Raw genomic sequence first — 115343 nt, 5'->3', positions numbered from 1 at the left:
GCGGGGAGCGCTCCGCCTCGGTGACGACGACGTGTGCGTTGGTGCCGGACAGGCCGAAGGAGCTGACGCCGACGGTGGCGGCGCGGCCGTCCGTTTCCAGGGGTTCGTTCCCGGTCACCAGGCGGAGCCGGTTCGCCTCGTCAGTGAGCAGGGGCTGGGGGTCCCTCAGGTGCAGGGAGGCGGGGATGACGCCGTGCCGGGCGACGAGGACGGCCTTGATGAGACCGGCGATGCCGGCCGCGGCTTCGGCGTGCCCGATGTTGGACTTCACCGAACCGCACCTCAGCGGCCCCCGCCGCGGCCGCCGTTCGCGCGCCGCCGCGGCGAGGACCTGCAGTTCCACGGCGTCGCCCACGGGCGTGCCCGTGCCGTGGGCCTCCACGTAGTCGAGGTCCGACGGCTCGATCCCCGCGTCCCGCCACGCTCTTCGGACCATGTCGTCCTGGCCCGCGACCGCCGGTTTGATCAGTGATCCGCTGCTGCGTCCGTCATTGGTCACGGCGCTGCCCGGCAGCAGGGCCAGTACGGGGTAGCCGGCCCGCTCGGCGTCTTCGAGCCGGCTGAGGACCACGACGCCGATGCCCTCGCTGCGGACGAACCCGTCCGCGCTCGTGTCCCCGAACTTGCAGCGCCCGTCGGGCGACAGCATGGCCGCCTGGGAGAAGGCGATCGCGTCCAGCGGGGAGAGGATGATGTTGGCGCCGCCCGCGATGGCCAGGTCCGTCTCGCCGCTCAGCAGGCTCTGGCGGGCCATGTGCACGGCGACCAGGGACGACGAACAGGCCGTGTCGACCATCATGCTGGGCCCGCGCAGGTCCAGGTCGTAGGACAGACGGCCCGAGGCCATGGCCCGGAAGTAGCTGCCGGCCGCCTCGCGCAGGCTGTTGCCGTCGGCGGTGCTGTGGCGGCCGTAGTCCGCGGTGGCCTGCCCTATGTACACGCCGGTGGCCGAGCCGGCGAGCGCGGACGGCCGGATGCCGGCGTCTTCGAGCGCTTCGCGGACCACCGGAAGCAGCAGGCGGTGCTGCGGGTCGACGCTGGCGGCCTCCGCCGGCGAGATCCCGAAGAAGCCGGCGTCGAAGAGGAACGGGTCGTCCAGGAAGCCGCCGTGACGGCTGACGGTGCGGCCCGGGGTGCCGGACCGGTCGGCGACGTACGGCGTGATGTCGAAGCGCTCGGGCGGGACGGGGGTGATGCAGTCCTTGTTGGCGATCAGGTTGTCCCAGAACTGCTCGACGCTGCCGGCCTGGGGAAACCTGCACCCCATCCCCACCACCGCGATCGCTGTTTCCCCGTTGCGTCCACTCATGAGAATCCCCCTGTCTGCGGTGACGCGCAGAGCGCGTCAGGGCACTGCCCCCCGGCAGCTCCGCAGCGAGATCGTAGTTCAAATGTGGACCGCAGGACAATGATGTGCTTACAGCTCATCTTCGGCTCGATGCGGGCGGTGTGTCAGGTGACGCCTCGTCATGGCGTCGCCGCCCCACGCGAATTCCCCATGGGCAACATGCGGAAATTGGTCTATGGTAAAAACTCGTACTCCAGACCAAGAAGGAACGCCGGTAGTAAGTTGGACCGCAGGGCAACCCCTCGTCAGGGGGTGCGCGCCGCCCTGCACCCACCGGCCACACAGGATCGAGGAGGGGGACCTCGGATGGTTTCGTACGTATACCGACCAGCGCCTTCGCCGAGTGCGCCGGAGCGCGCCGGCAAGGGCGCCGCTGGTCCGCGGGGGCCGGGAGGCGGTGCTCCGGTCTCCGTCCTGGAGGGCGTGCTGCACCAGGCGGCCCGCCTCCCGTCGCTCGCCGCGAAGTACGAACGGGAGCTCGCGCGGCGCTCGTTCGCCCTCGCCGACCTCCCCGTACTCAGCCGGGGGGAACTGGCCACGGCGACCGCCGAGGCCCTCGCCCTCAACGCGGGCGAGGGGCTGCTGTGGGCGCACGGCGGCACGCTCGACACCCCGGACCTGACCCTGCTGCCGGAGCAGATGTTCACCTCCGAGATCCGCAGCGCCTGGAACCCGCTCCGCACCACCGACGTCGTCGCGAACCTGCACCCCGCGGGCCGGATGCAGCCCGACCACTACTTCTTCAACCGGTTCGCCACCGCGTCCGGCGCCACCGTCCTGCCGCTGGGGTCCCTGCCCGAGGGCGCGGACGACGACTGGCTGCGCTTCCTGGCCCGCAACCACGTCACCGCCATCGCGGCGCCCCCGCACGCCGTCACCCGGCTGCTGCGAGCCAGCACCGCCGGCCGGCCGCTCCCCTGGCTGCGCACCCTCATGCTGGGAGGCGCCGCCCACGACACCACCGACGACGGCCTGCTCGCCTCCCACTTCCCCTACACCGCGGTGTGGCGCCTGTACGGGACCCCGACGGCCTGGGTGATCGGGCAGCGCGGCCCGCACTGCCTGGCCGGCATCTACCACCCGCTGCCGCACCAGCACGTCGAAGCGGTGGACGGGCGGCTGCTGGTGACGACCCTCACCCCCTCCCGGACCCCGGCGCTCATCCGCTACGACACCGAGGAGCGCGGTGAGTTCGCCCACTGCGCGTGCGGCCGGCCGGGACCGGCCCTGCGCGTCCTCGGTACCCGACCGCCGTTCTTCCGCTTCCACGGCCGCACCCTGTCCGCCCGCGAGCTCGTCGACCTGGCCACCGCGCACGACGAGGTCAGCGCCGCCCAGGTCGTGCTCACCCCCGAACAGCGGATCCAACTGCGCATCCGCCTCGCCCCCGGCGTACCCGACGACCACCACAGCCACGCCTGGATCAGGTTCCGGGTGCTGGAGAACCATCTCGCCCTCGCGGCGTGCGCCCTCGAACAGCCGGACGCGTTCGAGGTGCTCGCCGTTCAAGAGCTCACCGGCACGTCCGTCCTCGTCACCGAGGAGCGCTGACGTGCCGGACGACGCCGGCAAGGAAACCGTCATACCGATGAGAGGAATTGTCATGCCCGATCAGCTCACCTCCATGCAGGACACGGTCACGGCCCAGGCGGACGACGAAATCCTCGTCGCGGTGCGCGCGGTGGCCCCCGAGATCGACGAGATGATCAAAGCCGAGCCGCTGCCCGAGGGGTGGCTGCGGGGCTGGGACGTCGCGGGAGTCGTGATGCGCGCGGCCCCCGAGGGGTTCAGCCCCAAGCCGGGTGACCGGGTCGTGGCCGTGGCCACGAGCACCGAGTGGTCGTCCTGCATGGCCCTGCCCACCGAGTACGCCACCGTCCTGCCCGACCACGTGAGCTTCGAGCAGGCGGCGGCGCTGCGCGTGGCGGTCCTGACGGCACTGCGCCTCGTACGCAGCGCGGGTTCCGTCCGCGGCCGGGCCGTCCTGGTGACGGGCGCCGGGGCCGGCATCGGACGGCTGCTGGTGGAGCTTCTGGCGGCGCTGGGCGCCGACGTCACGGCGCTGGTGGCCGAGGCCGGGCAGGCCGCCGAGGCCGCGGAGCTCGGTGCCGCGTGGGCGACGGCGGACCAGGCCGAGGTCACCGGCGCCTTCGACATCGTGTACGAGGCGGCCGAGGCGGGGCCCACGGCCGCCGGGGGCCGGCTGACGGCCGACGGAGGAACGGTCTACCTCTACGAGAGCTTCGCCGCGCGGCACGTGGACATCGGCTTCTTCCGGTTCTTCGGCGGCCCCGAGCAGGCCGGCCTGCGGCATTTCGTCTTCCGCACGGCAACGCCGGAGGACCGCGGCCTCGCCCAGCTGCTGGACCTCATGACCACCGGCGAGCTGTCGCTGGGCCCGGCAGCCGTCGCGCAGACGACCGCCGTCTGATCACGTGCCGATGGGGGGTGCGGCCGTCCGGCCGCACCCCCCATCGGCGCTTTCGGCTACCGGCGTCAGCGGGCGGCGCCGGCCACCGGGCCGAGCCACCAGGTCAGTTCGGCGTGCAGCCGGTCCAGGTCCCCGGAGTGACCGTGGGCGGCTATGTGCCCGTCGGGCCGCACGAGGTAGTAGCCCTGCTGCCCGCAGCCCGTCGAGGCACGTGCGGAACCCGCCGACAGGTCGACGGTGCGCACCTGGGGCCACCCGGCGGCGAGCGCGCGCGTCTGCGAACGCCAGGCCACCGCGTCGCCCGCGCAGGTCACCACCAGGCTCCACCCGGCCGGCTGTTCGCCGGGGCCCGCGATCCCGTGCGGCAGGGCCAGCTCCCGCGGGAAGACCGCGCCGACGACCAGGCCGCCGGGCAGCTTCGAGCGCAGCCGGCACGGCCCGCGCCCCGAGGGCACCTGGGTGGCGCGCGTGGCGGGGTAGGCCAGCCGGCGCCCCGCCATGACCGGCGCGTAGAGCCCGAACAGCCCGCTGCGCTCGGCCAGGCGGAAGGCGATGTCCCGGGCGGCGACCGCGGCGGGCCCCTGCACCATCCACCCCCGGGTCTGGATGTCGGTGTCACGCACCACCCGTCGGGCCACGGCGGCCCGTTCGGGCCCGTAGGTGAGCAGCAGAGCGGAGGGCGCCTGGCCGTGGAGCACCGCTGCGATCTTCCAAGCCAGGTTGTGGGCGTCCTGGATGCCCGTGTTGAGGCCCTGCCCGCCGGCGGGGCTGTGGACGTGCGCCGCGTCCCCCGCGATGAAGACCCGTCCCAGCTGGAACTCGGTGGCGTGGCGGGCGTGGATGCGGAATTCGCTGACCCACACCGGCTCGGTCAGCCGCACGCCCCGCGGCCCGCGTTCGTCCACGATCTTCTGCATGCGCTCGACGCTGACCTTCTCGCCCGCGGGCAGGCTGGAGAAGAACCGGAAGACACCGCCCGGCAGGGCGACGATCACCAGCGCGCCGGCCGACGACTGGTAGTACAGGGCCTGGTCCGGCGGCAGGAACCCCTCGATGCGCGCGTCGACGAGGGCGAAGGCGCTCTCGTACGTACTGCCGGTGAACCCGCCGCCGAGCTGGGCCCGTACGGCGCTTCCCGCGCCGTCGGTGCCCACGACGAACGGGACCCGGGTGCGCTCGATGCGCCCGTCGCCGTGTTCGAGCACGGCCGTGACGTCCGGGGCGCCCTCGATGCGGCCGGAGAAGTCGACGCCCTCCAGCGTGAGCAGCCGCACCCCCCGCTCCACCTTGCCGCCCAGGCTCGCCAGCCGCTCGCGCAGGATGCGCTCGGTCTCGTTCTGCGGCAGGCACACGGGGCTGAGGTGCTGCGGGAAGTCGAACCCGGCCAGACGCCGGCGCTCGGAGAAGTAGCTGAACGCGTTGATCTGGATCCCGGCCCCGCGCAACCCGCCGAGGACTCCGAGGTCCTCGAAGAGGTCGATGCTGCGCGGCCACACCAGCAGCGCCTTGGGGAAGGGCGAGGGCTCCGGCGCGCGGTCTATCACCCGTACGCGCACGCCCCTGCGCAGCAGTTCGCACGCCGCCGTCATCCCGCTCGGCCCCGCCCCCACGACGAGCACGTCGTAGGGCTCGGGCGCCCCGTCCGTCCGCGTCTGCCCGGAGGTGCTCGGCATATCCGTCCCGCCTCTCATTGACGACAACCATCAAATCTCTTATGTTTCTTCGAAACCTTACATCCCCGCTCGGGGCCTGGCGAGAGGACCGGGCCATCGAAGGCGAGCAGCCCCCCGACGCCACCCGAGCCGACCCCCCGATACGGGGAGCGCCTGGAAAATCCCCCGTTGCCCAGGCGCTCCCTCCTCCCCCCGGCACCCCCTGCCACACCCCGGCACCCCCTGCCGCACCGGCACCCCCTGCCACACGAAAATCCATCGACCGAAAGCAGGATGAAGATGCGATACCGCTACCTGGGCGACACCGGACTGTCCGTGTCGGAGCTGTGCTTCGGCGCCATGACGTTCGGCGGCGGGGCCTCCTTCCTGGGCGCCGCCGACCGCAACTGGTCGGAATTCGGCACCGTCCAGGACGGGAACGTCGAGCAGATGATGAGCCAGGCCCTCGACGCCGGCATCAACTTCTTCGACACCGCCGACGTCTACAAGAACGGCATGGGAGAGGAGTTCTTCGGCCGCACGCTCGCCAAGGTCCGCGACCGCGTCATCATCGGCACCAAGGGCCGCTGGCGCATCACGGACGACCCGAACGACATCGGGGCGACGCGCCACCACCTCTACGCGGCCGTCGAGGACAGCCTCAGGCGCCTGAACACCGACTACATCGACCTCTACCACATCCACGGCTTCGACCCGCGCACCTCGCTCGACGAGACGCTGCGCGTGCTCGACGACCTGATCCGCTCGGGCAAGGTCCGCTACATCGGCGTCTCCAACTTCGCCGGCTGGCAGCTCATGAAGGCACTGGCGGTCTCCGACCGCCGCAACCTCAGCCGCTTCGTCTGCTACCAGGGCTACTACAACATCGCGGCCCGCGACCTCGAACGGGAGATCGTGCCGCTCGCCGTCGACCAGAACGTCGGCATCACCGCCTGGTCCCCGCTGGCCGGCGGGTTCCTGACGGGCAAGTACCGCCGCGGCGAGGGCCGCCCCGAGGGCAGCCGCCTGTCCCAGCGGACCCCCGCCGAGTCGGCGCCGCTGACCGACGAGGACCAGGCCTACGACATCGTCGACACCATGGCGCAGGTCGCCGAGGAGCGCGGCGCCACCGTCGCGCAGGTGGCCATCAACTGGGTCCTCGCCAAGCCCGGCATCACCTCGGCCGTCATCGGCGCGACCAAGCCGCACCAGCTCGCCGACAACCTCCAGGCGATGGAGTGGACGCTGAACGAGGACGAACTCGCCCGCCTCGACAAGGTCAGCGAGACCGCTGCGCCCTACCCGTACTGGCACATCGGCACCGTCGGCGCCGACCGCAAGCTGCCGGGCGACGTCTACCCGGCCTGATCACCACCACCTGGCGCGCTGCGCGGGCGACAACTGCGCAGCCGTGGGGGGACGACCCGTCGTCGTCCCTCCACCCGCTGTGCCCCGCGCCCGCGTCGGTCCGTGCACCGACAGTGAGCAGGAACCCTCACCGCGAACAGAAAGCCAGGCCACCATGACCACTGCCATCGAGGTCGCCGCCGAGGCGCTCCCGGAACTCGACTACGCCCGCACCGTCGACCGCCTCCTCGTCCACCGGGACGCCCTGGGAGAGGTGTTCCTGACGGACCTCCAGCCACTCGGCGACACGAGATACGCGGCGGCCGCGCAGCTGCCCCGCTCGCACGCCTACTACGGCGACCACCTGCTCCGCCCGGGGTACCACGACCCCCTGCTGATCCTCGAAGCGTGCCGCCAGGCCACCCTCGCCGGTGCCCACCGCTTCTTCGGCGTCCCGGCCGACAACAAGTTCATCCTCACCCACCTGAGTCTGCGCCTCGAACGCCCCGAGCTGGTGTTCGTGGGAACCTCGCCGTTCCGCCTCGCCATGCACGTGGGCATCGGCAAGCGCATGGAGCGCGAGGGCCGGGTCACCGGACTCGACTACGAGATCACCCTGTCGGGCGGCGGCGCCGTGTTCGGCACCGCGTCCGTGGGACTGCGGTTCAAGGACCCCAACGGCTACCTCACGCTCCGGCTGAACAACCGGGACGGAATGGCCCTGCCGTCCTCCGCCTCCTATCCTGCCGTCACCCCCGGCGCCCCCATCGCCCCGCACCTGGTGGGCCGGGCCAACCCCGACAACGTCGTCCTGCTCGACGGCGTGGTCATCGGCGAGAGCGCACAGGCACTGCTGCGCATCCCGGCCAGGCACGCCAGCCTCTTCGACCACCCGCAGGACCACCTGCCCGGCATGGTGATCGCCGAAGGGGCGCGGCAGCTCGCCCTGCTCGCCGCGCTCGAAGTCCGCGGACTCGCCGCCTCCAAGACCCTGCTCACCGCGCTCGACGTGCGCTTCACACGCTTCGGCGAGCTGGAGGACGACACGGTGCTGAGCGCCGCCGTGGGCGCCTCCGGCCGCGGGCACCGCCCCGCCGAGGCACCCGTCGACTACACCCTCGGCGGTGTCCTGGACGCCGCCGACGAGGACGAGGACGAGCGGCGCCCCGAGGACCTGCGGGTCGCGGTCGAGGCGACGCAGAAGGGCGAGGTGCTGTGCACGTTCGCCTTCACGCTCACGCGCATGACGGCATGACGGCACGACGCCATGACCCGCGCCACGCCGACCAAGGGGCCACGATGAACAGCACCACACGGACGGCGGCGTTCTCCGACGTCGACGAAACGCTGATCCGCGTCAAGAGCATGTTCCGCTTCCTGGAGTTCTACCTGCGCGGGCGGGGCGAGCCGCCGGCCACCTTCGCACGGCTGACGGGTGAGCTGCGCCAGGCCGTGCTGCGGGGCGCCGCACGCGCCGACGTCAACCGCCGCTACTACCGCCTGCTGCGGGGCGAGAGCGCGAGACGACTGGCGGACGAGGGGCAGCGGTGGTTCGCCCACGAGTGGCAGGAACTCCCCGACGGCCTTTACGTACCCGAGGTCGAAGAGGCCCTCGCCGGCCACCGCAAGGCCGGACGGGACCTGGTCCTCGTATCCGGATCCTTCTTCGCCCCGCTCGACCCGGTCGCGGCGGACGTCGGTGCTTCGGCCGTCCTCGCCACCCGACCCGTGATCCGCCGCGGCGAACTCACCGGAGAGGTGCTGGCCCCGATGATCGGCGAGACGAAGGGACGCGCCGTCCGCCTCACCGCGCCGCTCGGCGGGCTGGACCTCGCGGGCAGCTGGGCGTACGGCGACCACGAAAGCGACCTGCCGATGCTGAGGGCGGTCGGCCATCCCGTCGTCGTCGGCGACGATCCGCAGCTCGCGGTGCACGCGGCCGCGCCGGGATGGGGCCGTCTGCTCCCCGGACCGGCGCGGCGATGACAACGGCCGGGCCCCTCGGCCGGGCCCGGCGCCACCAGCGGGCCGCCCCCGGCGGTCCGTCCGCAACAGGGGGAGGGACCCAATGACCCGCATCGGAATCGTGTCCACCGGCTCGTACCTGCCCGACACCGTGGTCGGCAACGAGGAGATAGCGCGCGGAGCGGGGGTGAGCGACGAATGGATCGTCCGCAAGACCGGCATCCGCGAACGGCGCCGAGCCGACGACCGCGACGCCACCTCGGACCTCGCGGCCCGCGCGGCCCTCGCGGCCCTGGAGCAGGCGGGGGTGCAGCCGCAGGACGTCGCGTACATCGTGCTCGCGACCTCCACGCCCGACCATCCGCAGCCCGCGACCGCGAGCATCGTGCAGCACCTCATCGGTGCGGTGAACGCGGCCGCCTTCGACATCAACGCCGTGTGCAGCGGCTTCGTCTACGCCACGACCGTCGCGGAGCGGCTGCTGCGCGCCGCCGACGACGGCCGCTACGCCCTGGTCATCGGCGCGGACATCTACTCGCGGATCCTGGACTACTCGGACAGCAAGACCGCCATCCTCTTCGGCGACGGCGCGGGCGCGGTGCTGCTCGGCGCGGTGCCCGAGGCCCGGGGCATCACGGAGACCAGTCTGCTCAGCCGCGGCGACCAGTACCGCCTGATCAGCGTTCCGGCCGGCGGCAGCCGCATGCCGGCGAACGACCGCACGCTGCGGGAGGGAGCCCACTACTTCCGCATGGACGGCCGCGGGGTGCGCTCCTTCGTACAGGACAACCTGCCGGCGGCACTGCACGAACTGCTGGAGCGGGCCGGTGTGGAGCGTGAGCTGGTGCGGCACTTCGTACCGCACCAGGCCAACGGCGTCATGCTCGGCGAGGTGTGGCCGGAGCTTGGCCTGCCCCGGGCGACCATGCACCTCGCGCTGGAGGAGTACGGCAACACCGGCTCCGCGTCGGTGCCCATCACGCTCGACGTGGCGCACCGGCGGGGCGAGTTCGCCGACGGGGAGACGGTTTTGATGGCCGGCTTCGGCGGCGGGATGACCGTGGGCGCGGTGCTGACCCGGTGGGCGCCCACCGCTTTCGCGCGGCCGCGGGAGCAGGAACTCACGGCGGTGGTCTGAGCCGTGGGCGCCCACTCCACCGCGGCGGCGTCCGTCGCACACGATCCCGAGCTCATCAGGCTGATCGAGCAGTACGTCGCCCGGCGCAGGCGGGAGCGTCTGCGCCAGGCCGTCGAGCGGTCCCTCGCCGAGCGGCTGCTGGGCGAGGCCCAGCCGCAGCGGCGGCCCGGCCCCCACCCGCCGGTGCATCAATTATCGAGCAGGTAAGCGGTAGCGGACATCTATAAGATGTCTTATGCTCTGCTGAAGTCATCCGACCATGCGCAATCACGCAACTCTCAAGCAGGAGGAGAACTGTGTCCGACCACAGTTCAAGCGGCCGCCCCAGCACCACGGCGATCACGGTGGGCCTGTTCTTACTGGCACTGAACTTACGGCCCGCGCTCGGCGCCGTATCCCCCGTCCTGGGCGACATCCAGGGGTCCCTCAATCTGTCCGATTCGGCAGTCAGCCTGCTCACCACCCTGCCCGTGGTGTGCCTGGGCGTCTTCGCCGCCGTCTCGCCCGCCCTCTCCCGCCGACTGGGCACCCCGGTCGCGCTGGTGCTGGGCTTCGTACTCCTCATCGCCGGCATCCTGATCCGGCTCGAAACCGCCGCCTGGGCCATGTTCCTGGGCACCGCCCTCGCGGGAGCCGGTCTCGCCATCGGCAACGTCCTCATGCCGGCGGTCATCAAGAGCGCCTTCCCGAACCGCGTCCGGCTCTACACAGGCATCGCGACCGCCGCGCTCAGCGCCGGCGCCGCGCTGTCCGCGGGCATCGCGGTACCCCTGCGCGACAGCGTCGGCGGCTGGAGCAACTCCCTGGCCCTGTGGGCCCTGCCCGCCGCCGTCGGCCTGCTCGTCTGGCTGCCCCTGTCCAAGCGGTCCTCCCGGCCCGCGGCCACCGCTGCCGCTCCCACCGGCGACAAGGGATCGCTGCTCGGCGACGCCATGGCCTGGCAGGTCACCGGCTACCTCGCCCTGCGCGCCCTGGCCTACTTCACCGCCCTGGGCTGGCTCCCGACCGTCCTGGTCGACTTCGGCTACAGCAACTCCTCGGCCGGCGCCATGCTCTCCCTGGCCATGCTCATCAGCGTGCCCGGCGCGCTGGTCGCCCCGGTGCTGGTCGGGCGCAACGGAACCGCCCCCATCGTGACCGTCATCGCCGTCGCCGGTGCGGCGAGCCTCCTCGGCCTGCTGTTCCTCCCGGGCGTCGCCGTCCTGTGGGTCGCCATCCTGGGCCTGACGCTGGGCGCCGGGCACGCGATGGCCCTGACCTTCATCGGCCTGCGGGCCGAGAACCCGCAGACCGCCGCGCAGCTGTCCGGCATGGTGCAGACCATCGGCTACCTGGTCGGCGGCATCGCCGGCCCGCTGCTGCTCGGCCTCCTGCACGGCGCGACCGACAGCTGGACCGTCTCGCTGACCCTCCTCGCCGTCTTCACCCTGCCCGAGCTCGTGTTCGGCCTGTGCTCCAGCCGCAACCGCTTCGTGCGGGCGCGCAGGGCCGCGCAGCAGCCGGCCGCCGCCCCCACCCCGGGGCCCGCGCTCGTCGACTGACCGCTCCCCGGCGGCCACCCCCCACGCCCATCCCCACCCCCACCCCCACCCCCACCTCCGGCGCCTCGCCTCGCCGCCCATGCGGCGAGGCGGCCCCAGGCGCGCTCCCCGCTGCCCCGCACCCACCACCAGGAGAACCCATGTACCACGTCGCCGTCGCCTTCGACGTCCAGCCCGAGCACCACGAGGAGTTCATCGCGGCCAGCCACGCCGACGCCCGCGACTCGGCCGTGGACGAACCGTTCACCCAGCGCTTCGAACTCGTCGTCGACGAGAACGACCCCAACCGCTTCTACCTGGACGAGGTCTACGACGACGCGGCCTCCTTCGACAAGCACATGGCCGGCCCCCACTTCGCCCGGTTCTTCGAGCGGATCGGCCACATCGCCGAGGGCCCCACCTGGCTCATCCGTGGCACCCGCATCATCGACCCGACCAGCACCTGAGCCCCCCGGCCGGACCCGACCGGCCCCGCCGACCACGAAGGAGGACTCCATGTGCAGTCCCGACGTCATGAAACTCGTCCACGGACAGGAGGGCCACCAGTGCGGCGGCCACGTCGCCGCGGACGCCGAGGCCGGCGCGAGCGCCACGGCCCAAGGCACCCCGAGCCCCCGGCGCGCACCGGCCCCGCTGATCCGCGGCAGCCGGGTCAGCGACCTCACGCACACCTTCGGCAACGACTTCCCCGTACTGGAACCGATCGTCCTCAAGCCGAACATCGACCACTTCGCCCACATCGCGGACGAAGGGTTCAACGCCAACAAGCTCGAGATCGACGAGCACACCGGCACCCACGTGGACGGACCCGCGCACCTCGTGGACGGGCCCATCTACACCGACGAGATCCCCATCGACCGCCTCATCGCACCGCTGTGCGTCATCCGCATCGGGGAACGCGTCGCCAAGGACCACGACGCCACCCTGACCGCCGACGACATCCTGGCGTACGAGAGCCGCTACGGCCGGATCCCCGACGGCGCCCTGGTCGTCATGGACTCGGGCTGGTGCGAGCGGATCAACACACCGGGGGCCTACATCAACCGCGACGCCGACGGCGTTCCGCACTTCCCGGGCCTGGGCTTCGACGCGGCCGAACTCCTGGTGCGCGAGCGGTCGATCGTCGCCGCCGGCACCGACACGCCGAGCCTCGACGCCTCGAAGAACCTGCAGATCGAAGACCCCGGCGCACACCGCATCGTCCTCGGCGACATGCGCTACGGCGTCGAGAACATCGCCAACCTCGACACCGTGCCCGACTTCGGGGCCACCGTCCTCGTCGGACTCATCAAGCACCGCAAGGGCTTCGCCGGCCCTTGCCGGGTGTTCGGCATCTACTGACCGGACCATCGAGCGGGCGGGCGCGCCACACGGCGCGCCCGCCCCTGCGCCATGCCACAGGAAACAGGAAGGACCCCCCCCATGACGAAGCCGGACCGCCGGTACGCCCTGATCACCGGAGCCAACAAGGGCCTGGGCCGCGAAACCGCACGCCGGCTGGGACAGATGGGCATGACCGTGCTGGTCGGCGCCCGTGACGCGGCCCGCGGCGGGACTACGGCGGACGAACTGCGCCGCCTCGGTATCGACGCGCGCCCCGTGCACCTCGACGTCACCGACGAAGCCACGGTCCGGGCGGCCGCCACCGCCGTCGAGGAGGACTTCGGCCGGCTGGACGTCCTGGTCAACAACGCCGGGATCGTCGAGGACGACGTCGACCCCAGCGCCACGACGGCGAGCCTCGCCCGCGACATCTACGCGACGAACGTCTTCGGCGTCATCGCCACCACGCACGCCATGCTGCCGCTGCTGCGCAGGTCGCCCGCACCCCGCGTGGTCAACCTCTCCAGCCGCCTCGGCTCGCTCGCCAAGGCCGCGGACCTGTCGTCACCGCACCGGCAGCTGCTCGCCTACAACTCCTCCAAGGCGGCGCTCAACTCGCTCACGCTGCACTACGCACGCGAGTTCGCCGGTACCACCTTCAAGATCAATTCCGCCACGCCCGGGTACGTGGCCACCGACCTCAACGGCCATCAGGGCACCCGCACCGTCGAGGAAGGAGCCCGCATCGTCGTCCACCTCGCCACCCTCGGCGAGGACGGCCCCACCGGCGGTTTCTTCGACGACGAAGGCCCCGTCGCCTGGTAGGTCCCGGAGATCCTTGACGCGAAGCCCCGGCGGGGCGGGCCCGGAGCCCGCCCCGCCGGGGCTTCGCGTCAAGACGCCTACTTCCCCTCGGCCGGCTTGTAACCCGACAGCGCCTTCGAGCAGGTCTCCAGCCGCGCCAGGAACTCCTCGGCCGCCTCCGCCTCGAAGCAGGCGGTCAGGACGGCTTCCACCTCCCGGACGGCCTCGTCGGCGCGCCGGATCAGGGCGCCTCCCGTGCGGGTGAGGCGGCCCTCCAGGATGTGCTGGTGGATCGGGTGCGGGCGGCGCTCGACCAGGCCCCGGCCCTCCAGGGTGGCGAGTACCGACGACATCGTCTGCGGAGTGACCATGCCGCGGCGCGCGAGCGCCGCGCCGGACAGCCCCGGCTGCTGCTGCAGGGCCAGCAGCACGTTGTACTGCGGAACGTTGAGCTTGAACGGCCTCAGGGCAGCATGCTTGGCGGACGTGAGCTCCTGCTCCACCCGCTTGATGTGCTCCCCGATACGCTCTTCCATCGCCGATGACGCCATGACGTGAAGGTTACCCGCACATCTCTTACCACCGCACGACCCCTGCACATGATCTGACATCAGATGGTCCCGGGGCCGTGCGGGTCGGCGCGGGGGCGGCGCCAGGCGAAGAAGAGCCGCACCTCCCCACCGCTGTCACCCTGCGGGGCAGGACCCACGACCACGGCCAGCAGCGCGTCGCTCACCGTCGAGCGGCGCGTGTCCCGGTCGAAGTCGTGCGACCACTGGTGCACGGCGTGCCGTGCCGACACCGGCACCGGGTACGCCAGCTCGACCCCCAGCCCGTGCAGCAGTTCCTGCGCCGCGGCCATGCGCACGAGGCCGCCGGGGCTGTACAGGCGCTCCATGACCGCCCGCCCGACCCGCTGCTCCAGCTCGGCGGCCGGGACGGCGGGCTGACACCCCGAGCCGCACAGGTAGGCGCCGGGGCCGGCCGGTGCGTAGAGGCAGGGCTCACCGCACGCCCCGCACACGACCCGGCCCTCCAGCACCGCGCCCTGCACCCCGTACGGCGTCGTCGGCGCACTCTCGGCGTGCACGTCAGCGCCTGCGCAGCGACGGGTCCGCCAGCTGCGGCGGTGTGTAGTCGGCGTCCGCCGGGTTGAGGTCGCTGCCGGGCGGGACCAGCTCGTCGATCCGGTCCAGCACGGCGTCGTCCAGTTCCACGTCGGCGGCTGCCAGCAGGTCTTCGAGCTGGTCCGTGGTGCGCGGGCCGATCACGGCGCTGTCGACGGCCGGATGGCTCAGCACGAAGGCGAGCGCGAGGTGGGTGAGGGACAGCCCCGCGTCATCGGCGAGCCGCAGCAGCTCCTCGACCACCTCGTACTTGCGGACGTTGCCCGGCAGGCTCTGGTCGAACTTGTGCGGGATGAGATCGCGCCGGAACTCGTTGAGCTCCAGCGGCCCACCACGGCGGTACTTCCCGGTGAGCCAGCCACTGGCCAGCGGACTCCAGGTCAGGACGCCGACACCGTACTTCTGCGCCGTCGGCAGCACCGAACGCTCCGCACCCCGCATGAGGACGGAGTACGGCGGCTGCTCGGTGTGGAACGGCACGTGCCCGCGCCGCTCGGCCGTCCAGCGGGCCTCCACGATCTGCTCCGCCGGGAAGTCCGAGCTCCCGATGGCCAGCACCTTCCCCTCCCTCACCAGGTCGGACAGGACCGAGAGCGTCTCGTCGATGTCCGTCGAGGGATCGGGCCGGTGCACCTGGTACAAGTCGATGCGGTCCGTGTCCAGGCGCCGCAGACTCCCCTCGACGGCCTGCCGGATCCAGCGCCGCGAGTTGCCCTGCCGGTTCCCGCCCCCGCCCATCGGGAAATGCACCTTGGTCGCGAGCACGACCTCGTCCCGCCGCCCCTTCAGTGCCTTGCCGACGATCTCCTCCGACTCCCCGGCCGAGTACATGTCCGCGGTGTCGACGAAGTTGACCCCGGCGTCCAAGGCCGTACGGATCAGCCGCTCCCCGTCCTCGTGATCCCGGTTCCCCCAGGCCCCGAGCATCATCGTGCCCAGAGCGATCCGGCTGACCGTGATGCCGGTACGTCCGAGAGTGGTCGTGCGCACAGCTTCCCCTTCCGTCGGTATGAGACCCGCGCCCCCCACACCCGGCGGCGGCCGAAGGCTATACGACATCTTATACTCACAAGATTCGTTACGCCTCGCCGTCGCCTTACATCCCACCCGCCCGGCCGGATCAGAAGCAACCCCAGAGCCCGCTGCCACCCCCCAGCATGTCGGTCCCGGACCGTTCGTCCGCCGGCACCGGAACGAGGACAGCGGCATGAGGCCGCGCCCGCACGTGAACCGGTCCAAGGGTGACCGCGCCGACCACTTGGCCCGGGCTGACCGGAACGACCTGGCGACGCAGCCGTCTCCCACTGCACGCCTGACGTCGGTATCAGGGATCAGCGCCATGCCCGGGCGCCTCACGGCGCAGCAGGGTGGAGCAACCCGCCGACCGCACCGGCGGGTTTCGCACGGCGTCAGTTCATGAGCAGCAGCCGCGTGTTCGGCACCAGCTTCCGGTTCACGCTGGTGCTCTGCACGAAGATGGTGAAGTCGTCGTTGTGGTCGGGCTTGACCCGCACTTCCGCGTCCGGCAGGCCCAGCAGCGCCCGGGCCTCCGGCCCCGTGTAGACCCGGTCCGTCTTCTTCTCCAGCACCGCGATCTGCTTCCGCGCCTGCACTTTCTCCGACTTGCTGAGCTGGTAGAAAGCACCACCGGTGCGGTAAGTGTGGCCGCTTTCGACGACCCAGTCCCGTATCACCGCTTCGCGGGCCACCGGAACGAGCTGGTATTCGGCCGGATTTACCGGGGTGAGACCGGCAGCCTTGATGGTGTCCTTGTTGACGGTTTCCGCACCCGTGGAGAACACCGCCCTGGATCCCCGGATCCCACGGGTGCGGCCGACCATGAATTTCTCGGTAGCCTGCTGGATCACTTGCCCGGCTTCTTCCAGGCCCTGAGTGCTGGTGGCGTCCCAAATCGCGATGTTGTTCTTGGGGAAACCGCACTGCATGGCCTCGCGCTTGCCCATCTGGTCCGGCACGAGGACGGCCAGGGTCCAGTTGTCCTCCTGCGTCTCGACCAACTCCGCCACGGCCCGCGTGAGCTCAAGCGGGTCCCGGGAAGGGGCATCCGGGCAGTGATGACTGGCGTTCTCCTGGCCGTCGGTCAGAACGAACGTCAGGAAGCTGTGGTCGCCGTAGATCTGCGCCGTCTGCGCCAGCTCCCGCTGCGACTTCAAGGTGGCAGCCAGCAGAGCGGTCATTCCGCCGACCCGGTACAACTGCTTCAGGGACGGCATTCGCAGCACGTCCTTGTCATAGATGACGCACTCCACCTTGCCCGAGAAGACGTACACCGTGACGCGGGTTTCCTGGTCCAGCTCCTTCGACCGGCGGGCCAGATACGCGATCTGCTGGTCCGCGACATCAATGACCTTTCGGCTCAGGTGCGACATGGACGAACTGGCATCCAACACAAGAGCAACGTGATTGATGTAATTCTGGCTTCCGGACATGACCGCTCCCCCTTTTCCCGACTGGATGCTCCTACCTTCTCACCCACCACTGACAATCGATCTTGCCGTCACCGAGGGGCTCGGGTGCGCGCGACGGTGGGCCGGTGAACAGCCGCAGGTAGAGCAGGTCATGGGCGAGCAGACCCGGGCCGGTCGCCGCGGAAGCCTCCCTCACCCCTGCGGATGGTCACCACGGCGCAGAGTGCGAAGGTGGCCAGGAGGCACGAGGTCATGACCAGGCCCACGCCGATGAGGAAGAGTCCGCTGGAGTCGTCCGACCAGTCGTAGCAGGCGGCGGTGGTCACACCGGCCGTGGTGCCGAACACGGCGCCCACGACGTGTCGCCGGGAAGCAGCCCAGTACACCGGTGGCAGGAGGGTCAGCACCAGCCCGATCACCTGCCATGCCTCGTACGGGCCCGAGACCGAGCCGTCGGGATGCACGTCACGGTGCTGGTCCCAGCCCAGCCAGGCGGCCCATGCCGCGGCCGCAATGAGAAACAGCATCAGCAAGGGCGCGGGACGACGCAGTGGATTTCGGCGCATGGCGCAAGCGTCCCGGTCCGCCCCGGCATCAGAGCAGAGCGCACGTACTCACCTGCGCCTGAGTAGCCCGGACCTCGCCTGACCGCGCCCGGCCGTTGATCGGCCCGTATGCCCGGCAGGGCAAGCCGCTGCCGGCTGCTGTCAGCCCTCAGTCCTCAGTCCTCAGTACTCAGTCCTCAGCCCTGCACCGCTGACGTCGCGTCCGGTGCCGGGTTCGCGGCCAGCCAGGTCCCGTAGGCCCGCACGCTGCCCCGGCTGCGCAGCGTGTCCAGGGCGAAGACGAACGACGAGGGGATCCTCGGCCGGGGCCTGCTGCCCCGCACGAGGCGGCTCATGTGGGCTCGGACGATGGCCAGGACGGCGGCGCTGGCGAGGTCCTGGTCCTTCCAGCCGAGCCGGGGCGGCGGGACGTGCGCGTCCTCGCCCGCCTGCCACCGGGCCGGCAGGTCGGGACACAGGGCGAGGGCCGTGGCCACGCCGGCCACGGCGAACCCCCGCTCCAGGACCCGTTCGGCGGTCGCGCGGCGGCAGATCCCGCCCGTCAGCATGAGCGGCACGGAGGCGACTTCGACGAGCCGTTCGGCCAGGGACAGGAAGTACGCCTCCCTGTCCAGCATGGTCTCGTCGGCGGTACGGCCCATGGTCGCCGCGCTCTCCATGCTGCCGCCGGAGAGTTCCACGAGATCCACGCCGAGCCCGTCCAGGAACCCGAGGACCTGCGCCACTTCGTCCGTGTCGAAGCCGCCGCGCTGGAAGTCGGCCGTGTTGATCTTGACGCCCACGGCGAAGCTCTCGGACACCTGGGCGCGGACGGCCTTCACGATCTCTATGAGCAGTCTGGCCCGGTTCTCCAGACTGCCGCCCCAACGGTCGCTCCGCCTGTTGACCAGCGGGGACAGGAACTGGCTCAGGAGGTAGCCGTGGGCGGCGTGGATCTGGACGCCGTGGAAGCCGGCCTCCTCGGCGAGCCGGGCTGTGGTGGCGAAGCGGGCTGTGGTGGCTGCGATGTCCGCCTCGTCCATGGCCGTGGGGCGCGCAAAAGCGGAGGTGTGCTTGCCCAGGCTCACGGCGACCTCGGAGGGCGCCCAGGCGACGCCGGGCAGGTCGGAGCGGACTTGGCGGCCCGGGTGGTTGATCTGCATCCACACGTGCCCGCCGGCTGATCCGGCGGCCGCGGCCCAGCGGCGAAACGGCTCGAGGGGCGTCCCGGCGTCGAGGACGACGGTTCGCGGTGAGGTCAGGGCCCGTCTGTCCACCATGACGTTGCCCGTGATGATGAGGCCGCTTCCACCCCGGGCCCAGCGGCGGTAGAGCTCCTCGATCTCCGGCCCCGGCAGCTGTCCGGGCTGGCGGGCCAAGCTCTCTTCCATGGCGGCCTTCGCCACCCGGTTCGGCAGACAGGATCCGTTGGGCAGTTCAAGAGGCGCGAAAAGGTGCATGGGAGTTCCTCCTGGATCTCGTCCCTGACGACGCGCGGTCGGTTTCGGTTCTGGTCCTGTCGCCTGTGCGGGGGCGATGTCAGCGCTGGAGATGTGAGAGCGCTGGAGATGTGGGCGCGCTGGAGATGTGAGTGCGGTGGAGACGTGAGTGCGGTGGAGACGTGAAGTGCAGTGGAGATCGTTCGTCAGAGGCCGCATGGCCGCGTCACCGGGTCCGGCGTCCCGGGCGCGCGCCGAGCGGCCAGGGCCCCTGCCCGCGACGCCTCGCGAGTCAGCCGCGGCTCCCCACGAGCGCGGCCCACCGCCGGATCGCCTGGACCCGAGGGGAGCGGGCCAGCGCGTCGGACATCCTGACGAGGTCTTCGGGGTCCTCGGTGGAGGTCAGCATCCACCTGTCCTCGGGACTGACCGCCGGCCGCGCGGTCGCCTTGGCGATGACGGCGCCGGCGATCACCGAGGCGTCGGCCTCCCCGCGCGCCCGGCGGCGTTCGGCGTGTTCGGCCAGGGCCTCCGCGTAGACCCTCTTGCCGGTCGACGCGTCGAAATAGGGGCCGAGCCTCAGGACGGCGTCGTGGATGTCCCGCTCCCGCTGCATCAGGCGCAGGTCCATCGACCGCCACCAGCTCATGGGCTTCGGGCACGTGCGGGGGATCTCCGACTGGATTTCCAGCCAGAGCGGCTTGAGCCGCTGGAACTGCTGGAACATCCCCCACCGGGAACTGGCCCCTTGCCCGAGCGGAGGAATGAGGAAACCGGCGGCGACCAGGAGCGCGGAGACACCGGCCAGCGAGAAAGCGGCGTGGGTACTGAGCCAGTCGAGGTTCGCGCCCGACCAGCGGGCCACGATGGCCGTGTACTTGAGCAGGTCGTAGAGGAACGCGGAGGACGAACCGGCCGCGATGGTGAGCAGCCCCAGACGCAGGCTGCCGGGCACCTGGCGCGACCACCGCCAGCACAGCACCGTCATGGTGACTGCCGCGACCGTGTGCGCCGCCAGGTAGAGCACGATCATCTCGCGGATGAACGGCGTGTTGGCGTAGTACGTGTCGAGGTCGCGCAGCCGCTCTACGGGTGCGTCGCCCATCGTGAAGAGGAGCACGATCGCCGCCATCACCGCCACGTACGCGGTCAGACACAGCCGGGTCTGTCGCCGGGTGCGCGCCGCGTCGTCGTTCCCGCGCCAGTGGATCAACAAGACGATGTTGACGGCGTCGAACGCCGTGAGGATGCAGTACACGATCGGCGCCGCGATGTTGGGCGTGCCGAACCAGTTGTTGATCTTGGCCAAATGGGGCGGAGCCGCGGTGACGAAGAGGAGCGCCCCGATGAACAGCGTCCCGCAGACGGCTCGCAGGATCGGGTCGTTGGGGTTCTTGCGCAAGGCCCAGAGCTTGATGAGCGTGACGATCAGGAGCACGCCGGCCGAGCCGAGGAATGCGGTGCCCGCGCTCACCGGCGGCCACCGCGGGGACGAGTGTGCATGATCAGTTGCTCTCCGAGTGGGCGGCGTCGACCAGGAGGTCCGTGGGGTGGATCCTGGAGAAGTGGCGGCTGAGTTCCGCGAGTCCGTTCGTCCCGGAGATCCGTATCGGGAGCGGACCGGGGACCTCCGCGCTGTCATCCGCCGACGGCCGCTCAGGGCCCGGCGGGGTGCACGCCACAGGACCGCCGGCCACAGCACCGCCGGCCACAGGACCGCCGCTGACCGGCGTGCAGGCGAGGGCTGCCCTGATCGTGGCCGCCTCTGCCACGATCAGGGCAGCTTCGAGTTCGAGACCCCGGGCCGTCGCATAGCGCTCGGCCGCCGCACGGTGCGTGGCATCGAGATGGGGCGCCAGGTTCAGCAGGCGATCGGCGATCTCCGTGGCCCTGAGGGTGGCTCTCATCTCCAGGGACGAGGTCCTGGCGATCCGCATGGGAGCCCCGTCGCCGACCCAGGGCTCCAGGGCGCGCCACAGAGGCTCCATGAGCCGGTAGGCGCGCCACGCGTCCCACATCGACTCCAGTCGCGGCCCGACGACCGGAATGAGGAATCCGACGGTGGTTATGAGGGCGCCCATACCCGCGAGGGGCGGGGCGATCTCGGTGCTGAGCACGTCCAGGGCGTCGGTTCCGGCCCAGCGGGCACCCACGGCGGCGAACTTGAGCAGCGCGAAGGACAGGCCCAGGCCGAAGGCCGTCACCAGGGTGAGCAGGCCCCACCGGGTCCAGCCCGCCTTCACCGCCCGGAGTTCGGCCGACCACCGCCAGCACTTCGTCATCACGACCGTGGCGGTGGCCGCGTGAGCCGTCAGGTACAGCAGGATCATCTCGCCGATGAAGGGGGTGGTCGCGTAGAAGGTGTCGAGGTCGCGGGGCCGCTCCGCCGGTATGTCGCTGAGCGCGAACAGGACGCAGAACGTCGAGATGACTCCGGCGGTAGCGGCGATCCACATCCTGGTCTGCCTGCGGACGGCCGCTTCGGGGCCACCGCGCCAGTGCAGGAGGAGGACCATCGAAGCGCAGGACAGGCACGACAGGAAGCAGTAGACGATCAGGGCGGAGACGTTCGGGACGCCCGTCAGCCTGTTGACGCGTTCGACACTCGGCGGCGCGGCGAAGACGAACCCCCCGGCCGACGCGGCGATGATGACGAAGATCGCCTGGGACATCGGCGATCTTCGGCTGTGCCACAGAGAGGGAAGTTTCACCACGAGCGCGACGGCCAGCGCGAACGCGGGTATGTAGTAGTCCGACCCCTGCATGCTCAAAAGCCCCGGCCCATGCTGGACTGGATGCGTCCGGCCAGACCGGTGTTCGGGAGCGAGGCGGCGCCCGATTCGAGGATCTCCCGGCAGCTGCTTCCCAGGAGCAGCCCGAACGCCTCGGCGTCGTTCTCCTCCTTGGTGTTGAAATGGGTGCGCGCGGCGAGGGCGAGGATGTCCTCGTGTTCCAGCTCCCCTCCCAGGGAGCGGGCGGCCGCGGACACCGCGTCGGGCTGTGCGCCGTGCGTGAGGCACTTCCCCATCAGGGCGTGCCACATTTCGTGTGCGAGGATCACCAGCTGATGGAGCGTGGTCGTGTGGCGCTCGACCACGATGACCATCCGGTCGTCGAAGGTGAGCGTCAGTCCACTGGCGGTGTCCTCGGGGAATTCACGGAAGAGAAGCTGCACCGGCCGGTACGTTCCGTTCCCGCGGTCCTCGTTGAACCGTCGCTCCAGGAATTGCCTGAGCGACTCGAAGAGTTCGTCGGGATCCGACGGGATCGGGCGGCCGAGGTTCGCGAGAATCTCGTTCCGCAGCTTGATCATCTTTCTCTTGCCCATGAAACGTCCCCATTGTTGCGGTTGTGGCCTAGGAGTGGTGCGCGCCCGCAGAGACCCGTCCTGCGTCACCCGAGGAGGAGCCGTGCCCTCCGGAGTCTCCTCCACTGCGGGCGGCTCGCCCACCAGGGCCCTCCTCCCGCGCGATCCCGTCGACGAAGAGCATCAGCGCCCGCTCCACGGGCGGCTCGAGCACCACGTCGCCCAGCCGGTGCTGGATCTCCAGGGCGTAGCGGTTCCTGACGGTCGAACGGGGATGGGCGACGAAGGCGTTCAGCTGCGGGAGCACCTCGGCGCGCAGGACCCGGTTCAGCGCCTCCGCCGGCTCGTCGGTGAAGAAGTTGACCGGCACGCCGAAGAACCGCGCTATCCGCCCGGCGTGCTTGAGGTTCGGCGAGCTGTGCTTGCGCTGGCTGAGCAGGGTGTTGAGCCACTGCGGAGTCATACCGATCCCGGCGGCGATCTCCGGCGCCGTGTACTGGCGCTGCCAGACGACGCCCCCGGGTCCCTCCTCCCGGCAGAGGCGCGTGTCCATCAAGAACTGGATCCGCCGGGCCACCTCCCGGTGGTCGACCTCCGCGGCCTCCAGCTCCTCGCCGTCCAGGAGCCTGCGGATGTCGGCCTCCGGCAGCGAGGTGTGGAAGGACAGCCCCTTGAGGTCGAACAGACTCCGTCGGTCGAGTCCCGTTCGGCACACGAGGATGTCGATGGTCGTGGCGAGGTCCTCGTACCCGTCGCTCATTGACCCTCCAAATCGGACACGAACGGAGGACGTGGTCAGAGTGGGCCCCTGACCTGCCGATCACTAGACCACGGAAACGGTAGTCGGGGCAACGAAACGATCGTTTCACACGACGGGCAGCCGAAAGCGCCCCGGGGCGCGCCTATTTCCCGGGTTCGGCAGCGGAAGCCCCGGCCGACCGCAGCGGCGGCCGGTCCAGGACCTCCTGTTCCCTGGGCATCAGCTCGGGTCCGTCGAGCAGGGGCATGCGAGACCCGAGCAGGGCGGCCAGGAGGACGTCGGGGAGCCCGAGGATGTGGGCCGGTCTGCGCATCGTCATGACGTCGGTGAGCCTCCTGACGACCATGGCATTGCCGATGGCCGTGTGGTTGAGGCGGTGGACGTACCGGGCTCCCAGCCGGTCCACCAGCGAAGGCTTCCCGCCCACGGCGCCGGGGTAGAACCGGTCCTGGCCGACCGCCAGCGTCCAGGCGGCCGCGGCCGGCCGGGCGATCGCGCGCTGGGCCTTGGACGAGAACCCCGGCGAGAGCAGGGACGTACGACGTGCCAGGTCCCGAAGGGCGACCGCGCCGCGGGCCGCGGCGGACATGCCGTGACCGTAGACGGGATTGAGGCTCGTCGCCGCGTCCCCCAGGACGATGAAACCCTCGGGCAGAGCCGCCTGCTCGAAATGGCGCCGCCTGTTCGCGGTACGGGTGAACACGGAGACCTCGCTCACCGGCTCGGCCCGCGCGAGGAGTTCGGCCACCAGCGGATGGCGGACGCGGCGGGCGAACACCTCGAACAGGTCCTCACCCGCCGAGGGCTCGCCCCCGCGGGTGCCCGACAGGCTGACGTGCCACTGGCCGTTCTCGATGGAGATGATCGTGGCGAAGAGCCCCGGCCGGTCCTGGCGCGGGTCGGCAGGGATGTGGATCACCGGCCAGTTGGTCTCGGCCCCCTCCGGCGCCCGGTACCTGCGGCTCGCGTAACGGACCCCCGCATCGACGACGGTCTCGCGCACCTCGGGGCCGCCGATGTCCCGCAGCCACCGGGTACTCCTCGAACCGCGGCCCGTCGCGTCGACGACGAGGTCCGCCGCGACGAGCCGCCGCTCGTCCTGCGCGTCCCGGACGACCACGCCCAGCACCCGGGCCGCGTCCCCTTCCAGGCCGCAGACCTTAGAGCCGGTCTGCACCCGCACGTTCGGCAACCGCAGGACGCGCGCGCGTACGGCCCAGTCGATGAGGTTGCGGCTGGCCCCGATCAAGTAGTGGGTGTCGGGCCACGAGCGGCGGTACCAGCCCGCCGGCGAGAAGGACACCATGCCGTTGGGTATCGGGATCCGGTGGGCGCCGGCGGCGAGCCACTCTGCCGTCACCCCCGGAAGCAGCTCCTCCATGGCGTCGGCCCCACCGGCCCACAGTATGTGGGCGTGGGCGGCCTGAGGGAGCCTCGGCCGGGGTGCGGGTGCCTCGGGAAGCACCGAGTCGTGCTCCAGGACCAGCACTTCGCGTACGTGCGGCGCGAGAGCCGCAGCGGCCAGGGTGCCGGCCAGACCACCACCGAGGACGACCACGCGGGCGGAGCACGAAGGGAGCGCTGTCATCGAGTGCTGCTTTCTACAACGGCGGACCACCGGCACGAGCGGACGGCGGCTGAGCCGTCCCACGCGAGCGGCATCCGTACGAGGTCTTGGGGGGACGACGATATGCGCGCTCCGCGCTTCCCCGCGTAACGATCCTGCCCGGGTACGGCGGCGCCGCCGGCCGGCGCCGCCGGCGCGGGGCACGGTGGTGACCCTGAAGGGCCGGGGGGCGCGGGCCCGCCCGCGGCCGTGTACAGCGGAGTCGAAGCCGGTTTCGAGCAGCAGACCCTGCCGTGGCCCGAGACGGGCAGCGTCGAAGCCGGCGCCGTGGAGCGCAGGGCGGGCTACCTGGCCCGCCCGGTCCACGGTCACCGGCCCGAACGCGAAGCTCCGGCCGGCACCGGCACCCGGTAAGAGCCGTCCCCGGCGCGGGCCCCGCCGGCCGTGGCCGTCAGGGCACCGGGCGCCGGACTCAGATCGCGTTCTGGGCGACCGTCCGCCACACCTCTGCCGCCAGATCCGGCATGTTGACCGCCTGGACCTGGCCGGCGATCTCCCGCAGGCGGTCGAGGGCGTTGCGGTCGCCCGAGCGCAGCGCGACCAGGCTGCGCAGGACGTCGTACCGGACCTGGTCGCGGTAGGACAGCAGGTTCTTGTCGTCCTCGCCCGCGGCGAGCAGTTCCGCCGTGCGGTCCGCCCGGTCCTGGTGGAAGGCCAGCTTCGCCTGGAGGAAGCGCAGTTCCTGCTGGTGGCGGGAGCTGCCGATGAGCTTCATCGCGGGCTCGGCCGCCGCCAGGTACTCCTCGGCATCGCTCACGCGGGGCGGATCGGACGCCAGGGACAGGGATGCGCCCGCGAGCCTGAGGCGCATCCACAGGGTGAGGTCGTCGCGGCTGTCGATGGCGACCATGGCCTGCGTCAGGCACTCCGCGGCGCGCGCGTCGTTGCCCTGCCGGGCAGCGACCGTCGCGGCGCTCCAGAACGCCTGGGCCACCAGTGGGCCGGACGACCCGCGCAGCGACTCGCACACTTCGTCCACCAGCCGGGCGGCTTCCGCGAGGTCGCCGAGTTCGGCCTGGCAGGATGCCAGCAGGAGCCGGGCCCGCACCGAGTCGGAGGCCGAGACACGCACGCGCCGTTCGTCACTGAAGCCGAGGGCCTCGGTCACCGCGTCGCGGGCGGCCTTCACATTGCCGAGGTCGCGTTCGCAGTGGGCGAGCCGGATCCGGGCGCGGCTCTGGAGGGCCGCACGGCCCAGCTTCTCGCCGAGCGCGTTCAGTTCGAGGAGGGTGTCGCGTTCCTTGCGGAAGTCACCCAGCACCTCGTACACCCGCGCGAGTTGGGCGAGTGCGTGCCAGCGGGTGAGGTCGTCGGCCTCGCCGGCCGCTGCGAGGCTTTCGGCGAGCATCCTGCTGGTACCGGCGTCGAAGTCGCTTTCCGGCACGGCGGCCATCAGGGCGACCACTTCGGTGAGGCTGTCCTCGGGCCGGTCGTCCTGGAACATTTCGACGGGGATTCCGAGCTGCTGCGCCAGATAGGAGACGGCCCGCTCGGTGGGGCGGCGGCCACCTGATTCCAGCCTCGACAGGTAAGCGGCCGACATTCCCGTCCCGGCGAGGGCGACCTGGGAGATTCCGCGCTGCTGCCTCAGCTGCCGCAGCCGCTTGCCGAACCCAGGCTGCTCAAGCACGTTGCACCTCTGTCGGAAAGATCATCATTGTCTTCCCGGGAATAGAATTCAACACCCAGAAAGGGGGTGGGTCGCCAATGACCCACCCCCGCATGATTTCACATCGGGATACCTTTTGGCAAATATTGCCCAGGTCGGCAATTCGGGCACCGACCGGCGTCTTTCATATCCGGCCGTTACGGCCAGTCGATCACACCGGCGCCGCTTGCCGCCCGCACTTCCGTCCGGGGCGGGTGCTGCCCGGAATCGGACCCGCCTGCGAGGACCGCGACGGTGAACAGTGCGGCGAGAGCGCCGACCGCATATTGAACCACCTTCATCTTGCCAAACCCCCCGTGACTCGCGCGATTCGGCCAACCGAAAGGCGCAATGGAACCCGTGCAGGTGGCGCCTGCTCGAGGATCGCTCGATGTCTGCTCGATTCGTGCTGGGTAGAGGCTAAACCACCCCGTCACGCTGTGGCAAAAAGTGTCAAGAATTTGGCAGGATTTGTATCGCGCGAGGTCACATGACGTCCAATGCGGCGTTCGCTCGGCTGCGCCACTCGAAGAAGCGCAGCAATCCGTAGGCCACCGCCGCCCATCCCAGCGCAACGGCCGCCTCACCACCGAGACTTGGCCAGATCCCGGCGGTCGACCCGCCGTCGAACAGGGCCCGCAGCGCGGTGATGGCGTGCGAGAGCGGCAGGAACGACCCGATCGCGCTCATCCAGTGCGGCATGGCCGCCGGCGGCAGGTTCGCGCCGCTGAAGAGGATCAGCAGGGTGAAGGCGGCGTTCGAGATCACGAACACGTCCCGGATGCGCACCGCCAGCGCTCCCAGTGCCAGGCCGAACAGGGCGCAGGAGGCCGCTGCGACGACGAATACCTGCGCGAGGCCGAGCAGGGCCGAGGCGGGCAGCGGCAGGCCCAGTGCCAGGGAGCCCGCGCCCATCATGAAGACCATGACGACGAACCCGTTGAGGATGTACGGAAGGACCCTGCCGCCCCAGATCAGTCCCCGGGAGCGCGGGCTGAGCAGCACCGCTCCCAGCGTGCCGTACCGGCGCTCGTTGGCCACGGCCATGATCCCGCCGTACACGCAGGGCACGCTCGTCGCCAGGACCGCGTTGCCCAACAGGTAGAAGCGGTCGTCGGCCACGCCCAGGGTCCGTCCGACGTGGACGAAGAAGAAGATCTGGAACAGCGGGCTCACCAGCAGGGTGCCGATGAACATGGGCGGGGTGGTCCAGTTGAACAGGGCACGGTAGGACAGGCCGCCACCGTGGAAGGTCAGGCGCAAGGCGCGCGTCAGTGCAGTCATCGCTGTGTCTCCGCTGTGTTCCGGCGCTCAGGTCAGTGTGAGGGTGCCCGCGCTGCGGGCACGGCGTTCCACCCAGACGAGGGCGATCAGGGCCAGCCCCACGTAGCCGGCGCCGAGCCCGAGGGCCACCAGCGACGGCCTCAGGACCTCGCCCCCGCCGGTGGCCGCCTGCACCGCCCGGGCGGCCCAGCTCGTCGGGAGCACCCAGGTGATCGGGCGCGTCCACTGCGGCAGCGACGCCGTCGAGACGAGCACGCCGGAGAACATCCACACGGGGTAGTCCAGGGCATTGGCCAGGGCGTTGGCGTTGCGCAGCAGCACGAACGTGGCCGCCATGAGGATGCCCATCATGCCCAGCGCCACGACGCACACCAGCATGGCCGGCGCGAGCAGCCACGGCGACGCCGGTGCGAAGGGGACGTCGAAGACCACGACGCCCCACACCACGGTGGCCACGAGCGAGTACAGGCCGACGAGCGAGGTGGCGAAGGTGATCGGCATCAGGACGAGCGAGAAACGCGTCGGCGCGGACACCAGCGTCTCGAGCGTACCCATCCACCGCTGTTCCTGGATGGCGCCGCCGGCCCCGAAGAGCACCGCGGACCAGACGCCCATCAGGCCGGCTCCGACCGCCGCCTGGAGCAGCCGGTCCGGGTGGTCGCCGGCCCGGAACAGGTAGACCGCGAGCGTCGCGTAGACGAGCGGTGAGAAGACGGCCATCACCAGCTCGACGCCGGAGCGGGACAGGTGCAGGACGTGGGTGCGCAGGCCGACCGCCATGAGCCGCCAGAAGCGGTACGGGCCGCGGGAGGTGCCGTAGGCCGTCATCCCTCGCTCCCCGCCGTCGCCGCGTCGCTGACGATGGAGAGGTACGCGTCCTCCAGCGTGGGCTCCCGGGTGGTCACCTTGCCCGTGCGCAGGTCGCCGAGCGCGGCCAGTACCGAGGCGTGGCTCGCGTGGGACGGCCGGGCGTGGACGGTCACGACGTCGATCGTGCCCTTGGTCTCGACGGTCGCCCGCTCGATCCCCCCGGTCTCGCGGAGCAGCCGCAGGTGCTCCTCCCCGATCGCGTCGTGCACCTCGATCTCCAGGACGTCGAGCTTGCGCACCCGGTCCTTGAGTTCGTCGGGCGTTCCCTCGGCCCGCACCGTGCCCGAGGCGATGACCGCGATGCGGTCGCACAGCTCGTCGGCCTCTGCCATGTAGTGGGTCGTCAGGAGCACGGTGGTGCCGCCCTCGACGAGGTCAGCGACCATCCGGCGCAGTTCGCGCGCGGCGGCCGGGTCCACCCCGATCGAGGGCTCGTCCAGGAACAGGACGTCGGGCCGGTGCAGCAGGCCGCGTGCGATGTGGAGCTTTTGGCGCATGCCGCGGGAGTAGCCCTCGACGCGTTCCTTCTCACGGCCCGTCAGTCCCACCTGTTCCAGGAGCTGGTGGATGCGGGGGAGCTGCTCGCGGGGTTCGACCCCGTACAGCTCGGCGAAGTAGCGGAGGTTGTCGAGCGCCGACAGGCGCTCGTACAGGCCGCGGTCGCCGCCGAAGACGTAGCCGATGCGCCGGCGCACCTCCAGCGGCTGCCGGGCGACGTCGTACCCGAGGATGCGGGCGCTGCCCGCGGTGGGCAGCAGCAGCGTGTTCAGCATCTTGATCGTGGTGGTCTTGCCCGCGCCGTTCGGGCCGAGCAGACCGAACAGCTCTCCCCGTCCCACGGCCAGGGAGACGCCCCGGACGGCATCGATCGTCTTGCGCTGGGGTTTCAGCCACCCGGTGCGCGTCCGGTAGGAGCGGGCAAGGTCCACGGCCTCGATCGCCAAGTCGGTGGTCATCAAGGTTCCTACCTCACTCGTGGGGTGTTGCGCCGGTCCCGGCAGGCGTGCGCGGGGACAGCAGGCCGAGGTCGAGGGAGTCGTCCAGCAGTTGCCGGAAGGCTTCGGGGTGGGTGTCCAGGCCGGCGCAGACCTGCGCCAGGGTCCGGGTGCCGTCGAGGGCGTGCAGCAGGGCCGTCCACGGGGCGTCATCCTCCAGCACGTACTCCAGGGAGCCCTCGACGGCGAGGTACGCGGTGCCGGAACCGTCCCGGAGCAGTTCGACGTGGTCGGCCAGGCAGAGGACGCTCTCCCGTGACCAGCGCGACGGCGCGAAGACCAGCTCCTCGATCCGCGGTGCCTCGGTGTCCCAGTCGGTGAACGGGTGGGCGGGGCGTACTGCGGGCAACAGCACCGCGGACTCGACCAGCGGCGGCGGGAGTTCGGCAACCATCGTGTCGAGCAGGCACAGGTTGAGCAGCGGCAGGAGCCGCTCCACGTGAGCGGAGAGCGGGGCGTCGGCCAGACGTCGCAGCAGGGCGCGGACGCGGTCCGCGTCGAGCAGTTCCTTGCCGCGCGCAGTGGCGAGGGCCTCTTCGACGAGCGCGGAGCCGTCGCGGGTGAGCATCTCGATGAAGGGACGGTGGGTGTGCTGCACGCCCTCGCCGTAGAAGAAGGGCACCTTGGGGCGGTAGGTCACCTCGGGCGGGAGCAGGTCGGCGACCGCCCGGCGGACGATGGCCTTGTCCCACAGCAGGCGCTCGCGCCGGGCCGCCGGGATCGACGCGACGAGTTCCACCAGGCGCCGGTCCAGGAAGGGGACGCGGGCCTCGGTGCCGCTGCCGGCCGCCGTACGGTCCTCGTGCCAGCAGTTGAACTGCTCGACGTCGCGCATCTTGGCCGCCACGAACGCGCCGTACGGGTCGCGGCCCGGCAGGGCACGGCCCAGGTCGAGCGCCGCGTCGGTCAGCAGGCCGCCTTCGGCCCCCTCCCACCACGCCGCGAGCCGGGGCCGCCCGCTGTCCAGGCGGCCGCGGCGGGCCATGCCGGTCAGGGCGTCCTCGAAAGCGCGCCAGCCGGCGTCGCCGGAGGTGGTGGTGGAGTAGCCGCCGCAGAACTCGTCCGCGGCGGCGCCCAGCAGCATGGCCTTGATCTCGGGGTGCTCGGCCCGGACGTACCGGTGGAGTTCGTGCTTGTAGTACTGCTCCGGGCTACAGGTCGGCATCTCGGTGAGCCACAGCAGCCGCTTCCACTCGTCGGCCGTGGGCACGTGGGAGGCGTCGAAGCGGATCTGGTGGTTGGCGACGCCGAGCTTGTCGGCGACCATCCGGGCGTGCATGGCGTCGCCGTTGACCATGGTCGAGCCGCTCAGCACGGAGAAGGTCCGCAGCTCCGTGGTGCCCGCGGCGAGGGCGGCGACCGCGGCGGAGTCGACGCCGCCGCTGAGGAAGAGTCCGATGGACACGTCCGCGGTGGCGCAGGCCCGCACCGAGTCGGCGAGCAGCTCGCGGAAGTCGCCGATGATCTGCTCGTCGGTGCGGGTCGAGTCCCCGTCGAAGTCGGGCAGCGTCCAGTAGGCGTGGCGCCGGGTCGCGCCGTCGCGCAGGTCTATTTCGAGGATGGTGGCGGCCGGGACCGACTCCACGCCCTCGAAGTAGGTGGCGGGCGCGGCGAGGTCCAGCGAGGGAGCGGACGTCACGGTCGGGTTGACCAGGGCGCCGTCCCAGTCGACGCGGCGCGGGGTGGCCGGGTCGGCGAAGAGCGCCTTGATCTCGGAGGCGAAGGCGATCCGCCGGTCGTCACGGGTGTAGAAGAGCGGCTTGACCCCGAAGTGGTCGCGCGCGAGGAGCAGGACGTCGCGGCGCCTGTCCCACAGCACGAGGCCGAACATGCCGCGGACGTCGTCGAGGAAGTCCAGGCCCTTGTGCTGGTAGAGGTGGACGAGCACCTCGCAGTCCGAGCCGGTACGAAAACGCGTCCCGGCCGGCAGCGTGGCCGCCAGCTCCTTGTGGTTGTAGACCTCGCCGTTGGCGATCAGGACGACCGACCGGTCCTCGTTGTAGAGCGGCTGGCCACCGTTCTCCGGGTCCACCAGGGACAGCCGGGTGAACGCCATGCCGACCTTCCCCCGGCGCAGCAGCTCTTCCTCGTCGGGCCCGCGGTGCGCCAGCGTGCGGGCCATGGTCGCCAGGATCGCGTCGGCTTCGACACCGAGGTCCTGCCCGTCGATGCGAGCGAGACCGCCGAGTCCGCACATGCTCCCGTTCCTTTCCGGTGGGGGGTGAAAACATGGGTGAAAACTGGGTGAAAAACCTGGTGAAAGGTCTGGTGAAAAGACAAGGGGCGCCTCTGATGGTGAAGAGGCGCCCCGGTCCGCTGGTAATTAGCGGTTGTTCATCATCACGCGGGAGAAGTCGACCTTCTTCGCCTGCGGCTTGTTGTACTGCTTCATACGAAACACCTCATTTATTATCGGTTTCCGCTGCCCCGGCTGATCCGGTGCGGCGTCATGTGCTGATGTTAGGCGGAATTCCGGAGCCATTGCAACCCCGTCCGGAAAATTATTTCCCAGGGAATTCCGGGAAACGCCTCCAAGCCGTTCCCGAATTTCGAGAACGGCTTTTCCCGCCTGTTTTCCGGGCGAGAATTCGGAAGGGGCGGGCTCAGTCGCCGAGCAGGACCAGCTCCTCGCCCCGCAGCCACTCCAGCATTTCCGCGGTGTCCGCGAGGGCCGTGCCGGCGTCGATGCCGTAGTGCTCGGCGACCGCCCGCGAGATGTCCTCGACCCGGTCGCAGCCGTTGACGCGCCGCCAGATGAACGCCGCCACCTCGGGCAGCTCGTACGCCTGGTCGTACCGGGCGAGCAGGATGGTGCCCCCCGTGGACCGGATCCGGACTTCGAGATTCTGCCGGGGCACGCTGTGGTCGTGGACCTCCGCCGCCATCAGACCTCCACCTCCATCGAGACGCGCCGCACACAACCGATGACGTCCTCGATCCAGCGGCCCGGGTCACCCGGGTCGTAGTCGCGCATGGTCTCGATCCGCCAGTACCGCTCGAAGGGCAGCACGGCCGGCGCCGCGGCCCGGTACTTCTTCGACCGCCACTTGGCCGTCGTCCCGTACTCCCCGTGGTGGGCCAGCAGCGCGTCCGCGGCGTACCCGAAGGCGAGCTTCGCGGTCAGCACCGCGCTTTCGGCGTCCCCCGAACCCAGCTGACCCAGCGCGTCCTCGGCGAAGGTGTCGGCGAGATCCAGGCTCCGGGCGGCGATCGTCCGGCCGAAGGCGGACGACCGCAGCTGTCGCTGTGCCTGCGCCAGCCACGGGGCACCGTCGAGGGCCACCGCGTGGCCGAGCTTGACCAGGGCGTCGCGCTCGACCTGGCTCACGGTGGCGCCGCTGTCGCGTTCGCTGCGGTACGCCTCCCAGGAGACCTTCGCCAGCAACTGCCCGACCTGGTCCGCGGACCAGTACTCGACGTCCCCGCGCCGGTCCCCGAGGGTGGGGACCGCCACCGGCACGCGGTCGGGGGTCAGGGCCACGGGGTGGAAGTCCTCCACGCCGTGCGGCGCGCCCGGCGCGTCGGACACCACGTACAGGTCGAGGTCGCTCGTCTCGTTGCCCCAGCCGCGCACCAAAGAGCCGGCCGCGTACACGCACCGGTACCCGTCCGGCAGCAGCCCCTGCTCGCGCAACAGGCCGAGGAGGCGCGGGCCGTCCTCGGCGGTGATCACATGGTTCATCAGCCTGTCCTTCTGTCCTTGCCTCAGAGCAGTCCGTACGCGGCGAACTCCGCGCGCACCTGCTCGTCGTCCAGTGCCCCGACCGACGCGAAATGCCGGACCGTCTGCTGCGCGACGCTCTTCGCGTAAGCGGTGACGGACGCATCCGGAAACAATTCGGCGACGATCTGTTTGGCGTCGTCACGGGGGAGCCCGTAACCGACGATCTCCTTTTCCACCGACGGGACGTCGGGGTCCGTGAAAATACGGATCAACCGCGGCACCCGAAGTGCCGCGCGGCGGCGGGTGGCCGGCGTCAGCTGACCCCACAGGTGACGCAGGAAGATGGCGAAATAGGCGTGGTGGCGGCCTTCGTCCAGCGCGTGGTCGCGCACCGTCTCGCGAACCGCCGGGGCGACGTTGCGATCGTTGCCCATCTCCGAAAGCTGAGCCGTGATCAGAGTCTCCGACACGATGACGAAGAGGATCTCGGTGAGTGCCGCCAGGTCGTCCGGCGTCTCCTCCAGGAACCGCTCTAGGCGCGTGACGAAGTACGGCACCTGCGCCAGATCCGCGCGGACCTCGGTCGCTTCGCGCACCTGGGCCGCGAGGTCCGCCGAGAACAGCGCGTGGTACGCCTCGTCGCAGTAGATCTTGAAGGCGTCCAGCCGCATGGCCTCGGGCACCCGCACCCCGATCGTGCCGTGCGCGATGCCGAGCACCGTCCGGTTGACCACCAGGTGTTCCAGCTTCGCCGTGAAGTCCAGGTACCGGTACAGGTGCCGCACGAGTACCTCGCGGTAGACCCCGGGCCGTTCGCCGCGCAGCCCCGCGATCAGCGGATGGCCGGCCAGTGGCACCAGCTCCGGTGCGAAGAAGTCCTGACCGTCGGTCAGGGGCCCGAGCCGGCGCCGCTCGGCGGAGCGCACGGTGGCCCGCTCGTACCAGGTGCGGAACGGGCTGACGTACGTCTGTGCCCCGTCCTCACCGTCCCCGTCCCGGCCGGCATCGCCCCCGTCGTTGCCTCCCGTGTCATCCCGCCGGGCGAACAGCGCCTGTTTCGGGCACAGGCTGACCGCCGAACACCCCATGAACAGGCCGACCGTGCCGCACATGATTCTCCCCTCCTGCCGTCACGGCCGGCCGCTTGCTCAGCGGCGGATCCGTCTGGTTGCGGTTGATCCGGCCGGTGTCCCACAGGTCGGCGAACCGGCTCGCGCGCCCGCAGTGGTAATAGGCCTCCTCGACATGGACGAGGGAGCCCCAGGCCAGGCGCTCCCGCTCCTCGACGCCGAGGGGCAGGGACTCCCACCGCGGGTCGCTGCGCGCCAGCGGTTCGGCCCGGCCGTTGACCCGGGCGGTCTCCCGCACGCCCGGTACGAGGAAGAGGAGCCCGACCCCGGGGCTCTGCTCCAGGTTCCGCAGGGTCTGCAGCAGGCGGTTGCCGGACTCCTCGGGGAGGAAGAGCGTCCGCTCGTCCAGGACCCGGACGAAGCCGGGGACGCCACCGCGGGGAGAGGCGTCGCAGCGCCCGTTCCCGTCCGAACTCGCCACCACGACGTACGGCGACAGCTCGACGAAGCGGCGCAGCCACGGGTGCAGCACCGGCGAGAGCTTGGCCCGCACCCGTTCGAGCGGGCCGCCCGCGTGCTCGGTCAGCTCCGCGAGGACGGAGCCCGCCGTGGCGCCAGCGGCCTGCCGCGGGCCGCTCACGGCACCATCACCGTCCCGCCGTTGACTCCCAGCGTCTGACCGGTCAGGTACGCGCCGGCGTCACCCGCGAGGAAGGCGACCGTGTCCGCCACGTCCTGCGGCCGGGCCACGCGGCCGAGCGGGATCTTCCGGCCCTCGGCCTCGAAACCTTCCTCGTCCAGGCCGGGCTGGGCCGTCCGGGTCACACCCGGCGCGACCGTGTTCACCGTGATGCCGTATGTGCCGAGCGCACGCGCCAGCGACTTGCCCAGGCCGATGAGCCCGGCCTTGCTCGCCGCGTAGTGGGCGCCCTTCGGCGACCCGGTGAGGGCGGCGCTCGACGCCACGTTGACGATCCGGCCCGAACGCCGCGGAACCATCATCGCCGCCGCCTCCTGGGCGCAGAAGAAGGCGCCCTTGAGGTTGGTGTCGAGGACGAGGTCCCAGCCCGTCTCGTCGATGTCCAGGACCGCGGTGCGCGGGAACACGCCCGCGTTGTTGACGAGGATGTCGAGCCGGCCCCAACGCCGCCCGATCGTACGGAACATGGCAGCCACCTGTTCCCGGTCGCGGACGTCCGCCGCCACCGCGCAGCAGTCGTCGGGCAGGTGCGCCCCGTCCTGCGGGTCCGCGGCTGCGCCGGGCGGGTGGTTGACCGCGACCCGGGCGCCGAGCGAGGCGAGGGTGATCGCCACGGCCCGGCCGATGCCGCTGCCGCCGCCCGTGACCAGCGCGGTGCGCCCCGCCAGGGACGTGGAGGCGGGCGTCACGCGGGTACCCCCGTCTGGCGGCGGACTTCGTCGAGTACGCGGTACACGTCCAGGCACGAGGAGAGCGGGGAGTCACCGGGCCCGCCCCGTACGACGCTCCGGTGGAAGCTCTCCAGTTCGGTGGCGTAGCCGGTGCGGCCGTAGCCGCCGCGGCGTCCCGGCCAGTCGTAGCGGAGCGTCTCCTTGCCGTCCAGGAAGCCGGTGCCGGGGGCCGTCGCCGGACGGGCGACGGTCAGCGTGTTGAAGTGGTCGAGGCAGCCGACCACACCCTCGTCGGTCACCAGCTCGCACCGGTATTCCAGGCGGTTGGAGTAGTTGCCCACGAGGAGGGTGGCGAGCCGCCCGTCGGCGTACTCGAGCAGGATCCGGAACGCACGCCTGCGCGCGTCGATGTCGGCGCGCCGGGCCGTGATCCGGTCGGGGACGCCCATTTCCCGCAGGGCCAGGTCCACGGCATGGGTGCCCAGACCCTGCAGCAGGCTGTCCTCCACCGTGGCGCTGCCCCAGACGGGCGAGGCCGGCTTGGCCGAGACCATCCGCACGTCCAGGGTGCGCAGCGTCCCGTGCGGGCGCAGCGTGTCGCGGAGCTTGCGGTAGGACTGGCCGTACGGGAAGTTGAAGCCGACGAAGGCCACCGTGCCGGACGGCGCGGCCCGTTCGACGGCGACCAGCCGTTCCAGCGTGGCCGTGTCGGGCGCGGGCGGCTTCTCGGCGAAGACACTGATGCCCGCGGCGAGGCCGCGTTCGAGGACCTCGGCGTGCAGCGCCGGGGAGCCGGCCACGACCAGGCAGTCCACGGCGGGGCCGCCGTCGCCGTCGACCAGGTCGGTCCAGTCGTCGGTCCACAGCTCGGCGCCCCAGCGCCGGGCCGCCTCGGCAGCCGCATCGGGCCGGCGGGCCGCCACGGCGGTCAGCACGGCTGCGTCCAGCTCCGCCAGGGCGGGCAGCAGGTTCTCCTGCGCGTGGGAGCCGGGGCCGATGAGCCCGTAGCGCACCGCCCCCCGCCCCGGGGTGACCCGTCGGATGGCCATTCAGATGATCCCCAGCTCTTCCAGCCGGCGGCACCAGTAGTGGTACTTCTCCTTCGTCATCCGACGCTCGGCACGGCGCTCGTCGGACTCGCGGTCCTCCCCGACGCGCCAGAACATGGTGCCGACCTCGGCCGTGTCCGGCTCGATCTCGGACAGCTCGCCGCGCCCGGCGTCCGGGCCGTCCTGCAACCGGCGCAGCGCCTCGTCGCGGCCGCGGGCCTCCTTGAACATGACCGGCGCCCGGTCCTTGACCGGATTGCCGCGCAGGACCAGGGAGATGGTGCCCAGCTCGGTGAAGGGCGTGGAGTGCAGGGCGTTGTGGTGGATGGTGAAGCACTCGCCCGCACGGTCCTCGTGCAGCATCTGCGGCTGGACGTCGTCCGGCAGGGTGTTCTCGTCGAAGCCGTTGCGGGCCACGTAGTTGCGGTGCAGGTAGGTGCCGCGCAGTACGAGGTTGGTGAACGAGAAGCGGTGGTTGTGGGCGAGCTGCTGCTGGTGGTCGGTGGACATCCGGAGCCTGATGCGCAAGCCCTTGTCCACGTCGTCCCAGAGCACGATCTTGTCCTCGACCAGGTCCTCCTCGCACTTGGCCCACAGGTACGGGTCGTGCTCGACGGCCAGCAGGAGCCTGCGGAACAGGGCCTTGTCGGCGGCGAACTCGCGGATGAGCCGCTGGGTCAGCTCCGCCGCGGCGGGCAGGTCGTCCCAGTCGATGGGGCCGACGCTCTCGAAGAGTTCGACGACGGTGTTGTTGACGTGTACCCGGTCTGCCGTCTCGATGGTCATCGTGGTGGTTGTCTCCTGTGGAGGGCACCGGTTCGTCCGGTGCTGGTGGGGAAGGGGCGTGCCGGGCGTCAGATGACGCCGAGCTTCTCCAGCCGCTCGCGGATCTGCCGGTACGCGTCGAGGCCCATGGCCTTCTGCTCGCGCCGCTGCTCGGGCTCGTTCTCGCGGCCGAAGCGCCACCACAGGGTGCCCTCCGCCTTGTCCATGATCACGGAGCGGTCCTTCTCGACCGGTCCGCGCAGGAAGAGGGAGACGGTGTCGGGGGTGGTGAAGGTGGTGTGGATGGCGCTGTGGTGCAGCGTGTAGCAGCTGCCCGGCTCCTCGCGGCGGACGATGTGCGGCGTCAGCCGGTCCAGCAGGCCCTCGGCGCGCGGGTCGGGGTTGTGCCGGCTGAGGTACTGGCGCGCCTGCGGGTCGGGGCCGCCGGCGTAGAGGTCGCCGTCCATGTGGTACCAGGTGTGGGTGTAACCACCCGTCACGATGCGGCTGGAGAAGGAGAACCGGTGGTCGTGCGGGCGGTCGAAGTGGTCCTCGGTGGAGATGTGCAGGCGCAGCCGGACGCCGCGGTCCAGCGCGTCGTACAGGACGATGTAGTCGAGCAGCTGGTGGCGCTCGCACATGGCGAGCAGCTCCGGCTTGTCCTCCACGCCGTAGACGAGCGCCCGCAGGGTCTCCTTGTCGTCCGCGAGGCGGTGGACGACGTCGCGGGTGATCTCACCCGCCCTCTCGAAGTCGGACCAGTCGACGGTGAGCTGGTCGAGGTAGTCGATCACGGTTTCTCCTTGGTACGGGAGGGGTTCGGGCAGCGGCCCGCCCCGGGCGGCCAGCGGTTCTCGGGCGCCGCGGCCGGCGGCGATGCGCGTCTCCTCGTAGGCCCTGCGGATGCGCAGGGCGAGCGGGGAGGTGGCGACGGGCAGCCGGTCGGGCCGGTCCGCCGGGCGCCGTCCGCCGGCGCCGCCGGCGAGCGTGTCGGCGAAGATGTCGAGGTCGGAGGTGCCGACCACGTCACGGGTGGGGCTCATGGGGTTCTCCTCAGCGCGCGCACCGCGGCCACCGCGGCCACCGCGGCCACCACGGCCGCCGCGGTGCGCGCCGGCGGATCGTTCGGGTGCGGGGTCAGGACGAGCCAGTCGCGCTCGGCCGCCATCCGCAGCAACTCGCGTCGGACGACCGACTGGTAGCCGCGGAAGGACTCGCGTGCCGGACCGGTGTACCCGTCCCAGCGGCCGAGTTCGGTCTCCTTGAACGTGTCGCGGCGCGACCAGGCGACGTCCGGGTCGACGTCCAGCAGGACGGTCAGAGCGGGTTCCGGCACGGGCGCGAAGAGCGATGCGACCCAGCCGGCGTCCAGGGGTTCGCGGACCAGGGTCTTGGCGATGTTGCGGTAGTACCAGCCGTCCATCACCGTGAGCGACTCCGCGTCCGGGTCGGCCAGACCCGGCCGGAGCCGGGCGAGGCCCGCGTACCAGGAGGCGATCAGCAGGATCCAGTGAGCGGCCCCGTAGGTGTCGCCCTGTTCCTCGGGGGAGGACCAGATGAGGTCGCGCAGCACCGCGGCGCGGGCCTCGGTCGCCGGGTCGGCGGCGCCGATGTGCTTCTTGCCGGCGGGGGCCGTGCCGCCCGGGGCGAGGGCGTCCGCGACCAGCCGGGCCACGGTGGTCTTGCCGCTGCCGTCGATGCCTTCCAGGACGATCAGCACGGCGCGGCCCCGTCGAGCAGGTACCGGACGATGCCGTCCTCGTCGTTGGAGGCGGTGACGACGGACGCCCGGGCCAGGACGTGCGGATGGGCGTTGGCGGGGGCGACGGTGCGCTCGGCGACGGCGAACATCGGCAGGTCGTTGAGGTGGTCCCCGTAGACGGTGAGCCGGGCGCCGGCGAGTCCGGCGTCCCGGGCCAGCCGGCGCACCGCGAGGCCCTTCTCGGCCTCGGGGTGCGCGATCTGGATCTCGGTCCAGCCGGGGACGTAGCGGTTGGCGGCGGCCATCACACCGGCCGTGCCGTCCAGTTCCGCTTCGAGCGCCGCGGTCGCGGCCGCGGCCTCCTCGTCGGGGACGAAGGCGATGAGGGCGGCGGTGCGCACCCCGGCGACCGCGGCGTACGGGTCCCGGTACGAGCCGAGCCGTGGATCGGCGTACGCCCGCTTCTCGGCGATGTACCAGGCGGTCGCGGGGTCGCCGCACGGGCCGTGCAGCACGTGGTCGGCAGAGCCGTCCCAGGTGGTCAGCACGGGCTCCGCGGCCAGCCGGGCGAGCGCGTCCAGGGCGGTGGCCGCCGCATCCGGGCCGAGCGTGGCGTGCGCGAGGTGGTGCCCGGTGGCGGGGTCGGTGCGGAAGGCACCGTTCAGCTCGATGACGGGCAGGGTCAGCCGGACGCCCGCGAGCAGTCCGCGGATGGCCACCGCGCTGCGGGCGCTGGCCACCGTCAGCGCCGTGCCCGCGTCCAGCAGGGCGTTGAGTCCGTCGCGGGCGTACGGGCTGAGGGTGGCGTCGGAGCGCAGCAGCGTCCCGTCGAGGTCGAGGACGTGCAGGCCGAGGCGGCGGTCATCGCTCATGCGCGGGCTTCCAGGAAGTTCGGGGCGGTGCACAGGGCGGGGAGCAGCGGGCGCAGCTCCGTCAGGGAGCCGAGCACGCGGTGGGCGTCGGCGAGCCGCGCCCGGGGAGTGAGGGACGCCAGGCCGAGGACGGTCGCACCGGCGGCGCGGGCGGCGGTGACCCCGCGGGGGCTGTCCTCGATCACCAGGCACTCGCCGGGAGCGACGCCGAAGCGCTCGGCGGCCAGGAGGAAGAGGTCGGGGGCGGGTTTGGGCCGGGCCACGAGGTCGGCGCCGAGGACCCGGCCGGCCAGTCGCCGGTCGAGCCCGGTGAGCCCGAGGGTGACCCGCACCCGGTCCGCCGTGTCGTTGGAGGCGACGCAGTAGGGCACGCCCAGGTCGTCGAGGTCGTCCAGTACCTCGTGGACCCCCCGCATCGCCGTCAGTTCCCGCTCGAAGACGTCGAAGAGGCGGGTGTGGAACCGGGCGCCGAAGTCGTCCGGGAGCCCGGTGCCGGTACGCCGGCGGACCGTGGTGAGCACGTCGGCGAGGGACTTCCCCAGGTAGTGCGTGACGGCGTCGGCGAAGGTCGTCGCCACCCCCTCGGTGGTCAGCATCTCGGCGAGGAGGCGGTTGCCGAGGGTCTCGCTGTCCACGAGGACGCCGCTGTTGTCGAAGACCACGAGCTGGTGCCGCACAGGCTCTCCTCCGACTCCCTTGACACTGCTTTCCAGGTCAACGTAGGCAAGTTTGGCAAGGCAGTCAAGGCTTGCGGCGAGTTAATTGACAGCTCTGCCAGAGCTGTCGAGACGGCTTACACCTGCATCTATGTCGAATCTGGACATGCTCTTGCCAGGAAATGGGGCGGTGGTATTGTCAAAGCCATCCGCCCATGTAGGCAACTCTTGTCAAAGGTTTCTTGACAGAACCCGTAGAAGAACACGAAGAGGGATGATCGATGGCGAACCCGTCTGGCCCCGCCGAGCAGACCCACACCCCGCTGCTTCCGGTGGAGGTCCACTGCCATGGCTTTGCCGGCGTGGACTTCTCCGAGTTCTCCCTGCTCGACCTCGAACTCCTGGAGGAGATCTGCGCCCGGGAGGGGGTCCTCAGCATCCCGACGCTGTACCTGCACCACCACCGGCTCGGCGAGTTCGAGCGCTTCATGCGCCGCTACGACGCGATGCGTCGGGCCGGCCGCATCCCGCACGTCGTCGGCGTCGCACTGGAGGGCCCGCTGCTGTCCAGCCACGGCGGCACCCCGGCCGACACCGTCTGGGCGCCGACCCGCTCCGAGTGGGAGCGGCTGGCCCGGCTCGGTGAGTACGGGCTCTGCTACATGGTCCTCTCGCCCGACGCCTTCTCGGCCGCCTCCGACTTCCACGGCCAGACGTACGCCCGCCACCCCGGGTTCGAGTGGGTCGTCCCCATGCTGCTCGGTCACGGGGTCCGGCCCGCGCTCGGCCACTTCACCCGGACCGACCCGCGCCTGAGCGCCCACCTGGTGAAGGACATCGTCGACATCGCCTGGGACGCCGAGTGGAACGGCGCCGGCGCGCGGGTCGTGACCGACCACCTCTTCAACGACATGCCGCTCAACATCCGGCACGCCTTCCGGACCACCAGGGCCCGCGAGGCCCGTGGGGCGACCCTCGCCTCGTACGACCTGCCGGGCTGGACCCTGGACGCGATGGACGAGATCGCCGGACCCGTGCCGGCGGCCATCATGCGGGAGGCCGCCGCCGGCCGCATCGCCGCCTGCATCAACTTCGACGGCGAGCACGTCGACCTGGCCATCGCCAGCCGCGCGGTCAGCCTCATGGGGCTGGACAACTCCATGATGATGACCGACCGCTGCGACTCCGCGCGCCTGGGCGGCCAGGACCTGACCCAAGGCGCGGAGAACGGCCTGTGGTACCAGGACGGCGGCATCGTCGCGGCCGGCTCGCAGCCGCTCGCCCAGCAGGTGCGCAACGCCATGGACCACGACATCAAGGGCGCGGGCCTGTGGGACCTGGCCGCCGGCACCGCCCACCGCGCCTTCGGGCTCACCCCCCTCGACGCGGGCCAGGTGCCGGACGGCATGCTCGCCGCCACCCACGCGCAGTGGGCCTCCCTCGCAGTCGCGGACGCCGCCTGATGCCGGCCGCGGGACCCACCCCCCTCTTGCGGCGCACCGGCGGCGCCGACGGACCGCTGCGGATCGGCGTGCTCGTCTCCGCCACCGGCGCCAACCTGCGCACGCTGATCGACCTGCAACACCGGGAGCGGGACCGCTTCCAGGTGGCCCTCGTCGCCTCGCACGGCACCCGCTCCCCGGCGCTGGCCCTCGCCAGGGAACACGGCATCGAGGCGTGGCCGGGGGACTTCGACGCCCGCTGCGGAACCGCCTCGGCGGCCACGACCCCCGAAGCCCGTGCCGAGTACCGGCGACGGGCCCGGCAGTGGCACGACGGGCTGGACGCCCGGATGGCCGCCTGGGAGCGGGAGAACGGTGAGCTGGACCTCGTCGTCCTCGCCTACCACCGCTGGATCGAGGGGAACCTGCTCACCCGCTACCACGGCCGGATGATCAACCAGCATCCCGGTGACCTCACCGTCCTCGACGGCGAGAACCGCCGCGTGCTGATCGGCAACGACGCGGTGGCCACGGCCATGCGGCTCGGTCACACCACCACCCGGACCTCCTGCTTCCTCGTCGACGGCACCCACGACGGCGGAGCCGTCCTGTGCCAGGGCCCGCCGGTCCCCGTCCGGCCGGGCGTCGACGCCCGCGCGCAGGAACTGGACCAAAAGCGCCTCAGCGACCGGCCCTGCCTGGAGTGGAGCGTGCGGGCCTTCGCCGCCGGCTCGCTCGCCCTGGCCGCCGGGACACACCCCGACGCAAGCGCCGTCGTCCTGGCCGACGGCGCCCCCCTGCCGCTGGGCGGCATGCGGCTGACCGCGGCATCCATACCCGAGGGGAGCTGAGAGCGTGTCGTACTCCGCCATCGGCCCCCGGGCCCTGGACGCCCTGACCCGGGACCCCCGCAAGGCACAGGCCTACCGCCGCGACCCCTACATGCGGGAGGCGCTCGCCGCGCTCGCCCCGGCCCTCGCCACCGACGCGCTCCACCGGCACACCTTCGTCGTGCTCAAGCCCGACGCCGTCGCCGGACGACGCTGCGAACTCATCCTCGGCATCCTGAGGTCGCTCGGCTGGCACCCGGTCGCGGCGACCACCGTGCGCTTCGACCCGCTGCTCGTCCGTGAACTGTGGCGCTACCAGTTCAACGCCGCGTCCGCCCAGCGGATCGCGCTGGTGGACCCGCTGCTCTCCTGCGGCCCCGCCGTGCTCGTCCTGCTGGAGGACCGCGACGCGGCACGCGACGTACCGGCCAGCGTGCGCCTGACCGCCGCCAAGGGATCCGCCGAGCCCTCCGCCGCACGCAGCGGGGACCTGCGGACCCGGATCGGGCGGGTCAACGGACTGCTGAACTTCATCCACACCGCCGACGAACCGATCGACGTCGCGCGGGAGTTGCAGCTCTTCTCGTACCAGACCGGCTGGTCCTGGTGCGCGGGTCCGCTCCTCGGCACCGAGGCTGCCGACCCGGCCGCGGCCGGGGAGACGGTGACCGCACTGCTGCGCACCGCCGAGGCCGAGATCCCCGCCCACGACCTGGACGTCACCGCCAGCCTCGGCCGGCTGACCGGCCTGGCCGGGCCGTGGGGCGCCTGCGCCCGCGACCTGCCCGGCCCCGCACACGTCGAGGAGTGGCTCCGCGTGCTCCGCACCACCCCGCTCCCGGACACCGACGCCCGCTGGGACGTGCTCACCGTGCTGACCAGCTGGATCCACTGCAACGAGGAAGGGGTCCTCCCGATCATCCCCACGACGCGGGCCGACGCCTGGCGCACCGGGACGGCGCACGACGCGCCGCGGCGGGCGGTGGCCGTATGACCGCCACCGTCCCCCCCTACGCCGGCGCCGGCAACCTCATCTACCGGGCCGCCCACGTGCCGCGCTTCGTCCGCGCCGAGGGCAGCTACCTGTACGCCGCCGACGGCCGCCGCCACCTCGACGCCGAGGCGGCCAACGGCACTGTCGCCTGGGGCTACGACAAGCGGATCCTGCGGGACGCGCTCGCGTACTGCGAGGACATGCCCGCGCTGCCCTCGTTCTGCGAGTCCGACCTGCGGCTCGACGTCCTCCAGCGGCTGGAGCCGCTCTTCGGCGAGGCCGTCGGCGCTCCGGGCCGGGTGGAACTGGACCTCGGCGGCGCCCAGGGCATGGAGACCGCCCTGCGCATCGCGTTCAGCGCGGTCGGACCCGGCACCGTCGTGGTCTTCGAAGGAGCCTTCCACGGCAGGTCCGGCGTCACCAGCATGCTCAGCTCCAGCCCCCGCTACCGCGAACTCCTCGCGGCGTGGGGCCTCGAAGTGGTGCGCCTGCCCAGCCCGGACTGCGGACGCTGCCCGCACGCCGCCGCCCGCGCCGCCGGCGGATGCACCACCGGCTGCGTCGCGGCGGCCACCCGCTGGGGCTCGGAACTCTCCGGCGTCGGCGGCATGGGCTTCTCCCGCAAGGTGAGCGCGTTCGTCTTCGAATCCGTACAGAACGTCGGCGGGATGGCGGAGCCCGACCACGCCCTGCTGCGCGCGGCCGTGGACCACGCGCGCCGCAACGGTGCCGTGGTGATCGCCGACGAGATCTTCACCGGCATGCACCGGACCGGTCCGCGCTGGGGGTTCCAGCGGGCCGGTGTCACCCCCGACGTCGTGGTCGCCAGCAAGGCCCTGACCAACGGCGCCGCGGCGCTGAGCGCCGTCTGGGCCCGCGAACCGCTCGCCGACCCGGCGACGTACCGGCCGGGCAGCCATTCCTCGACCTACATCGGCATCCCGCACGCGCTGGGGGTCACCCGCGCGGTCCTGGACCGCTGGGACGGCTGGGCGGACCCGGCCGGGGACATGGACCGGCTCGCCGAGCGGATGACGGCCCGGCTGGAGAAGCTCCGGACCGCCCACCCCGACCTCGTGCGCGACTTCCGGGCCTTCGGCGGCGCGGCGCGCCTGGTGCTGACCGGCGACCACGCGCCCGCCCTGCGGCAGTTGTGCCTGACGGCCGACCCGGACACCGGGCTGATCGTCGCCTCGACCGGGATGGCCCCCGACGTGATCAACATCCATCCGCCGCTCGTCATCGACGATCAGGACCTGGACGTCATGGCGGACGTGCTCGACCGGGCGCTCGGCCGGCTGCGCGAGGCCACGGAGGACCGGTCATGACGCTGTGCCCTCCCGACGACCCGCTGATCTGCCTGTGTGCCCACGTCCCCGAGAGCGTGATCCTGGCGGCGAAGTGCTCGGGCGTCCGCGACATCCCCGCCCTGCGCCTCGCCACCGGCGCCAACACCGGCTGCGGCGACTGCCTGCCGGATCTCGAGGAACTCCTCGACTGACCGCGGCGGCCCGCCGGGCCACCACCGAATCCGCACACCGCGCACCGCTTGCGCACCCCATCGCACCGCACCGCCGCCCACCCGCGCGCTTCCCGCTGCCCGGCCGCGGTCGGTCCCCCTGTCCTGTCTGGAGCATCGTGAACACTTTCGACCTCGTCATCGTCGGCGCCGGCCCGGCCGGACTCGCCGCCGCCCAGCGCCTCGCCGGATCGGCGTACAGCGTCGCGCTCGTCGACGGCGGCAAGCCCGTCACCGACCGCGACCGCTACGCGGCCGAGGACCTGACCCGCGGCCACGGAGGCGCCGGCCTCTTCTCCGACGGCAAGTTCTCCTTCTTCCCGTCGGCCAGCGAGCTGTGGACCCTGCCCCGTACGGACGACCTCCGCGCGGCCTACGACTGGACCTGCGAACTCCTGGGCTCCTACGGCCTGGACACCCCGCCGTTCCCGTCCGACCCGACGGCCTACACCGTGGGCTCCGGCGAGTGGGTGCTCAAGGAGTACCCCTCCGACTACCTCTCGCTGGAGGCCCGCCTGCGGCTCACCCAGGACATGGTCGGCGCGAACGACGCCACCGTCATCACCGGCACCGAAATCGTGAAGACCGCCTACGACCCGATCGCCGACGAGTTCCGGCTGGTGCTGCGCGACACCGGCGGCAAGGAGTCCGAGGTCGTCGCCCGCCGGCTGCTCCTGGCCAGCGGCCGGTTCGGCCCGCTCAGCCTCAACACGCTGACCGAGGCGCACGCCTTCCGCCGCCTGGAGGTCGGCTTCCGCATCCAGCAGCCCGCCGACCGTGCGTTCTTCCGGGACATGAAGCAGCTGGACCCCAAGCTGCGCTTCTGCGAGGAGGACGGCGGCGTGGAATGGCGCACCTTCTGCGCCTGCCGCGACGGCGAGGCCGCCCTCACCGAGACCCAGGGCCTGTGGACGGTCTCCGGTCGCTCCGACTGCCCGCCGACCGGCCGGTCCAACGTCGGTTTCAACACCCGCATCCTGGACGAGGAGGTGGCGCGCCGGGTCACGGCCCCGGCGCTCGCCGCCATGGGGGACGCGGCGTCCCATTTCACCGTCCCCATGGCCGCCCTCGTCGCCGGCGAGCCGGAGGCCGTCGCCACCTTCGACCGCGTCTACGGACCGGAGCTGCGGGAGATCATGGTGCGCGGCCTCACCCGCCTCGCGGACGCCTTCCCGGACATCAAGGACAGCGGCACGCAGCTGATCGGCCCCACCCTGGAGGGCGTGGGCTGGTACCCCGAGGTCGACGGCGACCTGCGGTTGTCGGACGCCCCCGCCTGGGTCGCCGGCGACGCGTGCGGCCTGTTCCGCGGCATCGTCGCGGCGATGATCAGCGGTCAGTACGCGGCCGCCTCCGTGCTGCGCGACCTGGACGGCGCCCGGTGAGCGACGCATCTTCCGGCGGGCGTCCCCGGCCGGTGGTCGGCGTCGGCGCGCTGCTGGTACGGGCCGACGGTGCCGTGCTGATCGGCCACCGGATCAAGTCGGGGGAGAGCCCGTCCTGGTGCCTGCCCGGCGGTTCGGTGGAGGCGGGCGAGACCTTTGAAGAGGCCGCGGTCCGCGAGACGGCGGAGGAGTGCGGCATCGACGCGGTGCAGGACGCGCGCGTCTTCACGGTCGCGCTGCACACCGGGGGCGGGCGCACGCACGTCACCGCGGGCGTGCTGGCCCGGGTGGGCCCGTCCGACGCCGTGCCCGGCACGCCGGAGCCCGAGGTCTTCGACCGGTGGGTGTGGGCGGCGCCCGACGACCTGCCCGCCCCGCTCTACCCCGCCAGCGCGGCCCTGCTCGCCGCCTGGCGGGGCGGCCCCGTACCCGCCGGGTGGACCTTCTACCCGGCGGACGGCGCCGTGTGCGATCACCCCGTGGTCCCGTGAGCCGGCTGCACGTCTTCGACCTGGACGGCACGCTGCTGCGCGGAACCACCGCGAGCCTGGAGATCGCCCGCCGGCTGGACTGCCTGCCCGAACTGCGCCTCCTTGAGGAGAAGTTCGCGGCCGGCGCCCTCGACACGCGCGGCTTCGCAGCCGAGGTGTGCCGGCTGTGGGCGGACCTGACCCCCGGTGCCGTGGCGGACGCGTTCGCCACGGCACCGTGGATCGGGGGACTGCCAGAGGTCCTGGCGGACATCCGGCGGCGCGGTGAGCACGCGGTCGTCGTCACCATGTCCCCGGACTTCTTCGCCGGCCGGCTGACCGCGCTCGGCGTCGACGAGGTGGTCGCCTCCGCCTTTCCCCCGCTGCCGCTGCGCACCGCGCCCGATCCGGCCGGCATCCTCACCCCCGCGGACAAGGTCGTCGCCGTGGAACGCGTCCGGTCGCGGCTCGGCCTCGACCGCGACGCCTGCGCCGCCTACGGGGACTCGGTGTCCGACGTCCCCCTGTTCCGCGCGCTGGAACACACCGTGGCCGTCAACGCCGACGGCGTCCTGCGCGCCCTCGCCCGCCACCGGTACGACGGCGACGACCTCCGGGCGGCCTACCTCCTCGCCCGGTCCGCCCTGCCCGGGGCGGACGGCCGCCCCGGTGGCGAGACCCCGCACCCTCCACTCAAGGAACGCGTATGACCACGACCTCCATGGCGGCCGCCGACACCTTCCGGTTCGACCGGCGTGCGTGGACGACCCTTCTGGTGCTGTGCGCGGCCGTGCTCTTCGAGGGCATGAGCCTGTCCGGCATCAACGTGCAGCTCGCGGCGATCCGTACCGGCCTCGCGCTGGGCCCCGACCAACTGCAGCTGGTCGTCGGCGCGTTCCTCGTGGCCTACGCGGGCCTGCTCCTGGCGGGCGGCACGTGCGCGGACCGCTGGGGAGCCCGGCGGGTGTTCCTGGCCGGCGTGGCGGTCTTCGGCGCGGGCGCGCTCGGGGCGGCCCTCGCCCAGGGCGCGCTCTCCCTCGTCGCCGCCCGGGCCGTCCAGGGCGCAGGAGCCGCGATCACCGCGCCGGCCGCGGTGTCCCTGATCGTCGCGAGCTTCCCGGAGGGTGCCCCGCGCAACCGGGCGCTCGGCGTCTTCAGCGCGATGGGGGCGGCGGGCTTCTCCCTCGGCGTGGTCACCGGCGGCCTGCTCACGGAAGGTTTCGGCTGGCGCGGCGGCTTCGTCCTCTACGTCCCGCTGACCGTCCTGGTCGTGATCCTCGGCAGCCGTGTCCTGGGACCCCCCAACGCCGTCGCGGCCCCTGCCCGCCGCCCCCTGCCCTACGGCTCCGCGCTGTTGGTCACCGCAGGCCTGGCGGCCCTCGTCCACGGAGTCGGGCGCGTCGGCTCGGGGTCCGCCGCCGAGGTCGTCGCCGTCGTGGGCGCCGGGCTGCTCGCCCTCCTGGCGTTCCTCGCGGTACAGCGGCGGGCCGCCTCGCCGATGCTGCCGCTCGCCCTGATGGCCGACCGCCGCATGGCCGCGGGCTGCGTCGCGCTCGGCGGCGCGTTCGCGGGCATCACGGGCGCCATGTTCCTCGTGGCCACCGATCTTCAGGGCCGGCAGGGCTACTCGGCGCTCGCGGCCGGCCTGGCCTTCCTGCCGCAGGGCATCGCCGTGGGCGCCCTGTCCACGCGCGCGGCCCGGCTGGCGGACCGCAGGCCGCCGACGCTGCTGCTGCTCTGCGGGCTCGCCGTGATCACGGTGGGGCAGCTGCTGTACACGACGGTGCCGTCCGGCTCCTACGTCATGCACCTGCTGCCCGCCGCGCTGTTGGTCGGCGCGGGTATAGCCGTGGCCTACCCGGCGGCGGTCCTGCTGGCCAGCGCCGCCGCCACCCGGGAGAACCAGGGCACCGCGTCGGGAGCCCTGGTCACCTGTCAGCAGGCCGGCGGCGCACTCGGCGTGGCGGTGGTGACCGGGATCCAGAGCACCGCGCCGGGCGTCTTGTGGACGGGCCCCTTCGGTCTGTGGGCCTGCTTCGGCTTCGCCGCCCTGGCGCTGGTCGCCTGCGCGGTGCTGCTGGCGCCGCGCAGAGCGCAGTGAGCGGAGCGCAGTGAGCGGCATCCGCGCACGACAACGGCTTCGGCCGGCCGGCACGACGACAGGCCCTACGGCACGAGGAGGCCTATGAGCGGGCGGAGGCGAGGGTCTCCGCGAGGTTCTTCCATATCTCCGCGGCGAGGTCCATGTTCGCCGCCTCGTGAGCCTCCCGCGCCAGTGTCTCGATGGCGCGCACACCCGTGGTGACGTTTCCCGACCTGATCTCGATCAGGTGCAGCAGCACCTGGAACCGGACCCGGTCACGGAATTCGAGTTTCCCTGCCTCACAGCCGATCTCCTCGCACAGCTTGCGCGCCGCGTCGATCTCACCGGCCAGGAAATGCGCGTGGGCCCGGATCGAGCGGAACTCCACGTACTGCGTGTCGGTCGCGACCAGGGCGAGGGCCGGCTCGACCTCGTCCAGGGCGCGACGGGCCTCCGCGAGCCGGCAGGGGTGCATCTGGAGGTAGAGCGAGGCGGCGGCGAAGCGCAGCCGCATCCACAGCCGGAGGTCGTCACGGCTGCTGTTGAGGTCCATGGCTTCCAGGAGCCGGGCTTCGGCGGCCCGGTGGTTGCCGTGCCGGACGTACACGCCGGCCGCGGTCCACAGGGCTTCGACCCGCATGGTCCGTGGGGTGTCCCGCGACAGCGGCTCCAGGTCCGCCAGGTGCTTGAGTGCCTCGGGCAGCCTGCTCGACTCGGCCTCCGTGGAGATCAGGACCATGAGGGCGCGCACGGCGTCGGTCCGGGGCAGCTCGTGGTCGACCGCGACGGCGTAGGCGTCGGCAGCGAAGCCGTGGGCCGCCTTGATGTCGCCGAGCGAGCGGTGGAGGCGGGAGAGGGAGACGAGGGAGCGGGCCCGCAGTTCCGGGATCCGGCTCTCCTCGGCGGTGCGCAGCAGATCCCGGCCGGAGGCAAGGAGCTCTTCGTCGGATGCGTCGTCGGACCGGATCCCTGCCCGGGCCCACAAAGCCAGCCAGCGCAGCGCGGGCGACAGGCCGGCCGGGTGCTCCACGGCACGGCCGAGCAGCGCGCCGACGTGGTCGGCGCCGCACTCGGCGGTGATCGCCTCGACCAGGTACTCGACGGGTGCCTGGGCCGCGGCGGCCGGGGCGTCGAAGGCGGACACGGGCACGCCGAGCCGTTCGGCGAGGTAGGCGGCGACCTTCGGCGTGGGCGGCCGGGTGCCGGATTCCAGACGGGAGAGGTAGCCGGGGGAGATGGTGCCGTCGGCCAACTGCGCCTGCGAGAGTCCGCGTTCTTGCCGCAGAGCGCGCAGCCGCCTGCCGAAGTGGGACTGATCGGCCACCTCTGAAACCTTCCCTTGCGGATGGATGCGGGAGTGGGGGAAGGCGCTGTTCCGCGCACCTTCCCCCACCCTTACGCCACTGTTAGTTTGCGTACCACCCAAACTCTTGTCAATTTTTGACAAGATGGGGTGTGGCAACCTGGCGAGGCCCCGTCATCAACCGCAAAAGCGGATGACGGCGACTGTCACGGCCAGTCGATCACCGGGCTTGCGGAGCTTGCCAGCGAGACCGTGTGGACCGGCGTCGAGGTGAGCGCGGCATCCGAAATCCGGCCGAGGCCGAAGGCAAAGGCAAGCAGACCGAGAACGGCCCCGATTCGGCGTGTACATCGCATGTCGGAAATCCCCCGTGAGGCGTCAGGAAAATGGCACGGCCCGTGAGCCGGGCGCGCCCTCGCCCGACTGTCGGAAACAGGGGATGAGAGGCGTACGGCACCGCGTTGCCGAGGTGTTGTCCGAGCCGGACAAGGCGTCACGCTAATCGTCTGGCACGACCTTGGCAAGGTCTTGCCAAACTTCTATCCATCATGGAAAGGTGATGTCATCAGCGCGGCCCGCCTGGCCGAATCCGGCAGGCACCGTGCGTCGCTCGCTTCCCAGGCGACCCGAGGAGACAACCCGATGACGGATCCGTCCGACGGTCCCCAGGACCGCTGCGTCGTAGTGGTGAACGGCGAGGGCCAGCACGCCCTCTGGCCTGAATTCGCCCGGCTTCCCGCCGGCTGGACCGTCGTGCACGGCCCGGCCGGCCGTCCGGAGTGCGTCGCCTACGTCGACGCGCACTGGACGGACATGAGACCGCTGAGTCTGGTCGCCTCCCTGGGCTGAACGAGGCGCGGTACGCGCCTCGGCCGCACGCTCGTTCATGCCCGACGCCGGCCGGCCGGCCCGCGCCGTCGATCCCCTCCCGCCGAATCTGGAGGTTTGCCGTGGAGGCAACCCGTCCGCCCGGATCCGTCTTCAGGAACAGGGCCTTCGCCCTCTTCTGGGCGAGTCAGTCGGTCTCCTTCCTGGGGACCCAGATCACCTACGTGGCACTGCCCCTCACCGCGGTCGTCGTCCTCCACGCGACCCCGATGGAGGCCGGTCTGCTGGGCGCCCTCGAATCGTTGCCGTTCCTGCTGTTCGGACTGTTCGTCGGTGTCCTGGTGGACCGGCGGGCCCGGCGGCCCATCCTGATCGCGGCGAACCTGGTCCGGTTCGCCGCACTCGCCTGGATCCCCGTGGCCTACGCCCTCGACATGCTGACGATCCCCCAGCTGCTCGTCGTGACGTTCCTGGTGGGCACCATGACCGTCTTCTTCGAGATCTCCTACATGTCCTACCTTCCCGGGCTCGTCGGCCGCGACCGGCTGATGGAGGCCAACGGCAAGCTGCAAGCCTCCGCCTCGACCGCCGAGGTCGCCGGCCCCGGCATCGCGGGCGCGCTGATCGGGGTCCTCAGCGCCCCCGCCGTGATCGCCGTCGACGCCGTGAGCTACCTCGTCTCGGCGCTCGCGCTCACCCGGATGCCGGCGGACGCCGCCCCCCGGACCGAACCGGACGCCGAGGGGAAGAAGTCGGTCTGGGCCTCGCTGCGCGAGGGGTTCTCCCTCGTCGGCCGCAACCCCATGCTCCGCTGGTGCACCGTCGCGGTCTTCTTCCTCAGCCTGTTCTTCAGCTCGGTCATGGCCGTCTACTTCCTCTACCTCATCCGTGAGGCGGGACTCAGCTCGGCGGCCGTCGGCCTGATCGTGGCGGTCGGCAGCGTCGGCGGACTCCTCGGCGCCCTGCTGTCCGAGCGGCTCACCGCCCGGCTGGGCGTCGGCCCCACCCTGATCGCCGCCGTGGCCCTGCCCGGCCTCGGATTCCTCCTCCTGTCCACCGTGGACGGGAACTCCCTCGGCGCCGCCGTACTCGCGGGCGTCGCGACCTTCATCGGATTCTTCGGCATCCCCGTGTGGGACGTCACCGTCATCAGCTTCCGGCAGGCGATCACCCCCGAGCACCTGCAGGGCCGCGTGAACGCGACCGTGCGCTCGCTCTCCTGGGGCACCCTCGCCCTCGGCTCCCTCATGGGCGGCGCCCTCGCCACCACCCTGGGTCTGCGCGAGACGGTCGTGCTCTCGGCGATCGGCCTCTTCGTTCCCTCGTTGATCGTGCTGATCTCCCCCGTGCGCCGGATGCGCGAGCTGGAGCACCCGGAGGAATCCCCGGCGGAGCCGAACCCCGTCGGCTAGTGCTGTGACCGGGAGGGTTCACCGGGTCGCCGCGCCCGGCACGGCACCTCTCCCAGCTACCGCTGGGAGGTGTCCCACCGTTGTCGACACCGCGCGCGTACGTCCGGTACGAGCCACGGCCCTCCGCCTTGCGCTGCACCGCACCGGACGCCGCGACCCGGCAGACCTTCCCGGCCACAGCACTGGCTCCTGCCGTCAAGCCCCCTCCCGCGGACGGGGCCCGGCCCGCACGGCCGCCGCGGCGGTCCACGCACCCGCGTCCCGTACGAGCCGCGCCCGCACCGGGCGCCGCGACGGCACACCCCCGCGGACCCCCAGCACCAGGTAATCCCCGCCCGGCCGACGGGACGGAACCGGACCACCACCGGCTCCGTCCCCCGGCGAGCCATGCCCTTCGAAGGAGAAACCCCACGTGGCGGCCAACGCATCAGCGCGGGACCGGCTCCCCGAGGAGCCCTCCGCGCCCGGGCTCCCCACCGACCGCCGTCGGCCCGCCCGGCGCCGCGCAGCACACGACTCGCTCGCGCTCTCCCTCGGCCGCCCGGTCGAGGAGCGCCTGGAGCGCGTCGCGGACAGCCTCGCAGCCGACCGGCTCACGGTACTCACCACCGTCTTCGCGCTGCTCGTCAGCCGCTGCACGGGCGTGCCCGATGTCATCGTCGGCGTCCCGGACCCCTCGGCCCCGGACACCCTCCTGCCGCTGCCCGCGCACGCCGACGAGACCCTCGCCTTCGCGGACTTCCTCGCAGCGGTCCGCCAGGCCCTGGCCCAAGCCGCTCCGGATCCACGCGAGACGGGCGCCTCTCCCCGGACACCGGCCTTCCCGACGGTGACCGGTTCGCGCGGCGCCCGCCCCGCGCCGCCCGCCGACCTCGCACTGCTCTGGGACCCGCCGTCCCCCGACGGCACCCGGTCGGGCGTGCTCGCCTACGACCCCGACCTGCTCGACCGGGCGACCGCCGAACGCTTCGCCGCACACTTCACCACCCTGCTGGACAACGCGCTGGCCGCCCCCGGCTCGCCGCTCCACGCGCTCGGGCACACCACGGCCGAGGAGCTGGCGCTGCTGACCGCCTGGGGCACCGCACCGGGCCGCACCACCCCCCTCAGCGTGGTCGAGGCCCTCCTCGACCGACCCGGAACCGACCCGGACGCCGTGGCCTTGGTGTTCCCCGACGCCACCTTGACCTACCGAGAACTGCGCTCCCGCGCGGAACGGATGGCGGACGCCCTCCGGGAACGCGGGGTGCGCGCCGAGAACACCGTCGGACTGGCCTTCGAGCCCTCCGCGGAGCTGGTCGTCGCGATGCTCGCGGTGCTGATGGCCGGCGCGGCATACGTCCCGCTCGACCCCGGCCACCCCGACGCACGGCTGGCCTACATGGTCCAGGACAGCCGGACCCGTCTGGTGATCGCCGACCGGGACGTCTCCTTCGGTGGCGACGTCCCGGTGGTGCGGACCGCCGAACTCCAAGGGCGGTCCGTCCCCTCCGACCCGCCCGCCCCGCGCGTGCCGCCGCACCCCGACCAGCAGGCGTGCGTGCTCTACACCTCGGGCTCGACCGGCCGCCCCAAGGGCGTCGCCATCACCCACCGAGGGATCGTGCGCCTGGTCCGTGACACCGACTACCTCGGCTGGGGCCCGTCCGACGTCGTCGGCCAGGTCGCCAACACCTCGTTCGACGCGGCCACCTTCGAGATCTGGGGAGCCCTGCTGAACGGTGCCCGGCTGGTGGGCCTCCCCAAGCACGAGGTGGTGGCGCCCTCCGCGCTGCGCCGGCGCATCGAGGCCGATGGCATCACCTCGATGCTGCTCACCACGGCCGTCTTCCACAAGTGCGCCGACACCGACCCGGCCCTGTTCGCGCCGCTGCGCACGCTCTTCTTCGGGGGCGAGGCGGCGGACGTCCGCCGGGTGCGCGCCGTACGCCATGCCGCCCCCGGCGTCCGGCTCGTCAACGCCTACGGTCCCACCGAGGGCACCACCATCGCGAGCCGCCACGACGTCGGCACCCCGGCCGCGGAGGACCGGATCCCGATCGGCCGGCCGATCACCGGCACCGAGCTGTACGTCCTCGACCGCCGCGGCGGCCACGCCGGCGTCGCGATGCCGGGCGAACTGCACATCGGTGGCCCCGGCCTCGCCCGCGGCTACACCGGACGCCCCGGCCTGACCGCGGAGCGGTTCGTACCGAACCCGTTCGGCACCGGCGAACGCCTCTACCGCACCGGGGACATCGCCCGCTGGCGCGCCGACGGCACCCTTGAGTACCTCGGCCGCGCCGACTCCCAAGTCAAGATCCGCGGCGTCCGCATCGAGCCCGACGAGATCGCGAACGTGCTCCGCGGCCGTCCCGGCGTACAGGAGGCGGTCGTCGTCCTCAAGGGCGAGGGCGACCGGCGGGCGCTCGCCGCCTACATCGTCACGACGGGACGCGAGCGGCCCGAGCCGCGCGCCCTGCGGTCGTTCGTCGCGGACCGGCTTCCCGCGGCCATGGTCCCCACCTGGTACGTGATGCTGGACGAACTGCCCGTGACGCCGAACGGCAAGGCCGACCTCGCGGCGCTCCCCGAGCCGGCCGAAGGGGACCGCGCGCGTTCCGCGACCCTGGTGCCGCCCCGCGGCGAGACCGAGGAGCTGGTGGCCCGCGTCTGGTCGCAGGTCCTGGGACTGGCGGAGCCCTCCGCCGACGACGACTTCTTCGCGCTCGGCGGCAACTCCCTGCTGGCGGCCCAGGCCGTCGGCCGCGTCGCCGCCGCGCTCGGGACCGAACTCGGCCTGCGGGACGTCTTCGAGGCGCCCACGGTGTCCGCCTTCGCGCGGCGCGCCGCCACGGCCCGCTCCGCCGCCACGGCCCCGCCCCTGGCCCCCGCGGGTGCCGCTCCCCAGCCCCTGTCCTTCGCCCAGCAGCGCCTGTGGTTCCTGGACCGGCTCGCCCCCGGCAGCCCGCTCTACAACGTCCCCCTCGTGCTCACCCTCACCGGCGACCTCGACCCGGCCGCCCTGCACCGCGCGCTGCGCGACCTGGTGGGGCGGCACGCCTCGCTGCGCACCCGGCTGGAGGCGACGGCCGGCGGCGACCCCCTCCAGGTGGTCGACCCGGACGGTGACGTCACGTGGGCGACCGAGGACCTGCGTCACCTGCCCGGGCCCGAGCGCGAAGCGGCGGCCACCGAGCGGGCCCGGGAGGAGGCCTCGCGCCCCTTCGACCTCACCGCCGGACCGCTCGCCCGCTTCCGCCTGCTACGCGTGGACGAGCGGCGCTGCGTCCTCCTGCTGACGATGCACCACGCCGTCTGCGACGGCGCTTCGGTCGGTGTGCTCCTGCGCGACCTCACCGCGCTGTACCGGGCCGCGGCAGACGGCGGTCCCGACCCGCTGCCGCCGCTCCCGGTCCAGTACCCGGACTACGCCGTCTGGCAGCGCGCCCTCCTGGACGGGCCCGCCCGGGAGAGCCAACTCGGGTACTGGCGCGACTGCCTGGCCGCAGCGCCGCCCGTCCTGGAGCTGCCCACCGACCGCCCCCGCCCGGCCGCCCCCCGGCACGTCGGCGCCACGGTCCCCGTGCGGCTGCCGGCCGCCCTGACCGCCCGGCTCGGCGAAGTGAGCGGACGCCTCGGCACGACCCGGTTCATGACCCTGCTCGCGGTCTTCTCGCTGCTGCTGGGCCGGTACGCGGGGGTGCGCGACGTCAGCGTCGGCACTCCCGCGTCGGGCCGGGTGCGCCCGGAACTCGACGACCTGATCGGGTTCTTCGTCAACACCCTGGTGCTCCGTTCGCGCTGGGACGAGGAGCAGACGTTCGCCGGGTTCCTCGCCACCGTCCGGGAGGGCGCGCTCGGCGCCCTCGGCCACCAGGACGTGCCGTTCGAGCAGGTCGTGGAGGCCGTCGGGCCGTCCCGCGACCCGAGCTGGACGCCGTTGTTCCAGGTGATGATGGCGATGCAGAAGGTGCCCGAGGAGGTCGCCCTCGCGCCCGGCCTGGCCATGGCGGTCCGGGAATCCGCCGCCCCGGTCGCCAAGTTCGACCTCACCCTGGTGTGGGAGGAGTCCTCGCTGGAGACGGGGGCCCTGCGCGGCGTCCTCGAATACGACGTGGACCTCTTCGACCGGGCGACCGTGGAGCGGTTCGCGGGACACTTCACCGCCCTGCTGGAATCCGCCCTGGCCACCCCCGAAGCCCGGCTGCACGATCTGTCGATGCTCGACGGGCCGGAGCTCGAATCACTCGTCGGCGGCCACCACGGCCACCCCGTCGAGGCCCCCGGCACCCTGCTCGGACTCCTGGCCGACGCGTCGCAGCGCTGGGGCGCGCGGACCGCCCTCAGCCAGGACGGCCGCTCGGTCAGCCATGCCGAACTCGCCGCCCGTTCGGACCGGCTCCACCACCGTCTGCGCGCCCGCGGGGTGCGGCCCGGCAGCCGGGTCGTGGTGTGCATGGAGCGGTCCCCCGACTGGCCGGTGGCGCTGATCGCCGTCATGAAGGCCGGCGCCGCCTACGTTCCCGTCGACGCCGGCGCCCCGCAGGAACGCCTCGACCAGGTCGTCGCCGACTCGGGGGCGGTCCTGGTCCTGGGGTGCGCCGCGAGCGGCGGCCGCGCGAGCGCCGGCGTCCCCTTCGTCACCGTCGCCGAAGCCCTCGGCGACGGCGGGCCGGCCCGACTGCCCGGCGAGGACGCCGGAACACGCCCGGTCCCCCCGGCCGCCACGGCGTACGTCCTCTACACCTCGGGGACCACCGGCACCCCCAAGGGGGTGTGCGTCAGCCAGGCCAACCTCGCCCACACGCTGCGCGCCGTCGCCGACCGCTACGGCCTGCACCCCGACGACCGGGTCCTGCAGTTCGCGTCCCTCGGCTTCGACGTCGCGGCCGAGGAGCTCTTCGCCACCCTGATCCGGGGCGGGCACGTCGTCATGCTCCCGGCCGGGCCGGTACCCGGAATGGCGGAGCTGACCACGCTGGCCCGGCGTGAGCGGCTGACCGTGCTCAACCTGCCCGCCTCCTACTGGCACGAATGGGTCGCGGTACTCGACCGGCACCCGGTGGCGGACTGCCCAGCCCTGCGGCTCGTCGTGGTCGGCAGCGAGCGGGTCGACGCCGGCCGGCTCGCCGAGTGGCAGGCCTCGGCACCCGCCACGGTGCGCTGGCTCAACGCGTACGGGCCCACGGAGACCACCATCACGGCCACCCTCCACGAGCCCGCCCCCGGGGCCGCGCGCGGCGGGACGACCGTCCCGATCGGCAGACCGCTGCCGGGGGTGCGCGCGTACGTCCTGGACGAGCGGCTGCGGCCGGTCCCGCGGGGCGTCCACGGCGACCTGTACCTCGCCGGCCCCGGCGTCTCCCAGGGCTACCTGGAAGACCCCGGACGGACGGCCTCGGCGTTCCTGCCCGACCCCTGGGGACCGCCGGGCGAGCGCATGTACGCCACCGGCGACCGGGTCCGCGCGACCGCCGACGGCACGCTCGAATTCCTCGGCCGCACCGACCACCAGGTCAAGCTCCGCGGCTTCCGGATCGAACTCGGCGAGATCGAGGCCGCCCTGAGCGCGCACCCGCAGGTCAAGGACGCGGCCGTGGTCCTGCGCGAGGACGTGCCCGGCAAGCCCGTCCTCGTCGGGTACGCCGCGCTCCGCGGCACGGCCACGGCGGACGGGCTGCGCGAGCACCTCGCCCGGAAGCTCCCGGAGTACATGGTGCCCGCCGCGCTCGTCCTCATGGACGCCCTGCCGCGCGGCGAGCGCGGCAAGACCGACCGGCGCGCCCTGCCCGCTCCGGCCCCGGCGGGCGGCGCCACCGCGCGCGCCCCGCTGCACGGGGAGATGGAACGGCTCGTCGCCGCCGTGTGGGCCGAGGTCCTGGCCGTCGCCCAAGTGGGCGCCGAGGACAACTTCTTCGAGGCCGGGGGGCACTCGCTGCTCCTGCTGCGGGTGCAGGCCCGGCTGGCGGAGCGGCTGGGAAGGCAGGTGCCCGTGGTGGACCTGTTCGCGCACCCCACCGTCCGCAGCCTTGCCCGGCACCTCGCCGACGGCGAGGAGGGCCCCACCACGACCGGAGACGCGGGACGCCGCCGGGCGGCCGCACGCAAGGCGCAAACGCGCGCACGGACACCGCGGAGGACCGCGCGGTGACTCCCGAAACCTTGGAGACAGCAATGACGAACGAGATCACGGACGACGGCGCGGTGCCCGCCGGGGCGGTCGCCGTCGTGGGAATGGCCCTGCGATGTCCCGGCGCGGACACCCCGGACGCCTTCTGGCAGAACCTGAGGAACGGCGTCGAGTCGATCAGCACGTTCACGGACGAAGAACTCCTCGCCGCCGGAGTCACCCCCGCCGAAGCCGCCCGCCCCGACTACGTGCGCAGGCTCGGCGTGCTCCGCGACATGGAGGGCTTCGACGCCGCCTTCTTCGGCTTCTCCCCCCGCGAGGCCCAGATGCTCGACCCGCAGCACCGGCTGCTGCTCGAATGCGCCTGGGAGGCACTCGAACACGCCGGAAGCCCCTCCGACGCGACGGACAAGGTCACCGGCGTCTACGCGGGCGTCGGCGAGAGCGCCTACCTGCACCACAACCTGCTGCCGAACGGCGACCTCGTCGCCCGGATCGGCGAGTTCCAGACGTCGCTCGGCAACGACAAGGACTTCGTGCCGACCCGCATCTCCTTCAAACTGGACCTGCGCGGGCCGAGCGTCAGCGTCCAGACCGGCTGCTCCACCTCGCTCGTCGCCGTCCACACGGCGTGCCAGGCCCTGAACAGCGGCGAGTGCGACGTGGCGCTCGCCGGCGGTGCCACGGTGATACCCCAGCGGCGGGGCTACCGCCACGAACCCGGCGGCATCAAGTCCTCCGACGGCCACTGCCGCGCCTTCGACGCCGCCGCGGACGGCACCGTGGCCGGCAGCGGCACCGCCGTCGTGGTCCTCAAGCGGCTCGACGACGCACTCGCCGACGGCGACGTGATCCACGCGGTGATCCGCGGTTCGGCCGTCAACAACGACGGCGCGCGCAAGGTCGGCTTCACCGCACCGAGCGTCGAGGGCCAGTCCGACGTGATCGCGGAGGCCCTCGCCGTCGCCGACGCGGACCCGTCCACCATCTCCTACATCGAGGCCCACGGCACCGGCACGGCGCTCGGCGACCCCATCGAGGTGGCCGCGCTCAAGAACGTCTTCGGCGACGCCCCCGCCGGCAGCTGCGCCCTCGGCTCGGTGAAGACCAACATCGGGCACCTGGACACCGCGGCCGGCGTGGTCGGCCTCATCAAGGTGGTCCTCGCACTCAAGGCCAGGCAGCTGCCGCCCTCGCTGCACTTCCAGCAGCCGAACCCGCAACTCGGCCTGGAGAACAGCCCCTTCTACGTCAACACGGCCCTGACGCCGTGGGAGGGCGAGCGTCTGAGGGCGGGCGTCAGCTCCTTCGGCATCGGCGGCACCAACGCACACGTCGTCCTCGAGGAGGCACCCGCCCGCGCCCCGCTCGCCGCGGGCCGCACCCGCCAGGTGCTGCCGCTCTCCGCCGCGACCCCCAGCGCGCTCGCGACGGCCGCCGGCCGGCTCGCCGAACACCTGCGGGAGCACCCGCACGAGCGCCTCGAGGACGTCGCGTACACCCTCCAGCGCGGCCGCTGGCAGCTGCCCCGGCGCGGGTTCGTCGTCGCCGACGGCGTCACGGGGGCCGTCGAGTCGCTGACCGCCGGGACCGTGACGCGCCGCGGCACGGACGACACCCCCCGGGGCCGCGGCGCCGTCCTCGCCTTCCCCGGACAGGGGGCCCAGCGCACGGGCATGGGCCGGGCCGCGTACGAGCAGGAGCCCGTGTTCAGGGCGGAGGCCGACCGGGCCTCGGCCCTGCTGCACGAGCTGGCCGGCATCGACGTACGCCCGGTGCTCGGCCTCGGCGGGCCGACGCCCGAGGACGAGGCGGAGATCCACCGGACCGCGCTGGCGCAGCCGGCCCTCTTCGTCCTGGAGTACGCGCTCGCGCGGCTGTGGGAGTCCTGGGGCGTGCGCCCCGTGGCCATGGTCGGGCACAGCGTGGGCGAGCTGGTCGCGGCCTGCCTCGCCGGCGTGATGTCCCTGGAAGACGCGCTGCGCCTGGTCGCCGCGCGGGGCCGGCTGATGCAGGACGCCCCGGCCGGGGTGATGACGGCCGTCCCGCTGCCGCGGGAGGAGGTCGCCGAGCTGCTCGACGGGGTCGACCTCGCCGCCGTCAACGGGTCCCGCGAGTGCGTGGTGGCCGGCCCGGACGACGCCACCCGGGCCTTCGAGGCCCGGCTCGCCGAGCGAGGTGTCGTCTCGAAGCGCCTGCGGACCTCGCACGCCTTCCACTCGCGGCTCATGGACGAGGCGGCCGCCGCCTTCGCCGACGAGGCCGCCCGCGTCGTGCTCTCGGCGCCCCGCATCCCGTTCGTGTCGAACCTGACCGGTACCTGGATCACCGACGAGGAGGCCACCGACCCGGCGTACTGGGGCCGGCAGATCCGCGGCACGGTCCGCTTCGACGGCGCCCTGACCGCCGTCCGTGACACCGGGGCGGTGCTCCTGGAGGCCGGTCCCGGACAGGTGCTCACACGGCTGGCCCGCGCCGCCGGGATCGACGCGGTGGCGTCCCTGCCCACCGTGGCCGACGAGGACGGGCCGGACCTGCTGCACGCCGTCGGCGAACTCTGGTGCGAGGGCGTCGAGGTGGACTGGGAGGCGCTGTCCGGCGGCGAGCGGCCGCGGCGCACCGTCCTGCCCACCTATCCCTTCGAACGGGAGCGGTGCTGGGTCGACCCGCCGCGCGCCGCGGCCGGCGCCTGCGGCTGCCGCACCGGGGAGCCCACGACGCGGCCGGAGTCCGATCATTCGGAGTCCGAGCGGCCGCAGTCCGATCGGTCCGAGGCCGGGCAGGGCGCGGCGGCCCACCACGGGGCCGAGCCGGCGCCGCGGACCGCACCGGCCTGGACGGAGCCCACCGAACGGCAGGTCGCCGAGGTCTTCGAAGACCTCCTCGGCGCCCGGGCCATCGGCCCGCAGGACGGCTTCTTCGAACTGGGCGGCCACTCACTGCTCGCCACCCAGCTCGTCTCCCGCGTCCGCGGCCTCTTCGGCGTCGAGGTCTCCTTGCGCACCTTCATCGAAGATCCCACGGTGCGGGGTCTGGCCCGTGCGGTGGACGCCGCCCGGGGCGGGACGCAGGACGGCACGCCGCAGGAGCTCCCCGTCATCGTGCCCGACCCCGGCGCCGAGGCGGAGCCCTTCCCGCTGACCGACGTGCAGCAGGCCTACTGGATCGGCCGCACCGGAGTCTTCGACATCGGCAACGTCGGCATGCACGGCTACGAGGAGTTCGAGGCGACCGACCTCGACCTGCCCCGCCTGGAACGGGCTCTGCGCCGCCTCATCCGGCGCCACGGGATGCTCCGCGCGGTCGTGCTCCCGCACGGCGAGCAGCAGATCCTCGCCGAGGTCCCCGACTACGTCATCGCCACCCAGGACCTCCGCGGTCTGCCGCAGGACGAGGCGGGAGCGGCCTTGAAGGCCACCCGCGACGCCATGTCCCACCAGGTGTTCGTCCCCGAGCAGTGGCCCCTGTTCGAAATGCGCGCCAGCCGCCTGGACGACGGCCGCACCCGTCTGCACTACAGCATCGACGGCCTCATCACCGACGCCCGCAGCTCGAACCTGCTGCTCGGCGAACTCGCCGAGCTGTACCGCGACCCGGACCTCGACCTGCCCGAGCCCGCGCTCTCCTTCCGCGACTACGTCCTCGCCGAACGGAGCCTGGAGGAGAGCGACCTGTACGGGCGTGCGGCGGCGTACTGGCGCGAGCGGCTGCCCGACTTCGCCCCCGCCCCCGAACTGCCGCTCGCCCGCGACCCGCGCACCATCGACACGCCCCGGTTCAGCCGGGTCAACGGAACGCTGGACAAGGAGCGCTGGGACCGGGTCAAGGCCGCCGCCGCCCGCCGCGGCATCACCCCCACCGCGCTGCTCATCGCGGCGTACAGCGAGGCGATGGCGACCTGGGCCACCCACCGCAGGTTCACCCTCAACCTCCCCATGGCCAACCGGCTGCCCCTCCACCCGGGTGTCGACGCCGTCGTCGGCGACTTCACCTCCGTGACCCTGCTGGAGATCGACACCGCCGCCACCGACACGTTCGCCGGGCGCGCCCGTGCGGTGCGCGACCAGCTGCTGACCGACATCGACCACCGTCTGTTCAGCGGGGTCCGCGTCCTGCGCGAGATGAAGCGCCTGCGCCCCGAGGCGGCGATGCCGGCGGTCTTCACCAGCCTCTTCCTCGACCACGGCCAGGACACCGGCATCGGCGAGGAAGTGTTCAGCATCTCCCAGACGCCGCAGGTCTGGATCGACGCCCAGGTCTTCGAACAGGACGGCTCCCTGGTCCTGGACATCGACGCGGTCGACGACCTGTTCCCGCAGGGCCTGGTCGCCTCGGTCCACGGGGCCACGCTGGAGCTGCTGGAGTGGCTCGCCGACGACGAGGAGCGGTGGGGCACGCGGCTGCCGTCGCTACTGCCGGCCGAGGAGGCGCGCCTGCGCGAGGCGTACAACCGGACGGAGGGCCACCTGCCGCAAGGCCTGCTGCACGAGCCCTTCTTCGCCCTCGCCGAGCGCGCCCCGCACCGCCCGGCCGTGATCGCGCGGAACCGGACGCTGAGCTACGGCGAACTGGCCGGCCGCGCCCGGGTGATCGCCGCCCGTCTGACCGCGCTCGACGTCCGCCCGAACGACCTGGTCGCCGTGGTCATGGAGAAGGGGTGGGAGCAGAGCGCCGCAGTCCTCGGCATCCTGGCCTCGGGCGCCGCGTACCTGCCGGTCGACGCCGAACTGCCCGAGGAGCGCATCCGCTTCCTGCTGGAGCAGGGACAGGTCCGCGCGGTGCTGACCCAGTCGTGGGTCGCCGAGCGGATGACCGGCCCGCTGGGCCCCGACGGCACGGTGTCCGTCGTGGACGCGCTGGCGTGCGACCCGGGCACGGACACGCCCACCCGCCCCGCCACGGGCCCCGGCGACCTCGCGTACGTGATCTTCACCTCCGGGTCCACGGGTGTGCCCAAGGGCGTGATGATCAGTCACCGCGGCGCCCTCAACACGGTCGTCGACGTCAACGACCGCTTCGGGGTCGGCGCCGACGACCGGACCCTGGCCCTGTCGTCTCTCAGCTTCGACCTCTCCGTGTACGACATCTTCGGCCCGCTCGCCGTCGGCGGCGCCGTCGTGGTCCCCGACCCGGGCTCACACCGCGACCCCGCGGTCTGGCTGGAGCTGGCCGAAAGCGCCGGCGTCACCCTGTGGAACTCCGTACCGGCGCTGATGGAGCTGCTGGTGGAGCACATGGCGGTGAGCGGGGTCACCAGCGACGCGCTGCGGCTGGTGATGCTCAGCGGCGACTGGTTCCCGGTCACCCTGCCGGAGCGGATCCGGCGCGTCCTCGCAGCGCCGGAGATCGTCAGCCTCGGCGGCGCGACGGAGGCGTCCATCTGGTCCATCCTGCACCCCGTCGGGGAGGTGCCCGCGGACTGGCCGTCCATCCCGTACGGCTCCCCGATGCGCAACCAGACCTTCCACGTGTTCGACGAGAGTTTCCGGCCGCGCCCCACCGGCGTGCCGGGCCAGCTCTGCATCGGCGGCGCCGGCCTGGCCGAGGGCTACCTGCGGGACGAGGCGAAGACCGCCGCGAGCTTCGTACGCCACCCCGTGACGGGCGAGCGCCTGTACAGGACGGGCGACCTGGGCCGGTTCCTGCCCGGCGGCGAGATCGAGTTCCTCGGACGTGAGGACTTCCAGGTCAAGATCCAGGGGTACCGGATCGAGCTGGGCGAGATCGAGATGGCGCTGCTCCAGCACCCCGACGTGCGCGGTGCGGCGGCCGTCGTCCACGGCCGGCCCCAGGGAGCCAAGCGGCTGGTCGCGTTCGTCGTCCCCGAGGAGGGCCGCCAGGTCCCGGCGGACGTACGGGAGTTCCTCGGCGCCAAGCTGCCCGCCTACATGGTGCCCGAGACGGTCGTCGGGATCGCCGAGCTGCCGCTCACCGCCAACGGCAAGGTCGACCGCAAGGCGTTGGTGGTCCCGGACGAACCGGCCGGTTCCACCGTGTTCGAGGCGGCGGCCACCGAGGCCGAGAAGATCGTCGCCGCGGTGTGGGCGGAAATGCTCCAGGTCGAACGGGTCGGCCGGCAGGACCACTTCTTCGAGCTGGGCGGTGACTCCCTCACCGCCATGCGCACCGTCGTCCACCTGCGCAAGGCACTGGAGGTGGAGATCCCCATCCGGGTCATCTTCGACAACCCGACACTGGAGTCGATCGCGGCCGCCATCGACGCGGTCCGCGGGGCCGCGGCGCCGGGCACCCCGGCCGGGCCGGTCCGGCGGGCCGAGCCGGGGGCGCCGGTCCCGCTGACGGCCGCCCAGTCGCGGCTGTGGTTCCACGAGCAGGTCTCGCCCCACAGCACCACCTACAACCTGGTCCAGCCGTTTCGCCTCACCGGCCCGCTGGACGTCACGGCCCTGCGCCGCGCGTTCGAGCTGTTCATCGGCCGGCACGACGTCCTGTCGCTGTCCTTCGAGGCGTCCGGGGACGCACCGTGCCAGGTCCCGGACTCCGGGAAGGCACTGGACTTCCAGGTCGTCGACGTGAGCGACGATCCGCAGAGGCTGGCGCCGGAGCGGGTGATCGCCGAGGAGACCCGCACCCCCTTCGACCTCACCAGCGGCCCGCACTTCCGGGTCCGGTTGCTGCGGGTCGGCCCGCGGGAGCACGTCCTGGTCGTCTCCGTGCACCACATCGTCTGGGACGCCTGGTCCACCTCGGTCATGGTGCGCGAGATCAGCGCGCTCTACCGCAGCGGCAACGCCTCCGTCCTGCCGGAGCCCGGCGTCAGCTACGCCGACGTCGCCCTGTGGGAGGCCGAGCAGGCCGCGTCGGGGGCGTTCAAGGAGCAGATCGACTTCTGGCGCCGCCGGCTGGCAGCACCGCTGCCCGTCCTGGCCCTGCCCACCGAGGACGGCATCGAGGACACCGGGGTGATCGAGGGGGCCCGGGCGCCCCTCGCGCTCGAACCCGCGGTGGCATCGGCCTTCAAGGAGGTCTGCACGGCCGAACGCGCGACCACGTTCATGGGCTACCTCGCAGCCTGGCAGGTACTGCTCCAGTGGTGGTGCCGCCAGCAGGACGTCGTCGTGGGCGTACCGGCCGGCCACCGAGGCCACCCGCAGCTGGAGAACACGATCGGGTTCCTCGTCAACAGCCTCGCGATCCGGACCAGGTTCACCGGCGACCCCTCCTTCACCGACGTGCTGAGGGACGTCCGCGAGAGCGCCCTGGAGGCCTACGCCCACCAGGACGTGCCGTTCGACCACGTCGTCCAGGCCGTCCGGCCGGAGCGCCGCGCGGGCGGGTCGGCCCCGGTGTACCGCACGTGGTTCCTGCTCGAAGACGTCCCGCTGCCCGACTGGGACGTGCCCGGCGTGCGCGTCGAGGAACTGGAGGCCGAGTTCCTGCTGTCGGTGCACGACATCAAGCTCACGCTCGTGGCCACCGGCGACGGGGGCATGGAAGGCGGGATCGACTACCGAGCCGGCCTCTTCCGCGACCCCACCGTCCGCCGTCTGACGCACTGCCTGCGCGCGCTCGTGACGCTGCTGTCCACCGAGCCGGACACGCGCCTCAGCCAGATCAACCGAACCCTGGAAGACCTCTGGGAAGGCCGCGACGAGGCGCGCAAGCCGCGGTCCTGGAAGGAGGTCCGCGCGCAGCGGGTGTCGGTGCGCGAGGGATGAGTACCACCCGTACGCCGGCGCCCGGACCGGGCGCCGGCGGACACCACACAACCGAGGAAGAGCGAATGCTTGACACAGAGCACTACCGAGACGATCTCGTGCAGCTGGGGCTGCACAAGGTCGCGCACCAGGACGAGACGCTCCTGGACCACATGTTCCGGGCGTGCGCCATCCTCCAGGACATGAAGGCGGGAGACCACGTCTGCATGGCCGGACTGTTCCACGGCGTCTACGGGACCGAGGGGCTCCACAACGACAACGTCGAGTCCATCCCGGAGGACAAGCGCGTCGAGGTCCGTGCGGTCGTCGGACCCCGCGTGGAGGAGATGATCTACCGCTTCTCCGTCATGAACTACGCGTCGCTCGGCAAGAGCTTCCGCAACATCATGCGTCCGAAGGGCCAGCCGGCCCTCAAGGACCGCAGGACCGGCGAGGACATCCCGCTGGACCGGGAGCAGTTCGAGGACCTGCTGCGCCTCAAGCTCGGTGACGTCCTGGCGCACATGCCGCAGCAGGTCAGTCACTCCCACCTCAACCTCCCGGCCGAGTACGCGGGTTTCTGGCAGATCGCCGCCGAATACCTCGGCCAGGACGCAGTCGACACATGGAACAAGTACACCAAGGGGCAGTTGTGGATCGAACCGGAGCCGAGCCGATGACCCAGACCTGGGAGGGCTTCCTCCTGTCGAAGCAGCAGCAGCACGTCCTCGGCCTCGACGGCGGCGGGGACGGCGGCCGCAGGGTCGCCGGGGTGGCCCTCGGCTCCGCCCTCGACCCCGCCGTGCTGGCGGACGCGGCGCGGGACGTCGCCCTGGCGCACGAGAGCCTGCGGACCGCGTACCGCCGGGTGCTCGGCGAGAACAGCGCCGCCTTGATGGTCATCGAGGACGAGCCGCGGGTCCTCGTGTCGGAGCGCTCCGGCGACGACGCCGCGTTCACCGCGCTCGTCCGCGACGAGGCCCGGGAGCCGGGCACCACCGGGGACGGCGCGGGCGCCGTCCGCCTCGTCCTGTTCACCCACACCGACGGGCGGCACTCGCTCGTGGTGTCGGCCCCCCGGCTGAGCATGGACACCGTCTCGGCGGACGTCTTCCTGCGGGACCTGCGGGACGCCTGCGCCGCACGCCTGGCAGGCTCGCCCTGGACCCGCGACGACGTCGTCCAGTACGCCGACTACGCCCAGTGGCAGGCCGAGGAGGGCGCGCCGAGCCCGCGCCAGCGCGAACTCGCCGCCGACCGCGCGGCCGCGGTCGCGGCCCTGCCCCCGCTCAACCTGCCACTGGAACTGCTCTGTGACGACACGGACCGCGCCACCCTCGAATGGACCGTGCCGGGGCCGCTCGCCGAGCGGCTGCGCCTCCTCGGCCAGGACTGCGCCGGCGGTCTGCGCACCGTTCTGCTGACCGGCTGGTTCACCGGCCTGTGGCACGCGGCCGGCCGGCCGGAGCGCCTCGCCGTCAACGCGCTGATCGCACGCCGCCCGTTCCAGGAGATGCAGACCTCGATCGGCCTGTTCGAGACGCCCGTACCGGTCCTCGCCCAGGTCGGGGACGAGACGACCCTCGGCGATCTGCTGCGCGCCGTGGACCTGGAACTCGACACCTTCGAGCAGGCCGACGAGTCCTCCATGGACCCGGCCTGGCAGCACGTCGCCCACATCCCCGGCTTCTCCTTCCACGAGGCCGCGGCTTTCACCGCGGGCACGGCGCCGGTCTTCTCCGGCCCCTGGACCGAGCCCGCCGACCACGCCCGCAAGGTCGCCCTGGCGGTGCGCGCCACGGACGGGGAGATCCGTATCGCCCTGCGCCACCAGACCCTCGGCATGGCCCAGGGCGGCGCCGAGGCGCTGCTGGTGTGCCTGCGGGCCGCCCTGGCAGCGCTGGGCTCCGGCCTCGGGACCAGCGTTGCCACCCTGGCCGTGCTGGACGAGCAGGCCGCGCGCGAGCTGGTGGCGCTCACCAACCCGCAGCAGCCGCCGCAGCGCCCGGCCGATCACTGGCACCGGCAGGTCGAGCGGAGTGCGGAGCGGACCCCGGACGCGGCCGCCCTGCGAACGGCCACCCGCACCTGGAGCTACCGGGACCTCGACCTGGCCGCCAACCGGCTGGCCAACGAGCTCCTGGCGCGCGGGGTGCGCCACGGCGCACTGGTCGGCCTCTGCATGGAACGCTCCGACCTGGCCGTCGTCGCGATCCTGGCCATCGCCAAGGCCGGCGCCGGCTACGTGCCCATCGACCCGCACCTGCCGGCCAAGCGCCGCTCGGCCGTCGTCGACGCGGTCGGCTTCGGCCACGTCGTCGCCACCCGGGAGACCGCCCCGGCCCTCCCCGCGGAGTGCGACACCGTCCTCCTGGACGCGGAGCTGACGGTGTGCGCCGGCCGCGACGACGCGCGTCCGGACGTCGCGACCTCCGACGACGACCCCGCCTACGTCATCTTCACCTCGGGATCCACCGGTACGCCCAAGGGCGTGCTGGTCGGCCACGGCCAGCTCGCGGCCTACCTGGACGGCGTCCTCGACCGGCTGGAGCTGACCGGACCGGTCGACTCGGTCGCCCTGAGCACCCTCGGCACCGACCTGGGCAACACCGCGCTGTTCCCGCCGCTGGTCACCGGCGGCGCACTGCTGGTCGTCGCCCCGGAGGTCTCCGCGGACGCGCAGGCGCTCGCCGAGCTGCTCTGCGCGGAGAACTACGACCTCCTCAAGATCACGCCCTCGCACCTGGAGGCCGTCTTCACCGTGGCCGAGGCGCCCGAGCGGCTGATGCCGCGCCAGGCCCTGGTCGCGGGCGGCGAACCGTTCGGCTGGGGCTGGTACAACCTCTTCGAGGGCTACCTGGGCGAGTGCCGGCTCTACAACCACTACGGGCCGACCGAGACGACGGTCGGCGTCCTGTGCGGGCGCGCCCGCGCCGCCGACGACCTGGCCGCGCTGGCCTCCAGCGTTCCGCTGGGCACACCGATGCGCCACGCGCGGGCCTACGTCCTCGACCCACACCGCCGGCCGCTGCCGGTCGGCGTTCCGGGCGAGCTGTGGATCGGCGGCTCCTCGGTGTCCCAGGGCTACCTGTCCCCGACCGAAGAGCAAAAGGAACGGTTCGTCACCGACCCCTTCGTCACGGACCCCTCGGCGCGGATGTACCGCACCGGCGACAAGGTGCGCCTCCTGCCCGATCTCACGGTGGAGTTCCTCGGCCGCATCGACCGCCAGATCAAACTCCGCGGCTTCCGCGTGGAACTCGGCGAGATCGAAGCCGTCATGCGCCAGCACCCGCGGGTCACCGGCAGCCTCGTCGTCGAGGCCGGCGAAAGCACGGGCGCCCACCTCGTCGGCTACCTGATCGACACCGAAGGCGGCCGCGGCTCCGCGGAGTGGCTCCGCGAGTTCCTGGCCGAGCGCCTCCCGGACTTCATGCTGCCCGCCCACCTCGTGGCACTGGACGCCTTCCCGCTGACCAGCAGCGGCAAGATCGACGCCTCGATGCTCCCCGAGCCGGGCTTCTACACCCAGGGCTCCGAGTCCTACGTCGAGCCCCGCACCGCGACCGAGAAGGCCGTCGCCGCCATAGTGGCGCAGCTCCTGCTCCTCGGGCAGGTCGGCGCCGACGACGACTTCTTCGAGATCGGCGGGCACTCGCTCCTCGCCACCCAGCTGGTCGCCAGGGTGCGCGACGAGTTCAAGGTGGCTTTCAAACTGCGCAACCTCTTCGAGTTCCCCGTCGTATCGGAACTCGCCGAGTTCATCGACCAGCTCCTGGAGAAGAAGGAGACACAGGCGTGTTGACCCGAACCAGCGGAACCGGCCCGAGCGACCGTTTCACCCGAACGCGGCGGTCCGTCGCCGTCAGCAGCCAGGCACTGGTCCGCACCGCCCCGCTGCTCGACGGAACCCGGGCCGTGTCCTGCACACCGGCCGTGCCCGGACTCGACGCCCGGGAATGGCTGTCGACCTCCGGCGACACCCTGGCCCGGCTGAGGGACGAGCACGGCGCCGTCCTGCTGCGCGGCTTCGCCCCGCTCGACGCCGCCGGCCTCGCGGAACTCGTCACGGGCCTCGATGGAGGACTGCGCGACTACGACAACCGCTCCACTCCGCGCCGGCGCGTCGACGGGAACGTCTTCACGTCGACCGAGTACCCGGCCGACCAGACCATCCCCCAGCACAACGAGATGTCGTACGCCGACTCCTGGCCGGCGACGCTCTTCCTCACCTGCCTCGTCCCGGCCGCCACGGGCGGCGAGACCCCCGTCGCCGACAGCGCCCGCGTCCACGCCCGGCTGCCGCAGGCCACACGCGAGCGTTTCGAGCGCCACGGCGTCATGTACGTCCGCAACTTCGGCCACGGCATGGACCTGAGCTGGCAGGAGGTCTTCCAGACCCAGGACCGCGCCGAGGTCGACGCCTACTGCGCACGGCACGGCATCGAGGCGCAGTGGCTGGGCGGCGAGCGCCTGCGCACCCGCCACGTGGTGCAGGCGACCCTCAAGGCCCGGGCGACCGGCGAGAGGGTCTGGTTCAACCAGGCGCACCTCTTCCACGTCAGCTCGCTGCCCGCCCACGTCGAGAGCGAACTGCGCGCCGACTTCGCCGAGGACGAGCTGCCCCGCAACGCCCTGTACGGCGACGGCACCCCCTTGGACCCCGAGGACCTCGCCCACGTCCGGGCCGCCTACGCCGCCGAGGAGATCGCCCTCCCCTGGCAGGCGGGCGACGTCATGATCGTCGACAACGAGCAGTTCTCGCACGGCCGGAACCCCTACTCCGGCGACCGCCGCGTCCTGGTGGCCATGGCATGAGCGAGCCGAGCACCTTCGAGGCCGTACGCGAAGAGATCGCCTACGCCTACGACAACACCGTCTTCTTCCGCAAGCACATGGAGGCCAGCGGCCTCCTCCCGGCGGACATCCGGGAACCCGCTGACTTCCTGCGGCTGCCGCCGACCTCCAAGCCCCACTACCGGCGCAACTTCCCCGCGGGCGTGCTCGCGAAGGGATACACCCTCAACTCGCCGCACGTGATGCGCTTCCAGAGTTCCGGTACCTCCGGCGAACGGCTCAACAGCGCCATCCTCTCCTACGACCTGGCGCGCCGGCAGGCCTCCGCCCTCGGCGTCAACCGCCGCTTCGACGAGCTCTGGCGCCCCGGCAGCCGCCCCAGGATCTGCCGCTTCGCGCCGCCGAACTGCTCGGACGTCGAGTGCGCGACGGGTTTCTCCACCATGGAGGACCGGATCCTCGCGGACGGCACCCTCGTGCTGACCGTGGCCCACGACCTCCTGGCCACCCCGGAGTGGCAGATCGTCAAGGCCCTCGACGAGATCGAGCTGTACGAGCCCGACCTGCTGGTCGTGGACCCCACGCACTTCGCGTTCCTGACCCGCTGGGCACGCAGGCTCAAACGCACCATCACCTCGCCGCGCCGCCTGCACATGGTGTGCGGGTACACCCTCATGACCCGGGTGGCGCGGCGCCAGATCGAGGAGTTCATGGGTCCGGACCTGCCGGTCGGAGACATGATCGGCATGTCCGAGCTGGGCTACCTCGGCTTCGAGTGCCACCACGGCAACCGCCACGTCAACGACCGCGACTTCCACATGGAGTTCATCCGGGACGGCCTGCCCGTCGCGTACGGCGAGACCGGCGAGCTGTACGTCACCACGGTGGACGACGGCCTGGTGCCGCGCATCCGCTACGCCACCGGAGACCACTTCACCCCCCTGGAAGGCCGCTGCCCCTGCGGCAGCGACCTGCCGCTGGTGCGGATCGAGGGCCGGGCCACCCACATGATCCGGCTGACGGACGGCCGGACCGTCACGCCCGGCGCCGTCGACGCCCTGGTCGGCGAGGCCCCCGGCATCGACCTCTACAAGCTGGAACAGGACCGGACCGGTGCGTGCACCTTCCGGTACATCCCCAACGCCGCGGCGGACCGATCGCAGAGCAGCGCCCTCGAACACCGCCTGACCGAGGCCCTGGCACCGAACCCGGTGCGGTTCGAGGCCGTCGACTACATCGCCGGCGAGCGGAGCGGAAAGTTCCAGCCGGTCGTCTCCCAGATATCCGCGGAAGGTGCCTGATGATCGTGCGAAACAGCTACCGGGAAGACTTCCCCGCCCTGCGCCGGGAGATCGACGGACAGCGGATCTCCTACCTCGACAGCGCGGCCACCACCCTCAAGCCCGATGCCGTCATCCGCGCCATCACCGAGTACTACGAGACCAACGGCGCGAACATCCACCGCGGAAAGCACCGCCTCTCCGAGGAGGCGTCCGACGCCTACGAGGCGTCCCGCGTGCTCATCGCGTCCCACATAGGCGCCGCGGCCAACGAGGTCGTCCTGACCCGCAACACCAGCGAGGCCCTCAACCTCGTCGCGCAGGGCCTGGAGCTGGAACCGGACGCCTACATCGTGGGCTGCATGGACGCCCACCACTCCCAGATGCTGCCCTGGCGACGCGCCGGCCGCCTCGCCCTGACCCGCGTCGACGCCGACGGCCGGCTCGACCGCGACCACTTCCGGGAGCTGCTGCGCGAGCGGCCGAAGGTCGTCGCCCTCACCCACTGCTCGAACGTCACCGGAACCGTCCACCCGGTGGCGGAACTGATCGCCGAGATCCGTTCCGCCACCGACGCGGTCATCGTCCTCGACGCCGCGCAGTCCCTGCCCCACCAGCGCCTCAACGTGCACGAGCTGGACGTCGACTTCGTCGCCTTCTCGATGCACAAGATGCTGGGCCCCACCGGGGTGGGCGTCCTCTTCGGCCGCAGCCGCCTCCTTTCGGCACTGCGCCCGCTGACCGTCGGCGGCGGCATGGTCGACTGGGTGGACCTCGACGGCAGCGTCGACCGCCGCACGCCCTACAAGTTCGAGGCCGGCACACCGGCCATCGCCTCGGTCATCGGCTCCGGCGCGGCGATCCGCTACCTCGAAGCCCTGGACCCCGCAGCGCTCCACCAGCACGAGCGGGACGTCGCCCGGGCGCTGGTCGGCGGCGCGCTCACCCGCCCCGGCGTCCGCCTGATCGGACCGCCGAACCTCACCGACCGCATCGGTCTGGTGAGCCTGCGCCTGGAGCAGGGCGTCCCGACCGGCGACGTCGCCCGCATGCTGAGCGACTCGTACGGCTACATGGTGCGCAGCGGCCACATGTGCTCGCAGCCGCTGGTCACCGGCCTGGCAGGTGGGGAGATCCTGCGGGTCTCCGCCTACCTCTACAACGAGGTCGCCGAGGTCGAGGGCTTCTACGAGGCACTGGACGAGCTGCTCGCCTGCATCGGTCCCGCGGCGGTAGTCGGCGCCCGCCGCTGAGCGCGGTCAACCATCGAACGACAGAGGTGTCACATGTCAGCCCCGAACACCCTGACCCTCGTGTGCTTTCCGCACGCCGGGGGCGGGCTGGGACGATTCCGCAGCTGGCGGGAGGAACTGCCCGACGGAGTGGAACTGGTCCTGCCCACTCTGCCGGGCCGCGAGGGACGGCTCTTCGACGAGCCCTTCCCGGACGTCGCCGCGGTGAGCGAGTACGCGCTGCGGTCGCTGTCCGAACGCATCGCGGCCGGCGAGCGCCTGGCGTTCGCCGGAATCAGCTACGGCGCGCTCGTGGCGTACGACGTGGCCGCGCGGCTGGAGGCGGCCGGCAAGCCGGTCGAGGCCGTGTTCGCAGCCAGCCAGCGGGCCCCCTCCACGCCCCTGCCGGCGATCAACTGGCGCTCGATGGCCGACGCGGAACTGCTCACCGAACTCGCCGGGATCGGCGGGCTGAGCCCGGACCTGGAGGGGGAGGAGGAGTTCCTCGAACTGTTCCTCCCCACCATCCGGGCGGAACTCCACGCGAGCGAGAGCTACCTCAGGCCCGAGTCCCACGAGCGGCTGCGGTGCCCGGTCTTCGTCTACCACGGCGCCGCGGACTCGGCGATACCGGCGGCCTCGACCCTCGCCTGGCACGACGAGAGCGACCGCCTCACCTCGCGCAGCCTGCCGGCCGCCCACTTCCTGACCGGACCGCACGAAGAGGACCTCTGGTGGCAGGCGCTGCGCCAGGACCTCGCCCAGGTCACGACCGCCGTGTGACGGACTGCGGGGGCGGCCGCCCGGCCGCTCCCGCCGCCGCGGCGGTTCCCCGCGTCAGGACCTCTGGTGCCGGCCCGCGGGCCTCCTTTCGTCATCCGCCCTGCCAACGGACCGCGCCACCCCGGCGTGGCCGATCTGCGTCCATTCGGCGAACCACCAGGCACCGGTGATCACGACCCCCCACACCAACCCGCCGAGCAGAGCCCCCCGCCACGATGCGTGCTCACCCCAACGTTCCACTCCTGCCAAAGCCATCCAACTGACCACGAGCACCACTGCCGTCCGAACCCGCCGATGCCTGAACATGCGCCCCTCCTACCCCGACCCCGTGCGGGGTACCGGCCCGGACGGGATGACGTCGGCGGAGGAACGTGTCATCGTCGTCCGGCTGCTCTGACGCTGCCCCGGGGAGGGTCGCGCGGGCGTTCTGCCCGTAGGGCTGGGCTCCGACGCTGGTGTGGTTACTGATCGCGACGCTGTTCGAGACCTCGGCGGACACCAGGACCGGCTATGACAGCCCGTCACCCCCTGCTGGCCACGCCGCCCGGAGCGGCCCCGACCGGCCCCGTCCGGCAGCCCCCCGGCGACGCCCCACCCCACTGACACCCGCCCCTCGGACTGATCCCCGCCGGCCCGGCGCCTCAGTGAGCCGCCCCACGTCTCGCACGGCGCCGGCGTCGGGATCCCGGGTGCAGGGGTGTCCGATGCCCGCTCCTGGCACTGTCCTCCTTACCTCAGGCACGGGGGTCGGTCAGCGGTGCCGGCGGCGCAGCAGCGCGAAGGCCGCGACGATCGCGGTGGCGGCGAGGGCGAGCACGATCGCGCTCTCGACCAGTTGCAGCGGCCAGAAGTGGGACTCGGGGTGATGAAGGACGGCACTGAGATCGACCGGACCGGAGAAGATCCCCGCGTCCCCGCCGCGCGAGGGGCCGTCGAGGGCGGGCCAGAGCCGGGGGCGGATCAGGACGAGGGCCCCCGTGACGATCCCGACCATGGTGACGGCCGCGGCCATGGCGGGTACCGTGCGTCCGATCAGCAGACCGGCCATGGCGCCGACCGCGATGCCGAGGAGGGCATAACTCACCGACACCGGCCCGATCAGCTGGTAGACGGGGAGTTCGTTCCACTGGAGCGGGTACCAGGTGTCCAGCGATTCCCGCCGGACCCAGGCGGCCAGGAGAACGAACGCGGGCAGGACGAGGAGCGCGCCGGCGGCCGGTACCGCCAGCCTGGCGGCGAGCCAGCGGGCCGGACTGACCGATTGGGTCCACTGCAGCCGGTAGGTGCCCGATTCCAGCTCGCGCCCGACCAGCGGGCCCGCGACGAACGCGCCGAGGACCAGGGGCAGTACCCCCATTCCGAGCCCGATGTAGTGGAACATCCTGTTGACGTACAGGCTGCGGGAGAGGAAGCCGCGGACTCGGATACCGCATCCGGGCACCGTGTTCTCCACCTTGCAGCCGGTCGCAGCGAAGTCCTCTGCCAGTGACTGGACGTACCAGCGGCCGGCGGGCAGGGCGATGGCGGCGAGCAGCACGAGGGCGAGAGCCGCCCACAACACGCGGCGGTGCAGGCCGATCGTGACTCGAACAGGGCCGCGCAGGTCCAGGAGGGTCATGCCGCAGCCTCCATGGCCGTGGTGAGCAGGGCCGGGACGCCCGGGGCGCCCAGATGGGCGAGCACCAGCTCTTCCAGGGTGGGTTCCTCCACCTGCCAGCCGCCGCCGTCGGTACTCACGGGCCCTTCCGGACGGATCAGGGCGGTGAGCCGGCGCCCGGTGGCGCGTGCGGTGACCACGGTATGGGGGGCCAAGTCGCTGATCGGGCCGGACACCAGGGTGTGGGCCTGCAGGAGATCGTCCACCGAGCCGCCGAGCCGGACGCGTCCGCCGTCGATCAGCAGCAGGTGGTCGCAGGCGTCCTCCAGCTCGGAGAGGATGTGCGAGGACATGAGGACGGTGGTGCCGTCTTCGGTGGCCGTCGCCAGCAGAGCGCCCATCAGTTCGCGGCGCGCGAGCGGGTCCACGTCGGACAACGCCTCGTCCAGGAGCAGCAGCGTGGGCCGTTTGCCGAGGGCCAAGGCCAGGGCCAGCCGGGAACGCTGGCCCCCGGACAGGGCGCGGACGCGCCGGGCCGGGTCCAGACCGCCGCCCTCCACGACCTTGCCCGCGACGGCCGCGTCCCAGCGGCCGGGATTCAGGTCGGCGCCCATGCGCAGGGTTTCCGCGACCGTCAGTTGCGGATGGAGCGGCTTGTCCTGCGAAACATAGGCGATGGCCTCGCGGGGCGGGGTCGTCAGGGTGCCCTCGGTGGGCTTCAGTACGCCCGCGGCCAAGGCCAGCAGTGTGGACTTGCCGGCCCCGTTGGGGCCGATCAGGGCGCATATGCGACCGGCGGGGAGCCGGAAGGAGCAGTCCCTCAGGGCCCAGCCGCCGCGGCGGAACCTCCGTCCGAGGCCGTGGGCTTCGATGGCTGCGGTCATTCTTCGTCCCCCTGGTTCGGTTCACTGTCGGATCCGCTCAGTACGGAGGTGAACAGTGCGGTGATGTCGTCCTGCTCCAGGCCCGCCCGCCGGGCCCGTACCAGCCACTGCGCGAGCTCGGCGCGCAGCGCGCCGTCTGCCGCTTTGCCCTCGCCCAGCGTCCGGCGGACGAAGGTGCCGAGGCCCCGGCGGCCCTCCACCAGGCCCTCACGTTCGAGTTCCCGATAGGCCTTCAGCACGGTGTTGGGGTTGATGGCGAGGGCCTCGACCACCTCGCGGGCGGTGGGGAGCCGGTCTCCCGGCTCCAACAGCCCCAGGCGCAGAGCCTGTTTGGTCTGCTGCACGATCTGGAGATAGGTGGCCACACCACTGCGCCGGTCGATGCGGTATTCGATCACGGCCGGTCCATCACCCTTTCACTACGGAAGTAGTGAAAGGGTGATGCGCGGAAGCCCGACTGTCAAGAGTGCTCATCTACCGACGCCTAGTGCAGTGTGCCGTGGCGGTGTCTCGACTGTGACCCGTCGGGTCTTCGGTTCCGGTATGCCTGCCGACGAGATCTGGCCGGAGGGGATCCGGTGGGACCCGACCGCTCGACGTGACGGCGCTCAGAAACGACACTGCCCAGGAGTCAGGGGCGGCTGATGACGATGATCGATCCGCTCCACGGCTGAATCCACGGCGGACGCGGCCGGGGCGGCGGGCGTGGCGCAGGGATTCGTGCGGTGTGGCAGGTGATGATGGCGCAGTGCGACTTGATCACGTGTCCTATGCGGTGGCCCGCGACAGCTTCGTGTCGACCGTCCAGTGGATCGGATCGGCCCTCGGCGCCGGGTTCGTCGACGGGGGCGTGCACCCGCGGTTCGGCACCCGCAATTTCATCCTCCCGCTGAGCGGCGGCACCTACGTCGAGGTCGTCACCACACTCGACCACCCCGCCGCCGACCGCGCACTCTTCGGTCAGGCGGTCGCGCGCCGCGCCGCCGAGGGCGGCGGCTGGCTCGGTTGGGTGGTCTCCGTCGACGACATCGCCCCGGTCGAGGGCCGCCTGGGCCGCACCTCGGCCGAGGGCCACCGTGTCCGCCCCGACGGGTTCGACCTGAGGTGGAAGCAGATCGGCCTGCTGGAACTGCTGGAGGACCCGCAACTGCCCTACTTCCTACAGTGGTTGGTCCCCGCCGAGGAGCGCCCGAGCGCCGACCCGCGCACCTCCACCACCATCCACGGCGTCTCCATCGCCGGCGACGCCGCCTCCATCGCCGAATTCCTCGGCGAACCGGCCGACCACCCCCTCGACCAGATCGACGTCACCTGGGTCGAGGATGAGGACCCGGGTCTGGTCTCGGTCGAGTTCGCCACCGCCCACGGCCCGGTCACGATCTGACCACGGCCCCACTGCCCCGCGGGAGCAGCCGGCCGGGCTCTCCTGGCCGGCGCGTCTCTCCTTGATGGGTCGCTCGGTTGACCGGGTGCGTCTGCGGGCTGATCACCGCCGAACGCTCGAAGCCACCGCGCGGAAGTACCGCACCAACTCGCCCTGACGAAACCTGCCCGACGGGTTCGGCCCGTCCCAGCCCGCCCACGAACGGCTGATCAGACGGGCCGTCGACGGAACCTGGCAGAACACCGCCGACGAGCGTGCACGGCCCCTGGCCCTGACCGTCACCGCGGACCACGCCGACGCCGCACCCGCCTTCGCAGCGTACGCACCCCCCGCGACACCCGAACTGGCCGCCGCACGGCTCGTGCCCGCCCTGTCCCGCCTGGCCGCAGGCGGAATGGACATCAAGACGTCCGTCGGCGTCAGCTACGAACTCCTCGACCACCTCTCCGACGGCTTCCTCGACCTGGTCGTCCCCACGATCAGGCCCCGCAGACGCGGGCTGGAAGCCACCCCCCTCGCCGACGAGGAACTCATCCTCGCCGCCTCGCCCGCGATGGCGCAGGAGCTGTTCCCGCTCGGGGTCACGGGGGCAGACGTGGACCTCGTGGCCAAAGCACCGCTCATCGCGTACGCCGAAACGCTGCCACTGATTCGCCAGTACTGGAAAGACGTCTTCGACGCCACGCCGACGACCGCACCCAGCGTCGTCGTACCGGACCTGCGCGCCGTCATGTCAGCCGTCATCTCCTCGGCGGGCATCTCGGTCCTGCCCCGCTGCCCGTGCTCCGCCGCCCTCTCCTCGCAAGCCCGGGTCACCCTCCTGGAACCGGAGCTCCCAACCGTCAACACCCTCCACCTGGTGGTCCGCTCCGGAGCCCTGGCCGACTACCGCCTCTCCCAGGTCCACAGCCAACTCCTGCGCAGCGCCCGAATGTGCTCCCGAGCCACACCCACCCGGGCCCGCCCATGCCCTCAGGACCGGTGCGGGCCGGCGGCGCCCCGTTCGAAGCAGTGAGAGCGGCCGATGACGCAGAAGCCGCGGCGCTCATACCAGTGTCGTGGCCAGTCCGTCGCATCAGCGGTCAGAAACCGGGTACCGCAGTCCTTGTCGGCGGCCAGGCGCAAGGCGGTGGTCAGGACGGCATCGGCGTAACCGCGCCTGAGGTGGGCCTGCGAGGTGATCAGGTCCTCGATCTGGGCTGTGCCGGTTGCCGGGTCCAGATAGAGGTCGGCCCACGACGCGACCTCTCCCTCCTCCGTGCGGGCACCGAGGAAGTGCACGATGTCGGCCCCGCGGCGGCGAACCTCGCGTCGGTCGACGAGATGGCGCAGGACCTCGTCGTCGACGCCCGGAAGCAGGCCCCGCCACCGCCGGGTGAGTGGGATACGTATCGCGTCGAGGTCCATCTCCTCCGCGGCCCCGCCGGCCGGCACGGGGCCCGCATGCAGCATGACCAGATAGGTGGAGTGGCTATAACCGGCCCGGATCAGCGGCTCCGCGCACGCCGTTCCGACTTCGTCGTCAAGGACGGATACCAGTCGGTGAGGCAGATGTCCCAGTGCCTCTTCCGCGATGGCGGGCACCGCCTCGGAGTCAACGATGCTGTCGATGATGATCTGGTTGTTCGCGTGGGAATGTGCAAAGGCGTCGTCAAATACGGCGAACCCGCCCGGGAGGTCGACGATGCGCGCGGCCTGGCGTCGGGCGAAGGCCGACAAGAAAGAGTTGATCCGCTGCAGTTCTGAGTTCGGCATGGCGGGAGCGTAGGCAGCCTTGGACCACGACTGCCTGCGAATTACCTCCGGCGCGACACCCGCCGGCGCCGCACACCCCGGCCCGTCCCCTCGCGTGCGCGACAGGCTGTCCTGGCGGCCTGTGCCCAGCGCACGGGAGACGCCGGCTTCACGCCAAAAGCTGAACACGGCCGCCCACACCCCGGGCGGCCTCGCCGCCACCGAGTCCGCGGCAAACCACTCTACGACTGGCGCACCGGGTGCCGGACCCGTCCGTCGTCACCGGGTCAGGCGGATGCCTCGGAAACCCGCACGGCCTGCGACGCCGTCCGCATGAAGCGGCGCAGCGTACCGGCGGCCCGAGGTGCGGTACTCGCAGCACGAGTGGGCACCACCACCCTGCCGGGAGGCGACAACGACGCGCCCTCCGGCCGCGTCAAGGACGTGGCCCGCGACATCGCCCGCACCGACGCCATCTCGGCGGCCGCGGCCGCACATCGGGCAGCCACCACGAGGTGGCCGCACCTGCTCACGGCGTCGCGGTCGGAGTTCGCCGGCCGGGCGATGGGCGGCAGCGTCCTGATCTCTCCTTCTACAGCAAGCCGACACCATGACCACGAGGAACCCGGCGGCACGGACCGCCGGATGGGGCCGGTGCACCGCAGAAACGCGTCTGCGCCCTCCGCCTCGCCCGGGTCGAGGCAGCCGCCCTCACCGGCCTCCTGGGCGGGCGTCGCGGGAGGCGGCCTGGTCCTGCCGGGTGCGCAGCAGGTCGAAGGCCGGGGCGTCGACGGGGCGCTGGGTGTTGCTCAGGACGATCGCGGCCGTGCCGGTCTCGGGATCGAAGCCGGCGAAGGACGCGAAGCCTCCGGTTCCGCCGTTGTGCCAGATCTGCATGTGGGCGCCCTCGCGGGGGTGCGGACGGTGGGCCCGCCGGCCGAGGTGCATCCAGGAGAAGCGGTTGTCGCGGTGCTCGACCTGCCGGGTGAGGCGGACGGCCTCCGCTAGCTCGGCGGGGCCGCCGCAGTCCAACTGCGCCCGTACGTAGGACACGAGGTCGGTCGCGGATGACCGCAGGCCGCCCGCCCCGGCCAGATCGGCCAGGTTCCACGGCTGGGTGCGGCGGCGCCTGCTGTCGTGGCCCTGGGCGAGTCGGCCGGGCCGGGCGGCGCGTGCGGGGGCGCAACAGGGCCCGCACCATCATGCCCTTGGGCAACCGGGGCAGACCGGAGGTGTGGGTGGCCAGGTGCCGCAGGGTGATCTCCTGTACGCCCCGCGTGGGTACGACCGTGTCCTCGGGCAGGAGCCGGGCCGGCGGCTCGTCGAGCTCCACCGTGCCGGCGACCGCCATCCGTGCCAGGGACAGCGCGGTGAAGGTCTTCGTCACCGAGCCGATCTCGAAGAGCGTGTCGGCGCTCGGTGTCCCGCCATCGGCCCTTCCGGTGGTTCCCGCCGCCGCGTATGCGACCTGTCCGTCGGCTACGACGGCGACGGCGACGCCGACCTGCCCTCGGGCAAGCCGCTCCGCGGTCGCCAGGGCGAGCGCGTCGAGGTCTTGAACTTTGTCCATGTCCGGATCCTGCGGGCGTGAGCACACCCACCGACAGCGCCCGGAGACCGATTCCCGAACCGTCGCCATCTGCCCTGAGGAGGAGGAAGTCCGAGACGAAAGCATGTGAACGGGTGGTGCGGTGGCAGCGGTTGGTTGTCAGCGGGTGACCGCGCTCGCGGACGGTGGCTGGCGACCGTTCCCGGCGTAAGGGCCGGATCCCGGGGTGGCCGTTGTCACGGCTGTTGCGCGTCCGCAGGGGGCGTCCGCAGGCGTTCTTGCAGTACGCATGTCTGCGGCCGGTGTCGGCGACGGCGAATACCGGCCCGAGAACCCGTAGCGGGGTGGGTCCATGCAGAGCATGACTGAGGGGTCGGCGGTGGGTTTCACCCCCGGATCGCGCCACGCTCGCACGGCCGTCCGCGACGGGATCGCGCAGCCGCCGACCCGCTGCGGTACGTCCAGTCGGCTCGACCACGTTGCTGCCATGGGCTGCCTGGCAGCAGGGCGGGTGGCTGTCATGGGGTTGCCCATGGCACGGGGCCTGGTGGTTGCGGTGGATCAGGGGTGACGGTGTGGTGGTGGCTGGCTCCTTCCCTCAACCATTCCCGCGGACCAAACCCACGCCCTAGACTGCGACCGCTCCAGGACCTGGCGATCATCGGGAGGGCGTGCGAGATGAAACGAGCACTGATCAGCGCATTCGCGGCCGTGGCGTTAGTCGTGTCCGGGGGGAGTGTCGCCGCTGCTTCCGACGGCGCTCCGCCGCACACCACGCACGGCCCTTGCCAGTACACACAGACCCCGGACGAGCCGCCGGCGCGCCCTGTTCCGCTGCCGCCTGACCCGCGGCGCACCCCCAGCCGTGGCACGGTTGATATGGCTGTTCCGACCAGCCAGGGCCCGCTCCCGCTGCACTTGGACCGCGCCAAGGCGCCGTGCACGGTCCAGAGTTTCCTGCACCTGGCACGGCACGGGTTCTACGACCGTACGGTGTGCCACCGTCTGACGGCGTATCCGACGCTCAAGGTCCTGCAGTGTGGCGACCCGACCGGTACCGGTGAGGGCGGCCCCGGGTACAAGTACAAGGACGAGCTGCCGGTGGACCTGCCGCCGGCACCGACCGATCCGACCGGCGCGCGCCGTCTCTATGGGCGCGGCCTGCTGGCGATGGCCAACGCCGGCCCTGACACGAACGGTTCACAGTTCTTCGTCGTTTACGGCGACTCCGCGCTGCGACCGAACTACACGGTGTTCGGCACGGTCGGCGCCGACGGGCTGACGACACTCGACAAAGTCGCCGCCGGAGGCATCGAGCCGACCGCGCAGGACCCGGCGCCGGTCGACGGCACACCCGTGCTGCGCACTGAGCTCCTCCGTGTCCGGCCGTCCTACAGGTATTGACGCCCCGTGACGCGAGCTCGGCCTCGCTGAGCGTGCCTGGCACCTGTGACCGCGGCGGCGGTGTGACTCCTAAGTCGGCTGCCGGAACCGTGATCTGCCCGTACCGGCCTCCGGCGGCCGAGTAGCGCAGGGGGGCGAACGCGGCACGCCTGGTGCTCGCCGTGGTCCGGGTCATGGACCGACGTCGTCAGACATGCGCATACTGAAGCGCGCCCCCGTCCAGACCCGTCCAGACCCGTCCTGCACGTAATGGCCGCCAGATGGAGCCGCATCGCGGTCGGCCAGGTCGAAAAACGCCAGGCCTCTCAGTCAGCTCATCGATCGGCGTTGCCCGCGACAGGACTGAGATAGAAGCGTGTCCAGTCGATGCGTCCGTCGCGGGTCGTCATGATGACTGGCCCGCGCATGACAGCTCGGGTGCCGTCCGGGGCTGTGCCGACCATCTCCCATTCCGACCAGAGTTCGTCACCGCCCGTGGCGCGGCGCAGAACCTCGGCCCGGATGTCGGGCAGCCGACCGAAGATGGCGGTCCAGTTCATGAGCACCCGGTCATTGCCGGTGAAGCCGTCTTGCGGCCGATGCGGGGTCTCGGACCGATAGGTGGTGGTGAAGCAGTCAGCGACCTGGCGAGGATCGTGGGAGTTGATCGCATCCTTGAGCCGGTCGATCGGGTCGATCGGGTCGTTCGTGTTCATCGCGAGCTCCTGGTCTTGCGGGCTGCAGCGCGCCGGCGCGGTCCGAATCCGAGCGCTACGCCTGGCGCCTCGTCAGGGATGTGGCTGGAAAGTGTCCGGCAGACGGCGCCGTTCAGGACGACGGGGTCGTCGTGCCTTCGCCGCCGGGCCTGGTGAAAGAGGCGGCCTGTGCCACGAGTGCGGCGATCTCGGGGTGTTCGGCGAAATGGCGGCCCTGTACCTGCTCGATCTTTGCTTTGATCTCCGGGTCGGCGGAGTCCGTGATGTCGAAGGCCTCAAACCGCGCGAGAAGTCCGATGCCTTCCAGTTCAAGGCGGACGTGAGCGGGATGGTTCAGGTACTCGTAGTAGCCGTCGAGGTCTTCGATCACGAACACGGCTCCGTACGCGAAGCCCTCGGCGGGGTGCGGGCCGACCACGTACGACTTCACGGCGGGGCAGGTCTCGCCGACCTGGCGCAGCAGGTCGAGGCAGGCTTCGACCTGCTCTTCGCCCAGGTCGGACTTGGGCGTCAAGCGGTTGATGTGGAAGATCACGGCTGCTCCTCAAAACTCAGTACGGTACCGTCTCGTCTTGGGTATTCTTAGCAGTGATCCCACCGGAGACGCAACCGTTCCGTCTCGAGTAAGGTGACGCCGGTGACCTCATCGCTGAACCCGGGCGAGGGCGGTGCTCGACGCGGCCGGCGCGGGCCCCGCCTCGACGACCGCACCACCACCGCGATCCAGTCCGCCTTCTTCGAAGAGCTGGCCGCCGTCGGCTACGGACGCTTGTCGGTGGACTCGATCGTCAAGCGCGCGGCGGTCAGTAAGGCCGCCGTCTACCGGAGGTGGCCAAGCAAGGCCGACATGATGGCCGCGATGATCGCGGAAGTCGCAACGGGCACAGTCGACATGCCGGACACCGGGTCGCTGCGCGGCGACCTGGTCGCGTTTTTCACCGCCACCTACGACGGCATGCGGCACCCGCTGGCCGCCCGCATCATTCCCGCGATCCTGTCCGAAGCGGGCAGGGACGACGCTCTGGCAGCGACCCTTCGTGAGACGGTCGAGGCGCCGCGGCGCGCCCAGGCCGAGGGCATGCTGCGCCGGGCGATCGAGCGTGCCGAACTCCCCGCCGACTGCGACCTGGATCTCGCGCTCGACCACATGATCGGCACGCTCTACTTTCGTGTCCTCGTGCGGCGGGAGGAGTTGGATCGCCCCGCGATCCAGCGTCTGACCGACGGAACGATCGCTGCGCTGGCGGCGACGCGTCTCCCTCGATCCTCCGTCTGACCGATCGTGGTGCCGCCCAGCCGCGGCGCGTGAGCATGTGGCCGGCACAAGCGCGCCATCACGAACACCGCCGATCACGCAGGCGGGCTCGCCGGGCGCCTGGCACCGGGCGTCAGGGTGTCACTCGTGTCCTCGGACTCGGACTCGTTCTCGCGCACCGCGGCTTCGGCGCGGACCGTGCGCGGCGATCCGTGCGGCCCTTCGGCGGCCGGGGAGGGCCCGGCCGGGTGCGTGCATGTGGCGGCTCGTGCGCGCTCACCATCCGTACGACCCGGTCTGCCCTCGGAGTCGACGTCAGCGCCGGTCCATCAACCGGCCCCACCGTCGATCAGTGTGGTGGTCAGGCACTCGTACAGCCACTGTGTCGAGCGTTCGAGCGGCCAGCCGCAGTCGTCGGTGAGGGTGAAGTAGGAGCCGTTGCCGAGGAAGTACCAGAGCACGTCGGTCGCCTCTGGCACGGTCAGGCCGGGGCGTAGGGCGCCCAGCTCGTCGAGTCGTGACGCGGTGGCGGCCAGCCCGGCTCGCAGGCTCGCGTGCGCGAGGCCGAGGCTCTCCCGCACGGCGGCGTCCTTGGGCGCGGCGGCCGTCACCTGGCGCATGAGCGGCCCCCACTTGCCGAACTCGTCGCACGTGCCGTCGACGATCATCCGCAACAGTGCGACGGGGTCGGTCTGTGCCGCGATGTGGTCGTGGATGCCGCCGGCTTCCGCGGCGTGCACGCCGTCCTCGATGAGCGTGCGCAGCAGGCCGCTCTTGCCCCCGCCTGCCGCGTACACGGTGGGCACGGCCACCCGCGCGGCACGCGCGATGTCCTCGACGCGCGTGTCGAAGTAGCCGCGCTCGACGAACAGCTGTCGGGCCGCGGCCAGGATCGCCTGCCGGGTGGCCGCCGCGTATTCGGCCCGCCGGCCGGAACCCTGTGTTGCCATCCCCCGATGATAGCTATAGTTATTCGATATAGTTACCTATCACAAGGAGCTGTAATGATCTTCCCTGTGCTGACGGACCTGGCGCGCCTGCTCGACGCGATCACGCCGGAGCAGGAGGGCCTGCCGACGCCGTGCGACGAGTTCGACGTGCGAACGCTGCGGCAGCACCTGCTCGGCTGGCTGGACTACTTCCAGGCCGCGCTCGCCGACCCCGCCGGCGACGTACGCCCCGAGCCGGAGGCCCGGGTGAACGAGGGCCGGTCCGAAGGTCGGCTGGACGACTCCGCGGCGGTCATCGAGAAGCTCACCGCGACATTGCGGGCCGCCCTGGACGACGCGGTGGCCACACGGAGCGTCAACGTGCCCAGGCTCGGCGGCGCCTATCCGGGCAGCGCGGTGATCGACCTGTTGCAGGTGGAGGTGCTCGGGCACGGCTGGGACCTGGCCCGGGCCACGGGCCTGGCGTGGCAGCCGGACCCGGCGGCCTCCGCGCACGCGCTCACCGTCCTCCAGGCGATGGTCAAGCCCGAGTACCGCGGCCCCGGCCTACCGTTCGGCCCCGAGGTGCCGGTGCCGGCCGATGCCCCCGCCCTGGACAGGCTCGTCGCCTTCACCGGCCGCGACCCGGGCTGGGCGCCCCGCGGAGATCTGCCGGTCGGCAGCCTGTAAGGCCGGCGCTGTCCCAGTCGTAGCAAGACGAGTGACTTCGCGTCGCCGGCGGGCGGGGGGCGACCCTGACGACTCGCCGGGCGGTCGCCGCTGCGAAAAGCGAGCGCCGGTCAGCCCGGCTCGGTCCGCATCACGGCGGCCGTCCGGGCCCGGCCCCCATGTCTGCACCTCAGCGGTTCTACCCGAGCACTCGCCCGAGGAAGCCGCGCAGGTAACCCGCGACGACGTCCAAGTGGCTCTCCAGCAGGAAGTGCCCGCCGTTGACCAGGTGAACCTCCGCCTCCTTGGCGTCGCGGGCGAAAGCCCGCGCCCCCGCCGGGCCGAAGATTTCGTCGTTGCGGCCCCAGACGGCGAGCACCGGGACCTCGCTGGTGCGCAGGAATTCGTGCAGCAACGGGTAGAGCGTGCGGTTGTTCCGGTAGTCCCGGAACAGTGCCAGCTGGACCTCGTCGTTGCCCTCGCGGGAGACGAGGGCGAAGTCGTGCTCCCAGGTGTCCGGGCTGACCAGGCTCGGGTCGGGGACGCCGTGGAGGTACTGCCAGCGGATGGCATCGATGCTCAGCGCGGCGCGGACGGCGGGTTCGGTGTCGGGGCCGGGGTTCGCCCCGTAGGCCCACACGTCGGCCCAGAACGACTCGACGAATCCGTCTTCATAACCGTTGCCGTTCTGGGTGACGAGGGCGGAGATCCGTTCGGGGTGCTCGAGTGCGAGGCGCCAACCGATGGGGGCGCCGTAGTCCTGGACGTAGAGGGCGTAGCGGTCCAGGCCCAATTGGTCGAGCAGTCCCGAGGTGAGTTCGGCGAGGGCGTCGAAGGTGTAGGCGAACTCCTCTACCGGGGGGGCGTCGGAGTGGCCGAAGCCGAGGTGGTCCGGCGCGATGACGTGGTAGTCGTCGGCCAGTAGCGGGATGAGCTCGCGGAACATGAACGAGCTGGTCGGGTAGCCGTGCAGCAGGACGATCGCGGGAGCGTCGGAGGGGCCTGCTTCGCGGTAGAAGATCTCGTGACCATCGATGGTGGCGGTCCGGTGGTGCACCGAGTTCATGTCTAACCTCTTAACACGTCTGATGTGGTTAGGTTCACGTCATGCAAGCACCCGATGGGCTAACCTGTCAAACGCATCAATACGGTTAGGAGGGAAGGGTTACTCGATGGACACGCTCCTGGACCTGATCAACAGCCGGCCACTGGTCAACGGCGAGGAGCAGGATGCGCTCGCCGACCCGGGCGGAGGCAGACGCTGGGCGCGGGAACGCGGCGGCGAAGGCAGCCCCGCAGAACTGGCACTGCTGCGCGAGACGAGGGACATCCTCCAGGGCATAGTGCGCGCGGAGCGCTCGCCCGACGCACTGGGCCCGCTGCTCGAAGGGGTACACCAGACCCCGGAGATAACTTCGGACGGTCTTCGCTGGACCCTCAAGACGCCGCCGCATGCCCGGTTGGCCGTCGAGGCGGTTCTCGCGTGGGCCGCCACCGAGCAGCAACTACCCGGCCGGCTTCGCCCCTGCGCCAACGCCGAGTGCCGGCTGTTCCTCCTCGACCGCAGCCGCGCCAACCGCGCCCGCTGGTGCTCGATGGCCGTCTGCGGCAACCGCGAAAAAGCGCGCCGCCACTACGAACGCACCCACTGAGGTCGTTCTCCTCCCGGCCTCCGACGGTGCTCCGGGCGTGATCACCCGTCAAAGGATTCCGAAGAGGTGAAACCCCCCTGCGCGTGAGGGGGGACTCTCAGGATCACTTCGAGCAGCAGCCGGCGCCGAAGGTGCGCTGACGCTTTGGTGCATGCAGGGCCCGGTGGGAGCAGGCGGGGCGGTCAAGGAATGCTGCCCCGCCTGTTCCCACACGGCTACCAGGGCACTTCGCCGTTCTCGTCCTGGAACGTTCCTGTCGGCCCGTCGGCATCGAGGGTGGCAAGACGCACGACCACCCTGGCGCTCTCCTCCGGGGTTCTTCCGATTCCGAATGCCGCGGTCATGTCGGTGGCGGTGGTGCCGGGCTCGACTGCGTTGAACTTGATGCCCGGCTGGGACTTGGCGTACTGGACCGTCAGCATGGTGGCTGCGGCCTTGGAGGCGGAGTACAGCGCAAGCGGCAAGCTGAACTCGGGCCGCGCCGGATTGGTCACTGCCCAGAAGGATCCGGCGCTGCTGGACACGGTGACCACGGTGGGGTTCGGGGATCGGCGAAGCAGAGGAAGGGCAGCTTCCGTGACACGCACGATCCCCACCGCGTTGGTGTCGAAGGCCCGGAGTGCCGTGGGCCCGTCGGTGCCTCCCTGCCCGAGGACGCCCGCGTTGTTCACCAGGACGTCGAGTCGCCCCTCGGCCGATTCGATGGCCGCCAGAGCGCTGCTCACTGACGCGTCGTCGGTCACGTCGAGCCGGACGAATCGCGCGCCAAGCGCCGCTGCGGCCTTTTCGCCGCGCTCGACGTCACGTGCGCCGATGTAGACGACGTGACCCAGCGCAAGGAGCTGTCGGGCTGTCTCGAACCCGATGCCCTTGTTGGCCCCGGTGATCAGAGTGATGGTCATGCGTACCCCTACGAATCGTGCAGCCCGGCCGGGCCGCTGGTGAGGGTGGGACTGTTGGGTGAGTCACTGGCGCTGATCCGGCACTCAGCAGGTCAGTTGCCGGAGAAGTTCGCCCGCGTCGTGCAGGGCGGTCATGTGCACGAAGCGCCCGTTACGGACGTGGTAGATGGCGTACTCGGTGATCTCGAACGAGGCGCCGGTAGGCGTGACCCCGAGCCATTCCTTCACCGGGGTACCCGTGTTGACGAGCCGCGCGGCCAGACGGTCACCGTCGAAGAGGAGCTCCTTGAGCTCCCAGTGGAGGTCCGGAACCGCGTCCACGTCATGCTTTTGCACCGCGATGAGGTCGTCCCGGGTAGCCGGCTCACCGTTGAGGGTGGTCCGGTCATCGATGAACTCGTCCATGCCGTCGAACGGGTGGGCGTTGAGCGCCTCGATGTAGCGCAGGTAGAAAGCGCGCAGGTCTCTGTCGGACACGGGGTGACCCTTCTGTGGGGTGGCTCCGGTGTGGAGCGGCAACCGGACGCTGATGAGATGCGACGCCTCACGGCCTCGCCGTGTCGACCGTTGCCCCCTCCATGTTCTGTAGCGATCGCTGCGGAAGGTGAACGTTAGCACTTCCGCAGCGATCGCTACGGAACGGGTAGACTGCGGGGGTGGAGAAGCAGCACAGCGGCCTCATCGGCCGCCCCCGGGGATTCGACGCCGACGAGGCTCTGGAGCGCGCCATGCTCGTCTTCTGGGAGCACGGCTACGAGGGAGCCAGCACGGCGATACTGACGAACGCGATGGGCATCTCCACCACCAGCATGTACGCAGCCTTCGGCAACAAGGAGAAGCTGTTCCGCAAGGTCCTGGAGCGCTACACCGAAGGCCCGAGCGCGTACCTCGCCCGAGCCCTGGAGGAACAGACCGCCTTCCAGGTCGCCACCGCAATCCTGGCCGGCACCGTTCGAACCACGACCCGCCCGGCCCATCCACGTGGCTGTCTGGGCGTCCAGGGCGCCCTGACCGCCAGCGGCTCCGGACAGGAGATCCGAGACCTCCTCATCGCCTGGCGCAACGACGGCTACCGCTGCATCCAGGATCGGTTCCAGCGCGCCGTCGACGAGGGCGACCTGCCCCCGCAGACCGATCCCGGGCTACTGGCCCGCTACCTCACCACCTTCGCCTACGGCATCGCAGTACAAGCCGCCAGTGGCGTGGATCGCGACGGACTCCAGGAGATGGCCGACGCCGCACTGCGCAACTGGCCACTCCTCTGAGGCACGCCCCGCAGTCGGACCGGTACCTCCTTCAGCTCCCCGAGCTGACCGGCGCAAGGCGACCCTTCCGTGACCCGGAGGTCGCCGACGAGGAGCCAAACGCGGTTGGCGCAGGCGCACGGACGCGCCCGCCGCTGGAACTGCGACGGGGAGCACGGGGGAGGGGCTACGGCCTACGGACCTCGTCTTCCGTTCGACCTCGCGCACGCCCTGGCCCGCAGGCCGGCATCACCGTCGAAGACCACTGATGAGGCCGGGCCTGATCACACTTCGATGGCCCGTACTCAAGGTCAGCTGTCCCAGAACATGGCAGAACGCACCGGAGGACTGGTGACGCCCTGTGCCGCGTGTTCTGCTCCGCCGGAGCGGCTGGACGGGTTCGCCGTCCGTATCCGCATCCGATCGGCGGTCGGTGTGCGAACTGTCTCGGTGGGGATGCTGTCGTTTCGCGGGGAAGGAAAGTTTCGTATCCCCTTTTTGGAGGCGGTTGTGGCGGATGATCGGATCGGGTTGGCGGAGGTCTTGGCGGCTGCGGAGAGCGCGGCGCCGGTGGACTCCCTGGACGTTGTGGCGCGTAATCTGCGGGACCGGTTCGGGGCGCGGTATGTGTCGTTCCTGTTCGTCGACGTGGTCGGCCGGCGCCTGCTGCGCGTTCACGACACGGCCACCCGGGAGCGAAAGGACCGCGCCGAGGAGATCCCCCTCGCCGGCAGCAGTGTCTACGACGATGTCCTGCGCTATCAGCGTCTGGTCCTGGCAGCGGACGGCGGCCAGGGGCAGCGGGTCCTTGCCCCCGTCACCAACCGCGGTGACACCATCGGCGTCCTGGAGCTCTTCCTCACCGACGTCACCCCGGACGTCCTGGAACAGGTGGAGGAGGCCGCGCACGCGCTGGCGTACGTCATCGTCACCGACCGCCGCTTCACCGATCTCTACCACTGGGCCAACCGCACCATCGGGGTGAGTCTGTCGGCGGAGATCCAGCGCCAGCTCCTGCCTACCGCTGCTGCCTGCGAGGCCCCGCAGTTCACCCTCGCCGGAGCTCTGGTGCCCGCCTCGGACATCGCCGGGGACACCTACGATTACAGCCTCGACCAGTACACCCTGCACCTGTCGATCACCGACGCGATGGGCCACGACATCGACGCCTCCCTCATGGCGACCCTTCTTGTCAACGCCTCCCGCGGCGCCCGCCGCGCCGGAGAAAACCTCGCCGAACAGGCCCGCCAACTCCACCAGGCCCTCCTCGACCACGGCAGGCAGAGCCTCGCCACCGGTCAACTGCTGCGCATCGCCCTGGACGGCACCGGCGCCCAGCTCGTCAACGCCGGTCACCCCTGGCCGCTGCGCCTGCGCGACGGCGCCGTCGAGGAACTCCGCCTGGCGGTGGACCTGCCCTTCGGCATCCCAGCCCAGGGCGCCTACCGCGTCCAGGACCTCGACCTGCGACCCGGTGACCGTCTGCTCCTGCACACCGACGGCATGCAGGAACGTGACGCCGAATCGGTCGACCTGCCCGGCCTGCTGCGCAAGACGGCTGATGACCATCCGCGGGAGGTGGTGCGCGCTTTGGTCGGTGCGGTCACCGGTGCCTACGACGGCCGCCCGCCGAAGGACGACGCCACCGTGCTGTGCCTCGACTGGTACGGCCCCTGATGCGGATGCCGAATTCCCCCCGAGTCGGCTCTTCGTTCCCCAGTCGTTGCCGGCAGAGGCCGGGGCCGCCTGATCGCGCCTGTCGCGCAGGAGGCCGCCGTTTGACCTTGAGTGGTGATCGGCCGGCGATGGCCCACGGGGCCGGCTTGGGTTCGGGTTCAATGCGCAGGATGCGGCCGGGTGAGGGGCCGCTGAGGCAAGACTGTGGCGCAACGGCTGTTCTCATGGGGCGGCCCGGCCACTGGGACGGAGGACGGCCCGCGTGGTCGTCAGCCGGATGGGATCAGGTGGTCGGTCCCTCTACTTGACGCGGTCGAGGAAGCCGAGCACCCGAAGGTTGACCTGCCGTGTGGCCTGTTCTTCATGGGAGGGGAGGCTGCTGTCGGTGAACAGGTGCCTGTCGCCGGGGTAGAGGAACAACTCGGCATCCGCTGCGGTCCTGACGATGGCGCGGGCTGCGTCCACGTCGTCCTCTCCGGCGAAGAACGGATCCGCGTCCATGCCATGGATCTGGACCGGGACGTCCTGCGGCCAGGCGCCGCCGAATTCCGAGGCCGGGACGCATGCCTCGAACAGCAGTGCGCCCCTTGCCCCGGGGCGGGTCTGAGCCAGCTTCTGCGCCGGCAGGACGCCGAGCGAGAAGCCGATGTAGACGAGCTCGGCGGGCAGTTCCTCGGCGGCGGCGGTTCCGCGCGCGGTGATCGTGTCGAACCCGGCGTTCTCGGCGTAAGCCATGCCTTCCTCGAGGTTGTCGAATACCAGTCCCTCATACAAGTCTGGAAGATGGACGGTGTGGCCAGCCTGCCGCAGGTGTTCGGCGAACTCGCGAATACCGGCGGTCAGCCCGTGCCCATGGTGGAAAACCAGCACCTCAGCCATGGTGCTCCCCTCGGGTTGCGGCGCCCGGGCGGCACCGCGGCACTGAGTATGAACCGCAGCACTGACATGGGAGCCGAAGGAGCACACCACCGTGCTGTGCCCGGACCGGTACGGCCCCCGCCCCTGGCCCCGCAGGCCCGCAGGCGGATTCTCCAGAGGTTTGACGTCCCGCGGCATTCTGCCGGCGCGCGCGGAGCGCAGGGCCGGGCGGTGTCCGCCCGCCGCAGTGTTTCCGGCGTACTTCGCAGCTGGATCACGCACGGGCTCCTGACGTTCGGCTGAAGCCCCGCAGCGCCCCCGGCCGTGAAGCGGCCGCTGCTTCTCCTGCCCCACGCCCAACGCCCCGACAAGCCCCCGCCTGCCTGGGGCCGAGCCCCGCTCGGCTCTTCCCCGGGCAGGAGTACGCCTGATGGTGCGCCGGAGTGCACTGTCCCCAGTGCCGTTTGCGGGGCGGCTAGACCAGGGGGCGATGAATGTCAGAGCCACGCCGACGGGTGTGCGTGGGGTGTGCAGGCGAGTGTGACGGGAATGTCCGCATCGGGCAACCGCCCTCACGGGGCGCTGCGCTCGGGCGGGGCCGGGGTCGAGAGTGTGGCCCTCGGCTCGCTCCGGGCCGGGAATCCCGCACCGGTTGCCGTCTCCTGCTTCGGCAGGCAGGGCGCTGTTGCTGAGGGAGCGTCACCCATGTCTTCTCTTCCTTCCGTCCGTCGTGTCACCGCGACCGTCTTGGCCGCCGAAGCGGTGGTGGGCGCTCCCGCGCTGCCGTACCCGCGTTCATGCAACTGTGGTGGACCCAGTACGCCATCGCCCGTGACCCGGGCCTCGAAGCACACCTCCACGACCTCGAAGCACGGGCGGCGACATCCGAGGAAGCCGAGGAGTCCGCCCGGCTCCTGGCCGAGTACAGCAGGCTGCGCCGGGCAGCGGGCGCCGTGGATCCCGGGCTGTGACAGCCCTGGCAGATGGACTGGACGACCGAGGCACGTCAGGAGTTCGACCACATGCCCGCCGATGGCAGGCAACTCATTCTGGCCGCCCGCGCCGAACTCGTCACCGCCACGGACCCGTACTTCCGGGGCATCGATGCCGACGCCTCCCTGCCGCACTGGATCACCGTCCGCCCCTTGCCTCGACCAGCCCAGGCGGCCCGCACATCGCCGACCTCGCAGGCGGCCGCAGATGGCTCATCTGCACCTTCATCCGCCGCCACGCCGAGCCACAGATCACCGTCACCGATGCCTTCTGGGCATGAACGGTCGAACCGCCCCCCTCTCTTCCTCCCATGGACTTACCGGTCTGGGACGGGTACCTGCTGGGCGGTACCTCACCGCGCTGGCCGCCCGATGCGGCCGGGAGAGGTGATAGGGCTCGCCGAAATTCCCCACCCCCTGAGCCCACGCCTGCGCACGCGGCACCACGGCTATCGATGAGAATGATCATGATCGGATGGCGTGCCGATTTCATTCCGCCGTGCCGTAGGCAAGCGCACTGAACGGCGCGCACCAGCGAAAGGAAGTGGATCATGTCGGGTATCCAGGGCAAGGTCATTGCGATCACAGGTGCAAGCAGTGGCATCGGTGAAGCGACTGCGGCCTACCTCGCCGAACGCGGCGCCAGGCTCATACTCGGCGCCCGCAGGGAGGACCGGCTGAAGGTGGTCGTGGACAGCATCACGGCCAAGAGGGGCACCGCCACCGGCGTCCTCGTCGACGTCACGCGCCGCGAGGACCTCCAGCGCCTGACGGACACGGCCCTCGACCAGTTCGGCCGGCTCGATGTCCTCATCTCCAATGCCGGCACGATGGCCGTCTCGCCATTCGACGACCTGCGCCAGGACGACTGGGACGCCATGGTCGCCACCCACATCACCGGCCTGCTCAACGGCATCGGGGCGGCACTCCCCATCTTTCGCCGGCAGTGCTCCGGCCAGTTCGTCAACGTCGGCTCCACCGCGGCCTACGTCGTCAAGTCCCCCCAGGCCGTCTATGCGGCCACCAAGACGGCCGTGAAGGTGCTCACCGAGGGTCTGCGCCAGGAATCGGGCCCCGACCTGCGCGTGACTCTTGTCTCGCCGGGCTTCACCAACACCGAAGGCATAGGCAAAGGAGCCAGCCCCGAGGTCGCGGCCGCGATGACCCGCCAGCGTGACGAGATCGCCATGCCGCCCTCCGCCATCGCCTCCGCCATCGGCTACGCGATCGAGCAGCCCGACGGCGTCGACGTCAGCGAGATCGTCGTCCGGCCCACCCCGCAAGCCTGACGAGAGGGAGCATCGGTAACGCTGTACGAGGCCCAACGCCGGGCACGGCCCGCACACTCCGTGAGCGGGCCCCCGTTGCCGACAGCAACCGACTGGGGAACGAAGAGCCGACCCGGGGAAAATTCGAGATCCGCATCAGAGGTTCGAAAGCGGTTGTGACGACCGCTGGCTGCGTAGATGACAACGGAGAACGTTTGTAGCCGAGTCGCAGGAGCGGTCGCTTGTCGCTGATGCCCGGAATGTTGATGAGGCGCAGAAACGCCTGTCGGCGTGTCGGGTCAGCCCATGGCCTGCAAAGGTTGTCATGACTGTGATCGCTACGTGGGCGTCGTCTCTCGGTGTCGGGTTGCCGTCGTTGGAGTGGTGGCGCCTTTCAGGCAGCGGTCCAGGAGTGCATGCATGCGAGGGATGGGGAGGGACGGGTTGGCCGCAGCGCCCTCTGCCGTGCGGGGGTCGGCGAGGAGGGCCTCCAGAGTCTGAGGTGTCAGGCTCGGGTCGGCCGCGGCTGCCCGGCGCACCGACTCGTTGGGGTCGTCCACGGGGGGCGCCGGCATGGTCAGCAGGTGCGGTCGGTGGGTCCGGCGGGTGACGAAGACGTCCAGGAGGAGGTGCGGCGGAGCCAGGGGCTGGTGGCATGCCAGCAGGATCCGCACCTCCTCGTCGTCGTCCTGTGCCAGCGCGTCGACGAACATCGCGGGCAGTCCCGGCCAGGTCGCCGCAACCCGGCGCAGTTCCGGTTCCTCGGACGCCGCGCAGGCGGCGAACCAGTCGGGCGGTCCCAGCCGGTCCTGCCGATGATGCCCGGCGTTCCCGAGCGCCGCAGCCACGACTACGTCCGCGCCGGCACCACCACCTTGTTCGCGGCCCTGGAAGTCGCGACCGGCAAGGTCATCGGCTCGCTCCACCGCCGCCACCGGGCGGCCGAGTTCAAGAAGTTTCTCGCCAAGGTCGACAAGGAGGTCCCGGCGGACCTGCAGGTTCACCTGGTCCTCGACAACTACGCGACCCACAAGACCCCGGACGTGAAGAAGTGGCTGCTGGCGCACCCGCGGTTCCACCTGCACTTCACCCCCACCAGTTCGTCCTGGCTGAACCTGGTCGAGCGGTGGTTCGCCGAACTCACACAGAAGAAACTCAAGCGCGGCGTCCACCGCTCCGTCCAGGCCCTAGAACGCGACATCCGCGCCTGGCTCGCCGACTGGAACGACCACCCACGGCCCTTCGTCTGGACGAAGACAGCCGACGAAATCCTCGACGAAGTCGCCGCCTACTGCCACCGAATCTCTGACTCAGGTCACTAGGAGATCCCGTTTCCCTCGACGTTGGCGATCATCGTGCGCAGCACCTTGAGTGCGGCCACGTACTCCTCGTCACTGATGTCCTTGTGGACCTCCGCGCGCAGTTCCGTGGCCAGCCTGCGCAGCCGGATCCTGGCGGCCTCGCCGGCATCGGTGAGATGCAGGTTCTGTCCGGTGTCGATCCGTAGCCAGCCACGGTGCAGCAACTGGTCGATGACCCGAGGGATCTCGTGCTGTCCGCCCGCGAGGGGGGTCAGCTCGGCGATCACCCCTTCACGGCTGGGTGGCGTGGGGCCGCCGGTCACCCGGTTGAGTACCCAGTACTGCGGTTGGGTGACATCGATCCTGGCCATGGCGTCACGCAGACGCCGGGTCACCGCTTCGTGGACGAGGCCGGCCCAATAGCCGATGGGCTGGCTGGCCAGCATGTCCTCTGTGGCGGCCGGATCAGCCGGCGCCTGGTCAGTGATGCTGCCGCTTAACGGTTTCATGATCGCGACGCTACATCGCCGTCGTGCACCTGGACACCGTCGAACGCTGGATCTCCGTCTCAAGCACTGCGCTGCCTGGCCGGGCACACCGGAGGGCTCGCCATCGAGAGCAATTCACCCCGCCTCGCCCATATTCGCACCTCTCGGTGCCGACCAAAGAGAACAGGCCGTAACGAGCTCATGCATGGTTGGCGGTGCGACGCTTGGGCCTGGTCACTGATCATGTTCCTGTGGTGGGGAACGGGACTCGCGCGGCGATCATCAGCGACCGGAGGATCGCAGGGCTGTCGGCCGATGTGATCGCCGAACTCGTCGCCGAGGTGGGCCCGTTATGGCATGAGCGACACCAGGCAGGACTGGAGTCCAGGCCGCGGAAGCGGGCCGTCGGGGCCGGTGCGAAGCACCGGCTGGTCTTCATCGACCGGCTCCTGGCCACCCTCGTTCACCTTCGTCATGGTGCGACTCACGATGTGCTGGCCTGCTGGTTCGGCGTTGACCGCTCCACGATCACCCGGGCGATCGGCGAGGTGCGGCCGCTGCTCGCAACTCGCGGCTGCACCATCGCGGCCGGCATCCGGCTCCGCACCCTCGCCGAAGTCATCGGCCATCTCGGCACCAGCGGACAGACCGGCATCATCGCCGGCACCGAAATCCGGGTCCGCAGGCCCGCTGTCGGCCGCAAGGACCGGGAGAAGTTCATCTCCGGCAAGAACAAGCAGAACGCCGTCAAAGCCATGATCTTCACCGATGCCAGCGGCAGGATCCTGTTCTGCAGTCCAGCCCAGCCGGCAAGCTGTGCAGATATCACCCACGCCCGGCAGTTAGGCCTGGTCAAGCACCTGACTGGCAGTCCAGTGCCCGTGGAGATCCTCGCCGACGCCGGCTACCAGGGCCTGGGCGCCCAGACCGGCGGCCGCGTCGTGACGCCACCACACCGTAAATTCAAGATGAACCCGCCCCACTGGTACGAGCAACTCTATGAACGCCAGCGCAAGGCGCACTCTTCACGCCGGATTCACGTCGAGCACGGCATCGCACACCTCAAGAACTGGCGTGCACTCGCCCGCCACCACGGCCGCCGTGACCACATGAGCGACACGCTCCAAGCCGTCGCCGGACTGCTCTCACACCAGCAGACCGCCACCCGCAGGCCCAATCAGCCACAGTGACCACCAGGCCTACCTGCACCTTTCGACGTCGCACCGCCAACCATGCACGAGCTCGTTAGGCGCGGCGGTATGCCGCCGTCCGGAAGCGCGGTGGCTGGCTTCCGCGTAGCCAGACGACAAAGCCCTGGCCGGTGTTCGCCTCTTTGCCGAGCGGGAGGCGACCTTCGGGCGATGACCGAACGTTTCGTCCTGGGTACCGGCCCGTGTTATACCCGCAGGTCCTCGACGTGCTGAGGGCACAGGCGCAGTAGCTGGCGGTCACCGTCTGAAGGGCCCGCGGCTCACCCGTCTGCGTGGCTGTGGGGGAGAGTTGCCTTTCCGGTCTTCGCTGCTGGTGTTTCCTGGTCGCGCAGCAGCATCCGTACGCCCTGACTGGGAGGCCTCGTGATCAATGTGAGCCAGCTGACCGATCCTGCCGTCCGTGCTTTCGTCACGGCCGTCAACGCGAACGACCGGGCCGCCTTCCAGGCGGCACTCGCACCGGGCGCGACGATGTCTGATGACGGTACGGACCGCGATATCACCGATTGGGCGGAGCGGGAGATCTTCTCCTCCAACGGCCACATGGACGTCGCCTCCGAAGCCGACGGCGGACGGTCCCTGCTCGTCGAGTACCGCAACGACACTTGGGGCGTGATGCGCACCAAGTGGCGCTTCGACGTCACCGCCGACGGGCACATCAGCCGCTTCGAGACCGGCCAGGCCTGAACCACAACCCTCAGGCTTCAGGCTGGCCTGTCGCGATGACGCCGCGGGCGGTATGGAGGGCCCGCCGATCGGCGGGCCCTCCATACCGCGGGTCTGGTCAGTGGAGGGGCGTCACCACAGCTCAGAGAAGTTGACGGCCACGTTCTCGTGGGCCTGGTCGATGTCGGTGAGGCCGCTGCCGTTGATCTGTGCCGTGTTGGACCGGTTGGTGCCGCCGTCCGTGATCACGATGGACGAGGTGCGGTCGTTGATTCCGCTGCTGAGGTTCGGTGCGTCGCTGGTGAGTTCGAGGCTTTCGCCGTCGAAGTCGCGGCCGTCGAACAGGGTGACCGTCCATCCGGCCGGGACGCGCACGGAAGAGATGGTGTCGTTGAAGTTCTCGTCGAGCACGTGTCGGCCCGGGCCGAGTGCTGCGCTCTTGCCCTGGTGGTTGGTGTCGGAGAAGAAGACCGCTTCAGCCATGACAGCTCCATCACTTGAAGTGCTTGGGATGAAGCAAAGAGTAACCAAGATCCGCTACGTGCCCAGCCGACCCCGAGGGCGGCGAGGGCGGCGAGCTGCCCAGGGTCGAGCCGGTCGCGGCACTGTTTCTGGTTGGCGATCCACACCCCAGCCCGGAGCCCTGACCCATCGGGCATAGGTGGGATGTGCGCCCGCCGGGGAATCGCGCTTCCCGTTCGATGTGCGGGGTGAGGGCTTGTGTACCCATGGGGAGGCTTCCGCGCCGCGCCGGCCCGCGCGGCCGCTGTGCAGGCTCGTACAACCAGCGTCGGCTTCACGTCGAGCTCGGCCGGCCGGCGCTGCTGCTCTTCGGAGAGCCGGCGGAAGTCGCGGTGAAGGTGGCGTATGAGCAGAAGTTCGACGGTTCTCCAGATGTCTTGAGATGTCTCGACTGAGGTGCGTCTTGAAGGCCGCCTTTCAATCCCGGTCGGCTTCAACTGCGGGCTCAGCACTGGATGTCGGCGGCGCGCCAGGAACGGGGCCGAGGGTGGGTGCATGAGGACAGCGAGCGGCAAGGCCGTACTCTGCAGACGGCAAGACCAGGCGCTGCTGATGCGGCATAGCGTTCGTATCAGGTGCCACGAATGACCAGGAGGTTGACCGGTGATCACTCTGACCGCAGTCGCAGGGGTGGCCCTGGTCGAACTGGGCATGGCCCTGACTCCGGGACCAAACATGATTCACCTCGCCTCTCGCGCCATCACTCAAGGCCGTAGGGCGGGCCTGGTCAGCCTCAGTGGGACCGCCGTGGGATTCGTGTGCTATCTGCTGGCGGCGGCTGCAGGCCTGTCGGCGTTGTTCGCTGCGGTGCCGATGGCGTTCATGGTGGTCAAGCTTGCTGGGGCCGCTTATCTGGCCTACCTCGCATGGGGCATGCTCAAGCCCGGCGGCCGCTCACCCTTCGCCCCGGCCCATGACCTGCCCCCCGTCTCTGACGCCCGCCTGTTCTCGATGGGGCTGCTGACGAACGTGCTCAACCCCAAGATCGCTCTTATGTATGCCGCCCTACTGCCCCAGTTCTTGGATCCACAGGGAGGTCCGGCCTGGGGGCAACTGCTCCAGCTCGGTGGGGTGCAGATCATCGTGGGGATCTCGGTGAACGCTCTGATCATGTTGGGCGCAGCGCGGATGTCGGGGTTTCTGACTGCCCGGCCCCGTGCGATGACTGCCCAGCGCTTCACGGCAGGCGGCCTGCTCGGCGTCTTCGCGCTGCGCACCGCTCTGTCCCGTACCCCTGTTTCCACCTGAACCAGGCCCGCGTCACCGTGACGCCAGACTTGGGCCCCGTCACTCGCTCTGGGGCCGTCTTGTCGGTGGACGGGTGTCTCATGAGACACATCAAGGTCTGGAGAACGACGCTACCGGGCGCTGGTGTTCACCCCGGTCGGGCCGGGTGGGCGGGTGCTGCTCCAGACCCGCCGCGGCGCCCTGGTCCAGGGCGCGTTCCCCGATCTCGTCGCGGCCGCCGAGGCGCAGCTCTTCGCCGGCCTGGTCCTGGACGACGAGCTCTTCGTGTGGGACGCCAAGGCGGGCGCCCTGTCGTTCGAGGGGTTGCAGCGTCGGGCCGCCGCCCGCACCCGCAGCGCTCCCGGGTTGCCCGTGAGGATGGCGGCCTTCTTCGTAATGTTCGGCCTCTTGCAGCTCGACGGCCAGGAGCTGCTCGACCTGCCCTACATGGAGCGCCGCGCCCGCCTGGAGGCCCTGTTCGCCGACCACGCCCTGACATCCCCGTGGACCCTGTTGTCGGCGTAGTGAGAAAAGTGCTCAGGCGTGTACAGGCGAACGTGTTCAGTCGTGGGACCGGGACGACGACCTTGCGGTCGTGGGGGTGTCCGCGAGCGTTCATGACTTGCCGGCGGTCTGGACTTGGAGTACGCGGGCGTAGGCTCTCAGGGATGCGGATAGGCGAGTTGTCCAAGCGCACGGGCGTGAGTCCGCGCTCACTGCGGTACTACGAAGAGCAGGGTCTGCTGACCAGCTCGCGCTCCGAGGCGGGGCAGCGTCACTATTCCGATGCTGCGGTCCAGCGCGTGTCGCTCATCCGGCAGTTGTTCGACGCGGGTATGTCCAGCCGGGTGATCGCGACTGTGCTGCCGTGTGTGGACGTCCCGGGTGACCTGGGTGTTGCTGAGGAGACGTTCACGGCGATGATGCGCGAGCGCGACCGGATCGACGCCGACATCGTGCACCTGATCGAGACTCGGGATGCACTCGACGTGCTGATCAGGGGCAACAGACGGCACCGGGCGGAGCTGTCCACGGCTCCGGCACCGGTGGCGCAGTCGTCCTGATGCTGTGATCTGCATCTCATCTGCTTGCCCCTTACATCAATGTCAGAGGTGAGGATGGCTGCAACGCCCGGAATCACCGGGGCGGTTATAGGAGAGGCGGCGGAAGATGGGGCAGGCGTGGGGTTTCGGCAGGTATGGCGGGCCTGAGGTGCAGGAGTTCTTCGATCGTCCCGATCCCGTCCCCGGTCGCGGCGAGGTGCTGGTCCGGGTCGACGTCGCCGGCGTGAATCCCCTCGACCACCTTCTGCGCTCGGGTCTGGTCGACGGGCTCGACGGCGGGCGTCCGTTTCCGCGCGTGCTGGGCATGGAGGCAGCCGGAACGGTTCTCGCGCGGGGCGAGGACGTCGAGGGGCTCGAGGTGGGTGACGCGGTCTTCGGCTTCGCACTCACTGGTGGCGGTACCTACGCCGAGACCACGGTGCTGTCCGCGCTGAGCACCGCGCGCATTCCGGAGGGTCTGTCCGCGACCGTGGCGGCGACGCTGCCGGTGGCCGGGACGACCGCGGTGGACGTGCTCGACCAGCTCGGCCTCCCGGCCGGTGCCACGGTTCTGGTCAACGGGGTCGGGGGCGGGGTCGGCCTCGCCGTCGCCCGGCTGGCTATCGGGCGCGAGCTGCGTGTGATCGGCACCGCGAGTACCACCAAACGCGAGCACGCCGAGGCCATCGGGGTGCGGTTCATCGATTACATGGCCGGGGACGTCGTCTCCGCGGCACGCGAGCTGGTTCCGGACGGCTTCGACGGGATCGTCGACCTGGTCGGAGGCGCCTCGCTGCGGACGGTCGCTCCGCTGGCCCAGGACCCTCGCAACGTCATCGCTGTGGGTGATATGTCTGTGCCCGATCTCGGTGGGCGTTTCGTCGAGCGTCGCGTCGACCGCGAGAACCTGGAGCGGTCGGCCCGGCTGGCCCTCGACGGACTCCTCGCACCTGTGATCACCGCGGTCCACCCGCTCTCCGACGCCCCGGCCGCCCTCGCCACCGTCGAGAACGGTCACACCTCGGGCAAGGTTGTCATCAAGGTGGCATGAGGAGTGCCCGGCCGCCCGACGCTGTCGACGGTCCATTGCGGACTGACGGGAACCCGTGGTCAGCGCATCATCAACTGAGGACGTTCCACCTGTACGGGGTTGAGCACGTTCAGGCGTACGCCGACACCTGTGCCCGATGACGACGGACCCGGCCCAGGGCCGGGAGTGGCTGGAGTCGTGGACGGACGTGTTCGGCGTCGAAGGCATCGTGGTCAAACCCCGGACCAGCCGCTACATGCCGGGCCACAGGGGGGCGTGGATCAAGGTTCGTCGCCGGGACACCACCGAGGCGATCATCGGCACCACCACCGGCACCCTCACCCGCCCCAGCTCCTGATCCTCGGCCGCCACGACCACGACGGCCGACTGCGCCCGGTCGGCCGCACCGTCCCGCTGCGCACGGAGGCGGCCCGCCTGGTCGCCGAGTCCCGGTACTGGAACTCCTCCTCCTGCGCCGCGCCCCCGCTGTCCGGTGGGCGACCAGTACGACCTCGCCGACCGCGGCGCGCAGGTCACTCCCGACCTCGTGGAGGAAGCCCAGGACGTGCTGGCCGACCGGCTTGAGCCGCTGCTGCCGCGGGGTACCAAGCGGGGCGAGCCAAGCAACTTCGGACCTGGTTCGTCCCCGCCCGGAGGGGGGCATAGAGCCCGTCGCCGGGCGGGGGCGTCATGCGGCATGAGTCCGTAGCGTTCAGGTCGTAAAGATCATTAGCGGATTGTCCGGCCGTTTGGCCGGGCGATTCAACGCATGAAGGGGATCAATCCGATGACAAACCCGAACGTCGGCATCCTGGAAGAAATTGACGACCAGAACCTCGGCTCCGTCAGCGCCGCGGGCAGCAAATGGGGTACGACCCTGACCTCGCTGGCCTGTCTCGGCGCCAGCTACGTCCTGGGGAACAACGGGAACTTCTGCACGGCCACTGCTGAGTGCCAGTCCAACTGCAAGTGACCGCATGACGCCGGGGTCCCAGCTCCCGGCGTCACCTCCCTCCCCGCACTGGACCCGGTGTTCCATGAAGAGTCACAACGATCCCGCCAGCCCGGCAGAGGCGCTGCGGACGTATCTGCCAGAGCTGACCTCCCCTGAGCTGATCGCGCGCGTCGAGGAGCGGCTACGAGAGGCGGCCGAGGAAGACGACGGCGTTATCGCGGTCGAGGACACGGCGCTGAGCGCCGCTTTGCCCGACACCTACGATCCATCGCTGGACGTAGACGGGCTCTTTCACGACTACTTTGCGCACTTAATCCGTCCCTGGGAAAAGCTTGTACGTGCCGCTGCCGAGTCCTGCGCCTTCATAGCCGCCCCAGACATCATCGTTGCCGACTTCCTCGAACATCAGACGGCGCTCCTCTCCCGACTGATGCTTCGTACCCTGCTCGAGGCACTGCACCGGCGGCGCTCCGACGGCCTCCTCGTCGGCGACACCCCCCAGGATCGGTACACCGCATTCCGGCAGTGGACGAACAGCGATGCCGGGCACGCTGAACTGCTGTCGCGCTACCCCTACCTGTTTCGGCTGGTGAACCGTCAGGTCGAGGCAGCCACACGGTACGTACTTGAGCTTCTCGGGGAGATCGAGTTGGCCGGCGACGACCTTGTCGCCTTGCTGCCCGGAGGAGGGACCCTTCGAGTCAAACGCTTGGTCCTCGGTGAAGGCGACACCCACAACGGCGGGAGATCCGTCGCGCAGATCCTGTTCACCGATGGCGGCCGTGTCGTCTACAAGCCGCATCCGCTTGGAGCCGAATCCGGCTACAACTCGTTCGTCGCGTGGCTCAATGACCGGCTCGGCACGGACCTGCCGACCGTGGCCGTACTGCAGACCAAGCGCGGCGGATTTGTAGAGTTCGTCCCTACCCAGGAATACGCCGGCGAACAGAAAGAATACTTCGCCCGGATCGGAACCCTCGCAGGGATCCTCTTCCTGCTCCGGGCCACCGACATCCACTTCGAGAACGTGGTGTCCTGCGCTGCCGGCCCTGTGGTGATAGACACCGAGACGCTGCTGTCACCCCGTATACGGGTTCCCGAGTCGTACGACACCGGCGCGGCTTCCGGCATCGCCGCATCAACTCTCCAGGAATCGATCATCGGGTCGGGTCTCCTCCCGCTCGTCGTACGAGCCGGGAGCGACGACCACGGTATGGACATCGGGGCGATCGGGTACGACTCCGGCCAACCCGCCCCGTACAAGTCGTTCGGCATCAAGAACCCCGGCCGCGACGACATGTCCGTCTCCATGGTCACCATGACGACGACCGTCTCCAACGCCAACCTGGCGGTCCAGCGCGCCCTCCAGCTTTCTGTCCCAGAGCAGCGAGACACGATCAAGAACGAGTTCCGCCGGGTTCTCGACCACGCGGCGGCCCACCCGAGCGACGTCTTGGCCGCCATCGAGTTTTTCCTTGGCGATGTCCAGTTCCGCCACGTCAACCAGGCGACGGTCTTCTACGCGCAGCTGCTGCGCATGGCCACCCATCCGGACGCAATGGCGAGTCCTCTAGTGCGCGCAGCCGTCTTGAACCGCGTCTTCCTGCGGACCGGCTCTCCCGAGATTGCCGACGACGAGGTCCGTCAGATGTCACGCGGGGACGTCCCGTACTTCTCGTACACGGCACGGAGCCGCGCGCTCCAGTCCGCTGACGGGACCGTACACACCGACGCCCTGGCTGAATCTCCTCTGGAAACCCTACGCGCCCGGATCCAGGGGATTGACGAGGCAGTGATCGAGCGGGAAAGCCGATTGATCGACTTTTCCTTCGTCAACAAGCTGCCGACCGATCGGGAGAAGACCGGCTTCGTACCGACGCCGAGCCGAGATCGGGCCGCGGGCCGCATAGACCGGGACCGGTTCATCAAAGAAGCCGAGCGAATCGGTGACAGGCTCCTGGCGACCCTTATACCAAGCAGCGACCCGCGCCACCCGGCAACTTGGATAGCCCCGCAGGTCACCACCGACTCGCAGAGCCAGTGGAGTCCGGGAAGCCTCGGCTACGACCTGTACGGCGGCAGTCCCGGCCCCGCGCTCGTCCTCAGTGCCCTGGCCCGCGAGACCGGCCGAAGGGACTTCGCCCATGCCGCCCGGTGTGTCCTGGACCCGGTCGAGGAGCAGCTACGCAGCGGCCTTCTGGCTGAACACGGAGTGTCCGTCGGAGGCATGACGGGACTGGCGGGCACCGCTTATGCCCTCGCCGTTGCTCGACAACTACTCGACGAACCAGGAGATGGGCGCCTTGGCGACCTTGCCCGGGAACTGGCCCGATCCTGCGGGACCGAGGTTGGAACGGACTTCCTGAGCGGAATGGCCGGCGCCTTGGCTGTGGCAATGGCTCTGCACGACCGCACGACGGACCCATCCGAACGCGCTGTCGTCGCGGAGGCCGTCCGTTCCATCGCCGCCCAGGAAGTCCGCGCCCTTGGCGGTGTCGCTCTCCAGGATGCGCGCGTCACCCAGTACACCGGGTACGCGCACGGGGCGATGGGCATCGCTCCCGTACTACTCCGCTACGGAGCGCAATTCGGCGATCCAGAGGTCCACCGTCTTGGACTGCGGATCCTCGATGCCGTACTCGGCTCGCAGGACAGGACCGACGGCGACTGGCCGCGAGTTTGGGGAGGGGAAGAGCGTTCGTACGGGTGGTGCCACGGAGCGCCCGGCCTCCTCCTCGGCGCGCTGCTGAGCAGGGAACACGCTTCTGACGCCGTTCCACGCCAGACCCTGGACCAGCTGTCTTCGCTCACCCTCGCCCGCGGCTTCGGCAACAACCCGACCTATTGCCATGGCGACCTCGCCAGTGCCGAGATCGCCCGCTTCGGTGAGCGGCTGGTTCCCGGGCTGTTCGGTGACGGCATCACGGACCTGTATCCCAGGCTCTTCGACGAGGTCATCGAGCTGTACGGACGGCGGTCCGACACCAAGTACGCCTACAGCAACAGCCTCATGGTCGGCGAGTCCGGTCTTGCGTGGTCCGTCCTGCATCACTTGGACCCCGAAGCCCACCCCTCCCTGCTGCGCTTCGCCTGAAAGCGCGTACGCAACCGGCCATCGCGAACCCGCAACGTCCGCATGCCGGACCACAACCCGTTTGCGGATCCGAGCAATGGCCCATCGCAAGCTGGGTCCGCCCCGAATGCGGACTCTGGAACAACCCACCTAAAGAGAGGAACCATCATGGGCGACATCGCCATGAACGACGCCACCGGGTATGTCAGTGCCGAGGAACTCATCGAGCTTTCCGAGGCACCCGACTCCCTGGCCGCGGGCTGGACGCCGACCATCATCACCACCGTCGTCGTAGGGGCAAGCGCCGCGATGCAGGGTGGCTGCCCCACCAGTGCCTGCACCAAGCGCTGCTGAACCAGCCACACCAGTGAGGGACAGGTGCCCCGGAAGGAGAAGTTCCGGGGCACCCGCTCCACACCCTCCCATCAAAGACGAAGGCAAGAGAGTGCAAGCGTGCAATTGAGCGATGTGTTCCTCGACAGACTGGTGAAGCGCATCACCGACGAGAGGACAGATGTCTTCGGCGCGTTCTATGCGCCATACCTGTCCGACTGCGCTCGGCGCATTGCCGGGCTTGCGCGTGCAACGCCCTCCCTTGCCGAGGTCGCAGACCTCGCTGGCGTGGCAGAGTCCACCCTGCGTTCTTTGATGAGTGCCTGCGTGACGACCGGAATACGGACCCTCATCGCCTCCCTCCACTCGGAGGACATGAGCTACGAGGCGTTCCACGCCCACGTCGCCGACGCGCCCGGCCGCAACGCCATACTCGGCCGATTCCCCGAACTCGACCGGCTTCTGAACCTCAGCGTCGACCGTGCAGCACGCACAGTTGAAGACGTTCTGCACGCCGTCTTCGCTGCAGGCCGGCCACTGGACTCCCTGCTCGGCGGGCAGGCGAGAATCACCGCGCTCACCCCTGGGCTCGGCGATGCCCACCGAGGCGGCCGGACCGTGTGCCTGGCAGTACGCGAAGACGGCACCCGGGCCGTGTACAAGCCTCAGCAAGACAACTGCCAAAAGCTCCTGGACACCCTCCGCGCCCTGCTCGACCCGGACGCGACGTTCTTCGGCCCACTGTGCCCGCGCTCGCTCGTTCAACCAACGCACGTGTGGCAGGAATTCGTCGAGCACACCGACCTCGACGGAACAGAGATGCAGAGCTCGCGCTACTTCCGGCGCTTCGGCCGGGCCTCCGCCCTGCTCAGCATGATCGGCGCCACAGACCTGCATCACGAGAACGTCATCGCCAGCCCCGAGGGCCCGCTCGTCATAGACACCGAGACCCTCGTCTCACTTCCTGGGGCTGCTCCCGGAGCGTCCCCCTCGGCGATCTCCACGCTCAACCTCGACGTAGAACAGTCGGTCCTCAAGACCGTTCTCCTTCCCACCCGCTACACCGGAGCGAAGCTGGACGTCGACATCTCGGCGATCGGCTGCATACGTCCCGGGACGTCCGAAAACCTGTACTCATACCAGGTCGTGGGCGCGGGCACGGACGACATCCGATTCCAACGCACCCAGGTCCTCATCGAACACGGATCCAACATGGCCACCGTGGCCGGCGAACCGTTGGACCCCCGGGACTGGACCGACGACATCGTCACCGGGTACCGCGAGGCTCGCGAACTCCTCCGGGCCCATCAGGACCGTGTGGAGGCAGCTATAGCCAACTCCGACGACTGGGCGGTGCGCCAGGTCGTCCGTCCGACCTACGTGTACGCACGGTTCCTGGAAGCATCCACCCACCCCGCGTACCTGGGAAACAAAAAAGTCCGCGCAGAGCTCCTGGGCAAACTGCCTCACCACTACCAGGGCGCCGCACCGGAATCGGCGCAGACACTGCACCAAGATGAGGTGGCCGCGCTCCTCGACCTCGACATCCCCTTCTTCACTGTGGACTGTGACTCCACACTGATACAGGGCAACCTCGACCGTGAGATTCGCACAGCCGTCGGCACAACACCACGCCAGTCCGCTCTCGCCGCCGTCCACTCCTTCTTCGCCCGCCCCGCCAACCGGGACCCCACCTACATCCGATACGCACTGGCCTGTTCGGCCGATGACGCCTGGGAGCCAAGCAGGGCCCGGGACGCCGACAGAGGGTCCCGCCGCACAGTGTTTCCCGACCTGACCGATCCCGGAGCCTGGCATGCCACGCTCCGCGACCTGGTGGTCGGAACGAATACCACACCCACCTGGCTCACGCCCCATCTACAGGGCGACGGGCTGAGCCTGGGGCCAGTCGACACGACCCTCTTCGGCGGCGGCGGACTCCTCATACACCTGGCGGACACCGATGCTCGCGCGAGCATCTCGACCCTCGGCGTGGACATCGCGCGAGTCTGCGACTCTGCAATGCCCGAAGAATTGGTGGTAGACGGGTCACCGCTGTCCATGTCCCCATACACCGGGGTTCTCTCCAACCTCGTGACCGACTGGGAGATCCGCCGGCTCCGCTCTCCCTCCGCGCGGTTCCGTACAACCGTCACCCTCCAGCACGGTGCAGCGCTTCCTGACATCGAAAGCCTCACCGCCGCAGCCTTCGACTACCTGAACGGCTACAGCGGCTACCTCGTCTACCTCGCCTCATACCAGAGCCACGGCGCGCCCGAGCTGATGGGCATCCCGCCCGAGCGGCTGCTGCAACGCCTGGTCACCGTCGACGGCGACCCCACAACACATCCCGGCGACGAACTCGGCCTTGCACACGGCAGGTTCGGCCGGATCGCCGCGATGAGTGCCCTGGTCGCGAAGGGCTTGGACGACGGCAGCGGCGCACGCGACCATCTGGAGCGGTTCGCCCACGCCTACGGGCGCCACCGCTGGCAGGACGCGACCCTTCGTGACCGAGCCAAGGGCAGCGGTTGGTGCAAGGGCTACGCGGGTGTCGCATACGCAGCGGCCGGACTCCTGGCATGCACTGGCGAATCTAATGGACGCATCCGTGAGGCCATCGCCCCCGAGATCGAACGACTCATCTCGCACGACCCCGGCTCGGATATCGGCCCCGACATCAGCCTCTGCCACGGGGTCGCCGGCCGCATCGCGGTCCTGTGCGACCTGGCTGACCGGCTCGACTGGCCCGAGTTGCGGTCCGAGGCAGCGACGCTGCACACCAGCTTCCTACACCGGTACGCAGAGGGTGGCTGGACCTGCGGTATTGGTACCGAGCCCCACCTACCCTCCTTCTTCCTCGGACTTTCCGGCTGGTTCGCGGCCCAGTCGATGCTCAACCACCCCGGGCGTAGTCTTCCCATCTTCCAGGGAGGCCACTAATGGCAGCGGGCATCCGCAGGACCCGACGGGTTCGTGAGGTCCAGCAGTTCGCCCAGTCCGAGTGCGGGCTGTGCTGCATCGCTATGGTGTTGTCGGCGCACGGCTCCCGCGATTCGGTGGCTGCCCTGCGACGACAGCACGAGGTAGGCCGCGACGGGCTCACCATCAAGGAAATCGCCTCAATTTTACGCGGGCGGGGGTTCACCGTTCGGGCCTTCAGGGCCGGCGCACAGCGCCTCGGGGAACTGAAACTCCCCATCATCGCGTACTGGGACGACAGCCACGTCGTGGTCGTCGAGGAAATCAACGATCACCACGTCACCGTTGTCGACCCGGGCAGCGGACGCCGGAAGTACTCGGTCGAGGAGTTCGAACTCCACTACTCAGGCTTGGCACTCGAGGCTGAACCAACGGCAGATCATCAACCCGAACAGCATCGCGAACCCAGCGTCTGGCGAGAGTTCCTTCAAGCGCTGACAGGCGCCCGGCGCCCGCTGCTCCAGGCGTTCGCCATGTCCCTTCTGCTGTACGCCTTCACCATTTTCATGCCCATCGCCACCCAACACGCGGTCAACGACTACGCGGGATACCTCGAGAAGACCCCCATTGCCCTGGTCGTGGCGGCCTTCCTCATCCCCATGACGGTCTTTTTCCTCATTTCGCTGCTTCGTGCGCTGTGTCTGGCCGCAGTAATCAAGAGCCTTGGCAAGGCGATGATGGGAAGAACTTTCAAACGGCTGCTCGAACTTCCTTACAAGTATTTCGCCAACCGCTCGCAGGGTGAACTCTTCTACCGGCTGTCCAGCATCACGTCCGTACGGGACATGCTCTCGAGCCAGTTGTCGGCTGTACTGCTGGATCTGGGCAGTCTAATTGCCATCTTCGGCTACATGTTCTATCGCTCGTTCACCCTGGGGGCAACAGCTTTCGTGGTCTTCCTGACCATGCTCGCTGTCGCCGTGACCACGTACCGCCCCATCCGCCGAATCACCGAGAGAGAGATCACTGAGACCACGAAGTCGTCTTCCCTCCAGATGGAGGCGCTGTCGTCGATCGAAACCCTGAAGGTCTCGGGGATGACGGAGACCTTCTTCCGGGACTGGGAGAAGGTATACGAGGCCGGCATGGAACAGACCCGGCGCCGGATCGTCCTGCAGGGTATTGCGACCAGCGGCTATTCGGTATTCCAGGTATTCGGCCCCTTGCTTGTGCTCGCAGTGGGTCTCTGGCTCGTCCTTCATGGTTCGCTGGACCTCGGCTCTGCCGTGGCGGCGCAGACACTCGCCGCGACGAGTCTCGGAATGGTGATGTCGCTCTCCGGTGCCTTCACCCAGCTCATTACCGCGAACGCGCAAGTGGCCCGAGTCGGTGACATCCTTCACCAGCCACATTCCCCAGGCGCTTTTGGAGACCGCCCGGTCTCCATGCAGGGTGCGGTCCGTCTGGAAGGGGTGGCCTTCTCCTACCCAGGCACCAGACAGCCTGCCCTCACCGACGTGTCGATCGACATCCGACCCGGTCAGCGCATCGCCGTGGTGGGCAGTTCAGGGTCGGGCAAGAGCACGCTTGGAAAGCTCCTGATGGGTCTGTATCCGGTCCGGGCCGGCGACATCTATTACGACGGAGTCTCACTTCGGGAAATCAGCGCTGAGAGTTTCTACCAAAAAGCCGCGTACGTTCCCCAAGACACCGTGCTGAGTAATCGAAGCATTGCGGACAACATCCGGTTCGGCGTGCCCGACGCCACCATGGAAGCGGTGATCGAGGCCGCTCGGCAGGCACACATTCACGAAGACATAAAGGCGATGCCGCTGGGCTATCACACACCGGTACGTGAAATGGGCAGCAGCCTCTCCGGCGGCCAGCGCCAGCGGATCGCCTTGGCGCGAGCTCTGGCCCGGAAACCCCGGGTCCTCGTCCTCGACGAGGCCACAAGCGCATTGGACACCATCACAGAGTCCAAGATCGCTGCCGCCCTGGACCGGTTGGAGTGCACCCGCATCATCATCGCCCACCGTCTGTCGACCATCGTAGGCGCCGACTTGGTGGTGGTTCTCGAACACGGCAGGATCGTCCAGACCGGACGCCACGAGGAATTGATATCCGAAGCCGGCCCGTACCGGGATCTGGTCCGCTCCCAGGTCAACCTGACAACGGCCTGAGGGAGAGACATGACAGAACAACAAGAATGCATGGAACGAACAACGCCAGTGAAAGACAATAGCCCTGTAATCGAGGTCTGCGGACTACGCAAAAAATTCCGAGGACGGACCGCCGTCGACGGGATCTCCTTCGATGTGCCAGCAGGTAGAGTCACTGGTTTCCTCGGCCCCAATGGAGCGGGGAAGACCACAACCCTCCGGATGCTGCTGGGACTGATTCGGCCCACGGAAGGAACAGCACTCCTATGGGGGCACCCCTACCGGGAGCTGCAAACCCCTACTCAAAGGATCGGCGTCAGCCTTGACGGCGGAGCGTTCGTGGGCGGCCGGACCGGCCGCGGTCACCTGCGCTGCTACGCGCCGGCCGCAGGATGCAGCCCCGAACGGTTGGACCGGCTTCTCGCCGAAACAGGGCTCGCCGAAGCGGCAGACCGTCCCGTGTCCGGCTACTCGACCGGTATGAAGCAGCGCCTCTCGCTGGCAGCCGCGCTCCTGGGCGATCCGGAACTGCTGATCTTGGACGAGCCGAGCAACGGCCTGGACCCGGAGGGGATGTTGTGGCTCCGGACATTTCTACGGAGGTTCGCCGCCTCAGGCAGGACGGTCCTCCTCTCCAGCCACCTGCTCAGTGAAATGGAACAGACCGTAGACGATGTCCTGCTCATGCATCACGGGAAACTACTGAGCAGCGGCCCCCTCGACCATCTCCTGACACAGGGCGAGCGCCTGGAGTCAGCCTTCATGCGCCTGACGCAGGCAGGGGAGGGAACACAGACATGAGCACGCAACTACGGTCCGAAATACACAAACTCACTTCCACCCGGCTGTGGTGGATCCTGCTGCTCGCCATGGCCATCGGCAGCGCGGGCATCACCGCACTCGTCGTATTCGCCGGCCTGAACGCACCCCGCAGTCCACTGGACTTCAACACGGCGGAAGGCGTCGTTCCCGCTTACAACATCGCGCTGGCACTGACCTACATCTTTCCACTGGCCATCGGAGTAGTCCTGGTCACTCAGGAACACCACTCCCGCACCCTAACGGCCACACTGCTGGCCGAGCCTCGCAGAGCACGCGTATACGGCGCCAAGATCGCGGTGGGACTCTGCACGGCATTGTTGTACGGAGTCGTTTCGGTCGCCTCCGGGGCACTCGTGACAGCCGCGCTACTGACTGGACATGGACAGTCCTCGTTCCTCACGCACACCAGCGTCCTTAGCGCCTTGGCCGGCAGCGTCGTGGTGCTGACACTCTGGGGAGCCATCGGGGTAGGCGTGGGGGCGCTCGTACGCAACCAGACGGTCGCGATCGTCGGCATCCTCGTGCTCACGCAATTCTTGGAACCTGCCCTGCGAGTCCTCTCATCCTCACTGGGCCACTCGGCCATGGCCCACCTCCTTCCTGGGAGCGCCGGGGACCTCGCAGGCGGAGGAACGATCATGTCGGCCGCTACCCAAGCGACCGGCGGGACACAAACTCTCGGCTTCCTGGTTCTAGCCTTCTACGCGCTGGCCATCTGCGCCCTGGGCGCCGTTCGGTTCGCCCGCTATCAGGTCTCCTGACCACAGCAGAGGGCGACCGCCACGCATCGCATGTCGGTCGCCCTGGGGTTGCTGTGTCCTTAACTTCTGGCCGGTCTACTCCACATTTCCTGGAGTTCCCCTTTTTTTGAGTGTGACATTGACACCCCCGAGCACCACAGCGAGCAGGAGGGGCATCACGACGGCAATCGTACTGTCCCCAAAGAACGGGGCGGTCAGTGCAAGGACGAGCAGAAATCCCACCGCCGCCCACCGGATCGTTTCTTGCTTCTTCATAGGTCTCCCTCATTTCCTACTGCGGCTACACGGCTCTCGTCCGGAGATCATCCCGCGACGGGTCTCCGAGCTGCCAACTGACTGCGGTCCCGGCATCCGGTCTTATGCAGAATGTTCGACACGTGAAATTTCACCGTGCTTTCGGCGATGTACAGAGCCCCGGAGATTTCGCTGTTGTTCATTCCCTGAGACACCAGGGACAAGACCTCGTGCTCCCGCGCGGTCAGGTGCGGAGCAAGCCCTGAGGTCCGGACAGGCCGATGAGGCGTCGTCTCCATAGACGGTGGCCTGCGCAGCAGAGGACGTACGAGAGTGGGCGAAATCCACCCGTGTCCCGTCGCGACCTCGTGGACGGCCTCCAAAAAGGCGTCGTCCAGATCATCACGGTCGACTATGGCGCGTACATCCACTTGGGAGGGGCTGTGGTAACGCATACCGCCCCCATACGTCAGCACCACGACCGGGACGGATTCACGTATCTCGCCCAGGCGGTCGCCATCGACGATCAGCACATCGGATGGCGGGAGGACGCTCCTGTCTTCCACATCGAAGGAGTCCCACCCCCGCTTGCTGACGAGTCTCCTGATCCTCCGCCGCAATGACAATCTGGCCACCATGAGGCCGACCACTATGCAGTCGTTTGCCATCCAGTCCCACTTCCCCCATGTGTTCGCCCGCACGGTCGCCCCGTCCCGGGGCTCCTGTGCGGCAGGCGATGGTCAGGCGCCCTGATGATCCTATCGTTTCCAGGGAAACAGGACTGGGCAGCTGTGCCCTTAAGGGCAATGGGGGCGACGATCCAGCCATTCGACGGACCGAGGCCGTCCAGCCGAGCCATACGACTGCCCGCGATCTTCCAGGGGATGGCCCCGTACTGCTGTTCTGGTCACATCGGCATGCCCTCGGCAAGGTTGGCGGAAAAAAGACGGAGGCTGGGGCGGCGAGGAACCACTAGGGTCCGTCTTCAAAAGATCGTTCGGTGGTGGATCATGTTTTCGTGATACGTCGTCATGAACTGACCG

Annotated in this window: 101 protein-coding genes and 3 pseudogenes (1 of these 104 running past the window's edge); 56 read left to right on the top strand and 48 right to left on the bottom strand. The window is 70.6% G+C overall.

Going from position 1 to position 115343, the window contains the following annotated elements; translation table 11 throughout:
* Positions 1 to 1309, bottom strand: the start of a protein-coding gene (locus IE207_RS25975; RefSeq protein ID WP_190186730.1) for a type I polyketide synthase. 2657 nt of this gene lie to the left of the window's left edge; only the first 1309 of its 3966 coding nucleotides appear in the window; its start codon is at positions 1307 to 1309; its stop codon lies beyond the left edge, outside the window.
* A gap of 345 nt (positions 1310 to 1654) precedes the next feature.
* On the opposite strand from IE207_RS25975, the gene IE207_RS25970 reads away from it, so the two are divergent.
* Both IE207_RS25970 and IE207_RS25965 read left to right on the top strand, forming a co-directional pair.
* On the top strand, positions 1655 to 2899 hold the full coding sequence (locus IE207_RS25970; RefSeq protein WP_190186729.1) for a phenylacetate--CoA ligase family protein: 1245 nt from the start codon (positions 1655 to 1657) through the stop codon (positions 2897 to 2899).
* A 52-nt stretch (positions 2900 to 2951) separates the two neighbouring features.
* Entirely contained in the window at positions 2952 to 3779 is an 828-nt protein-coding gene (locus IE207_RS25965) for an MDR/zinc-dependent alcohol dehydrogenase-like family protein (protein ID WP_190186728.1), read from the top strand.
* A gap of 65 nt (positions 3780 to 3844) precedes the next feature.
* Here IE207_RS25965 and IE207_RS25960 read toward each other — a convergent pair whose 3' ends face one another.
* On the bottom strand, positions 3845 to 5452 hold the full coding sequence (locus IE207_RS25960; protein WP_190186727.1) for an FAD-dependent monooxygenase: 1608 nt from the start codon (positions 5450 to 5452) through the stop codon (positions 3845 to 3847).
* 273 nt (positions 5453 to 5725) lie between these two features.
* On the opposite strand from IE207_RS25960, the gene IE207_RS25955 reads away from it, so the two are divergent.
* The 9 genes from IE207_RS25955 (at position 5726) to IE207_RS25915 (ending at position 13570) form a co-directional block, all read left to right on the top strand.
* Positions 5726 to 6799 carry an aldo/keto reductase gene (locus IE207_RS25955; RefSeq protein ID WP_229874002.1) on the top strand — a complete coding sequence of 358 codons (1074 nt, stop codon included), beginning with the start codon at positions 5726 to 5728 and terminating at the stop codon, positions 6797 to 6799.
* A 154-nt stretch (positions 6800 to 6953) separates the two neighbouring features.
* A complete protein-coding gene (locus IE207_RS25950; RefSeq protein ID WP_190186726.1) occupies positions 6954 to 8033 on the top strand; it encodes a ScbA/BarX family gamma-butyrolactone biosynthesis protein in 1080 nt (359 codons plus the stop codon).
* A 44-nt stretch (positions 8034 to 8077) separates the two neighbouring features.
* Positions 8078 to 8764 carry an HAD family hydrolase gene (locus IE207_RS25945; protein WP_190186725.1) on the top strand — a complete coding sequence of 229 codons (687 nt, stop codon included), beginning with the start codon at positions 8078 to 8080 and terminating at the stop codon, positions 8762 to 8764.
* An 82-nt stretch (positions 8765 to 8846) separates the two neighbouring features.
* Positions 8847 to 9881 (top strand): 3-oxoacyl-ACP synthase III family protein, encoded by a 1035-nt coding sequence (locus IE207_RS25940; RefSeq protein WP_190186724.1) that lies wholly within the window; start codon positions 8847 to 8849, stop codon positions 9879 to 9881.
* A gap of 3 nt (positions 9882 to 9884) precedes the next feature.
* A complete protein-coding gene (locus tag IE207_RS25935; protein ID WP_190186723.1) occupies positions 9885 to 10088 on the top strand; it encodes a hypothetical protein in 204 nt (67 codons plus the stop codon).
* Positions 10089 to 10177: 89 nt separating this feature from the next.
* The gene (locus tag IE207_RS25930) at positions 10178 to 11422 is read left to right on the top strand and encodes an MFS transporter (RefSeq protein WP_229874001.1); all 1245 of its coding nucleotides are present in this window, start codon (positions 10178 to 10180) and stop codon (positions 11420 to 11422) included.
* 140 nt (positions 11423 to 11562) lie between these two features.
* Entirely contained in the window at positions 11563 to 11868 is a 306-nt protein-coding gene (locus tag IE207_RS25925) for a putative quinol monooxygenase (protein WP_190186722.1), read from the top strand.
* Positions 11869 to 11917: 49 nt separating this feature from the next.
* Entirely contained in the window at positions 11918 to 12763 is an 846-nt protein-coding gene (locus tag IE207_RS25920; RefSeq protein WP_190186721.1) for a cyclase family protein, read from the top strand.
* 81 nt (positions 12764 to 12844) lie between these two features.
* On the top strand, positions 12845 to 13570 hold the full coding sequence (locus tag IE207_RS25915; protein WP_190186720.1) for an SDR family oxidoreductase: 726 nt from the start codon (positions 12845 to 12847) through the stop codon (positions 13568 to 13570).
* A 77-nt stretch (positions 13571 to 13647) separates the two neighbouring features.
* Here the strand turns inward: IE207_RS25915 and IE207_RS25910 are convergent, their stop codons facing one another.
* From IE207_RS25910 to IE207_RS25860, 11 genes are all read right to left on the bottom strand, one after another.
* Positions 13648 to 14100: a MarR family winged helix-turn-helix transcriptional regulator gene (locus IE207_RS25910; RefSeq protein ID WP_190186719.1), complete on the bottom strand. Its 453-nt coding sequence runs from the start codon at positions 14098 to 14100 to the stop codon at positions 13648 to 13650.
* A gap of 59 nt (positions 14101 to 14159) precedes the next feature.
* Positions 14160 to 14639 carry a hypothetical protein gene (locus tag IE207_RS25905; RefSeq protein WP_190186718.1) on the bottom strand — a complete coding sequence of 160 codons (480 nt, stop codon included), beginning with the start codon at positions 14637 to 14639 and terminating at the stop codon, positions 14160 to 14162.
* A 1-nt stretch (position 14640) separates the two neighbouring features.
* Positions 14641 to 15666, bottom strand: coding sequence for an aldo/keto reductase (locus IE207_RS25900; protein WP_190186717.1), 1026 nt, complete (start codon positions 15664 to 15666; stop codon positions 14641 to 14643).
* Positions 15667 to 16085: 419 nt separating this feature from the next.
* Positions 16086 to 17126, bottom strand: coding sequence for a vWA domain-containing protein (locus IE207_RS25895; RefSeq protein WP_190186716.1), 1041 nt, complete (start codon positions 17124 to 17126; stop codon positions 16086 to 16088).
* 128 nt (positions 17127 to 17254) lie between these two features.
* The gene (locus tag IE207_RS25890; protein WP_190186715.1) at positions 17255 to 17671 is read right to left on the bottom strand and encodes a hypothetical protein; all 417 of its coding nucleotides are present in this window, start codon (positions 17669 to 17671) and stop codon (positions 17255 to 17257) included.
* A gap of 176 nt (positions 17672 to 17847) precedes the next feature.
* Positions 17848 to 19110 (bottom strand): NADH:flavin oxidoreductase/NADH oxidase family protein, encoded by a 1263-nt coding sequence (locus IE207_RS25885; RefSeq protein ID WP_190186714.1) that lies wholly within the window; start codon positions 19108 to 19110, stop codon positions 17848 to 17850.
* A 271-nt stretch (positions 19111 to 19381) separates the two neighbouring features.
* Positions 19382 to 20563 carry an MAB_1171c family putative transporter gene (locus IE207_RS25880; protein WP_229873998.1) on the bottom strand — a complete coding sequence of 394 codons (1182 nt, stop codon included), beginning with the start codon at positions 20561 to 20563 and terminating at the stop codon, positions 19382 to 19384.
* A 31-nt stretch (positions 20564 to 20594) separates the two neighbouring features.
* The gene (locus tag IE207_RS25875; protein ID WP_190186713.1) at positions 20595 to 21854 is read right to left on the bottom strand and encodes an MAB_1171c family putative transporter; all 1260 of its coding nucleotides are present in this window, start codon (positions 21852 to 21854) and stop codon (positions 20595 to 20597) included.
* 2 nt (positions 21855 to 21856) lie between these two features.
* Positions 21857 to 22417 (bottom strand): toxin-antitoxin system, toxin component, encoded by a 561-nt coding sequence (locus IE207_RS25870; RefSeq protein ID WP_190186712.1) that lies wholly within the window; start codon positions 22415 to 22417, stop codon positions 21857 to 21859.
* 28 nt (positions 22418 to 22445) lie between these two features.
* Positions 22446 to 23156 carry a hypothetical protein gene (locus IE207_RS25865; protein ID WP_190186711.1) on the bottom strand — a complete coding sequence of 237 codons (711 nt, stop codon included), beginning with the start codon at positions 23154 to 23156 and terminating at the stop codon, positions 22446 to 22448.
* Positions 23157 to 23298: 142 nt separating this feature from the next.
* A complete protein-coding gene (locus IE207_RS25860) occupies positions 23299 to 24744 on the bottom strand; it encodes an NAD(P)/FAD-dependent oxidoreductase (RefSeq protein WP_190186710.1) in 1446 nt (481 codons plus the stop codon).
* Between the two features lie 228 nt (positions 24745 to 24972).
* Between IE207_RS25860 and IE207_RS25855 the strand changes: the two genes are divergently transcribed.
* A complete protein-coding gene (locus IE207_RS25855; RefSeq protein ID WP_190186709.1) occupies positions 24973 to 25137 on the top strand; it encodes a hypothetical protein in 165 nt (54 codons plus the stop codon).
* A gap of 58 nt (positions 25138 to 25195) precedes the next feature.
* Here the strand turns inward: IE207_RS25855 and IE207_RS25850 are convergent, their stop codons facing one another.
* The 16 genes from IE207_RS25850 to IE207_RS25775 all read right to left on the bottom strand — a co-directional run bounded on the left by IE207_RS25850 (position 25196) and on the right by IE207_RS25775 (position 40750).
* Entirely contained in the window at positions 25196 to 26413 is a 1218-nt protein-coding gene (locus IE207_RS25850; protein ID WP_190186708.1) for a helix-turn-helix domain-containing protein, read from the bottom strand.
* Between the two features lie 504 nt (positions 26414 to 26917).
* Entirely contained in the window at positions 26918 to 27715 is a 798-nt protein-coding gene (locus IE207_RS25845) for an ABC transporter permease (RefSeq protein ID WP_190186707.1), read from the bottom strand.
* 27 nt (positions 27716 to 27742) lie between these two features.
* Positions 27743 to 28543, bottom strand: a complete 801-nt coding sequence (locus IE207_RS25840; RefSeq protein WP_190186706.1) for an ABC transporter permease — start codon at positions 28541 to 28543, stop codon at positions 27743 to 27745.
* The gene (locus IE207_RS25835) at positions 28540 to 29541 is read right to left on the bottom strand and encodes an ABC transporter ATP-binding protein (protein ID WP_190186705.1); all 1002 of its coding nucleotides are present in this window, start codon (positions 29539 to 29541) and stop codon (positions 28540 to 28542) included. The genes IE207_RS25840 and IE207_RS25835 overlap by 4 nt, the downstream gene beginning before the upstream one ends.
* 13 nt (positions 29542 to 29554) lie before the next feature.
* Positions 29555 to 31777 (bottom strand): asparagine synthase (glutamine-hydrolyzing), encoded by a 2223-nt coding sequence (asnB, locus tag IE207_RS25830; protein ID WP_190186704.1) that lies wholly within the window; start codon positions 31775 to 31777, stop codon positions 29555 to 29557.
* 406 nt (positions 31778 to 32183) lie between these two features.
* Positions 32184 to 32465, bottom strand: coding sequence for a PqqD family protein (locus IE207_RS25825; RefSeq protein ID WP_190186703.1), 282 nt, complete (start codon positions 32463 to 32465; stop codon positions 32184 to 32186).
* Positions 32465 to 33262: a hypothetical protein gene (locus tag IE207_RS25820; RefSeq protein ID WP_190186702.1), complete on the bottom strand. Its 798-nt coding sequence runs from the start codon at positions 33260 to 33262 to the stop codon at positions 32465 to 32467. The genes IE207_RS25825 and IE207_RS25820 overlap by 1 nt, the downstream gene beginning before the upstream one ends.
* Positions 33263 to 33285: 23 nt before the next feature.
* Positions 33286 to 34356, bottom strand: a complete 1071-nt coding sequence (locus tag IE207_RS25815; RefSeq protein ID WP_190186701.1) for a diiron oxygenase — start codon at positions 34354 to 34356, stop codon at positions 33286 to 33288.
* Entirely contained in the window at positions 34274 to 34954 is a 681-nt protein-coding gene (locus IE207_RS25810) for a pyridoxamine 5'-phosphate oxidase family protein (RefSeq protein ID WP_229873997.1), read from the bottom strand. The genes IE207_RS25815 and IE207_RS25810 overlap by 83 nt, the downstream gene beginning before the upstream one ends.
* The gene (locus tag IE207_RS25805) at positions 34951 to 35703 is read right to left on the bottom strand and encodes an SDR family NAD(P)-dependent oxidoreductase (protein WP_190186700.1); all 753 of its coding nucleotides are present in this window, start codon (positions 35701 to 35703) and stop codon (positions 34951 to 34953) included. Before IE207_RS25805 ends, IE207_RS25810 begins: the two co-directional genes overlap by 4 nt.
* On the bottom strand, positions 35700 to 36734 hold the full coding sequence (locus tag IE207_RS25800; RefSeq protein ID WP_190186699.1) for a Gfo/Idh/MocA family protein: 1035 nt from the start codon (positions 36732 to 36734) through the stop codon (positions 35700 to 35702). Before IE207_RS25800 ends, IE207_RS25805 begins: the two co-directional genes overlap by 4 nt.
* Complete coding sequence (locus IE207_RS25795) at positions 36735 to 37520, bottom strand: hypothetical protein (RefSeq protein ID WP_190186698.1); 786 nt, start codon at positions 37518 to 37520, stop codon at positions 36735 to 36737.
* A gap of 68 nt (positions 37521 to 37588) precedes the next feature.
* Positions 37589 to 38542 (bottom strand): hypothetical protein, encoded by a 954-nt coding sequence (locus IE207_RS25790; protein ID WP_229873994.1) that lies wholly within the window; start codon positions 38540 to 38542, stop codon positions 37589 to 37591.
* On the bottom strand, positions 38539 to 39219 hold the full coding sequence (locus IE207_RS25785) for a dTMP kinase (RefSeq protein WP_190186697.1): 681 nt from the start codon (positions 39217 to 39219) through the stop codon (positions 38539 to 38541). Before IE207_RS25785 ends, IE207_RS25790 begins: the two co-directional genes overlap by 4 nt.
* Positions 39213 to 40073, bottom strand: coding sequence for an HAD family hydrolase (locus IE207_RS25780; RefSeq protein ID WP_190186696.1), 861 nt, complete (start codon positions 40071 to 40073; stop codon positions 39213 to 39215). The genes IE207_RS25785 and IE207_RS25780 overlap by 7 nt, the downstream gene beginning before the upstream one ends.
* Positions 40070 to 40750 carry an HAD family hydrolase gene (locus IE207_RS25775; protein WP_190186695.1) on the bottom strand — a complete coding sequence of 227 codons (681 nt, stop codon included), beginning with the start codon at positions 40748 to 40750 and terminating at the stop codon, positions 40070 to 40072. Before IE207_RS25775 ends, IE207_RS25780 begins: the two co-directional genes overlap by 4 nt.
* 260 nt (positions 40751 to 41010) lie before the next feature.
* Between IE207_RS25775 and IE207_RS25770 the strand changes: the two genes are divergently transcribed.
* The 9 genes from IE207_RS25770 to IE207_RS25730 all read left to right on the top strand — a co-directional run bounded on the left by IE207_RS25770 (position 41011) and on the right by IE207_RS25730 (position 49470).
* A complete protein-coding gene (locus IE207_RS25770) occupies positions 41011 to 42192 on the top strand; it encodes a hypothetical protein (RefSeq protein ID WP_190186694.1) in 1182 nt (393 codons plus the stop codon).
* On the top strand, positions 42192 to 43022 hold the full coding sequence (locus IE207_RS25765) for a formyltransferase family protein (protein WP_190186693.1): 831 nt from the start codon (positions 42192 to 42194) through the stop codon (positions 43020 to 43022). The genes IE207_RS25770 and IE207_RS25765 overlap by 1 nt, the downstream gene beginning before the upstream one ends.
* A 4-nt stretch (positions 43023 to 43026) precedes the next feature.
* Positions 43027 to 43995: a nucleoside-diphosphate kinase gene (locus IE207_RS25760; protein ID WP_190186692.1), complete on the top strand. Its 969-nt coding sequence runs from the start codon at positions 43027 to 43029 to the stop codon at positions 43993 to 43995.
* The gene (locus IE207_RS25755) at positions 43992 to 45323 is read left to right on the top strand and encodes an aminotransferase class III-fold pyridoxal phosphate-dependent enzyme (protein ID WP_190186691.1); all 1332 of its coding nucleotides are present in this window, start codon (positions 43992 to 43994) and stop codon (positions 45321 to 45323) included. The genes IE207_RS25760 and IE207_RS25755 overlap by 4 nt, the downstream gene beginning before the upstream one ends.
* Positions 45320 to 45496, top strand: coding sequence for a (2Fe-2S)-binding protein (locus IE207_RS25750; protein ID WP_229873993.1), 177 nt, complete (start codon positions 45320 to 45322; stop codon positions 45494 to 45496). The genes IE207_RS25755 and IE207_RS25750 overlap by 4 nt, the downstream gene beginning before the upstream one ends.
* 137 nt (positions 45497 to 45633) lie before the next feature.
* Positions 45634 to 46899, top strand: a complete 1266-nt coding sequence (locus tag IE207_RS25745) for an FAD-dependent oxidoreductase (protein WP_190186690.1) — start codon at positions 45634 to 45636, stop codon at positions 46897 to 46899.
* The gene (locus IE207_RS25740) at positions 46896 to 47390 is read left to right on the top strand and encodes a nucleotide triphosphate diphosphatase NUDT15 (RefSeq protein WP_190186689.1); all 495 of its coding nucleotides are present in this window, start codon (positions 46896 to 46898) and stop codon (positions 47388 to 47390) included. Before IE207_RS25745 ends, IE207_RS25740 begins: the two co-directional genes overlap by 4 nt.
* Positions 47387 to 48079 carry an HAD family hydrolase gene (locus IE207_RS25735; RefSeq protein ID WP_190186688.1) on the top strand — a complete coding sequence of 231 codons (693 nt, stop codon included), beginning with the start codon at positions 47387 to 47389 and terminating at the stop codon, positions 48077 to 48079. The genes IE207_RS25740 and IE207_RS25735 overlap by 4 nt, the downstream gene beginning before the upstream one ends.
* The gene (locus IE207_RS25730; protein ID WP_190186687.1) at positions 48076 to 49470 is read left to right on the top strand and encodes an MFS transporter; all 1395 of its coding nucleotides are present in this window, start codon (positions 48076 to 48078) and stop codon (positions 49468 to 49470) included. The genes IE207_RS25735 and IE207_RS25730 overlap by 4 nt, the downstream gene beginning before the upstream one ends.
* 82 nt (positions 49471 to 49552) lie before the next feature.
* Here the strand turns inward: IE207_RS25730 and IE207_RS25725 are convergent, their stop codons facing one another.
* Entirely contained in the window at positions 49553 to 50776 is a 1224-nt protein-coding gene (locus tag IE207_RS25725) for a helix-turn-helix domain-containing protein (protein WP_190186686.1), read from the bottom strand.
* A 621-nt stretch (positions 50777 to 51397) separates the two neighbouring features.
* On the opposite strand from IE207_RS25725, the gene IE207_RS25720 reads away from it, so the two are divergent.
* The 10 genes from IE207_RS25720 (at position 51398) to IE207_RS25675 (ending at position 74857) form a co-directional block, all read left to right on the top strand.
* A complete protein-coding gene (locus tag IE207_RS25720) occupies positions 51398 to 51604 on the top strand; it encodes an MbtH family protein (protein WP_190186685.1) in 207 nt (68 codons plus the stop codon).
* A 101-nt stretch (positions 51605 to 51705) separates the two neighbouring features.
* Entirely contained in the window at positions 51706 to 52995 is a 1290-nt protein-coding gene (locus tag IE207_RS25715; RefSeq protein WP_229873991.1) for an MFS transporter, read from the top strand.
* 412 nt (positions 52996 to 53407) lie between these two features.
* Positions 53408 to 59128 carry a non-ribosomal peptide synthetase gene (locus tag IE207_RS25710; RefSeq protein ID WP_190186684.1) on the top strand — a complete coding sequence of 1907 codons (5721 nt, stop codon included), beginning with the start codon at positions 53408 to 53410 and terminating at the stop codon, positions 59126 to 59128.
* Positions 59129 to 59151: 23 nt separating this feature from the next.
* Positions 59152 to 66786 (top strand): non-ribosomal peptide synthetase/type I polyketide synthase, encoded by a 7635-nt coding sequence (locus tag IE207_RS25705; RefSeq protein ID WP_190186683.1) that lies wholly within the window; start codon positions 59152 to 59154, stop codon positions 66784 to 66786.
* 65 nt (positions 66787 to 66851) lie between these two features.
* On the top strand, positions 66852 to 67445 hold the full coding sequence (locus tag IE207_RS25700; RefSeq protein WP_190186682.1) for a DUF6817 domain-containing protein: 594 nt from the start codon (positions 66852 to 66854) through the stop codon (positions 67443 to 67445).
* Positions 67442 to 70570, top strand: a complete 3129-nt coding sequence (locus tag IE207_RS25695) for a non-ribosomal peptide synthetase (protein WP_229873989.1) — start codon at positions 67442 to 67444, stop codon at positions 70568 to 70570. Before IE207_RS25700 ends, IE207_RS25695 begins: the two co-directional genes overlap by 4 nt.
* Positions 70564 to 71583, top strand: coding sequence for a TauD/TfdA family dioxygenase (locus IE207_RS25690; protein ID WP_229873987.1), 1020 nt, complete (start codon positions 70564 to 70566; stop codon positions 71581 to 71583). The genes IE207_RS25695 and IE207_RS25690 overlap by 7 nt, the downstream gene beginning before the upstream one ends.
* Entirely contained in the window at positions 71580 to 72863 is a 1284-nt protein-coding gene (locus IE207_RS25685) for a phenylacetate--CoA ligase family protein (RefSeq protein WP_190186680.1), read from the top strand. The genes IE207_RS25690 and IE207_RS25685 overlap by 4 nt, the downstream gene beginning before the upstream one ends.
* Positions 72863 to 74095 carry an aminotransferase class V-fold PLP-dependent enzyme gene (locus IE207_RS25680; protein WP_190186679.1) on the top strand — a complete coding sequence of 411 codons (1233 nt, stop codon included), beginning with the start codon at positions 72863 to 72865 and terminating at the stop codon, positions 74093 to 74095. Before IE207_RS25685 ends, IE207_RS25680 begins: the two co-directional genes overlap by 1 nt.
* 33 nt (positions 74096 to 74128) lie before the next feature.
* On the top strand, positions 74129 to 74857 hold the full coding sequence (locus tag IE207_RS25675; protein ID WP_190186678.1) for a thioesterase II family protein: 729 nt from the start codon (positions 74129 to 74131) through the stop codon (positions 74855 to 74857).
* Positions 74858 to 75608: 751 nt separating this feature from the next.
* Here IE207_RS25675 and IE207_RS25670 read toward each other — a convergent pair.
* Genes IE207_RS25670 through IE207_RS25660 form a run of 3 tightly spaced genes read right to left on the bottom strand, consistent with a single transcriptional unit; the run spans position 75609 to position 77736 of the window.
* Entirely contained in the window at positions 75609 to 76475 is an 867-nt protein-coding gene (locus IE207_RS25670; RefSeq protein WP_190186677.1) for an ABC-2 membrane transporter-related protein, read from the bottom strand.
* Positions 76472 to 77338: an ABC transporter ATP-binding protein gene (locus IE207_RS25665; protein ID WP_190186676.1), complete on the bottom strand. Its 867-nt coding sequence runs from the start codon at positions 77336 to 77338 to the stop codon at positions 76472 to 76474. The genes IE207_RS25670 and IE207_RS25665 overlap by 4 nt, the downstream gene beginning before the upstream one ends.
* Positions 77335 to 77736 (bottom strand): GntR family transcriptional regulator, encoded by a 402-nt coding sequence (locus IE207_RS25660; protein ID WP_190186675.1) that lies wholly within the window; start codon positions 77734 to 77736, stop codon positions 77335 to 77337. Before IE207_RS25660 ends, IE207_RS25665 begins: the two co-directional genes overlap by 4 nt.
* A gap of 350 nt (positions 77737 to 78086) precedes the next feature.
* Between IE207_RS25660 and IE207_RS25655 the strand changes: the two genes are divergently transcribed.
* Complete coding sequence (locus IE207_RS25655) at positions 78087 to 78722, top strand: VOC family protein (RefSeq protein ID WP_190186674.1); 636 nt, start codon at positions 78087 to 78089, stop codon at positions 78720 to 78722.
* Between the two features lie 163 nt (positions 78723 to 78885).
* Entirely contained in the window at positions 78886 to 79737 is an 852-nt protein-coding gene (locus IE207_RS25650) for a substrate-binding domain-containing protein (protein WP_308433670.1), read from the top strand.
* Here the strand turns inward: IE207_RS25650 and IE207_RS25645 are convergent.
* The 3 genes and pseudogenes from IE207_RS25645 to IE207_RS25635 form a co-directional block, all read right to left on the bottom strand.
* Entirely contained in the window at positions 79695 to 80477 is a 783-nt protein-coding gene (locus IE207_RS25645; protein WP_190186672.1) for a GNAT family N-acetyltransferase, read from the bottom strand. The genes IE207_RS25650 and IE207_RS25645 overlap by 43 nt on opposite strands.
* Positions 80478 to 81167: 690 nt before the next feature.
* A pseudogene (locus tag IE207_RS25640) lies at positions 81168 to 81620 on the bottom strand (serine hydrolase); the annotation flags it as partial.
* Positions 81621 to 81657: 37 nt separating this feature from the next.
* Positions 81658 to 82026, bottom strand: a pseudogene (locus IE207_RS25635) (serine hydrolase); the annotation flags it as partial.
* A 657-nt stretch (positions 82027 to 82683) separates the two neighbouring features.
* Between IE207_RS25635 and IE207_RS25630 the strand changes: the two are divergent.
* On the top strand, positions 82684 to 83409 hold the full coding sequence (locus tag IE207_RS25630; protein ID WP_190186671.1) for a peptidylprolyl isomerase: 726 nt from the start codon (positions 82684 to 82686) through the stop codon (positions 83407 to 83409).
* Between the two features lie 314 nt (positions 83410 to 83723).
* Here IE207_RS25630 and IE207_RS25625 read toward each other — a convergent pair whose 3' ends face one another.
* Together IE207_RS25625 and IE207_RS25620 are read right to left on the bottom strand one after the other, a co-directional pair.
* Positions 83724 to 84104 carry a nuclear transport factor 2 family protein gene (locus IE207_RS25625; protein ID WP_190186670.1) on the bottom strand — a complete coding sequence of 127 codons (381 nt, stop codon included), beginning with the start codon at positions 84102 to 84104 and terminating at the stop codon, positions 83724 to 83726.
* A 112-nt stretch (positions 84105 to 84216) separates the two neighbouring features.
* On the bottom strand, positions 84217 to 84639 hold the full coding sequence (locus IE207_RS25620; RefSeq protein WP_190186669.1) for a Dabb family protein: 423 nt from the start codon (positions 84637 to 84639) through the stop codon (positions 84217 to 84219).
* 102 nt (positions 84640 to 84741) lie between these two features.
* Between IE207_RS25620 and IE207_RS25615 the strand changes: the two genes are divergently transcribed.
* Positions 84742 to 85380, top strand: a complete 639-nt coding sequence (locus IE207_RS25615) for a TetR/AcrR family transcriptional regulator (protein ID WP_190186668.1) — start codon at positions 84742 to 84744, stop codon at positions 85378 to 85380.
* Between the two features lie 308 nt (positions 85381 to 85688).
* Here IE207_RS25615 and IE207_RS25610 read toward each other — a convergent pair whose 3' ends face one another.
* Positions 85689 to 86309, bottom strand: a complete 621-nt coding sequence (locus tag IE207_RS25610; RefSeq protein ID WP_190186667.1) for a TetR/AcrR family transcriptional regulator — start codon at positions 86307 to 86309, stop codon at positions 85689 to 85691.
* 54 nt (positions 86310 to 86363) lie between these two features.
* Here IE207_RS25610 and IE207_RS25605 point away from each other — a divergent pair, with 54 nt between their 5' ends.
* Entirely contained in the window at positions 86364 to 86978 is a 615-nt protein-coding gene (locus tag IE207_RS25605) for a TIGR03086 family metal-binding protein (RefSeq protein ID WP_190186666.1), read from the top strand.
* Positions 86979 to 87156: 178 nt separating this feature from the next.
* Here the strand turns inward: IE207_RS25605 and IE207_RS25600 are convergent, their stop codons facing one another.
* On the bottom strand, positions 87157 to 88023 hold the full coding sequence (locus tag IE207_RS25600; RefSeq protein WP_190186665.1) for an alpha/beta fold hydrolase: 867 nt from the start codon (positions 88021 to 88023) through the stop codon (positions 87157 to 87159).
* 106 nt (positions 88024 to 88129) lie between these two features.
* On the opposite strand from IE207_RS25600, the gene IE207_RS25595 reads away from it, so the two are divergent.
* Complete coding sequence (locus IE207_RS25595) at positions 88130 to 88609, top strand: CGNR zinc finger domain-containing protein (protein ID WP_190186664.1); 480 nt, start codon at positions 88130 to 88132, stop codon at positions 88607 to 88609.
* A gap of 215 nt (positions 88610 to 88824) precedes the next feature.
* On the opposite strand, the gene IE207_RS25590 is transcribed toward IE207_RS25595, so the two are convergent.
* Together IE207_RS25590 and IE207_RS25585 are read right to left on the bottom strand one after the other, a co-directional pair.
* On the bottom strand, positions 88825 to 89511 hold the full coding sequence (locus IE207_RS25590) for an SDR family NAD(P)-dependent oxidoreductase (protein ID WP_190186663.1): 687 nt from the start codon (positions 89509 to 89511) through the stop codon (positions 88825 to 88827).
* An 84-nt stretch (positions 89512 to 89595) separates the two neighbouring features.
* Positions 89596 to 89988 (bottom strand): ester cyclase, encoded by a 393-nt coding sequence (locus tag IE207_RS25585; RefSeq protein WP_190186662.1) that lies wholly within the window; start codon positions 89986 to 89988, stop codon positions 89596 to 89598.
* Between the two features lie 179 nt (positions 89989 to 90167).
* Here IE207_RS25585 and IE207_RS25580 point away from each other — a divergent pair, with 179 nt between their 5' ends.
* Both IE207_RS25580 and IE207_RS25575 read left to right on the top strand, forming a co-directional pair.
* Positions 90168 to 90776, top strand: a complete 609-nt coding sequence (locus IE207_RS25580; protein WP_190186661.1) for a TetR/AcrR family transcriptional regulator — start codon at positions 90168 to 90170, stop codon at positions 90774 to 90776.
* 489 nt (positions 90777 to 91265) lie between these two features.
* Complete coding sequence (locus IE207_RS25575) at positions 91266 to 92432, top strand: PP2C family protein-serine/threonine phosphatase (protein ID WP_190186772.1); 1167 nt, start codon at positions 91266 to 91268, stop codon at positions 92430 to 92432.
* Positions 92433 to 92732: 300 nt separating this feature from the next.
* Here the strand turns inward: IE207_RS25575 and IE207_RS25570 are convergent, their stop codons facing one another.
* Positions 92733 to 93488 carry a dienelactone hydrolase family protein gene (locus IE207_RS25570; protein WP_190186771.1) on the bottom strand — a complete coding sequence of 252 codons (756 nt, stop codon included), beginning with the start codon at positions 93486 to 93488 and terminating at the stop codon, positions 92733 to 92735.
* A 599-nt stretch (positions 93489 to 94087) separates the two neighbouring features.
* On the opposite strand from IE207_RS25570, the gene IE207_RS25565 reads away from it, so the two are divergent.
* Both IE207_RS25565 and IE207_RS25560 read left to right on the top strand, forming a co-directional pair.
* The gene (locus IE207_RS25565; protein ID WP_229873982.1) at positions 94088 to 94261 is read left to right on the top strand and encodes a hypothetical protein; all 174 of its coding nucleotides are present in this window, start codon (positions 94088 to 94090) and stop codon (positions 94259 to 94261) included.
* 572 nt (positions 94262 to 94833) lie between these two features.
* Positions 94834 to 95571: an SDR family oxidoreductase gene (locus IE207_RS25560; RefSeq protein ID WP_190186660.1), complete on the top strand. Its 738-nt coding sequence runs from the start codon at positions 94834 to 94836 to the stop codon at positions 95569 to 95571.
* Between the two features lie 317 nt (positions 95572 to 95888).
* On the opposite strand, the gene IE207_RS25555 is transcribed toward IE207_RS25560, so the two are convergent.
* The gene (locus IE207_RS25555) at positions 95889 to 96398 is read right to left on the bottom strand and encodes a hypothetical protein (protein WP_229874019.1); all 510 of its coding nucleotides are present in this window, start codon (positions 96396 to 96398) and stop codon (positions 95889 to 95891) included.
* Between IE207_RS25555 and IE207_RS25550 the strand changes: the two are divergent.
* Positions 96345 to 96872 (top strand): annotated as a pseudogene (locus IE207_RS25550) (IS630 family transposase); the annotation flags it as partial. The gene IE207_RS25555 and the pseudogene IE207_RS25550 overlap by 54 nt on opposite strands.
* Here the strand turns inward: IE207_RS25550 and IE207_RS25545 are convergent.
* Positions 96869 to 97360, bottom strand: coding sequence for a MarR family winged helix-turn-helix transcriptional regulator (locus IE207_RS25545; protein ID WP_190186659.1), 492 nt, complete (start codon positions 97358 to 97360; stop codon positions 96869 to 96871). The pseudogene IE207_RS25550 and the gene IE207_RS25545 sit on opposite strands and share 4 nt — an antisense overlap.
* 230 nt (positions 97361 to 97590) lie before the next feature.
* On the opposite strand from IE207_RS25545, the gene IE207_RS25540 reads away from it, so the two are divergent.
* Together IE207_RS25540 and IE207_RS25535 are read left to right on the top strand one after the other, a co-directional pair.
* Positions 97591 to 98529, top strand: coding sequence for a transposase family protein (locus tag IE207_RS25540; RefSeq protein WP_190186658.1), 939 nt, complete (start codon positions 97591 to 97593; stop codon positions 98527 to 98529).
* A 384-nt stretch (positions 98530 to 98913) separates the two neighbouring features.
* Entirely contained in the window at positions 98914 to 99237 is a 324-nt protein-coding gene (locus IE207_RS25535) for a nuclear transport factor 2 family protein (protein WP_190186657.1), read from the top strand.
* A gap of 111 nt (positions 99238 to 99348) precedes the next feature.
* Here the strand turns inward: IE207_RS25535 and IE207_RS25530 are convergent, their stop codons facing one another.
* Positions 99349 to 99699 (bottom strand): beta/gamma crystallin-related protein, encoded by a 351-nt coding sequence (locus IE207_RS25530; protein ID WP_190186656.1) that lies wholly within the window; start codon positions 99697 to 99699, stop codon positions 99349 to 99351.
* A 642-nt stretch (positions 99700 to 100341) separates the two neighbouring features.
* Between IE207_RS25530 and IE207_RS25525 the strand changes: the two genes are divergently transcribed.
* The 12 genes from IE207_RS25525 to IE207_RS25470 all read left to right on the top strand — a co-directional run bounded on the left by IE207_RS25525 (position 100342) and on the right by IE207_RS25470 (position 114066).
* Positions 100342 to 100986 carry a LysE family translocator gene (locus tag IE207_RS25525; protein ID WP_190186655.1) on the top strand — a complete coding sequence of 215 codons (645 nt, stop codon included), beginning with the start codon at positions 100342 to 100344 and terminating at the stop codon, positions 100984 to 100986.
* A gap of 123 nt (positions 100987 to 101109) precedes the next feature.
* The gene (locus IE207_RS25520; RefSeq protein WP_229873981.1) at positions 101110 to 101490 is read left to right on the top strand and encodes an ATP-dependent DNA ligase; all 381 of its coding nucleotides are present in this window, start codon (positions 101110 to 101112) and stop codon (positions 101488 to 101490) included.
* Between the two features lie 143 nt (positions 101491 to 101633).
* Positions 101634 to 102029: a MerR family transcriptional regulator gene (locus IE207_RS25515; RefSeq protein WP_190186654.1), complete on the top strand. Its 396-nt coding sequence runs from the start codon at positions 101634 to 101636 to the stop codon at positions 102027 to 102029.
* Positions 102030 to 102177: 148 nt separating this feature from the next.
* A complete protein-coding gene (locus IE207_RS25510; RefSeq protein WP_229873979.1) occupies positions 102178 to 103059 on the top strand; it encodes an NADP-dependent oxidoreductase in 882 nt (293 codons plus the stop codon).
* Between the two features lie 136 nt (positions 103060 to 103195).
* Positions 103196 to 103396 (top strand): DNA ligase-like domain-containing protein, encoded by a 201-nt coding sequence (locus IE207_RS25505; protein ID WP_190186652.1) that lies wholly within the window; start codon positions 103196 to 103198, stop codon positions 103394 to 103396.
* Positions 103397 to 103825: 429 nt separating this feature from the next.
* Positions 103826 to 104011 (top strand): lichenicidin alpha family lanthipeptide, encoded by a 186-nt coding sequence (locus IE207_RS25500; protein ID WP_190186651.1) that lies wholly within the window; start codon positions 103826 to 103828, stop codon positions 104009 to 104011.
* Positions 104012 to 104075: 64 nt separating this feature from the next.
* Positions 104076 to 107087, top strand: coding sequence for a type 2 lanthipeptide synthetase LanM (gene lanM, locus IE207_RS25495; RefSeq protein WP_190186650.1), 3012 nt, complete (start codon positions 104076 to 104078; stop codon positions 107085 to 107087).
* Between the two features lie 147 nt (positions 107088 to 107234).
* Positions 107235 to 107420 (top strand): class II lanthipeptide, LchA2/BrtA2 family, encoded by a 186-nt coding sequence (locus IE207_RS25490; protein ID WP_190186649.1) that lies wholly within the window; start codon positions 107235 to 107237, stop codon positions 107418 to 107420.
* A gap of 99 nt (positions 107421 to 107519) precedes the next feature.
* The gene (gene lanM, locus IE207_RS25485) at positions 107520 to 110342 is read left to right on the top strand and encodes a type 2 lanthipeptide synthetase LanM (protein WP_190186648.1); all 2823 of its coding nucleotides are present in this window, start codon (positions 107520 to 107522) and stop codon (positions 110340 to 110342) included.
* Positions 110342 to 112504 carry a peptidase domain-containing ABC transporter gene (locus IE207_RS25480; RefSeq protein WP_229873977.1) on the top strand — a complete coding sequence of 721 codons (2163 nt, stop codon included), beginning with the start codon at positions 110342 to 110344 and terminating at the stop codon, positions 112502 to 112504. The genes lanM (IE207_RS25485) and IE207_RS25480 overlap by 1 nt, the downstream gene beginning before the upstream one ends.
* A 9-nt stretch (positions 112505 to 112513) precedes the next feature.
* A complete protein-coding gene (locus tag IE207_RS25475) occupies positions 112514 to 113284 on the top strand; it encodes an ABC transporter ATP-binding protein (protein ID WP_229873974.1) in 771 nt (256 codons plus the stop codon).
* A complete protein-coding gene (locus IE207_RS25470; RefSeq protein WP_190186647.1) occupies positions 113281 to 114066 on the top strand; it encodes an ABC transporter permease in 786 nt (261 codons plus the stop codon). Before IE207_RS25475 ends, IE207_RS25470 begins: the two co-directional genes overlap by 4 nt.
* A 75-nt stretch (positions 114067 to 114141) precedes the next feature.
* On the opposite strand, the gene IE207_RS25465 is transcribed toward IE207_RS25470, so the two are convergent.
* Both IE207_RS25465 and IE207_RS34205 read right to left on the bottom strand, forming a co-directional pair.
* On the bottom strand, positions 114142 to 114321 hold the full coding sequence (locus IE207_RS25465) for a hypothetical protein (RefSeq protein WP_190186646.1): 180 nt from the start codon (positions 114319 to 114321) through the stop codon (positions 114142 to 114144).
* A gap of 47 nt (positions 114322 to 114368) precedes the next feature.
* Positions 114369 to 114599, bottom strand: coding sequence for a response regulator transcription factor (locus IE207_RS34205; protein WP_373304771.1), 231 nt, complete (start codon positions 114597 to 114599; stop codon positions 114369 to 114371).
* Positions 114600 to 115343 lie beyond the last annotated feature (744 nt).

Origin of the sequence: Streptomyces cirratus (assembly GCF_014650775.1) — a bacterium.
Classification (GTDB): Bacteria; Actinomycetota; Actinomycetes; order Streptomycetales; family Streptomycetaceae; genus Streptomyces; species Streptomyces cirratus.
The sequence above is the reverse complement of the archived record's forward strand: the minus strand, read 5'-3'. Positions and strand labels throughout refer to the sequence as shown.

Excerpts from the sequence above, each read along its gene's own strand:
- IE207_RS25970 (WP_190186729.1), top strand. The coding sequence starts at position 1,655 with ATGGTTTCGTACGTATACCGACCAGCGCCTTCGCCGAGTGCGCCGGAG.
- IE207_RS25965 (WP_190186728.1), top strand. The coding sequence starts at position 2,952 with ATGCCCGATCAGCTCACCTCCATGCAGGACACGGTCACGGCCCAGGCG.
- IE207_RS25960 (WP_190186727.1), bottom strand. The coding sequence starts at position 5,452 with ATGCCGAGCACCTCCGGGCAGACGCGGACGGACGGGGCGCCCGAGCCC.
- IE207_RS25955 (WP_229874002.1), top strand. The coding sequence starts at position 5,726 with ATGAAGATGCGATACCGCTACCTGGGCGACACCGGACTGTCCGTGTCG.
- IE207_RS25950 (WP_190186726.1), top strand. The coding sequence starts at position 6,954 with ATGACCACTGCCATCGAGGTCGCCGCCGAGGCGCTCCCGGAACTCGAC.
- IE207_RS25945 (WP_190186725.1), top strand. The coding sequence starts at position 8,078 with ATGAACAGCACCACACGGACGGCGGCGTTCTCCGACGTCGACGAAACG.
- IE207_RS25940 (WP_190186724.1), top strand. The coding sequence starts at position 8,847 with ATGACCCGCATCGGAATCGTGTCCACCGGCTCGTACCTGCCCGACACC.
- IE207_RS25925 (WP_190186722.1), top strand. The coding sequence starts at position 11,563 with ATGTACCACGTCGCCGTCGCCTTCGACGTCCAGCCCGAGCACCACGAG.
- IE207_RS25920 (WP_190186721.1), top strand. The coding sequence starts at position 11,918 with ATGTGCAGTCCCGACGTCATGAAACTCGTCCACGGACAGGAGGGCCAC.
- IE207_RS25915 (WP_190186720.1), top strand. The coding sequence starts at position 12,845 with ATGACGAAGCCGGACCGCCGGTACGCCCTGATCACCGGAGCCAACAAG.
- IE207_RS25910 (WP_190186719.1), bottom strand. The coding sequence starts at position 14,100 with ATGGCGTCATCGGCGATGGAAGAGCGTATCGGGGAGCACATCAAGCGG.
- IE207_RS25895 (WP_190186716.1), bottom strand. The coding sequence starts at position 17,126 with ATGTCCGGAAGCCAGAATTACATCAATCACGTTGCTCTTGTGTTGGAT.
- IE207_RS25890 (WP_190186715.1), bottom strand. The coding sequence starts at position 17,671 with ATGCGCCGAAATCCACTGCGTCGTCCCGCGCCCTTGCTGATGCTGTTT.
- IE207_RS25885 (WP_190186714.1), bottom strand. The coding sequence starts at position 19,110 with ATGCACCTTTTCGCGCCTCTTGAACTGCCCAACGGATCCTGTCTGCCG.
- IE207_RS25875 (WP_190186713.1), bottom strand. The coding sequence starts at position 21,854 with ATGCAGGGGTCGGACTACTACATACCCGCGTTCGCGCTGGCCGTCGCG.
- IE207_RS25870 (WP_190186712.1), bottom strand. The coding sequence starts at position 22,417 with ATGGGCAAGAGAAAGATGATCAAGCTGCGGAACGAGATTCTCGCGAAC.
- IE207_RS25865 (WP_190186711.1), bottom strand. The coding sequence starts at position 23,156 with ATGAGCGACGGGTACGAGGACCTCGCCACGACCATCGACATCCTCGTG.
- IE207_RS25860 (WP_190186710.1), bottom strand. The coding sequence starts at position 24,744 with ATGACAGCGCTCCCTTCGTGCTCCGCCCGCGTGGTCGTCCTCGGTGGT.
- IE207_RS25845 (WP_190186707.1), bottom strand. The coding sequence starts at position 27,715 with ATGACTGCACTGACGCGCGCCTTGCGCCTGACCTTCCACGGTGGCGGC.
- IE207_RS25840 (WP_190186706.1), bottom strand. The coding sequence starts at position 28,543 with ATGACGGCCTACGGCACCTCCCGCGGCCCGTACCGCTTCTGGCGGCTC.
- IE207_RS25835 (WP_190186705.1), bottom strand. The coding sequence starts at position 29,541 with ATGACCACCGACTTGGCGATCGAGGCCGTGGACCTTGCCCGCTCCTAC.
- asnB (WP_190186704.1), bottom strand. The coding sequence starts at position 31,777 with ATGTGCGGACTCGGCGGTCTCGCTCGCATCGACGGGCAGGACCTCGGT.
- IE207_RS25825 (WP_190186703.1), bottom strand. The coding sequence starts at position 32,465 with ATGGCGGCGGAGGTCCACGACCACAGCGTGCCCCGGCAGAATCTCGAA.
- IE207_RS25820 (WP_190186702.1), bottom strand. The coding sequence starts at position 33,262 with ATGAACCATGTGATCACCGCCGAGGACGGCCCGCGCCTCCTCGGCCTG.
- IE207_RS25815 (WP_190186701.1), bottom strand. The coding sequence starts at position 34,356 with ATGTGCGGCACGGTCGGCCTGTTCATGGGGTGTTCGGCGGTCAGCCTG.
- IE207_RS25800 (WP_190186699.1), bottom strand. The coding sequence starts at position 36,734 with ATGGCCATCCGACGGGTCACCCCGGGGCGGGGGGCGGTGCGCTACGGG.
- IE207_RS25795 (WP_190186698.1), bottom strand. The coding sequence starts at position 37,520 with ATGACCATCGAGACGGCAGACCGGGTACACGTCAACAACACCGTCGTC.
- IE207_RS25790 (WP_229873994.1), bottom strand. The coding sequence starts at position 38,542 with ATGAGCCCCACCCGTGACGTGGTCGGCACCTCCGACCTCGACATCTTC.
- IE207_RS25780 (WP_190186696.1), bottom strand. The coding sequence starts at position 40,073 with ATGAGCGATGACCGCCGCCTCGGCCTGCACGTCCTCGACCTCGACGGG.
- IE207_RS25770 (WP_190186694.1), top strand. The coding sequence starts at position 41,011 with ATGGCGAACCCGTCTGGCCCCGCCGAGCAGACCCACACCCCGCTGCTT.
- IE207_RS25765 (WP_190186693.1), top strand. The coding sequence starts at position 42,192 with ATGCCGGCCGCGGGACCCACCCCCCTCTTGCGGCGCACCGGCGGCGCC.
- IE207_RS25755 (WP_190186691.1), top strand. The coding sequence starts at position 43,992 with ATGACCGCCACCGTCCCCCCCTACGCCGGCGCCGGCAACCTCATCTAC.
- IE207_RS25750 (WP_229873993.1), top strand. The coding sequence starts at position 45,320 with ATGACGCTGTGCCCTCCCGACGACCCGCTGATCTGCCTGTGTGCCCAC.
- IE207_RS25730 (WP_190186687.1), top strand. The coding sequence starts at position 48,076 with ATGACCACGACCTCCATGGCGGCCGCCGACACCTTCCGGTTCGACCGG.
- IE207_RS25720 (WP_190186685.1), top strand. The coding sequence starts at position 51,398 with ATGACGGATCCGTCCGACGGTCCCCAGGACCGCTGCGTCGTAGTGGTG.
- IE207_RS25705 (WP_190186683.1), top strand. The coding sequence starts at position 59,152 with ATGACGAACGAGATCACGGACGACGGCGCGGTGCCCGCCGGGGCGGTC.
- IE207_RS25700 (WP_190186682.1), top strand. The coding sequence starts at position 66,852 with ATGCTTGACACAGAGCACTACCGAGACGATCTCGTGCAGCTGGGGCTG.
- IE207_RS25695 (WP_229873989.1), top strand. The coding sequence starts at position 67,442 with ATGACCCAGACCTGGGAGGGCTTCCTCCTGTCGAAGCAGCAGCAGCAC.
- IE207_RS25685 (WP_190186680.1), top strand. The coding sequence starts at position 71,580 with ATGAGCGAGCCGAGCACCTTCGAGGCCGTACGCGAAGAGATCGCCTAC.
- IE207_RS25680 (WP_190186679.1), top strand. The coding sequence starts at position 72,863 with ATGATCGTGCGAAACAGCTACCGGGAAGACTTCCCCGCCCTGCGCCGG.
- IE207_RS25675 (WP_190186678.1), top strand. The coding sequence starts at position 74,129 with ATGTCAGCCCCGAACACCCTGACCCTCGTGTGCTTTCCGCACGCCGGG.
- IE207_RS25670 (WP_190186677.1), bottom strand. The coding sequence starts at position 76,475 with ATGACCCTCCTGGACCTGCGCGGCCCTGTTCGAGTCACGATCGGCCTG.
- IE207_RS25665 (WP_190186676.1), bottom strand. The coding sequence starts at position 77,338 with ATGACCGCAGCCATCGAAGCCCACGGCCTCGGACGGAGGTTCCGCCGC.
- IE207_RS25645 (WP_190186672.1), bottom strand. The coding sequence starts at position 80,477 with ATGCCGAACTCAGAACTGCAGCGGATCAACTCTTTCTTGTCGGCCTTC.
- IE207_RS25630 (WP_190186671.1), top strand. The coding sequence starts at position 82,684 with ATGAAACGAGCACTGATCAGCGCATTCGCGGCCGTGGCGTTAGTCGTG.
- IE207_RS25625 (WP_190186670.1), bottom strand. The coding sequence starts at position 84,104 with ATGAACACGAACGACCCGATCGACCCGATCGACCGGCTCAAGGATGCG.
- IE207_RS25610 (WP_190186667.1), bottom strand. The coding sequence starts at position 86,309 with ATGGCAACACAGGGTTCCGGCCGGCGGGCCGAATACGCGGCGGCCACC.
- IE207_RS25605 (WP_190186666.1), top strand. The coding sequence starts at position 86,364 with ATGATCTTCCCTGTGCTGACGGACCTGGCGCGCCTGCTCGACGCGATC.
- IE207_RS25600 (WP_190186665.1), bottom strand. The coding sequence starts at position 88,023 with ATGAACTCGGTGCACCACCGGACCGCCACCATCGATGGTCACGAGATC.
- IE207_RS25595 (WP_190186664.1), top strand. The coding sequence starts at position 88,130 with ATGGACACGCTCCTGGACCTGATCAACAGCCGGCCACTGGTCAACGGC.
- IE207_RS25590 (WP_190186663.1), bottom strand. The coding sequence starts at position 89,511 with ATGACCATCACTCTGATCACCGGGGCCAACAAGGGCATCGGGTTCGAG.
- IE207_RS25570 (WP_190186771.1), bottom strand. The coding sequence starts at position 93,488 with ATGCCGCGGGACGTCAAACCTCTGGAGAATCCGCCTGCGGGCCTGCGG.
- IE207_RS25565 (WP_229873982.1), top strand. The coding sequence starts at position 94,088 with ATGCAACTGTGGTGGACCCAGTACGCCATCGCCCGTGACCCGGGCCTC.
- IE207_RS25560 (WP_190186660.1), top strand. The coding sequence starts at position 94,834 with ATGTCGGGTATCCAGGGCAAGGTCATTGCGATCACAGGTGCAAGCAGT.
- IE207_RS25545 (WP_190186659.1), bottom strand. The coding sequence starts at position 97,360 with ATGAAACCGTTAAGCGGCAGCATCACTGACCAGGCGCCGGCTGATCCG.
- IE207_RS25530 (WP_190186656.1), bottom strand. The coding sequence starts at position 99,699 with ATGGCTGAAGCGGTCTTCTTCTCCGACACCAACCACCAGGGCAAGAGC.
- IE207_RS25515 (WP_190186654.1), top strand. The coding sequence starts at position 101,634 with ATGCGGATAGGCGAGTTGTCCAAGCGCACGGGCGTGAGTCCGCGCTCA.
- IE207_RS25505 (WP_190186652.1), top strand. The coding sequence starts at position 103,196 with ATGACGACGGACCCGGCCCAGGGCCGGGAGTGGCTGGAGTCGTGGACG.
- IE207_RS25500 (WP_190186651.1), top strand. The coding sequence starts at position 103,826 with ATGACAAACCCGAACGTCGGCATCCTGGAAGAAATTGACGACCAGAAC.
- lanM (WP_190186650.1), top strand. The coding sequence starts at position 104,076 with ATGAAGAGTCACAACGATCCCGCCAGCCCGGCAGAGGCGCTGCGGACG.
- IE207_RS25490 (WP_190186649.1), top strand. The coding sequence starts at position 107,235 with ATGGGCGACATCGCCATGAACGACGCCACCGGGTATGTCAGTGCCGAG.
- IE207_RS25480 (WP_229873977.1), top strand. The coding sequence starts at position 110,342 with ATGGCAGCGGGCATCCGCAGGACCCGACGGGTTCGTGAGGTCCAGCAG.
- IE207_RS25475 (WP_229873974.1), top strand. The coding sequence starts at position 112,514 with ATGACAGAACAACAAGAATGCATGGAACGAACAACGCCAGTGAAAGAC.
- IE207_RS25470 (WP_190186647.1), top strand. The coding sequence starts at position 113,281 with ATGAGCACGCAACTACGGTCCGAAATACACAAACTCACTTCCACCCGG.
- IE207_RS25465 (WP_190186646.1), bottom strand. The coding sequence starts at position 114,321 with ATGAAGAAGCAAGAAACGATCCGGTGGGCGGCGGTGGGATTTCTGCTC.
- IE207_RS34205 (WP_373304771.1), bottom strand. The coding sequence starts at position 114,599 with ATGGAGACGACGCCTCATCGGCCTGTCCGGACCTCAGGGCTTGCTCCG.